We start from the raw sequence: 109566 nt of genomic DNA, 5'->3' as shown, positions 1-109566 counted from the left end.
GGAGTGCAAGCACTCCATCAAGTCCGCTCGACTTGCATGTATTAGGCACGCCGCCAGCGTTCGTCCTGAGCCAGGATCAAACTCTCCAAATTGGTATTTAGAAAGAGCGATTGCTCATTTTGAAACATCTGACGAGAATTAAAAATTCTCATTTTTGAACTCACTTTCGTGAATTCGATACTCACTCGTTGTTCAGTTTTCAAAGATCAAGCTGTTCTCGTTGTCCGCTTAATGTCTCAGCAGCAACTCTTATACTATATCATGTCCGGCGTTTTAATGTCAAGCTCTTTTTTTGAATTTCGTTTTTCGAACTTCATTTTCGAGCTCGGCATCGTTATTTCTTGGCCGGAATTAGAATATACCATGTATAGAAGACCATTGCAAGTGTTTTTATTATTTTTTTTAAAATAACCCACTTCATAACCTTTTATCCCGGAATTATGTTTCTTCTATAGGAAAACCCATCATTAAGCTCACCAGTTCTTGAGCTGTGATCTCCCCTACTATGCCCATTACCCGTTTGATTAATCCTTCAATCTCTACATCTCAAAAAGTCAGATCTTTATTTATTAGAAAAGCCAGTTTCCATCCACGATGGAAACTGGCTTTGAAGGTTATAATTCCGTACTTCGTTATTACTGTCCGTTCCGAGTCTTAATTCCATAAGTCGCAATCCCGTATGGACGGATCTCCAATGAATACGGACGATGTCCAGGATCTGCAAGCGGCGCCGTGCGCTCTTCCAGAATATTGGTCTCGTACAGATGCTCATGCGGAACAAGGACATCCAGAGCCAGCTCTACAGGCTGCTCAGCCATGTTGTACCAGCGAACCAGCAAGTCGCCAGTCTTTTCGTTCATTTTTAGAGAAGAAAATGCCGCCGCTGTACCCTTCCATTGGAAAGGTGTATAGCCCGAGGCAAGCTTACCTTCATGAACTCCTGTCTGGAGGACAGTCCACGGCACCTGGAATTGATAGGCCTCAGTATACGCACCGGACGCAATGCCATCCCCGCTATGCGGGATCAGTTGCAGCTGTACCGTATGCTCGCCCAAGCACTGAGCTTCCGGAGTCGGGAACCAGCCCCAGTCCCCTAGCTCGCCCACGCTGCGCAACAGGGTAACAGCCACTGTATTGCGGCCATCCCGCAGGATCTCGTATTCATTGAGCCCCAAATTAGCTACCGTGAGTCCGGCTTGGTCACCGCTGACATCAACAAAGTTCTGCTGATGCTGGGTATTGCTCGGGTTCAACCATTCGCTCGCCGGTACATTATCCCGTGTAGCAATTTCGAACATGGAATCTGCATGGTGCACATCAGTTACCAGATCGGTCGGGAACAACATCCGTACCCGGTGATCTTTAGCGTTGTTATTAATAGTAGATTCGATGGACAGACCTTTGCCCTTCCGTTCGAGCGAAAGCACGGTACGAAGCTTCAATGTAACGGTCTCACGGCTGCGCTGCGCCTTACGTTCCGGGTAGTAGACAAGGGCCCGCTGCTCTGCGTCCAGCAATTCATCAGCTGAAGCAGGAATTTCCCAGTCATGGACGATTTCAATCGCAGCCCGGAAAGAGGTATCTTCAAGCACACGGATGCCTGCTTGCAGTCCTTTGGTGGTCAGCGGAGTCTCACCATCCGGCTGTCTGTACATATATTCATTACCGATATCGCCGGTATTCTCATAAACACCAAGATCATTGTAAGAAGTATTATTGTTCTTATCGTGCAAGGTGAACGAGCCGTCATCAGCAATCTCCACTTTAATTCCGTCGTTCTCAAGCACTTTTGCTCCCTTCAGTAAGGAAACAACTGCTGGAGCCGGCTCAGCCGACTTCACCCAGGCATAGGTACGTAGACCAAGCGCAGGAACATCTGAAGCTTCAAACGTGAGTTTGATTTTACGGCATGAATAAGGCTGACGGAATTGATTATCCGGCAAGTCATAGCCGAAGCTCAGTCCGAGGTCTTCAATAGTGTAGGATACAGCGGTGCCGTTCTCATCCACCAATTGATGTCCATCGAGCGAAACATCTTGCATACGGCGGGCGGTCTCCTCCAGAGAGAAGCCTTCACGCAGATACAACCGCGCTGCATCCAATTCCACGCTGACTGTACCGGTACGGTTCCAGCCTGTTGTATTCATAACGACAAATGGCACCGCATCATTGCCGAATTTACTATAGCCGGAAGTATCAACGGCTTCAGCGATAAACCGGCCGCTGTCTTCTACAATGCTTTCGGCAACATGGCGGCTTTTATCAAAACGGGTAACCATTTCCCGGTGCACTTCATCCACGCTGCAGCCGCAAATACTGTCATGTGGATGGTTCTGCATCAGTGTCTTCCAGGCATAGGTGAACAGATGATGCGGATAAGATTGTCCTGCAAGCTGAGCGATGGAGGCCAGCGGTTCTGCCACTTTTTCCAGGATGGTTTGACCCTTTTGGTTCATCTGCTTCAAATAGACACGTGCTGAGGCCGTGTTGACCAGGGTGCCCCAACCGTCCGTGCGCTGACTGCGCAGTTCACCTTTTACAGAAGAAAGCTCGTCTTTCAGGCTGTCTTTCAGGGCATCCAGATAATCCGGGAAGTTGGAATGAACAAACTCCGTATCCGGGTAGAGCGCCTTCGCTGTCTCGATTGCTTCCGGAAGATCGGTCTGCAGCGGTTGGTGGTCACATCCGTTCATATACAATAGCTCGCTGGTCGAAGCATATTTCTCAGCATCTGCAAGCTTGCGATCCCAGAATTCCTTAGCAGCCCCTTCCTCTACCGGAACTTCGTTGCCGTTGGAATACCAGTTCGCGAACAGGATACCAAGAATTTTGGAGCCGTCCGGTCCCTCCCAGATCAGCTCGGAGTAGGAGGACTCATAATCGCCGTCGGAGACCGTGTTATTGAAGCCGGTCGGCTTCACGCCACGTCCGAAGAACGCGTTGGAGATCCCGGATTGCAGCATCAGCTGTGGAATTTGTCCGGTCAGACCAAAGGTATCGGGGAAATAACCGATTTTGGACGGTGTTCCGAATTTCTCAGCATCCTGGTGCCCGATCTGCATGTTGCGCACGTTAGCTTCGCTGCTCGTCAGGAATGCATCCTGCAGAATGTACCACGGTCCAATCAGAATTCGCCCTTCACGGATATAGTGCTCCAGCTTCTCCTTGTTTTCCGGGCGAACCTGGAGATAATCCTCCAGAATAATTGTCTGTCCATCCAGATAAAAGCTCTTGAAGGCCGATCCCTCATCAAGCTTCTTCAGTAGTGCATCCACCAGTTGAATCAGACGAACGTGATGCTTCTCGTAAGGCAAATACCATTCCCGGTCCCAATGCGTGTGGGATACGATATGCGCTGTTCTTTTTTTAGCCATGAACCCCTATCTCTCCTCTCACCTTAGCCTTTGCGGCTAGAAATTGTTACTTCATCCGGTCTGTACACGGACTGCAAGCGTCCTTCTGCATCCACCGTGAACAGCACCGAGCGTTCTTTGTCCAAAATAAAGCTATATACGGTACCCGTGCTAACATCCTTGATTTCTACCTCTGTGTCCCATGCATATTCGGAGACGAACACAAACAGGGCGCCCTCTGCAAAATTCAGCTTCCGGCCGTACACTCCCGGCAGATCACCACCGGTGTGCCATTGCAAATCCTCCTGAACCCCGGAAATCCTCACCGCATATCTGTACAGTGCCGCAATCGGCTCATTCCGTTCGTTCAGTTCCAGCGGCAGCGGGCTCCAGATCAGGCGTCCCTTCCCGATAGCTACCTCTACTACAGCATCGCCTTGTGCAGATTGAGCAGTGGCGTTCGGAACCTCTTGCACAGACACTTCTTTAATAAGCTCTGCAATCCTACGCTGTCCGTAGGAGACTGGGAACAACACTCCGTTCAGGTTCAGCCGTTCTTCCCTACGTACATTATGAAGCTCCCGGCGACCCAGCAGATGATCCAATCGGTCTGTTGGCTGCCAGTATGCGTCAAGGCCAAGACTGCCAGTCACCACCAAGGTCGCGCCAGTACGCTCAACGAAGGACAGCAGCTTCTTCATGGCCTCATTGTCGAGATTGTGTGCACTTGGTAGCAGGATCAGCTTCGGCGGTTGGGCTTCCAATGCGTCCAAATCATATTCCGATACTCCACGGAAAGGTAAATGCAGTTGGTAAGACATAATCCGTGTCAGGCGTGTTGTGGCATCATAAGCCAGCTTCCGGTTGGAGAAGTCATTGGAATACGGGAAAATAACTGCAATGTCTTCCAGCTTGCGTCCGTCGAATATTCCTCCGGCTTCGCCGATAAAACGGCCGAAATCATAGGATACATCTGCTTCTGGCTTCTCGGTACCGTCCGCACGGACAGCACCGATCTGTGATTCGTTGGCATTATCCATATAGAAGTTCGTATTCCAGATCCATTGCACAGCACCAGCACCGCCAGTAGCAAAAGCATAGGCATACTTGCGCTCCAGAATGGACCGCAGCTCTTCCTCACTCCGCTTGGCCCGTCCGTCCGGTGTCTCTACGTACATAATGCCGGTCTCCTGGATCAGATTCGGCTTGTTCGCCGTTTTGGCGAAGATGCCGCTCCACAGCAGACTGTCATTCAACCACCAGGTGTGGACAGTCGTGTAATCCACGGCCTCTTCATAGAAGAAAGGCGATGGCCGCTGCGCTCCTAGTGCCTCGTCCTGTCCGACAGTAACCATATGATTCGGACACAGCTCTTTAATCGTTCCGTACAGCTCCTGCGCCCAGACATTATGCATATCCATCGAGAACAGGCAGTAATCCAGCCAGCGCGTGCCGCGTTTGCCTGAATGAATATCCTGGATGCTAAAGTTAATATCGCTTTGCTCAGGAGGACGGGCAGCTGCGAAGTCCGGCAGCTCCAGCGGTGTCATGTTCCAGTGCTCCTGCAAAGCTGAGATGTTCCCGTGACGTTGTTCCAGCCAAGCGGAAAAGGCCTTGATCTCATGGATATCTCTGGCCGAGCTAGGTCCATCCGAGAAGATCCGCGGCGGATCGAACATCGACGGTTCGTTAATTAGATCCCAATCCACATGAGTTGTGGAGCGGTGCCGGGAGATGATCGAGCGGATGAACCGCTTCTGGGCTTCCACACTGCGGGGATCCAGATACGGGTTCGTGCCCTCCCAAGTCTCCGGTGTGAAGGAGAAGAAGGTGAACGTCACCTGCAGGTCATGCCGCTTCGCGGTCAGGAAGAAGGCGTCGATGGCCCGCAGCACCTCTTCCGAGGCATGTCCGTCCACCTGCATTACATTCCGGTAAGCCGTCCAGATGCCGGTACGAATCCAGTTGATTCCCGCTTTCTTCATTTGTGCCATATCGCGGTCCCAGACGTCAGCGTTCGGCAAGAACAAGAACTTGCGCGCCACGTCAGAAGTCATGTAGGTCATACCCACCACCGGCAATGGCTTTCCGTTCTTCACAAAATAATCTCTGCCAGCCGAAACTGGCTCACCTTGCGTAAGCAAAGCTTCATCATGGCCCCACAGGCCTTGACGCAGCACTCGCACTTCGCCATCCTCTGATTCAGCCCGGCAAACCAGCCGGTACAGCCCAGGCTGAAGCTCAACCGGAACCGGAATCCGCAGGATGTTCAGCTCGCGGGTGACTTCAACCGTGCATTCATGGTTGAATACCGCTTCCTCACCCTCTTTATTAAGAGTGAAGGACAGCTTCCACTTTGCAACTTCCGCAGAAGAAGTGTGACTGCTCAGTCGCTGGCTTTGCAGGCTGAGCACAGGGCGTTCGCCCGGCTCGTAGGAAGCATAATTCGGCTTCAACCACAGCTCCGTAACGCCTTTGGCCGCATAAGCAGTCCAGCCTGCCAAAGCAGCCGCTCCACCGTTCTCCCAGAAGCTCTGTCCGAGCGGCTGGTTAATGAACAGCCAGCGTCCACCCTTAAAGGGTCCGCCAACATGCTCCCACAGAACGACTGGGGCCGAGATTTCCCGCCCTTGATCTGATACACCCTTCAAGAGTGCATAGATCCGTGTATCCATTGGTCCGCTGGAGCCCATTTGCTCCGGCAGATCACTGCTCTTCGTAACATGCGGCACGAGATTCCAGGTATCCGCAACCGGCAGTAACTGCTCCTGCCCGGCGAAGAGTGGAATATCCTGGTGTGAGACATACTCGCTGGCCCGTTCCCCACTACTTACCCGCAATGCTTCATGAATATGAAGCTGACGGTGGTAAGCCGTCTGCTCCGCTTCAATATGCCATTCGCCGGCTTCCCAGCGCACCGGATGTTTGAACGGTGCGCCGCCAGCGTTGATTAGTCCCCCGCCTCTTTGCAGATAGGCGACAATAGAAGGCCATGCTGCCTTAGGAAAATATGGCGCATGCAGATTAATGAAGACGCCGCCTGCCTGTGCAGCATCCAGTGCTTGCGCCAGCTCGTGGGCATTTACTGATGCCACGGAGACAGCCAGCAAGCCTGTCTCAATACCCTGCACTGCTCCGGGTGCAAGTTCTCCCGGAAACAGCGGGTCACAGAAAACAATTACCCCTGCCGTGCTCACAAAATCCCCTCTTTCATCGCCCGGTAGACAAGCTGCGAGAAGAGACTGTTCGACCAGGCGAACCAGCTTCTTGTAAAGACAGACGGGTCGTCAGCGTGGAAGCCTTCATGCATATATCCTGTTCCAGCGTCGGTGTTTTCCAATAGCTTGATCATTTCCAGCTTCTCTTCAGTAGTTTGTGCCGTAATGCCCTGCATGGACAAAGCCATATGCCAGATGTAGTTCTTCGGCGTATGCGGGCTGCCGATTCCTTTGGCGGCTGTGCCTTCAAAGTAGAACGGGTTCTCTTTGCTGAGCGCGAACCGTCTTGTGTTCTGGTAGATCGGATCATCCGCTGTCGTATATCCCAGGTAAGGGATGGAGACCAGTCCCGGTGTTCCAGCATCATCCATCAGACAGTAGTTGCCGAAGCCGTCTGTCTCATAGGCATAGATTGGACCGAATTCCGGGTGGCGGTAAATGCCATACAATTTGATGCCGTGATCCACTTCAAATTCCAGTTCCTTCAGCTCGGCCAGGAAATCCAGGTCACGGAAGACCCATTCTGCGAATTCCTGCATCTGACGAAGGGTCACAACAGCGAACATGTTTCCCGGAATGTTGTAGTGGAAGTCGCAGGCATCGTCACTGGAACGGAAGCCTGACCAGATCATGCCGGTGTAGTTGACCGGCATGCCAAGTCCGTTATTGCGCAGGGAATCCTCGGGAATGCCGTTATTGCGGCTGAACCGGTATGGTGACTGCTCAAAGTGATGTTGCTCTCTTTTGAACAGATCGAAGATTAGACGCAGGGCCGACTTGAATCCGGCATCGAAGAAATCGGTAAGTCCGGTTTCTTTCCAATACGTATACGCCAGACGGATTACGAAGCACAGGGAGTCAATCTCGAACTTCCGCTCCCACACCCATGGCGACATTTCGGTCACGTCGGTTGTATTCCAGTGCCAATCATTAGCCGATTCGTTAAATGCATTCGCATAAGGGTCGACATGGATGTACTGAATATGACGTTTGATCAGCCCTCCGATGATACGCTGCAATTCTGGATCATTCTTCGCCAGCGGTACGTAGTGAATAACCTGTTCCACAGAATCGCGGAGCCAAGAAGCCGGAATATCCCCGGTAATGACAAAGGTAGTTCCGTCATCCAGCAGCTTCGTGGTCGTCTCCAGCGTATTTGGGAAGCAGTTCTTGAACATCTGCAGCAGCTTCGGACGGTGCGCCAGCTTCTCTTCGGCTTCTGCCAGCACCTCCTGCACTGCCTTTGGCAGAGTAAGTTGTGGCATCGCTATTTTGGGTAGTCTGAATTGTTCCAAGGAATATACTCTCCTTTATATTTGCTATCGTAATGATAAAGATTGAGCTCAGGAAATTTACATGGGTAACATTGCAGAAAATAGTTGGACTTCCAGTTGAATTACTCTTTCACCGCACCAACCGTAAGTCCCTGTATGAAGTAGCGCTGGAAGAACGGATAAGCGAAAATAATTGGCCCTGTTGCCAGTACGACCATCGCCATCCGCGATGTATCCTGCGGCATGGAGCGCAGTGCTTCGATGCTGAGCGAGCTGTTCTGTGAATTCTGTAACAGGAACTGCATGCTGGTCTCAATCCGCATCAGCATGGATTGCAGCGGCACTAGATTGGGATCATCTATATAGAGCAAGGCGTTGAACCAGTCATTCCAGTATCCCAGTGTGCTGAACAACGCAATCGTTGCCAGACCTGGCAGTGACAGCGGCAGCACCAGGGTGAGGAAAATCCGGAACTCGCCTGCTCCGTCGATTTTACCGGATTCAATAATGGCGTCAGGGACGCTGGTGGTGTAGAAGGTCCGCAGAATCATAATGTAAAAGGCGTTGACCGCCAGCGGTAGCACCAGCGCCCAAATGGTATCCTTCAGGTGCAGCAATTGAGTTACTACGATATAAGTTGGTACCAAACCACCGTTGAACAGCATGGTGAAGAAAGCAAGGAACGAAAAGAAATTGCGGTACCGGAAGCTTTTACGCGAAATAGCATAAGCATAAAAAGACATAAATAGCAGACTGACGATCGTTCCAAGTACAGTAACTAGAATAGTCACGCCATAGGAACGAAGCAGCATATCCCCGGACTCAAAAACATAACGGTATGCTCCGAGGCTCCATTTGGACGGGAATAACCGGTAGCCGTCTCTCGCCAGCGCCCCTTCATCAGTGAAGGAAATGATGACAACGAACAGAAACGGAAATACGCAGAGGAAAGCAAAAATTCCGGCGATCAGATTAAATAACACATTCAATGGTTTGGACAATTGATGAAAATCGCGTTCTTTACGCGTAATTGATGACATATGGGCACACTCCTTTCAGTTGAGTTAGAACAATGCGCTGTCCTTGTCGTATTTGCGCACTATATAGTTCGAGAACATGACGAGCGTGAACCCGACGAGCGACTGATAAAGACCTGCCGCCGTACTCATGCCGATCTCACCTGTACTCTTAAGACCTTGATAAACATAGGTGTCAATAACGTTCGTGACGCTGTACAAGGTACCGGAATTACGAGGCACCTGATAGAAAAGGCCGAAGTCGGCATAGAAGATTTTCCCCACGGCAAGCAGGGTCATAATGGTAAGAATCGGTCTTAAGAGCGGCAACGTAATGCTGCGGATCTGCTGGAGCTTGCTGGCTCCGTCGATCATCGCTGCTTCATAGAGCGACTTGTCGATCCCCATAATGGCAGCCAGATAGACGACGCTGTTGTAGCCCACGGCTTTCCATAGATATACGAGGATGAGGATCAGCGGCCAATATTTCTTTTCCGAATACCATTGCACAGACTCCGCACCGAAAAAGCCCATAATCTGGTTCAGCATGCCGCGTTCGGAACTGAGGAAGCTGAAAGCAAAGTAGCCGACGACAACCCATGACAGAAAATAAGGCAGGAACATTCCGGTCTGATAGAACTTAGCGAGCTTTTTATTAACGATTTCCGATAGCACGACTGCCATCAGAACAGACAAAACTAGTCCGACTATAATAAATGCCGCATTATAGAGCAGCGTATTGCGTGTAATGATATAGGCGTCATTGGTGGTAAACAGGAACTTGAAGTTGTCGAGCCCTACCCATTTGCTGTTGACGATACTGGCCCAAAATCCGTCTCTACTAAAGCGATACTCTTTAAAAGCGATAACCGTCCCTAGCATCGGTAGATATGAAAAGAAGAGAAACCAAAGGGTACCCGGTAGAACCATAAACAGCATAACCTTGTTTTTGTTGATATTTCCGAAAAATTCTCGGGCCATTCTCACAGTGAATCCCTCCTGAATGGTAAAGAAGACCGGGCAAGAGTCTCGCCCCGCCCGCGTCTTCTATTCCAATGATTTATTACTTGTTGTTCGCTGCTTTCCAAGCATCAATTTGCGATTGGGCTTCAGCAATGATCTTATCGAGTCCAGCAGCTTTAAATTTCTGATTGGCCTTGGCCAGGTATTCATCCGGATCTACGGTTCCGGTCATCAGCGGCGCCCAGAATTCTTCCTTCACGTTCTGCACAGCAGCGATCTCACTTGTTACTTTCGAAGTGTCAAAGTTGAATCCGAGCAGCGGAGCGTTCACACCAGAATCGTTGAATTTCTTGAAGATTTCCCATTTGTCAGCAGGGTCTTCTTCGTTCAGGTAGTTAAGCATGATGTTACCGAGCGAGAAGGTAGGCATATCGTAGTTCTTGGATTCCGGCAGGTTCTTCATCCGGTCCTCTCCAACTTTCTCGTAGTGCACGCCTTCGATCCCGGAGTCGATCATATTGCGAAGTACCGGATCAGTATTAAGCAAGTTCAAGAATTCCATGGCTTTCTCTGGGTTAGGGGAGTTAGCAGAGATAGCCTGCATGGAACCCATAACGGACCAGTTATAAATGTACGGCTTGCTTGCTGGTTTGGAGACTACCGGATAACCGTAACTCGCCGACCACAGGTTGTCCGCCATCGGCTGGCTCGTTGCACGATCCATGAACCAGTTGCTGGACTTGTAGAGATCGTCTACAGAAGTCGTTGTGGCTACTTCAGGCGAAATGTAACCTGCCTTGTAATATTTGCGAACGGTTTCAAGACTCTTTTTCAATTCCGGCGTTTCCAGAATGTTCACGACTTTATAATCCTTGGTGTCCATATATACAGCCATCGGCATTTTCTCGATGATGTAGTCGAACGGCAATACCGGCATGTAATCCTTCACCATCGCATAAGGTGTGATGTTAGGCTCTTTCTCCTTAATGGTCTTCAGCAGCGGCTCCAGGCTCTCCAAGGAGTCCACTTTGTCGATATCCAGCTTGTACTTGTCCACCAGGTCTTTGTTGAAGCGCCATACTTCTTGAGCTGGAAGCTCTTTGTTCGCAGGAACGGCATAATTATGACCGTCTACTTTGGAACCTTCTAGGAACGCAGGGTCAATGGTGTCTTTGATGCCTTTGCCGTATTTCTCAAGCAAGTCATCCAGTTCCATGAACGCGCCTTTGCGGGCATTTTGCACATAATCGAAAGCCCAGGAACTGGTGAACATAATATCCATCGGCTCACCGGAAGCGACCTTCACCTGCATTTTTTGTGTATAGTCACCGAAATCAATCATGTTCATTTTCAGCGTTGCGTTGATCTTAGGCTGAATATATTTGTTAACTTCGTCCACAACCATGTTCAGGTCCTTTTGCGGAGGCCCGATCGTGTACCAGATCAGTTCAACTGGCTTCTCCGATTTACCACCGTTCCCGGAAGCATTCTCATTGTTGGTATTGCCTCCTCCACAAGCGGTGAGCGCAAGCGAGAGTGCCATCATGGATGTCAGTACCAGAGATAATCTTTTTTTGTTCTTGCTCATGTTTGTATAACCTCCCCTTATGTTTACCTCAGTATCGCTGCATAACCCGGAATTATACCTCGCGATATTTCCTTTAAGGACTATTTATACTGTAATTTATGAAAGCATTTTCAAACAGAAGCTAAACTAAATAAAAGGTGTAAAAAATAAAGAAAAGGACTTGCTTAGCGCGTAGGCTAAACAAGTCCTTTATATTCCGTAGGGGAAATCCCTACATGCTTTTTGAATTGCTTGTAAAAGTATCCAGTCTCCCAATATCCCACGTTGCGGGCGATCTCGTGAACCTTGAGCGGAGAGGTTCGCAGCTGCTCCTTGGCTTTCTCAATCCGGTACTTGTTGATATACTCCGTGAACGATTCTCCAACTTCCTTATGGAACAATTGCCCCAGATACACCGGATGAATATTATATTGTGTCCCAAGGGTCTTTAGTGAAATGTCTTCGCTGTAGGATTGATGAATATGGTTAAGCACCTGCTGGACTACAGGGCTTTTCACATCACGAATCAGTGCATCTATAGTGTACACGGCCGCTTCTTTCAAAATATCCGCCCAATCGGCGATGGATGATGTCGCGCGGATTTTATGAAGCCCTTCTTTAAAAAACTCGGGTTCCTCTGCATGCCGGATCTCCTTGAGCTGCATCTTGAAGCGGATCAGCCATTCCGTGGCGATATCCTGGATCAGCTGGGGTGTAATCCCCTCCACCCTACGCAATTGCTCAAAATTATCATCAATCCTTTGCAGCAGCCCCTCCGTGTCCTTCGCCATAATCAGCTTGAGGTCTTCTTCCCAGTTTACTGGAAATTCCAGATTGGCCTCCTCTTGCCTTTCTTGCAAATCCTCATAGCAGATATAACTGTGTTCGGGGAACAACATAAAATATTCTTGCGCCCGCTTCGCCTGCGTATAGCTCAGTGCTGCATTGTCCTCGGTTTCCTGTACGCTTCCTATCGAAAGATACAGTTGCTCGTAGGCAGCTAGCGCCGGAGTGGCCAGCAATTGCCGATGAATAGCTTCTGCTGCTTCCTTGCCGCGTTGGTATTCACTTAGCATGTGCACCAGCACGATGTCCCCATCCATATCCTGAAACGGAATGACGCCGGGAATACCATGCAGAACCTCAAGTACCACGGGAAACGCTTCAGCCAAGCGTTGCTCAGACCGCAGCAATGCAACCTGTGTGAGCGGCTTGTTGATGACTATGCCCAGAAAGCCGGCCCGCTCCTGAAATTCCTGCGGGGCAATCTGATTTCTTAGCCAGCGGTGCATGACATTATCTCTTAGAATTGAAATGCTGTGCTCGTTCAGTTTATAGTCTGCTCTGGACTCATTCAGCTTCTCGGCGACGGTACTAAGTGTAGCCTTGAATTCTTTCAGATTAATGGGCTTCAAGAGATAATTTTCAATACCGAGGGCCATTCCTTCCTTTAGATAACCAAATTCATCATAACCGCTTAAAATGATGAATTTAAGCTCTGGCTGGAATTCCCGAACTGCACGGATGAGGTCCAGACCATTCATCAGCGGCATGGAAATATCCGTGATCAGTATGTCCGCCCGCACTGACTTCAAGGCCTCCAGCGCTTCCTGCCCGTTAGCCGCCTGACCAACGATCTCCATTTCAAAGCTGGCCCAATCGACAATATCATACAGCCCTTCGATGATGAACGGTTCATCATCCACAATGAATATCCTGTACATGGCTCACTCATCCTCTCCCAAATCGGGGAAATACACCGTCACTGTCGTACCCTTACCCTCTTCGCTGTTCAGTTCGAGTCCATACTTCGCTCCATACATCAGCTTCAATCGCTCGTGGATGCTACGCAGACCGAAGGACTCCGATGACTCATCCGTCTGATGAAGCCTTTGCTGCAATTCCTCCAGTCTAGCTGGAGAAATGCCACGCCCGTTATCTGTTACTATAACACGAAGGATATCTCCTTCTTTAGTTACAGCAACAGTGATGTGATTGTCGTTGCGGTCCGCCCGCATGCCGTGCAGAATGTAATTCTCGATAATGGGCTGCAGCGACATTTTCATGACCACTGTCCCCTCTAGCTCCCGCTCGCAACGCAGTTCGTAAGAAAACCTGTCCTTATAACGAATACGGAACAGCTCAAGATACAGCCGGCAAGCTTCCAGTTCATCCTTCAGCGTATGTTTGGGCTTGGGATGCACGTAGCTTTTGAATAGTACCGACAAGCTATATATCATCTCGCCGACATCCTCGGCCCCCTGTGAAATGGCCCGCATACGGATAACCTCAAGCGTATTATATAGAAAATGGGGATTCACTCTGGCCTCCAGCGCCGCGATCTCCGTATGCTTCTGCTTGATCTCCGCCTTGAATACCCGATCAATGTAAATATTGAGTTCATCCAACATATCGTTGAAGCTCTTGGAAATCTGGCCCAATTCATCTTCCTTGACATCAGTAATCCGGGCATCCAGATCCCCGTTCTTGACCTTCCGCGTGAATTTGATAATGCCTTGCGTCCGTTTGGCGATACTGCTGATGATCAGTGAGGCTGTGATAATGGCAAACACACTACAGAACAGACAGATGGTGATGATCATATTCCGCAAGCCGCGATAAGTCGCCGCTATCTCTTCCTTCGGTACGATGCTGAGCACTGTGAAGCCTCCCTGGCCGTGTGTCAGCTTCGTAATCGTCATGCCGTTAACTTCTTCGCCATCCGTGTAGGCGGAACTCACCAGCTCCATATTTGGATATTTGGCCCCGTAATATTTACCTGACGAATCGAACAGCACGTCGCCGTCGGCCGACAGCGCCAGGATGGTTCCTTTGAAATCCTGCCTATCGTTGCCCATCCCTTCCCACACCCGCTCAGCGTCGAAATAGACGAGCAGTTGACCAATATTACGCAGCGACAGCTTGTTATTAATGGGACTTCGCACTGAGAACATCGGTGTGTCGGCAAGAGCAATGCTATTGCGTACCCAAATATTCGGGATGGAGACATTACCCGCTTCTTCCACATACATGGCATCGGGAACAAAGGAATGGGCTGCATTCGTAGGGATAATCTCAAACTGCTTGTGCGTATTATAGACATAGAGCTGCTGCTCTGCTGCGCTATATAATATTAGGCTACGGATGTCGGGATTATCCTCAAGCTTATTCCTGAAATACTGCACGGTGTCGGTGGTTGAATTGCTCTCGCTGAAATACCGGTCCAACCGGTAACGGACATAACTCTCATAGGGATGCTCCAACAGGTACGCTGTATTCGAGGTAAGCTCACTGTCCCGGTAAATATCGATCATCATAGACTGCACCAGGTCATACTTCTGCCCGATATAATGACTGACACTCTCCACCGCCCGTTTCTGAATTTCCATTTGCCGCTGTACTGCCGCCTGAGACATGAGATTGAACATCAGGTAAGAGAACGTAATGATGGTGACGACCGCAACGATCGAGAACAACAGGATGATCTTGATGAATACATTATGTTGAAAATACTTTCTGTAGATCTTCCCCGGAAGCATGATCATCCTCCTGTCCTTTGATGTAATCGCGCGCTTATTTGCACTGCTATCCCTATATTATATCACGAAAATGATAGCGCTTGCGGGAATGCCCGTCTTGCAAACTATCCCAAAAATTAAAGATTCCCTGCAATAATTAAAGATCATGCAGGGACTACATTGGAATTTCCGGAGCTTTGGCGGCAGCGTCCAGCCAGATATTCAGTTGTTCTTGATCCGCAATTTCGCCCATGACCACCTTCCGGATTGTTCCCGCCTTATCTATGATATAGGTAGCGGGCAAGCCAGAAATGCCGTACAGGCCGGAGACCCGGCCGGTAACGTCTATAATAACCGGAAACGAGAAATTCTGACTCTTCATATATTCGGAGATGGTGCCTTTGGAATCCCCCACATTAACCATCAAAGCCGTCATCTCGCCACTGCGGGCACGGGAAACGTCATGAATTAACGGCATTTCTGTCACACAGGCTTTGCACCATGAAGCCCAGAAGTTAATCAATACCACTTGACCGCAATAGTCAGAGAGCCGAACCTGCCGGCCTTCGGCCGTGACGGCCTCAAAGTCAGGGGCGGCTGCCTGAGCGATCACTGCGGAGTCAGCTCCCTTTTCCCCAGGAATTACAGATTGTACAATAGCCCAGACTGCTGCAGCAATCGCAGCCAAACCGATTAAGATAGTGAGCATGCGACGAAGCTTTTGATGCTGATTCAGCACAAGATCACCTCATTTCAATCCTAGACTATGGTTAAAAGCTTCATACAGCGAGCCGTGCTGGTCCCGTATGTCTCTTGTCGGACCCTCCCCGACGCTACGCCCCCCGCTGAGAAACAATATCCGGTCCGCTACCCATTCGGCAATCTCCAGCTGGTGTGTGGAGAAGATGACCGTATGTCCCGCCTCACGAATGTTCTGCAGCAGCCCGGCGAACTCATTCATCCAGAACGGGTCCAGTCCGTTTGTCGGCTCATCCATAATAAGAAGTGGAGGCTCACCCAGCAGCGCCTGGGCAAAAAGCACACGCTGACGCATGCCTTTGGAGAAGGTATTCACCAGACTCCTGCGTTTCTCTTCCAGGCCTACAAGAGCCAGCACTTCTGTGACCCGTCGTCTGGGGACGCGCCGCAAGGCTGCCCAGAAGGATAATACCTCTTCCGCCGTTAGCCCCTGGTTAAACTGATAGTCGTCCGGCATGTAGCCAATTTGCTTTGCAAACTGTTTGCGCTGGGTATGCCAGCGAAGACCACCTACAGTGATGTCGCCTGAGGTCGGCTGAAGAATGCCGGCGATCATCCGCAGCACCGTGCTTTTTCCCGCACCATTACCCCCGCATAACGCCAGGATATTCCCTGCCGGAAGAGTGAAGGCGATATTTTCTACAAGAGGCTGCTTCTTGATAACTTTGGTCAGTCCAGTCACCCGGACCATAGCTTCATCCATGGATACGCCCCCTCTCCCAAATCCGGTACACGCCAACAATAGAACACAGAATCCAGAGCAGGCACACGCCCATAAACAATAAATTCCCGTTCGGACGCTGAATCCACTCTACCCACTGGAAGTATTCAGGACCTAGCACAGACCCGCCCCCAAGCTTAACGACTACAAACAGGCGTACGAGCTCAGCAGGATTGATGAATGTCGCAGCTACAAGCAGTGGCTTAACCCATAAATAAGGAACCATGCCTAATATAGAAATTAAAAGTGTCGGCCAGCCAATCACAGCGAAAAACCAGATGGATACAGAGATCGTGAGCGCCTGCCAGCGGTTTCGCGATAAGGAACCTATAAATAAGGCAAGGGTGAGAAACAAAAGAACCAGACCTGCCGAGAAGGCCAGGAAAAGAAAATAAGTGGAACTGTCAAAACTCGTGCCCAGCAGACCACTGATCAGCCCCATCAGCCCATAGCCGAAGCCAATGATCACCAGCAGCACAACGGCCAGTCCAGTGTACTTGCCGATGATGAAGGACAACGTTCCTATGGGATAGGTAGATAGGAGCTGCCAGCTGCCCTCCTCCTTCTCGGCCGTCAGAGAAAATGAACCTAGAAACAGCGTCATTAGCGGCAGCAGATATAACACCAGACTTAACATAGAGCCTGTTATCGCAGAATATCCCTGAACGATATTCTGGGAATTAATGATTAGCAGACTTAAGCTGAACGTACAAAACAGGGCCAAGAAAGAATAGGCCCAGGGATTGCGGAAACCCATTTTGACTTCCCTCCGGGCCACTTGCAGTATATCGGTCATAGTCACCTCTCCAGCCTTTTAAAATCACTTGTGTCCCGGGCCTTCATTCATATGGCCTTCCCCATGATTCATGTCCATGTCCATGGCGGAGCTTTGTTTCCATTCATGTGAGGCAAGATCATCTGCACTCAGAACGGTTCCTACACCCTGCTCCTTGACGAAGGCCTCGGCCGATGCCCGGTCCTTGAAGCTGATCACTCCGTAAGCCATTGGCGTACGTAAGGCTGCATCGTAGACATAACTTGCCTTGCTGAACTGAATCCACGATTTGTCGTTATAATCCCGTACGAAATCCATCCCGATCTTGTCCGTCCCATTCTCTTTCTTCCATTGATTCATGCAGCCCACATCGTCGAACTTGTAATTCTTGCCGTCCTTCGTCGTCAGCTGTGTCGCAAAGGCATCATCCTTGACCTGCATATTGCAGACTGCACAGACATCGACATCTTCATTGATAGGAAGTGCTTCATACTTCTTCGCACCGCAAGCGGTTAATACCACCAGCATCAGTAGACTGAGCAGTAGTAGTCCGGCACTTGTTCTTACTTTCATGATCGTAATACCCCCAAATATATTATTGTAATAACCGAGACAAAGAGCAGCAGCCAGCCGGTCACCATCACAGTTCCATCCTTCCGAACAGTCCCTATGGGTGCTTTTGTATCCAACTTCATCAGCGGTGCCTGATCAACCGATCCATTCGCTTTATCCCCTGCAAACATGTCACTCAGAAAATTCATTCCTGGAGATTGAAAAAATAGCTGATAGGCGGAATTACGAGAAATTAACCGCTGATAGAATGGATTAATGGCATACGGAATATCACTGATTCCATCCCGGTCCACGTCCATCCCCTGAAAGGAATCCCAGTAGTTCCCGTCCATCACGTTCTCTGTGCTGTCTACGGCTTCGGCATCAATAACGTTAGCGATGAATCCATTTCGGTGAAATTGATTGCCCGCAGCCTGACTAAGCTGAATGCCTATGAAATTGCGGAGTGCCACATTGTCTCTCATTTCATTGTCGGCAGATTTTTCCATATATATGCCTACCCTATTTCCTTCAACTAGATTATTAGTAATAGAAGAGGTCCGCACATCGTACAGCAGGATCCCTTGAGAATGCACATTTCGGCTTTGTTTGGCAAAAGAATTACCCGAGACGACCACATTCGTCACCCCCATCACCATTGCGCCGGTGATATTGTATTCCCCAACATTGTTGGTAATCTTCGACCCGTTGATGTACATACAATGGATGCCGTAGCGTAAATAAGTTAACCTGTTCCCGTCAACAGTCGTGTTCCGGCTATTCTCCAGATAAATGCCATCTCGTAGATAGGAGATTTCATTATTGCCAATCTGACTGCCGTGGGAATTATAGAGATCGATGCCGTTTCCCCGTTCCCCTGCTGGCTGACCTTGTGGAATAAACCAGCGGATACGGTTATGGATAATCTTCGCCCGGTCGGCGTCGCGCAGCATGATGCCATACCCACCCGTATGAATGGCTAGTCCCTCCAGCGTCACTTCATTGGCCTTGACCTGAATCGCCGTAGTTTTACCGTCTTGATCATGTTGGACATTTATCGATTGCAGGGTCACACCATCTGCGAGAATCGTAATGGCTGGATCCCCTGTGGTATTGATCAGCGTAGCTCTGCCTCCCCCTCGAAGGGTGACACTTGTGCGAATCACGACAGGTCCTTGATACGTTTCAGGAGGAAGATCAATGGTATCGCCGGGCTCGGCCGCATCGATGATATCTTGAAGAGAACGCCCCGAAGGATATGATGTGGGATCCGCATAGGCAGACTGTGAGTACAATGGAAACAATAGATCTACAACCAATAAAGGAAGCAGGAGCAGAACCAGAAACTGTCGTCTGGCACGGGAATGGCTATATTTCATCATTTGGACTTCGGTACACTCCTTAGCTCCGTCTGGAAAATAAAAAACCTGCACAAGTGTTGCACAGAATAAAGCGTTTCCGGTTCAGCCCATAGTATACCTAAGCAGACACTATTTCCCTATGGCCCGATGTAGCTATATTTACAGAGAGAGTGTGTCTAACGTGTGATATGTATGTTTTGCAGCCGATCTGGTTACAGTAACAGCAAGTTTATCAAGGTGAGGAGGCGCAAGGACCGATGGATGATACCCATGAGTATGTGGAAAAGCTGCATGACACGCAGAAAAAAGCGGAGAAAAGCAAGCACCGGGGACAAGGCAGTCCTGAAGCAAAGCTACCCAACAAGCAGCATAGTACCAAAAAATAAAAGTATTCGGGGAGTGCAGTAGTTGGACTACAGCCTTCCCGAATACTCATAACAGCCCGGCTATCCGTGAAGGGATATGCCGGGCTGTTTTATGGGCTGAATCTTTTATGGGGTGAAGCTTAATCGTATTATTTGCTTAGTTTTGCAACGCCTACAGCCACTTTCTCCAATTGTGCTTTGGTGAGGCTCTTATCTGGGGAACTGATTGTTACCACTCGGTCATTCAGGTTGAAGCCCAGCAGTTGCGTGTCGCTGGAAGGGCTGTACCATTTGGCCTTAACCCCATTGGACAGTTGAACCGCTTGGCTGGCATAGCCACCTGAATAGTCTCTGGCCGAAATCACGATTCTCATATGCTTGAACAGGAAGCTCACACCGTCATCGGAAGCAGCCACTTTATCGAAGGCATCGCCTTTGGTCATTTGTGTTGGGGCATAAGCCGTCTCAAAACCTTTAAACTGGGCAAAGGCCTTCTGAATGGCTTCTTTTTGCGCAGCGGTGTATTGAATCGCCGACAGCTGGGTAGTCGATCCACCATTGCTTGGTGCAGAACCGCCGTCATTTTTGCCGATGATGACCTGATTGGTTTTACCGTCAAAAGTAACTGGCACTTTCAGTGCATCCGCCAACGCCCGAACCGGCAGGTAAGTTGTATCCTTGTACGTAATGGGTGCCAGCTTGTTGCCGTTGCCATCAACCGGTGTATAAGCAGATCCGTTGACTTTGAAGCCAAGGCCATGATTAAGGTACGCGCTGATCTTTTCTAAATTCGTTCCTGCATATACCCCTGCTGATCCTGTCACTGCCATCCCGAACACCATTGTTGCTATGATCATTTTTTTGCTTTTCATTTGATATCGTCTCCTTGAAGATTGATTTGTTGTGCTGCATTTCTTAGTCTTATTAAACCAAGGAGTTGTTTCTAAACTGTATCCATGATGTAAAGAAGTATTTCACGGTGGAGCGTAAGACTATTTAAGCTTAACTTAAGATCCGCACGTAAGGCTCGGTCGTCACTACGGTGAATGTTTGGACTTCCGGTCGCTCTTGTTCCCAGATTTCTTATTTATAAACCGCTTTTAGCGGTTGAAATCTGGCGATAGTCTATGCTTCCGATGCTAGCTTTCCTACGGAAAGCTTTCAGGCGAGCGCTTCGCTCCTACAGTTCCAACCATTCCCCTTCGTTCCTTCTCGCTTTTTGTTACTTTCTTTTGTTCGTCTTATATAGTCACAAAATATCCTCCTTAAACAAGCCAGGAGAGGATGATTCCAGCATCTGGAATTTAAGATATCGTGATATACTTAGTGAATCTGCTGCACACATTCTATTCATTAGGAGAGGGTTCAACTTGAACAATCCACATTGGATCGCACCTGAAACGTATAATTTGACTTCGGAAATGGAACACCATCCCCCGGAAAAAATAGCACTGAAATGGCTTAGTGAAAACGGAGACTACGAGGAAATCACTTACGGGGAACTGCGCAAGCAGGCCAACCGCCTTGCTGGAGGATTGTCGAATCTAGGTCTTCACCAGGGAGACCGCGTACTCGTTATGGTTCCAAGAAAAATCATTGCTTATGTAATCTATTTGGCCTGTCTGAAGCTGGGACTAGCTGTCATCCCTTCATCTGAGATGCTGCGCGCCAAGGATCTATCCTACCGGCTGCGGCACTCGGAAGCCAGAGCTGTAATCGCCTGGTCCGATACTACTAATGAAGTAGATCTCATCGCTGACGATCTGCCTGCCCTTGATTACCGACTGGCCGTGACCGGAACGACTGAGTATCAGGAAGAGGCCACTGGCTGGGTACATCTGGAGGGCCTCATGGTCGGTCAACCGGATGTCTATCCGGCAGCGGCCAGCCATCGGGACGATATCGCTATATTGGCTTACACCTCCGGCACAACTGGCAATCCCAAGGCAGTGGTACATAGCCACGGCTGGGGTTATGCCCACTTGCGCATTACCTCATCACTCTGGCTCGACATTCGTGAGTCGGATACTGTCTGGGCAACCGCCGCGCCGGGCTGGCAAAAGTGGATCTGGAGCCCCTTCCTGTCCGTACTGGGCAACGGGGCAACCGGTTTTGTTTACCATGGCACTTTTGGGCCGAAGCGTTATTTGCAGCTGCTACAGGATCATGCCATTCAGGTCTTGTGCTGCACGCCGACAGAATACCGCCTGATGGCCAAGACAGAAGGGCTGGAGCACTACGACCTGTCTCAGCTCCGCTGCGCCGTCTCCGCCGGTGAACCGCTGAATCAGGAAGTCATTCATACCTTCCAGCGGCACTTCGATATCACCATCCGCGACGGCTATGGCCAGACCGAAAGCACGCTGATTATTGCTGCGCTTAAGGACAAGCCTGTCCGAATTGGCTCCATGGGCCAATCTATTGCGCCGGGTCTCGTAGAGGTCATTGACGAGGATGGCGTTCCGCTGCCACCTGGCACTGTTGGAGATATTGCCGTGCATCTCAGCATGCCAGCCTTGTTCAAAACCTACTACAAGGACCCTGAGCGCAAGGCCAACGCCTCGCATGGCGAATACTTCGTCACTGGAGACCGGGCGCGCAAAGACGAGGACGGATATTTCTGGTTCGAGGGCCGGGGCGATGATATTATTATCAGCTCAGGCTATACGATTGGTCCCTTTGAAGTAGAGGATGCACTCATGAAGCATGCCGCTGTCAAAGAATGTGCCGTTGTCGCCAGTCCCGATGAGATTCGCGGCCATGTAGTCAAAGCCTTTATCGTACTCAAGGATGAACATGAGGGCACAGACGGATTGGTTAAGGAACTCCAGACCCATGTCAAGGAGATCACCGCCCCTTACAAATATCCGCGCAAAATCGAATTTGTCACCGACCTGCCCAAGACAGCCTCCGGAAAAATCCGGCGGGTGGAACTGCGCCAGCAGGAGCAGAGCGCTGCGGAGTAAGTGAGAATGTCGGTATGACGTCTATTCTTTATTTTCTTTCTATACAATGAATTATGGAAAGAGAGGTGGCTTGGAATGGGGACGAACGAAGATCTCAATGAGGGTACGCATCAGGAAGTTTTTTTCTTGAAAACCCGGGAGACTAGAACTCCTCTTAGAATAGACCCGGCTATACGCTGGTACAACGAAGAAATGGAGTTTGAGACGACCCGTGAAGCCTACGAATGGGTATCAAGCGACGCGTATAATAAAATCGGATACGACTATGACGGATATAGAACGACCGATTCCAAACTGGCCTATGCTCTACTGTTTGAATTAGTTCGGGCTAATACGGCCGGCTTTGGAGATCGAAAGGTTTTTGCAGATGAAGAATACGTCGATAACGACAAAATATTCTATCTGGTATGGGTACAAGCCGCAGAGCAGACTTGAATCATTATCAAAAAAGCAGCCCCATCGGGCTGCTTTTTCTCTGTAAACATAGGAAAACTACTTGTCCTCCGCTACTCCGACCAATAGGAGGCATCTGGATTCATTTCCGCTCCTACCTCGCCTTCCCTGATCAGATCGCAGTCTAGATAACCGTCTTCATCGAGGAAATACACTTCTTGGCGGTAGAACTCGCTAAGCGTCTCCAGGAACATAGCAGGAGAATCATACATTACCACTAAATCTCCAAAGTCGTGAAGCAGATCGCAAATCCGCTCTGTACCATCTGCAGATCGATAGTAGCAGATGAAATCACTTCCATAATTGGTCAGGAGGGGCAGAACTATTCCCTCTACCGGATGGCCCTTATCTGCCAGTATCCCTGCGAGCACCTTCATCTCCTGCTCATATTCGTCTCTGTGAATCAGGCGGTATCCCGGCACAAACTCAATAAGACTTGGCTCCTCTTCCTCGCTGCTTGTACCTGATACCGTATTATATATGGCCGCTAACAGTTCTGGCAGTTCAGGCACAATTGCCGCTATTCCCGCCTCGCTCTCCGCCTGTCCCGTTCCCAGGCTGGCAGAGTATCCGGGCCGTAAACTGTCCGATAATTGAAGGTACTCCTGAAACTTTTGCGTTAAATTTTGAACTGACATGTCTTCATCCTTTGCATCTGTAGGGTAGTGTTATCTACTCTCTATTATCCCCAATGTGCCTGCCGATGCAACTCCTGACGTCACCTCTATTGATATATCTGGCTGCCGCCCACTCTGAACTCAGCAGATTTCTCGCGCATCCCAGCAACGATGGCTTCCTGCTCCTGCATGGGATCATCCTGCACTCTTCCAGAGTTGCGAATATCGTGAGAAATACGCATACTGCAGAATTTCGGGCCGCACATGGAGCAGAAATGGGCCGTCTTGGCGCCTTCCGCTGGCAGCGTCTCATCATGATACTCCAGTGCCCTCTCAGGATCGAGCGACAGATGGAACTGATCCCGCCAACGGAACTCAAAGCGTGCTTTGGACAGCGCGTTATCCCGCTCTTGGGCACCTGGATGGCCTTTGGCCAGATCAGCGGCGTGGGCAGCAATTTTGTAAGCAATCACACCTTCCCGCACGTCGTTCTTGTTCGGCAGTCCCAAATGCTCCTTGGGCGTGACATAGCATAACATCGCCGTCCCGAACCAGCCGATCATGGCTGCCCCGATAGCGGAAGTAATATGGTCATAGCCCGGTGCAATGTCCGTGGTTAAGGGACCCAGCGTATAAAAAGGCGCTCCATGACAATGCTCAAGCTGCTTGTCCATATTCTCCTTGATCAGATGCATCGGCACATGGCCCGGACCCTCCACCATGACCTGAACATCATGATTCCAAGCCAATGTCGTCAGTTCACCCAGCGTCTCCAGCTCCGCGAACTGGGCCTCGTCATTGGCATCAGCGATAGATCCCGGCCGCAGCCCGTCTCCCAGAGAGAAGGCGACATCATAGGCCTTCATAATTTCACAAATCTCCTCGAAATGCGTGTAAAGGAAGTTCTCTTGATGATGGGCCAGACACCAGGCCGCCATAATCGACCCGCCACGGGAGACAATACCCGTCATTCGTCCGGCTGTCAGGGGGATGTAACGAAGCAGCACCCCAGCATGAATTGTAAAATAATCCACACCCTGTTCCGCCTGCTCAATCAGCGTATCACGGTAAACTTCCCACGTCAGATCCTCTGCTTTTCCATTCACCTTTTCCAAAGCCTGATAGATCGGCACAGTACCGATCGGCACTGGAGAATTGCGGATAATCCATTCCCGGGTATGATGAATATTTTTGCCGGTAGAGAGATCCATAATGTTGTCAGCACCCCAGCGGGTGGCCCACCTCATTTTCTCCACTTCTTCCTCGATGGAAGAGGATACGGCAGAGTTCCCGATATTCGCGTTGATCTTCACAAGGAAGTTGCGCCCGATAATCATCGGCTCACTTTCCGGGTGATTAATATTAGCTGGAATAATGGCGCGTCCGCTCGCTACCTCATCCCTAACGAATTCAGGACTAACATTTTCCCTAATAGCTATATACTCCATCTCAGAAGTGATGATACCTTTTCGCGCGTAGTGCAGTTGCGTAACATTCCGGTCAGCTTTTGCCCGAAGCGGACGCCGCTCCAATCCCGGGAACGCCTCCACGGCCGATTTTCCCCTCGCATGTCCGTTATCTTCTGGTTTAAGCATCCGTCCCTGATATCCTTCAGCATCCCCACGCTGCTCAATCCAGGACTTACGGTGAGGTGGCAGCCCCTGACGAATGTCGGTTTTAATCTCGCTGTCTGTATAGGGTCCGCTAGTATCATAGACACGTACAGGAACATTCTCCATTTCGCCGGCAATACCCTCGGTGCGGCTGAGCTCAATCTCCCGCATGGGTACCCGGATATCAGGGTGTTGCCCTTCTACATACACCTTGCGACTACCCGGAAAAGCTGACAGGTCCACCTTATCATACTCTCGTTTCTTGTCCTGCTCGTGTTCATGTGCCATCTTATGAATCCTCCTGTACTATGGGATATAAATAAGACAAGCGCCAAAAAAGCCGCTCCACGTGGAGCGGCTTTATCCATGAACAGCCAGAAAAATAGACATAGCTATACAGAAAAAAAGTCCCGTCTCCACTTTCCTACGCTGGTATGATCCAGATCAGGTTCAAGGGTCCGGGAATGCAATTTTCCCGTCTCAGCCTATTCAGGCTCCCCTAGTGGTTGTCTTATTTAGTTAATATATAAGTTAACGGTATAATTGGAATTCGTCAACACCCGCTGCAGCCATAAGGTGGATGTTTTGTGTTAAGAGCGGATAACCAACCAGAGGATGGATAACGCCAAAAACCCTCTCCTGTAAGAGAGGGCTAGTTCCTGCATAAAACTATTTAGCCGATTGCCATTTGCTCTCCAGCCATTGGTCAAACTCGGCGCCTTTTTCACCTTCGTAAGCGTCATAGACATCAATTCTCATCTTCTTGAGCTTCTCTTTGAAGTCCTCATAGGAATGATCTTTCGGCAGGCTCTTCTTGATTCTCAAGAGAATCTTGGATACGCCCTTAAACAGTTCAGGTTTGTTCTTGGACGGTTCCTGAACCTCTTCACCAAAAGCCACCAGCGCACGGTAAGCCGCCTCTTGTACGGTATATACAGGATCGCTCTCCACCAAACGCTTCAAAATATCAATAACCTGCTTATGCGGTGTACGACTAAGTTCCTCCACTGCCGCCAGGCGGGCTTTCCAATCCGCGGAACGACCCGCTTCCTTCTTTAACTGCTCGTAATTTTCCGGCAGCTCTTGCTGCACTTCTTCGTTGTTCAAAAGTCACAATTCCCTTCTATAATCAATCTGTACCAATTCTACCGTACCGCTGTCCCCAATATCAATCTTTTGGACAAACAAATAATTATCCCGTCTTACCGTCCCCGGGCTCTTCCTTCCGCATACCAATGCGGGACCAATCTTTGAAAGTGATCATAGTCCTCGAACGCCATCCGGCAGCGCGCCTGCATCCCCTCAATATCAGCCGTTCCGAACGGAATCGCCCATTGGATTGAATAGAGCGAAGTATAGGCCACATACAATGCGTGTCTGATCCAGAAATCCTCAGGGGGAGGTCCACCGAAATAACCATCCAGCTTCCCGCGTGTAAAAGCAATACTACGCTCCCGGTCGAATGCTTGCAGTTTGTAAAATTCTTCAGCATAATCGCCGTTATCCCAGCGATTGAAGTCGATGACGCCAATCCTGCCCTCACTTGTGTAAATATGATTTCCGATATGGAAGTCGCCGTGCTGATACACTTTTTCCACTTGAGAAATCGCCCCGATATGCTCCCTGACAAAAGCAATCGCCACCTCATCACCTGCAACCCGGAAGGGGCAGTCCTTCTCATACTCCTGCACTCGCTGTAATATCTTGGCCTGCATTCGACTTTCCCAATCTGCCAGGTCACAATTGTTCGGAATCGTATGAATGTGCTTGAGTATTCTCCCGGCTTCAATCCCCAGTGCATACTGTTCTTCTTCTGCCAAAGAGAGCAGACAGTCCTCCAGCGGCTGGCCCTCCACCCAAGTCAAAAGCATATATGTACTGCGCTCCGCTCCTTCGCCCCATGCGCCGAAATCTACTGCCCGCGACATTGGAAAATCGAGCTTATTGACCATCTGAATCATTTCATACTCCGCTTGCTTCTGTGCATGATTCTTCCCGTCCGACACCCGCAGCAGAAGCTTGCGGCCGCCGGTGTCCTCGATATAATACTTTTTATCATTAGACCAGCCCTTGAGGACAGGCTCTATCTTCATCCATGCGCTCGCGCCGGGAATACCCAATAACCGCTCCACCTGCATCCCTCCTGTATCTACGTAGGAAGATTCAACACAATATATTCTTTTTCCAGCAAGTCAAATCCCTGCTCCAGGCTAAATGTGGAGAGATCAATTACACGGTCATACTTCTTATTGCGCGGGTCACCCTCCTCGTCCGCCCAGCAGCTGTACAGCTCGAATACAGAACCAGGTACGCCAAAATCCTGCATCAGCTTGAACAATTCCCGGCAGCATTTAAGTGAGGCGTTCTCTGAATCTGGGCGAGTCTCCTGATCTGCTGGAAGAACCATGAATCCACCCCAATTTGGAGAGATTTTGTATACATAGGGGCTCTGAAAATGCTTACGGATTTCCTCATTCCAGTAGCCCAGCGCTTCAATATATATCCCCCCGGCATCTTCTTCCGTATCATATACGAGACAGTCCTCATCCCGAATATGGGACAGGTCAAAAATATCCTCCAGTGGAACCATCCCCTGTTGCTTAAGCTCCTCGCGCTTCGCTTGGTATTCCGGGGAGGCTAGCATTTCGCTGCGCGTTTTGGAAGACAGTACGCTTCCCCTCTCGCCGAGCGGCAGCTCCACCGGTGAGCCGATGTAATGGAATTGAGTCATGAGGTTCCTCCTGCCGTAAAAGTAAATACAGACAACGGTTTAACTTTTCCCATTTCAGCCCGTTCCTTCAACTGCCCGATTTGCGACAGCATCAGTTCCTTGAACTTTCCGGGAATCTCTGTGATAGCTGCAATCTCCTCAGGGTACATCTCCAAGGTCATAGCCACTTCCCACTCTCCATCCTGCAGGTCAGGGGAATACACCGAAGTCTCCTGTTCAACGTGCCAGCCGGCGGATCGGGCGATCTCTTTCAGGTCCAGCGGAGAGAACAGCGTTCTCACATTGGACAGACTGCTCTGCTTGAAGGCTTCACACTGGGCCTGAATCATGACCGCGTTGTAATGGGCGAGCTGTTCAGGAATGGATACACGAATATCCCATTCGGCCAGACATAGCTTTTTGCCCCATGGTCTGATTTTGGACAGAGTCTTCCTTAATTGCTCAGCGGATTGGAAATACCATGCACAATGGGCAAACACAATATAATCAAAGGCTCCTTCCGAAAAATCCACCTCCGGTGACAGAATATCTGTCTCAAATTGGATCTGGATCTGTCTCCCAAGCTCAGACGCCATGAGCCTGCTGCAAGCCTCGCCCAAGGTGACCGGTGAGCCATAATCGGGAGAAGCAATATCAATCCCTTGAACACGCCCAGAAGCGCCAACGGTATATGCTAATGCCGCAGTCGTATCGCCTTGGCCGCAGCCAATTTCAAGCACCTTGGCACCCTGCGGGATCTCCCAGAATTGAATCAGCTTCAGGCGATGCGCCGTTTGAATCCTCTGAATAGCGGCACCTTCCCCGCTGACTCCCATACTGTCTACAATTGTCTCAATCATCAGTCACCTCTATCATTAGCTCCCAAAAAAGGCCCCGAAAGTCATTCTCCCGACTCCAGAGCCCTCCTGCCTATTCTTCTATCTATCATTAACATATCCGCTCGGTTGGCTTATTTCGTTCCCTGTGATTCTCTCCCCACAGATTCATCAAATCCATCAACGGGACTAAACTTTCACCGTATTCGGTTAATGAATATTCCACTTTGGGCGGAATGACCGGATACACCTCACGCTTGATCAGTCCGTGTGCCTCTAACTCTCTTAACTGATAGGTCAGCACTTTCTGTGTGATCCCGGGTATCAGATGAGCAAACTCACTGAATCGTTTGGTGCCATTGCGCAGATGACAGAGAAGCAATAGCTTCCATTTGCCCTCAATGATTCCAAGCGTTACGTTCGCAGCATAATCACATTCAGTAGGTCTCATTAGGCATTACCTCCTTCACTTACACTTACTTCAAAGAAACTAACGCGAAATAAAGTGCGTACTTCTCAGAACTCTACCATTCAAGCATAATCAAATACGTTCTTATAATCAACAGCAAGAGGGGAGTACAGCATATGCAAGCAACTACGACTAACAATGCCAAAACATCTTATCCCATAGCCATCTATATCTTGATGATCAGTGCGTTTGCTATCGGTACAACTGAATTTGTTATTATGGGGCTTCTGTCTGACGTAGCCAATGATCTCCATATCTCTATCAGCAAAGCAGGGCTGCTAGTGTCAGGCTATGCATTAGGGGTGGCCATAGGCGGGCCGTTACTGACCGCATTAACAGTCCGGCTACCCAGGAAAACGCTACTCCTGGCGCTAATGGCCCTATTCGTAGGTGCCAACTTGATCAGCATGGTCGCCAGCGATTATACAGTTCTGATGATTGCACGTATTCTGTCTGCTGTCGTTCATGGCACGGTATTCGGGATCGGTTCTATCGTCGCCGCCAGTATCGTCAGTCCGGATAAAAAAGCTACTGCGATCGCTATGATGTTCATCGGCGTCACTCTAGCGAACATCCTCGGCGTTCCATTAGGGACCTGGATCGGACAAAGTCATGGCTGGCGTTCGACATTCGGGGTCGTGTCTCTGCTGGGTCTGTTCTCGTTGATCACCTTAGCCATATTCGTTCCGAAGCTGAAGAGTCAGGAGACACCCAGTTTTCGAAAAGAAATACGTGTTCTGCGTAATCCTCAGGTTCTACTCACCCTGCTGATGACGGTTCTGGGATTCGGAGGAGTGTTTGTTATTTTCACTTACATTTCCCCCTTCCTGACGGAAATTGCCGGCTTCCAGGAAAGCACCGTGACGATTCTGCTGCTCCTGTTCGGTGCTGGCTTAACCCTTGGGAATATAACAGGTGGAACATTAGCAGATTGGAAGCTGATGCCGTCCCTGATCGGGATGCTGATCCTTCTTGCTGTTGTGATGACCCTGTTCACTTTCACAAGCCACAACAAAATCGCTACAGTGATCACGATCTTCATCTGGGGATTCGCCGCCTTTGGTACGGTACCCGGGTTCCAGATCCGTGTTCTCGATAAAGCCAGTGCTGCACCCAACCTGGCCTCCGCACTCAATATCGGCGCTTTTAATCTTGGTGGTGCAGGCGGCGCTTGGCTCGGAGGTATCGTACTGGACAGTCCACTGGGACTTCAATCCTTGACCTGGGTGGCCGCTTTGGTGACGCTGGTGGGGTTGTTAGTTACGCTATGGGGACAACGTGTAGAGAAGACGCGTAACGCTTAACGTTCATCCTCATAAGAAGAAAAGCCTCCCTGAAGGGAGGCTTTTCTTACAGTTAAACAGAGGGACCAAGCTGCTGGAGAATTCGTTCCCATCTTCCAGGGTGACTCTCATCCATATGGACTGGTGTGAAGCCCAATTTTCGATAAATTTGAATAGCTGGCAACCTGAAATCATCTGTCTCCAAATAGGCAGTTCCCCCGCCCTCTTCCCGCATCTTATGCAGGGCGGCAAGGCTTGCCGCAAATCCCAAGCCTCTCCCGGAATACTCGGGCAGCACACCCACCATATGCAAATACCAGCTGTGACTTGCTGTCTCCCAGGCAGTGGCAGTAGCGACAGGCTGGTCTCCCTTACAGAGAAATAATAAGCGATCGGAGTAGAGCGGGACTACATCGCCAATTTTATCCGCAAACTTCACATCTCTTGTAAAAGAATGACGGATGAGGTCCTCCCAGTTGCGTTCATCTCCATGCTGATAGTGCATCATTCGAAAGCCCGTTGGACATAGAAATGGTGGTAAATCGTCTAGCGTCTTCTTCTGCATAATAAGCTTCGACAGTCCTTGTCCCATCGTTACTCCCCCCTCTTCGCCTTAAAATCAGGAAAAGGAATGGCTAGTCCGCCCGCTTTCACCGACTCCATGGATAGGGAAAAGATCGAACTCCAAGTAACCGCATCATACACATCGACTGAAGGCTCACGGTCCTCCTGGATGGCCGAAATAAATTCCTCCAATACTAGAAAATCACCCCCGCCATGCTTCGTCCCTGCTGCGAATGCTCCCCATTGTTTCCACGTTGGGTGATCGTACTGAGGCTGGTAGTTCTGCAGGGGTTCCCACATCTCCGACCCGTCCTCTACATGCTGAGGCGAACGGTTCTTGAACCAGATCAAATCATCTTCCTGCTGATGCCGGCCTGTAATAAAGGCACCTTCCGTACCTTGGAGTAAATAATGCGTCTTATTGTGCGGCCTTACCGAGGTCCAATCCACACGTAATTCAATCAGCACACCCTTCTCAGTCTGCAAAATGGCTACTGCACTATCACCCTGCTGCCAAAATCCATTCCCCGCAGCCGGATGATCCTTGCCAAAATGCTCGCTAAAGTAGCGCTGGAGCGATCTCGATTTGGATACAAAGGTAGAGACCTGCTTCAAGCGGTCTCCGCCCTCCTTGTTCAGATTGATCCACTGCGCAATCGGTCCAATGGAATGTGTCGGATAATTAATTCCATTAAATTGTTGATGCAACTGGCCCCGCCAAGTAAGCGAGCCATCCGGATGGTGGATCAAGTGGCGCAGGTCATGGATATACCCGCCCTCCAGGTATGTAATCTCACCGAACATCCCCTGATCCGCCATATGCTTGATCGTCAAATTGGAACGGGAGAAGCAATAATTTTCGGACATCATATACTTAAGTCCCGTGCGCTCTACGGTCTCGATCAGCTCCCACGCTTCTTCTAACGTTCGGGTAGCAATGACTTCACTCAGCACATGCTTGCCAGCATTCAGTGCGTCGATGGATTGTCTGGCATGCAGATGCATCGGACTTAATATAAAAACAGCATCCACCGAGGGGTCTTTCAGCATTTCATGATAATCTCGATAGGTACGGATTTCAGGAAATTTCTCTTTCCACTGAAGAAGCACCCATTCATTCAAATCACAGGTTGCAGTCAATTGAATTCGGTCAGAGAGCGAGGATAGGGCGTTCATAAAGCTGGCCCCCCGATTCCCGCCAACAATGGCTAATTTTACAGGCTTACGGCTCATTTCGGCGCAACTCCTTTGCGGACTGTTTGGGCATTGACGAAGAGTTCCAGCGCTGACGGGTCACCTTCACAGCCGGGATGTCTCTCATAATCGTACATGTGTGGGGTAAAGACTGACGCCCAGTTAGAGAAGGCATCACTGGCGAAGCTGATTGTTTCTACGCTAACCTTTTGATCAAAAATGTTCATTATTCGAACAGCCGGTACATCCGGAACAGCTGCCGTCTGGATGAAGTGCCAGTGTTCTCGGTGGACAATAGAATTCACGTGATTATGTCCGTTAAAATAAAATCCGGCTCCCTGCCACTGTTCAAACAGCGGCCAGATCGTGAGGTCAGGATCGAGTGACATCATGCTTTCGGTTGATCTCGCAGTTGTCCCATAAAGCGGATGATGAGCGATCACGATCAGCGGCTTGTCCGGGTCCTGTATCAAGTGGTTGTGCAGCCAGTTCAATTGCTCCTCGTCTATAGTGCCGCTCCAATCCTCACGGATTTCACGAGCGGTATCCAGCAGTAGGATTCGTGCGTCATGCTCCTCGATCACTTCATATCGCTTCAGCCCGGTTAGCGGAAGAATATCGCTCTTCGGATGCGTATACGTATCATGATTACCTAGCACATGAAGAAAACGGTCGCGGAGGCCACGCTTCTCGATGTGACGCATGACATACGTGAATTCGGCGGCTTCTCCCGCATGTGTTAAATCACCAATCGAAATATAATAATCAGCCTCCAGGGATAAGAACAGATCCATGAAGCGTTCATAATAAGCATCACGGGCAGCGGCTATCGAAGGCTCATCGCTGGTCAGTTCATCCGGGTAATGCAAATCTCCAATTATAGCTAACTTCAATCTGAGTCCCCCTTAGCCTTTGATTCCTGAATGCATAAAACTTCCCATCACCTTACGCTGGAACAATAAGAACCCCAGCATAAGAGGTGCTGATACAATTAGCGTTGCCGCGCTTACATCACTCCATTGCGCCCCTGACTCCGTAGATTTCGCGAACATCGCCAAACCTACGGTCAACAGCCGGTTCTCTTCGGAATTTGTCACGATCAGCGGCCATAAGAAATCATTCCAATGGAAGCTGAAAGAGACGATCGCGAACGACACATAGACCGGCCGGGATAACGGAACATAAATTTGCGCCAGGATACGCAGACGGGAAGCCCCTTCTACCCGTGCGGCCTCTTCCAGTTCATACGGCAATTGCTTGAAAGACTGCCGTAGCAGGAAGACACCAAAGGCTGATGCGAAGTAAGGTAGCATAATTCCGATCTTGGTATCCAGCAGACCCATGTCACTTAAAATCTGATAGTTAGAGAAGATTAGAACATCAGGCGGTACCATGATTTGCACTAAAAACAACATAAATACTAGCTCTCTTCCCACGAAGCGCACCCGCGCAAATGCGTAGGCGGCCATGGTCAACGTAACCAACTGAACAGCGAGAACGCCAGTACAGACCAATAACGTATTTAAAAAGAATTGCCCAAAGGGTGCCGCTTGCCACACCCGGGTGAGGTTATCGAGCGTCCATCCCCAGGACCAGCCTGTATCCACAGCCGAGGCTTTCGGCAAAAAGGCCGTTCTGGCCACCCATAAAAAAGGGATGATCCAGAGCGCCACCACGCCGAAGCCGATGCCATGCCACAGCACTTGAAGAAGTCTCCGACCGAACCGCCGATCCCGGTGCATAGCCCGCTCTTCTTCTGCCAACCTGCTTTTCTTCTGCCTTGACAGAAGTGACAGCTTTAATGGATTGTCCATGAGCCCCGTCCTATTCGTAATGAATTTTACGATCCCACCCAAAGAACTGGAGGGACGAGATAATGAGCAGCAGACCGATCATCACAACGGTCATCGCAGCAGCCATTCCCTGATCGTAGAAGTTAAAAGTGTTTTCGTAGATATAGTACAATAGCAAGTTGCTGGAATTGTTCGGACCCCCCTTGGTCATAATCCATAGATGATCGACCAGTTTAAAGGAATTGGTGATCGCGACCACCATGACGAACAACGTAGTTGGCATCGTGAGCGGAATGGTAATCCGCCGTATCGAGGTGAATATGCCAACACCGCTGACCGCTGCGGCTTCATACAGATCTTTCGGAATCTGCTGCATCCCCGCCAAGTAGAAAATCATGAAGTAGCCAGCTTCCTTCCAGACCATCATGACAATAAGCGCCCCCATTACGGTATCGGGGTTCCCCAGCAGATTGACCGGCTGATCCGTGATCCAAGCAGCAAACCTGGCGAACAGCCCGAAATGCGGTGTATACAGAAACAACCAAATGTTCGCCACAGCGATCATTGGAATCATATTCGGATAAAAAAATGCAAGGCGGGCAACCCCGCGTCCCTTAATCGCCTTGTCGGCAAACAGCGCCATGACAAACGCGAGTCCCACTGAAACGGGAACCGTTCCGACAGCAAACCAAATATTGTTTGCTACCACTTTTCTAAACACCTGATCTTTAAGCAGGTTTGCATAATTCCCCAACCCGACGAACACAGGTTCAGGGGTCGCCAGATTCTTTTCATATAAACTAAGCCACACGGATTTCAACATCGGGTAGTAGGTAAATAAACAGAGAAACAGCAGTGAGGGCAACACCAGCCCCCAGCCAAAGCTATTTCGTTTAAGCTTTTCACTCCATCCGGCAAGCATGCCTTTCCGTCCTTTCTGCCACGGGCTCTGGATCATTCCATTTCACGGTATAGAATGGAGTACGCTTGGGACAGAGACCCTCCCGGCGTACTCCAAATAACTCTCTCTTTATCCGTTGCCTTCTTTACTTATTGAACGGGGCAAGCGCCTGATCGGCTTCTTCCTGCGCTTTCTGCAGTGCACCAGCAGCGTCTACTTGCCCGGCTAAAGCGGCTTGTATCTGATTCGTGATCGCCGTCGACACTTTACCGTGGTTATGCGTAGACAATTCTCTGAAGGCATACTGCAGTTGATCGCGTGCAACAAGTGCTTGCGGGAAATCAGCCGTATATTTCTTCATGGCTTCTGTATCATAGGCTGATTTGCGTACGCCCACATAGCCGGAGGAGCTGCTGAACAGTGCGGCCTGCTCTGGAGCAGTCATATATTTAGCAAATTCCCAAGCTGCTGCTTGCTTCTCAGGCGAAGTGTCTTTAAAGATGTACAAGTTGCCGCCGCCCGTAGGTGATCCGAATTGTTTCTGTGCAGGCGGGAAAGCCACACCGAAATCGAATTTAGCATTTGTTCTGACATTCGTCAGGTTACCGCTTGTGTGCATCATCATTGCCGTCTTGCCTTGAATAAAGTCAGTAGGCACGGTAGCCCAGTCAATTACGCCTTCTGGCATTACCTTGTCTTTGTGGGACAGGTCCAGCCAGAATTGCAAAGCTTCCACATTCTCAGGTGTGTTGAACATTGCTTTTTTACCGTCATCGGACATGATGTTTTGCTTAGGATCTGTGGCATTTTGCCGGGCGAGCATTTGGAACATCCAGTAGGAGTCGTCATTTCCCGGGATTTCCAGACCAGCATGACCGTCTTTGTTCAGCTTTCCGGCATAGGATACGAGCTCAGCCCAGGTTGTCGGTGGCTTCTCAGGATCTAAGCCGGCTTCCTTGAACATCTCTTTGTTGTAGTACATGACAATTGTGCTTCGTTGAAACGGAAGGCTGTAGGTTTTGCCTTCAGTTTGCGTATCTTCCATAAAAGCAGGATAGAAATCATCCATATTAACGTCTGTATCCTTGGCGATCCATTCATCCAGCGGAACAATAGCATTCATATCGAGCATGCTGTACAATTCCGTGGACATCATTACAGCTACATCCGGCGGCTGCTTGGCCTGAACACCGGCTTGAATTTTCACTGTATTATCGCCATAATTGCCGGTGTATACAGGATTCACTTTAATCCCAGGGTGCGTCTCCATGAAGGATTTGGCCATAGTATCGATGACTTTGGTCAGTGGCCCCCCGACGTTAACCGGATAATAAAAGGTAATTTCTACGTTCTGTGTGCTCGGCGCTTCAGTAGCTTCTGCACTTGTAGCCGGCTTCGCGGTAGGGTCTGCAGCAGCTTCTGTAACACTATTATTATTAGATTGACCACAGCCTGTGGCTAGTAGAGTACATCCCATCAAGAACAACATCAGTTTCGATTGCTTCATCATTTCTGTAGGCTCCTTTGTTAAGCTTCGTTTGGATTTAGAAAGAATAGTGACGGAAGTTTACGGTAACACGGTTGGAACCTACATCGAGAATGTGAAGCTGGGCTCCATCGGCCGTCGGCAGCACTGCAATGCCCTGGGCTTCGGTACCACTGGGCAAATTACGATCCAGTGCAACTGACACATTGCCGTTATCCACATCGACCCGATAGAGCGTCTGAGTCTTATTATCTGAAGAAGCATAGAGAGATCCGTTGTACATCGCAGCACCTTGAACCCGGTCAATGCTTTGACTTAGCGGAACCGTCTTGATGAGGTGCATGTCGTCAAGGCTGAACACGTTTAACACATCAGCATTGTTCCATTTCGCCGTGTATACTTGCCCGCGGGCAGCATCCACAGCAACCCATGGGACTCCTCCTGGATGAAGATCCAGCGGCAGCGCGTAAGAAGTTCCGGTATACTGCAAGGTATTGGCATCAAAAAGAGCGATATAAGGATGTTCGTATTTTTTTCCATCTTCAATAGGAACATAGAGCGTCCCGTTGTAGTAAGAGATATCCCCGATATGATCGCCACCAAGTGCGCTCAGGTGGGGTGGAATCGCCAAAGGATTACGTGCGATTACCGTCTTGCCGTCCAGTGCTGTACGAAGCAGGCCATAAGGTGAGCTGAAAATCCATGCGTTCCCATCCGTCGTTACCCCTTGCCCCCGTTCCAGGGCATCTAACAGCCAGAAGGTTTGCTTGGACACTTCATGCCAGGGTTCAGCGGCTGCGGTAATTGCAAAATCACTTCCCGGATTTTCCGTTTCTACCGGATCTGCAAGTACCGAAGACATAGACACTGAACTGGACACCATCACTCCCGCAACAACCAGACCCCAAAACCTCGCAACTTTCATGTTCTTCTCTCCTCCTAGAATGATCTTGGCCCAGCACGTCCTTACGCCTGACCTTAATCTCATTCTAGGGCTGACCTATCCCCCTCCTATTGAACAAAATACTTCTTTCCTTGAATAAAACTCTCATTTGCATATTTATTCCGACATAGAACCTGGTTTAGCAGAAATTTGATAGGCATACAGCTTCGGAGTCAATCCAGTCTCCCGTTTAAAGACTCTGGTAAAATGCCCTTGGTCGGCAAAACCGACTTGAGCAGCAATTTCCTTCAAACCTACCTTTCCTGATCGGATCAGGAATTTGGAGCGTTCAATGCGGAGGCGGATTAAATAGTGATGAGGAGTAAAACCGGTCTGCTGTTTGAAGACACGGATAAAGTGGGACTGACTCATATTAGCCTTCGCGGCCAGCTCAGTCAGTGGAGCATCTTCTTCCAGGTTTTCCCGCATGTATTGAATCACGCGGAAAATCTCCTGGTTCGCAAGCGTTTTGCCGCTAGAATGTTGGGGAATGACAGAGGAGTAGTGCTGCAGTAAATGAATGATTAGCATATTGGACAGTGAATCGCTGTATATTTTCCCCTTCGCTCCGCCATTCTGCAATTCTTCCAGCATCCAGAGCCCTAACTGCAGGAGCTTGGAATCTTTGACATGGAATTTGCGGTCTAATTGAATGTGGCCTTCCGTCAAAAATCCGGATTCACGGGCGACCTCTTCAATCACAGAAGGAGTAATCTCAATATTCAGGAAATATAACGACGTCTTGCCCCAAGGGCAGAGGAGGCTTTCGTTGCATGGGGTAATATGAATCGTATAATAATTTTCGTAATAAGCCGTACAATGGATTCCTACCAAATACTTGGGCTCCGGCGAGGGACTAAACGCTTGCTGCGGACTATACCATTGTGAGACCTTGAGCTTATCCCAACCCAGGTTTTCACTTGCCAGAACAGGCTGAGATGTCGTGGAGACCGTTTCTGTAAAATTTTTCATAGCCATCACCCCTTGTCCCCCCAATCTATCAGCCATATATACGCGCCGCGTCAATGAGCTGTAAAACATTTGTAAATACACTTGCTGCTCGACGTGGAATATACTCCAACTGTTACGGTACTCATGCATCACAGGACAGCACATCTGCTATAACTCATTAACGGAGATGACCGAGTCATTTCATAGCATGAACTTTAGCCAAATATAAAAAGACAGCGAGTCTCCGTTATCGGTGGACTCGCTGTCTTTTTTGGTTTTATGGCTTTTCAGCTAGCTTCAGCCAATTATGAGTTAACTGATTAGAACACTGACTGCTATCCTGCTGCACAGGATGGTGCCCTCTACTTATTCAAAATCAGTCCGGAAGCTGATGCTCTTGTTCGCTCCCAGTTCTTCGCGCAGTTGATCCAGCTTCTGCGCGCTTGTTCGGCTTCTCTCCGGTGAGCGATATCAAGCGGTTCAGCTAATAGGATCGACCACCTCAAACAGAAATGATCGACCGCTCAAGAATTTCCTGATGTAAGACAGAGCGTAGGGTTGTTCCTCAATCAGACTTGCTGTCTCCAGCGGATTAGAGGCATGATGAGCGTAATTCCCGATCATAACCATGATGAAAAAGCATTCTAATTCGCGGACATAGTCCTCCTCCAGCTTCCTTACACTCTCATATCCCTGGATGAACATCCAGCGGTGCTTCGGCCAAAGCCCCAACATCGCCCCTGCCATATCGTAAAGATAATAACCGTAGCCACATCTTCCGAAATCAATAGGGAAGGGCTCTTCCTCCAGAATAACGATATTACCGCTGTGCAAATCGCCATGGATAAGTCCATAGTTATGATCGTTGCTGAGCATCCCTTCGAGTTGTGTGCAGACTTTTTCAGCCGCGGCCTGATAGCCTTTCCAAGCCTCCTCCGACAAAAACACGGAATAATGCTGTTCCAGCTTAGCCAACTCAGACCGGAAGCTGCCGGCACCCCATACAGGGCGCGTAAAATCTGCTGGCGGGTCAAACTTCTCAGCGGCTTCATGAAGCCTGCCCATCAGCATACCCATTTTAGAAGCCAAGCTGTCTGTAAAATCACCTTCTACATGGCTACCCTCTACCCAACGCATCATGGTCACATAATAGGGACGACGATGCTCACCCGCCACCTCAATGTCCAATACGTAGGAGCCATCACGGCTTGCTATTCCTTCCGGGACCGTCAGATCATCACCTGAATTAAGAGCCTGTAGCAGCGTTAGCTCGGATTGAATTTGCTCTTTGCTCAGGAGGTCCGAATGAATACGCAGTAAATAATGGCCCGTGGATTTCGTCTCTATTTTATACGTAATGGTGTCCGATAACTGAATAAACTCGATACGCTCCCATTCGATATCGTAACGCATGAGTGCCGACAAAACTATCATCCTGGCTTTGTTCAGTAAAGAACGTCTATGTTGCACTGTGTCATACTTGAAAAAGTTATCCATACATATCTCCTCCCGGTGTGTTGTGCCCTAAGATCGATAACGCGGTCCCTGTTCTGTTGGTCATTATAGCAATGACGGGTCACCCGGAAATATACAATAAATGATTAAAAACTGTATTTTACACAACAAAAAGCCACATCAGAATAAGTTCCAATGCGGCTTTATGTGACTACTTTTTTGCATATACAATCTTCTTAATACTATCTCTGGATAGGCAAAACCGGTCGGCCAGTTGGTCCATCGTGACCCCGGTTGAAAATTCTAGACGAATGTTCTCGTTTCTATGATCCAGATATTGTCGGCTGCCGGATTTCTCGCCCCATTTCTTGCGCACGCCATCCGGCTTGGGGATGTACACCATCCCGCCATGGACATATTTCTGTACTTCCTTCAGCAAGGCTTCCGGGAAGATTAGGTCAGCATTTACATATTTCATAATAGCTCCGCTCCTTTAAATGTTGAAATCTTAAAGGTAGCAAAGTCTATTCTATAAACATGAACACTGTCATTAAAAGCGGTTACTTATTTCTATTTGGCTCTATGCAAACAACCGCTTGTTGTTTATAGAATAAACTCTGCATAGAGCGCTGATCTAATCTAGCCATGTGGTGCCCCTCCCTTCCTTAACCTGCAACATAATTACTTTTTCTTCCTCCCTTTATTCTCTCCTCGTTTTGCATTATCCGCAACCCTAAATTTTACAATCCTGCTTATCAGTTCATAGGGCAATGGTTGGCCGATGGGAAATTGCACGGAGCCTTTGGCTCCCTTATACCCTGACAGCTCCTCCTTAAAGGCCGCAACTCCACTGGCTCCCGGATAGAATCCGATATGATTCTTATATGCGGCAAAATGTACCAGATTGCCCTGCTGGGCAAAGGTCGGCATCTGATAACTGATCTTCTCCACCGCCTCCGGTGCAGCGTCGAGGATAACGCCTCTTAACGTCTGGAGGGTCTGCTGAACTTCGGCGGGGAACAACGAGATGTACTCATCTATCGTCGCAAAAGTTGGCTTGTCTGCATTCGTGTCCATCTTATTCTCCTTTCAAAGCTCACTTCAATAGTTCGAAGTGGATAAAATGCTCCAGAATTCCTACGAGTTCGGACAGGTCGTTAATGACCGCATCAGCCTCAACAGGGGACTCCCAGTACTCGTCCTTTTTCCAAATCGCTATCATCCCTGCTTCTCTGGAGGCCTGCACATCATTCATCGGATGATCCCCTACGTATATACTCTCTTCGGGCGCTACGCCCAGCCGTTCTGCTGCTAACTTAAATATTCGGTGATCTGGCTTTCTTAGACCTTCCTGTTCTGATACCAGTATGGCCGAGAAATACCGTTCAATGCCCAAGGCTTGGATATTGCTCATTTGCAGCGCGGTAAAGCCATTGGTTATCAGCCCTAGCTCTATTCCCCGCTGCTGTAGCTCCTCTAACAACTCGAGCAAATTAGGGAATGACACACAGGCTTGATGAAACTGAGACACATAATCTTCGAGCAATTCTTCCCAAGTCGTCCCTTGAATCTCAAACTCATCGATCAGCTGCTGATAGACTGCATCCTTCCACACATAGCCCCGTGCATCCAGTTCCACGAATCGGTTGATAAAAGCTTCCTTCGGAATATGCCCAAGGCAATGACCCCAGCGTTGATGCTGCATTTCAACAAATCGTTTCAAGGATGAATCCCGGTCCAGCAGTGTTCCGTCCAGATCAAAAAGCACAGCACGTATCATTGGATGTATCACTCCCCTGAAATTAAATTAGGGTCCATTCGGCTTCGCCTAAAACCACTATAATCATTCTACCTCTTGATCTCTCATTCGCCGAATTTTATAATTGAAAAATCTTCTAATTTGGGGTGAAATGGATGTCTTTCCGCATTGTTCGAGATAGGTAGCTACCGGGCTGGATAAAACGCGTACCAGCCGTCAAGGGAGAAGTCTGCCCTTTTGACCCAGTGCAATCTTGAGCAATAGTCAACGGAGACTCCTTATTATTTTATTCTCATTGGAAGGTGGAATTTAAGAATGAACAAGGTAAATTACAAGGATTTTTATGATAGAGTCGGTGTATTAAACGGTTGGGATTTCAGCAGTGTGAAATGCGTGTCCGAACAAGCACCCTGGGACTTCTACCGTGAAGTCACGAAGAGATGCCAATCCTCCGACCTCCTGCTGGATATCGGAACCGGTGGCGGGGAAGCCATTTTATCCATAGCTGAATCGGCATCGCTACTGGTCGGCATTGACCAGTCAACTGGCATGATGGAGACAGCAAACAGAAATCTATCCAACTCCGGCAAAAGTAATGTCCGTTTTCTGGAGATGAATGCTGATCAGTTGGAGTTTCCGGCACCTTTCTTTAACGTTATCTCATGCAGACATTCTCCTTTCTCTGCCAAGGAAGTTGCTCGTGTCCTATCCAGGGAAGGCGTATTCCTGACCCAGCAAGTGGCTGAGACCGATAAGATGAACCTTAAAGAAGCGTTTGGGAGAGGGCAAGCTTCTGAGACACCGGTTGGCACCCTCAAGCAGCAATATCTAACCGAGCTAAGCGAAGCAGGATTTTCGGATGTTCAATCCTTCGAATATAACATTAATGAGTATTATCAGACCGCTGAAGACCTTATATTTCTGTTGAAGCATACGCCGATTGTTCCTGGCTTCGGTCAGAACGAAGAGGATTTTCGGATTCTTGGGCGATTCATTGAAGAGAATCAAAGAGAACAAGGCATACTGACGAATTCAGCGCGGTTTATGATCATTGCGAGACGCATTTCTGCCATTAATTGATCTCTGATACTCTATAGTCTCTAAAGTTCCCTCGGGAATGATGATCCGTTTGCAAAAGAGGACCTCAAGCTCCACGAAATCGTGGGAGCTGAGGTCCTTCCTTATAGGACAATATGCTTCATCTTCGTACGTCATGCTTAATCACTACGCACATAGTTAATCCTCATTTACTCACAGCAATCCCTACAAGCTCATACTCAATCCTTATACGGATCGAATTCATCCGCCCCCGCCATACACACTCCGATCGGTTTCAAGACATGCATAACCTCAATCGTCTCTGCGTGAGCATCCAATACTTCCTGGAGCTTCCGGTATACAAACGGGCTTTCATCCGTCCCTGCTCCGCGCAGCTCCACATTAAATGCCTGCACCGCGTCCAGCATTTGCGCTTTGGAGATTTGTCCGCCGCTGCGGGTACGGGTCTTCCAGTTCATTTTGCCTGCGGCCTGTGTCCGGCTCATGATCCGTCCAGCCCCGTGAACGGTGCTATAATAAACGTCCCGATTCTCTGCGGTATCCTTCCCTTTAACGATCACAGAAATGTCGCCCATGCTCCCGCCTATAAAACCCATCTGCCCCGGCGCAGACGGTGTAGCGCCTTTGCGGACCACTACGGTCTCTTTCCCGTCATGGGTTTCCTTCCAGGCGTAGTTATGATGGTTATGCACTTCAAAATCAGCTTCTGCTCCCAGGATGGACAGCACTTTGCGGATTACATAATCCCGCCCTGTGTACGCATAACGCCCCGCCAGCTTCATCGCACGATAATACATATCCCCCAGCTCACTGTTCAAATCCAGCAGGAGCGGCGGCTGATCCATCTTTTCACCCGGCGCGTTGGCTAAGAATTCACGTCCTGCTGCCAGGTTGATAAAACCGCTCGCAGTCTTATGCCCGAAGCCCCGGCTGCCAAAATGATTGCCGATCCACAGCCGTCCTGTCTCGGTGTCTTCAAAGAGATCCACGTAATGATTCCCGCTTCCAACGGTTCCGAGCTGATCACGGGCCAGCGTCTTCAGCTTGTCATGCTCTGCTTTTCCTACAGCCCGGTACACATCCCAGTCCGGATCGTCGAACAGCTCATGATCCAATCTCTCGTTATTGATACGGCCCATGCCAAAAGAAATCTGGCGGGCGATATCATTCATGACCCGGGCCAGCGCAGGTTTTACATCAGCCGCAGATAGCTGCGTCCGCACCGCTTTATTGCCGCACCCAATATCATAGCCCACACCGGATGGCGAGATTTGCCCGTCATAGACAACGACACCGCCAATAGGCTGGCTGTACCCTTTATGATGATCTGCCATAAGCAGCGTCTGAACCACGTTCCCTGTCTTCGAGCAGGTTCTCGCCTGAGCAAGCGCTCCCTCGTCAGGCTTTCCCCAGACACGTACACCGTCAATATTCTGATATGCCATCTTTCGTTCACCCCTGTAACGTTACTATTGTTCTAAACAATTCATCGAGCCGCCCATCCTGACCGCCCCCGGCAGTCTCCACTTCGGATATCGTCTGTTCGTAGTAGCTGATTCTTTCCTCCAAAAATTCATTAATAGGCTGAATTCTCGGCTCGTAATCCATCTCGTCACCTGCTCTTTTTCGGATCAGCAAATCATCGACGGCCGCTCTAAGCAAGCTGCCCTCCGGTAGCAGGGTTTCCACCAGCACTGGAAATTCAATAGGCGGCATCGTATGGAAACGCTCGATCCATTCGCAGGCCAGCACAGGACGAAGCACATAGAAATACTTCTTTATTTTCACATGATCGCCCTTCAGGTAATCACGATAGTTCCCCTTGGCCATATGCAGATAGTGGTGCATGCACGATCTTGGGGAGAACGTGAAGGAAGAGATATCGCGGATTTGCCGGACGACCGATTCATTCTCCGTATAGACAATCGGGGATTGCAGCCACTCCAGCAGCGGCGGATTGGATTTGCGGAATAAATTCAGAGCCTTTTTCAAATCCCAGCCGTTGATATCCAGCATATTGCTGATTGGCCGTTCAATGACATCCCGCTTCTCAAAAATGGACAGATACCATTCCAGCGGCCGGATATATAGAAATCTTACGTCATAATCACTGTCCTTGGAAGGAAATCCCCAGGCCCGGCTGCCTGATTCGCAGGCATACAGAATACGGACGTTTTCTTCCCTTTCGATCTTTTTCAACTCTTCTATTATGATTGATTTAACCTCCGGCATAAGGCTCTCCTCCTGTTCAGCTCCGTTACTATGTACATTTTCGCTTATTTTCGGAAGTTCGAACATGGCAAAAGTATTACGATCACAGAGCAGTTTACCATTCCGCCCCTACCCTTGCCCTGTTACAATGAAAGGAAGACATTCATGAAACGGGGAATCCAGGTGGCCAAGGAAAGCTTTGATAAAGAAATCCAATTCCTGCGTATGCTTGCGCTCACGAGCGGCGCGTTCAACAGACAGCAATTCGCTGACCGGCTGGGTATTTCCGTGCATACCTTTGACAAAACCATCCGCCGGCTCAAGGATATCGTGAGCTCTACCTATCAGCACCTCCCGGAGGAACAAGGCAAAGAATTTGCTGAGACCCTAAAGTACAGCTACTATGACTCTACCGATCCCATGCTGTTATTTCTATTTCGTGCCAAGTCGGTAAAAGAAACCGAAAGCCAGCGCCTCTCTCTCCTGCTGGGTGCCATGAATAGAGAGGCGATGACTGCGATGGAGCTTCTGGATATGTGCTGTAGCAGCCTGCCCGCAGGTGTTCCCCAGCCCGATGAGAAGACGATTCGATCAGACCTGAAGTACCTGGAAGAGGTAGGAGTCATCCGCAAAGAAGGGGCCGCCCGTCCTTTCCGCTACCGCGTACATAACGATTTGGTGCAGCAGTTAAGCCATGAAGAGCTTATCGACTTGTATGATTTTGTGGATGTCATGGCGAACACCCAGGTCCCTTCTGTGCAAGGCTATCTGCTGCGTGACGGACTGAAAAAGCATCTTTTACGCAATCAGGTGGAGCAGCCAGCTATCGAAGCTTTTTTATATAAGTATCATTATTACTCACGGATCTTGGACGAAGCCCACTTGTTCACTCTTTTGAACGCCATTCGCCAGCGCCACAGGGTCACCTTTCTCTACTTCTCACCAAAGTCCGAGAAAAGCTATGGCTCCAAAAACACCAATCCATTGTTCGAACGCGAAAGCGAAGGCTCCGCCATAAAGACACTCCCGCTGAAGGTCGTCTATGACCATCAATACGGAAGGTGGTATCTGCTCGCGAGCGGCCGGGAAGGCATTCGCAAGTATCGTATGGAAGGGATTACGCGGATGGAGACTGAGGATCAGCCTCTGAGTGAGGAAGCGTTCCAGGCCAAGCGCTGCGAGCTTGACGAGAAAATGAAGTATAGCTGGCTGATTGATACTGGACTGCCTGTCACGGTGCGGGCGAGGTTCTACAGCCCTGGAGATTCTGAACCGAATTTCGTAAGAGAGCGGGTGCTGCTGCAAGGACAGTGGGGACAGATCGTGGACGAAGATCCGTATTCTTTTATCTACGAAATCACCGTGAATGGGACGACCGAGATCAAGCCCTGGCTGCGGAGCTTCGGGTCCAGCTGTGAAGTGCTTGAACCCGTGAGGCTACGCCGTGAAATGATCGCTGAATGGAAGGAGATATTGGCCTACTATGAACCTTTTCGAGAAAATTTTTAACTATCAGATCATCTCCCGTCTGGACGACAACGGCACCTTCATGGTCACTTCCCACGAAAGAGCCTGGCTGAAGACCATGCTTGAGCACCCCGCAGCCAAGGATGCGTTCACTGCCGGGACGCTGGAGAAGCTGGTCTCCCTGCTGGAGTCTGATCCTCTGATGGATACAGCTGACCACTTGGTGCAAAAAGCCCGCAGCAGGGAAAAGCAGGTGTATCACCCGCTCCTCCGTACCTTGCGCCGCCATATCATGGCTAAAGAAACGGTCCAACTGACTTACGGAACCAAACGCGGCAGTGTTCAAGAGGGGCTCACAGGAGTGCCTTACAAACTGGAGTACTCCATGGTCAAACGGGAGTGGTATTTGCTCTGGTACCATCTGCGGCGGCACTCGCTGATGAGCACCAAGCTGAGCAAGATCGTCAGCGTATCACATCAAGCTATAGCTGCCTCCAAGTATGAGAGTATTCTTCATGAGATCAGCCTGAGGCGCGACACACGTAAATTTGAGGTTGTCATTGAAATCGTCCCTGACTATAACCGGGAGCTGTCTCGCATTCTATACGCCTTCTCCAGCTTTGAAAAGGACGTTGCATACAATGCGGATAAAGACACCTACAGTGTCAGCATTATTCTAACCGGGAACGACAGCGATTATCTGCTCTCCAAGCTCCGTTTTCTCGGCAAGCGGGTCCGGGTCGTGAAGGGTAATTACCTTAAGAAGCGGATGCAGGAATCGGCGGTCAAAGCGCTGAAGCTCTACGGTGTGCTGCCTTCGGAAGAGGAATTATCGTCGTAAATGTATTTTTCGCCACTTTATTTTCGATCACCCAAACGGCTAATCAATGAATCATACAGATGAATCAATTCCTGGGACGGGCGGATGCCCAGCTCCCGGGTGAGCAGCCGGACATAATCGGTGTAAAGGGCGTTCAGCCCTTTTTTATCTCCGGTCATCTGCCGGATCGTCATGAGCTGGCCAACCACTGCTTCGTCCAGCGGATTACGCTCGTTCAGCTTAAGCAGCAGCTTCGACGCAGTGGCTGTATCTCCCGCCTTAATTAGTACTCCGGCAAGCTTTTTTACAAACGAGGTATATAATTCCGCGTACCGCTCTGTCTCATGGATAGCCCACACATAGGCTTTGTCACCGAACAAATCCCCCGTATATATTCGTTCAATGTTCAGCGCCCGCTCTACATTTTCCGTATCCATACGTTGCAAGCTCTTCACTTGCTGTTCAAATTCCACGTAGTCAATCACTGTATCTTTTAATTCGAGCGCGTAGCCATCATTCTCCGAACGGACGGACTCTCGCATCCCCAGCGGTTCCAGCGATTTGCGTAATTGATAGACAGTGGTATTCAGGTAGCTCTCAGCATTCGTCTGGTGCATCCCGCCAAAAATATCCTTCACCAGCCTGGAACGCGGGATTCGCTTGCCCTGGTACAGCAGCAGATAAGCGAACAGTTCCGCGCACTTCCGTGAGGTCCATTTGACCCGTCCAGCCTCATTGCTCACCGAGACGTCCCCCAGCGCCGTAAGGATATTCCGGCTGGCAGCAGCAGAAGCAGCAGGAGTGACCTGCGCCGGGGAATGAATGCTCCGCTGGTTCGCCAGCACACGATTTACTGTCCGTTCCAGCCTCTCCTGAGAGACTGGCTTCACTAAATAATCTACCACAGACAATTCGTAAGCCTCCAGGGCAAATTCCTTGTGTGACGTCACAAATACCACTTGTACAGGAGAAGATGCAGCTTCCATCCTGGCGGCGAACTCCATTCCGCTCTCACCCGGCATAGAGAGATCTACGAAAGCCAGTCCAACATCGGTATTGTCCTGTAGAAAAGAGGTCGCAGCACGTGTGTCTGTAAAAGCGCCTGCGACCTGAACGCCGGGCAGCTTGACCAGCATTTTCCGCAAAATCAAGTGCATTGTAGGCTCATCATCTACCAAAATAACTTTCATAGGCTTCCTCCTCCATATCACTATTATCGAACCTCTCCGGCACACCCTGCGAGCCTGACAAGGAGAATGAGAAGGTTGTTCCGCAGCCTGCTGTACTCTCAAACCAAAGGCTGCCGCCATGAATGCGGACAAATTCACGGGTCAGCGCCAATCCAAATCGTGTGTCCCCGGAGTCTTCTACGCCAGACATGGCCTTTAAGAATGGCTCCTCCAGCCGTAGCAGTTCGGAAGTCTCTTCATCAATTCCGGCTCCGTTGTCAGTGACAGAGATAATGATCCGCTCACCCTTCAGCACAGCTCCGATATCAATCTTGCCGCCGATCCCCGTAAACTTGATTGCGTTGGAAAGCAAATTTCGCAGAATGAGATCCAACATCTCCTTGTCTGCCCTGACCACCAGCTTCTCGTTAATATCCTCCGTCAGCTCAATTTGCTTCATATCCGCCTTCGGTCCAGCCAGCAGCAAAGCCTGCCGGACGACCTGCTGCAAATTCCAGCCTAAGGGACGAAAGGCTACCTTGCCTTTTTGGCTGCGATACCAATCGAGTAAATTATCAACCAGATGAAAGGTGCTCTGGACTTGCCCTTTGAGCTCACGCACCAACTCGGCATTCTCGAAGTCGGCAGCCGTCAATTCATCATCCAGCAGCTCGGTCAGGCTGACGAGAAGGGCAATCGGATCACGGATATCATGCGCCATGATCGTGAACAGCTTGTCCTTAAACGCATTAAGTTCGGACAACTCCCGGGCATTCTCGCGCAGCCGGGCCTCACTTTCCTTGATCTCTGTAATATCATTGAACATCAGAATCCGGCCAATCAGAATCCGGCCCGAATCGTAGATGAGCGACACGCTGCAGTTATAGTACATGTTGCGGTTGTCATGAAACCGCTGAAAAGGGAAGCGCTCCTCCCCATCTCCTGCCGCCCGAATACGTTCAAGCAGTTCAGGGCTATTCCCCAGCACCTTCTCCATCTCCACCGGATAATGCTTCGTCGATCCCAGCTCCGGTAGCACTTCTATAGCAGCGCTGTTGTAACTGACAATTCGGTCATCATAATCCAGCAGCACTACCCCGTCTCTGATCGTCTCGAACACCTTAGCGAGGGCAAGCGGCGTTAACCGCAGTAAATTAAACCGCAGAATGCCCCATACGAAAGCCACACCCGAAATGGCAAATCCGAACGGCGTCAGGTCAACATTCGTGCCATACCAAAAGAACGTATTGAGCAGAAAGGGGGCCACAGCACCAAGCAGCAGAACAACAATCTGCTTCCGCACCATCGGCAAAGCCTTCCAGTACATGGGGATAAACAGCGAAACACCGCATAGTACAACCGAATAATTATAGACCGTGTGGACCTTATACCAAGGGCCCTTCACCGTGGTGTAGAGAGGGATGGAAGACTCTGTATTCAGAATATAGCGCTCATATACCAGGTGATGCCAATCATTGGTGAGATGAAGGATAAACACTGTCATGGGGACAGCGAACAGGATCAGAGCAAGAACCTTGCGATAGCGGAATCCCGTTCCTGTAAATTGGAGGGCGAGAAAGAACCAGAGTGTTGAAATGAAAGGGATACCCAGATATTCGACTTGAAGCGACAGCTTCACTTGCTCCAGACTCCTGCTCAACACCTCAAAGGCGTACCCCAGCGAATAGAACGCCGCTGACAGCATAATCAGAATCATCGTTTTGGCCACAGGCAGATGGCGTTTTTGGTAAGACAAGAAAGAGACGAAAAGCATTAGCCCTGCTGCGAAAAAAAGTGTGACCGACATCCATAATCTTGTGTCCACGGCTGCGTCTCCCTTATTTCAAATGAATGCAATCTACATATTGAACAGGGGCGCTTGCGTCCCCGTTTGTTCCATTATAAACGCAAGGAGAAGAGCCGTGTAATCCCTCTCTTATTTTAAAAAGACCGACCCGTAACCGGATCGGCCTCCCTGAAGACTTTTGCGACAAACGTTATTTACTCAGCTCATATACGATTTTGGTAACCTTGGAGATCAGCGTGTAATATCTGCCGAAATCAGCGATATACGCGCCTCCAGCTTTTTTGAGCATAGCCAAAATAATCATCGCACCAATCACACCACGATAGGCATCCCACACAGTATCCGTAGCATCCAGCACATTGAATCCGGATAAGAACAATACTTTCAGTGCGATCTCCGGTTCATATACACCGTCATTTTTTAGCTGGTCCGTGATTTTGGAAAGACTGATGTTGGCATGGCGCAAGGCTGAAGCAGTCACAATCAGTGCAATCTCATTGTTGTTCAGCAGCTTGCGTTCCGCGGAGTTTAGCCCGTCATAATAAGCCTGTCTCTCACGGGTCGAGACTTCTTTAATAATCTGGAACGTATACTTCAAGTTGTTGCCATTGGCTATCTGAAGCGCCGTCACCAAATCCGTGAGCGTGATCAGATTCGATTCCAGCATAGCCTTGGCAATTTCCTTGAGCGTCCAGCCTGCGATCTCCTGAAGATACATCGGAACCCAGCCTGGACGGCAGCCTGCGGCAAGCAGCGCAGCTGCCACCTCCTTGATCGTGTTAAATCCGCCATCGTATAGCGATTTGGCAATGGGATAGTAGCCCATATTCAGGTTCTTGGAGAGCAGCTTCGCCAGATCGTCTGCCGACATGCCCGTTGCCTTCAGAATGGCAATGGTATTGTCGCTCCCGACATTTCTGTACCTAATATATTCAGCAGGTGTATAGCCGTTGCGGATCAGCCAGTGAAGCTGATCATCCGACGAGCGGTTGCTCAGGAAGCTTAAGGCTTCCACCGCCGACAATCCCAGTTTTCTCAGAATCGCAGCAATATCATCGCCTCGTTGGCCTACCGCATCTAGACCGCCCATGACAGCCTGGGTGCCGTATCCTTGTTCACGCATGGCGAGTGCAATATCCGTCATGGCAGCATTAGGCAAACCTGCTTTTACAATGTTGATGACCTTGTAGGGCAGCAGATTCCACTTTCTTAGGTACTGCACAATGGCCGCCGGTGTATCCACACCAAGCTGAACCAGTTGCTTGCCTTGTTCCTCCTCAGTGCCTGCATTCTTGCGGGAATCGTTGTAATAATTGTACCGCATCTTCAGCACGCTAGCGTTGTCGTAGCCCAGCGCCAACAGCGTATTGACCAAGTAGCTCGATGGAGCTGGCTCCAGCAATCCCCGGATATCCAGCTCTGCGGCAACATCGTTCGCGTTAGCTCCCCGCTCCTTCATCCGCTTCAGATAAGCAAATAAAGGATCACTTCCGAACACCTCACGAACGGCTGCACGGAGGCGTTCTGCTGTCATCACTGTCGTAGACACCGCGTCCATTACCCCCAGCTCATCCAGATTGAAGAGCACCTTCAAAGCCAGCACGATATCCGTATCCTTGAACTTGCCCCGCATAAAGCTGGCGACACTGCCCGGAGACGAGGTGCTGCCTGCCGGAAGGATCTTCGCCAGATAACCGACATTGGCATCATTATAGTAAACCTTGAATACGGCAAGCCCCAGTTCCGGACCTTTGTAGGATGGAGCAAGCATTTCTGTCGCCTGATCAGCCCCCATGTTGTAAGCATCCTTCAAATATTGAAGGATATCCTGAATCGGAGCGTTCTGCTTGATCAAGAAAGCTGTGGCACCTTCGGCCGTCGTGATCCCGTAGAGATCAAGCACATCCTGCAGGGTACCTGACGATGTGTTAACTGCGTCATAGACCTGCTCTACCGCCGATTGGATCGCCGCTGCCGAATATAGACCCAGTGCCGTCAGAATAGCCTTTGTCTCTGATCTCGTCTTGCTGTAACTCTTCTTCAGCATCTCGGCAATATACGTCAACCGATAACCGCCATTGCTCAGCTGGAGAGCGGCAGTATCCACACTCGTGAACAGCCCCGCCGTCTTAAAAGTATTCATTAAGCCTGCATCAAACGTTGAGCCATAGACGGTATTTAGACTGTTCAGAATTGCCGTCGCTGAGAACGTTCCATTTGCAATGAGCAATCCGGCCGTTTCCACGGACGATTTTCCGTAGTGGTTCTTGAACATGTCTGCAATCTCAATCAGGGAAAAGCCAGCTTCCCACAGATAAGTAACCGCGGCCTTCTCCTCCGTAATCTCAGCTTCCTGCAGCACCTTTTGCGGTGAACGGCCTACAGCTTCCTGTGAATCCTCCCCGTAGGCATGATGGACCGTCCATTCTATAACATCTCCATCTTCAAAATGAAGTGCCATCAGTGCCTCTATCGTAGCCTTGGACGTGTTGCCGTAATAATTTTTGGACACCTCGATTACATCCTGCAGAGTGTAACCCATGGTACGCAGGTAAGGTGCAGCCTCAGCAATCGAGGGAATACCGCTCGCTTTCAGCAGCTCATCCAGACTTTGCTGAACCGGCTTGCCGTATTCCTGCGCAACTGTAGATAGGATGTCTGCTGCCGGATACTGCTGTGTTTGCATTAACGTATACGTCGTTTCGCCAGCCATTAACTTATAGTAGGTTTTGGCTGCCAGCACGAGATCGGTTAACGTGAATCCGGCTTGCTGCAATTTCGGAAGGGCATCAGAGAAGACGGTAATTCCCAGTGAGCTCAGTGACTCCAGCTTCGTCTGCTCCAGTGACTGATTGTATATCTTGGTTACAGCCCCCTCAATTTCAGGCCGGTCATACGAACCCTCTGTCATCAATGCAGCGATGGTCTCTCCTGATGTCAGGCTATAATGCTCCTTGCCTACACGGACAATGCCCTCCAGGTCATAGCGCATCTTCTGCAGGAACGGCACAGCAGCGTCAAGTGTGTTCATACCGCCTGCCTTCAGCGAATCCGCGATGTTAGACTGCTGTGTGCTTCCATAAATATCGGATACACCCGCCACTACATCCGATTGACGGTACAGATTAGAATTCAGATGAGCCTGCAAGGCTCCGCCCGCCGATAGACCATACGCCTTAGCCAGCTTGATGCTGGTAGCCAGACTAAAGTGAGTCTGGAATACGAAGGAGATGGCTTCTGCAAAAGAAGTAACTCCCTGCTCTTGAAGCAGACTATAAAGGGCCGTCTCCACAGGCAGATTATAGGCAGCAGCAATCGCTGTGATCAGGGAATTTTTGTCGCCTACCGGCTTTTTCAGAAAACCTGCCGCCGTTTGGCCCGCGGTTAGCCCGAATTTTTCTTTGACCACGACGGAGATTTCTTTGATTCCGAAGCCTGCATTACGCAGATAGTCTATCGCTTCGTCGGCATTGCTGATCCCTTGCGCCTGCAAGGTTTCAAATACCGTCGTCTCCAGGGTCTGACCATAGACACTGGCCATGCCTGTCAGGATCATATTCTGACTGTTAGGATAGGCTGCGACGAGCAGTTGCGTCGCTTTTCCAGCCTCCAGTCCGTAATAGTCCTTCAAAGCGCGGGCAATATCACCCAGCTTGTATCCGCCCTTCTGCAAGAAAGTAATTCCTTCAGCAGGCGATTCAATCGCGGAAGCTTTAAGAATCTGTGCGATGGTGACCTGCTGCTGTCCATACAGCCTTTGCAGCAAAGCAATCGTCCCTTGCAGGTTGTTGCGGTTAGAGGAATGAACAATCAGTCCCTTCATGACCTCCTCCTGGCTAAAGCCGCCCTGGACAAGTGCGGGACCGACCATCTCGGAATCCCAATACGTGCGGTAGCGTGCAGCCAGAGTATTAATCACGGATGTTGCCGATGCCCCTTGCGACCGGAGTGTCTGAATCCATAACGTGATGGGATCACTGCCATACGCCCAGGCCAGCGCCCTGCCGATGGTCTCCTGGTCTTCTTGTGTATGCTGAAGCAGCACCTGCATGGCTGCGCTGGAATCCAGACCATAGGCCTCACGCAGTACAAGCGCCCTGTCCTTCAGAGGATAAGGAGCCAGCCGCTCCACAACCTGCTCCATTGGCAGTCCTGTGCTCTTCAGATAGGCGGTAACATCGCTTGCAGCAATGCCATAACTGCTGAAAGCCATAATCCACTCATTCCATCCCTTGCTGTCGAAGGCGGCAGCCACTTCTTCGAAGGAGTATCCCGCATTCTTCAATGCCGATAGCAGATACGGCATCCCTTTAGCTCTGATCCCTTGCGTCGAGTAGAAATTAATCGTGCCTTCGATGATAAGGTCCAGCGTGTACAGCTTGGACATACTCATGGCTACAGTGATATCAGGCAGCGTAGCTTTTGCGAATAAATACTGAACGTCCTTGACTACAGTAGCAACGGAGCATGCACAGCCAAATCTGGCGAATGCGCTAGTCCGCTCCAGCTCCACCCATTGTTCCAGGGTTACGCCCATCTGACTGATCAGAGCTTTGCCGATCGCGTACTTGTCCCACATTTGTACGTTGCTCATCGCTGTGGCGACGGTCTCCACATCCAGCTTGACCTGTAAATCCCCGGCGAAGACTGACCGGATGGCCGCCAAGACATCGGCTGCCTCATAACGGTTCGTATAGTCATTGAAGAAAAGCTTCATGGCATCATCCAGAGTGAAGGACTCTCCGGCCTGGATCACGGCATCATGAACGCTTTGCAGTGATTTGGCCGCTGTCTGCCCGGCAAGCCGGAGCTGCCGGAACACTTCGTAACGATTGCCGGAATACACATGTCTGAGATAATAATCGGTCAGACTAACGTGATCGTAGCCGGCCTTAAGCAAATACTTCATCGTTGCATTTCGTGCATCTGGGTATAAAATGCCCAGCGCAGTACCAATGTCTGCTCCGAACTCTTCCCGCAGCAGAGCGGCTCTTGCCGGGAGATCGAACCCGCTGGCTGCGAACTGAGCCATTACGTCGCTCAGGCTCACACCTGCGGCTACCCACAGATCGTTGACGATGCCTGCAATTTCTTTCACACCATAATTCTTGCGTACCAGTGCGCTGATCATGACCCCGGCCCCGTCACCAGTTGATTTAACTGCCTCCGCTACCGTTCTTGGTGTAATCTTCGCATTCAGCAGCGCAACTGCGCCCTCTGGCTGCGGATATTTTTTTCTAAGCATCGAATACAGATACGGCACGGAGAAGCCTGCGCCCAGGAAGGCCTGAACCGCTTCTTCTGCACTTGCAAAATTATAGAATTCCGCAATCGCACCCGCGACCTCATGATCGGGATATCCGCTTTGGGACAGCCACGTAGCCGCCGTAATGACATCCGCACCATACAAGTCTTTAATAAGAGCAGCCGTGTCTCTTGCCGTTTGCTGACCTTCTTGAAGGGCCTGCACCGTATCAAATGAGCTTAATCCGTAGGCGGCTTGAACGGCAGTGGCGATATCCTTCTTGTCATAACGGGCAAATTGCAGCCATGCAGCAGTCCCGCCGCTTGTCTCGCTATAATGAGTCCGAAGAATGCTTGCGGTTTGCCCTGCCGGCACTTTGTAGTACTTCAGGTAGCCGGTCAGATCCTTGCTGGAATAACCAAATTTCCGCAGTGCAGGGCCGAGCGTATCTGCTGTATAACCCGCTCCGATTAATTCGCCAATGAGTTCGGAACCAAAAGCACTATTAGATCTTCTTATTGAATCATAGGCTTCGAATATAGTTATGGCGTCAGCATCCAGCTTATAGAGGATTGGAGCAAGATCACTGCGATTCATCGTATACTCCGTAACCAGCGTTTTGTAAATATTCGCAGGCTTAAAGCCTCCGTCCCTGAGCAGCTGTGCAGTCTCCAGAGCGGTCTTGCCGTATTGCTCATGCAGCACCCTCGCCGGATAGGCCGCATCATTCTTATAAGCATAGCTCATAACCAAGCCTTGAATGGTTGCTACATTCGTCACCGGCAGCTCGTTAAACGTGGCCAGATACGTCTGATTGACCGCCTTCACTCTGTTCACACCGGTATAAGCAACCCAAGCGGTTGAAGTAGAGCCTATTCCACGGCCCGAAGCATTCCAGGTTAAAATAATCTGCGTCTTGTCATTCCCTAGCGCAGCATTCACCATGCTCTGCCACTGCCCGTCAATCTTCACTGAGAAGGAGGAACTAGCCATGACGCTTTCCAGCAGCTTATCGAACGTAAGGATAACCTGAGTGCCACTTTCGTTAGACACGGCGTTGACCAGTTGCGGCGGTGAACTGATGTTATTTACCACCAGCTCATTTTCAAATTCATACCCGGCTTTGCTAAGCTTGAGCTTGAATTCTTTATTGTAGGCCAGGTTGGCCTTCACCTGATACGTTTGACCGTAATCGGCCGTACTTGCTGAGCTAATCGTAACCTTCGTCCCGGCGTCGAGCAGGGTTAGGCCAAGCTCCGGTACCGGAATGTTCAAGCTGAGAGTAAAACCATTCTCGTTAATACCAATCAACTTGGCTGTCACCTGATACGCAACATAGACGCTGACCGCTGGCCCAAAGTCGTAGCCTTGTTTCCTCAAGCGCAGGGTGTACGTGTTGCCTTCCGCAAGTGCAGCTTGAATGGTGTAGATTCCCGCCGTTTCACCGGCAGCGACGCCTGTTACAGCTACGGCATCGCCCCCTGCAGACAGGATTTCAACATCCGCAGCCTGGAGATCAAGTTTTCCCTGACCAAGCAATAACGTGATTCCACTTGCGTCCGATTTCGTCACTTTAGCGCTGACCGCAACCGGCACAATAACTTCAACCGGACCTTTCGTCGGGTGCGCTGGATCATTAATGGACAGAATGTAAGTCTGCCCAACCACTAGAGGTACGCGTACGGTATAAGTCCTGCCTGCCTTGGCGGTGTTCTGATTGGGATCATAGAACTTACTGCTATCCAGCTTGATCAGTTGGTGATCCGCCCCGGTCAAATACACCTTCGTGTAACTCAGATTCGGAATCGCCACGCTAAGATTCAGATTGAATCCCGCGGTCGTAATGTCCGAAGCGGACAAAACCGGCATCTCCCTAACATCCAGCTGAACCGGCGGGCCAAAATCATAGCCTTGTGCGGTAACGGACAACGTGTACACTGTTCCTTCCGTCAGCTTGGCTGCCGCCTCATAGGTCAGGCCGCCGTCCGCGGTTACCAGGGAATCAATGATCACAGACTCTCCTGTGCTGTCCTTCAACATCACATTGCTTGTCTTCAAATCAGGAACGGCCGTCTGCAGACTTAATACGAACCCGTTCCCGGACAGCGCCGTCACCGATTTCGTAACACGTTTTAGCACGGTGAACGGCAATCCTATTCCGAAATCATAGCCGTTCTTCGTCATCTTCACACTGTACGTGCCGCCATATTGCAAGGCCGCACGAACGGTATAGGTCAGGCCGCCATCCATCGTTGTCGCAGTAGTGACAGGGACGGCCTGCCCCTCAGCATCTGCCAATCGGAAATTCCCGCCGTTCAGACCGGGAACCGCCCGGTTGAGCCTGACCGTCAGTCCCTCACTATGGATATTCTCGGTGGTCAGTCCGATCGGTACCGGCATCGTCAAGACAAGCGGAGCGTCCAGTGTATAACCGCCCGCTGCCAGCTTCACCGAATAGCTGTCTCCTGCCATCAACGCCGCAGACAAGGTGTAACCTGATCCACCGTTCAACGCTTTGACGGACGTAAGCGGCACGGTCTGACCACCGGCATTCTGAAGGATGAAGCTGCTGGCCTGGAGGCCTCCGACAGCAGGGGTGAGCAGAATCGTAAATTCTTTGTCCCCGATGTCTCCAACCTCGCCCTTGATGACACTCGGAAGCGCAGCAGAAACCGCATCACCAAAATCATAACCATTCTTGGCTAGCGCAATCGTATACGTCTTGCCCCCGATGAAGGAGGACTTGATCCGGTAAGTTGCACCGCCATCCTCCGTTACTACGGACGTGGCAGCCAAGGCTTGCCCGGTGCTATCCTTCAGCGTGAAGTCACTTGCGGTCAAGCCCGGCACTACCGGATTCAGACCGATATCGATATACGAAGCTCCCGTGTGGAGCACGGTGGAGCTTACGATCACCGGCACCTCAACGACGACCGGCTTGCCGAAGTCGTAACCGTCCTTGACCGGAAGAACCGTATATTGCGCCGCGCCGCGGAAGTCATACTCCACTTTATACGTATTGCCCCCGTCCTCTGTGGACACCTTCGAGGCAGTGGCAACTTGAATGCCATCCCGCTGCAGCTTGAATTCGCTTGGCAGCATATCCGGTACCGCATGATCGAACCGGAGCATAAAGGCATGGTTATTGCCTCTCTCCATTCCCTCAAACGTGGCCGTGACTGGCTGCACCCATAACGGGATGCTGACTCCGAAATCATATTCCGGCTTGTTCAGCCCCAGTGAATAGTGCACGCCTGCCTTGAGAGTCGCCTCAATCTCATAAGTCAGCCCAGCATTGCGGCTGACGATCGAATCGATAGCCACTTCCCGGCCCTGATCGTCAACCAGAACAACTTCAGAACCTCCCAGGCTGAGCGCTAATGACATATGCAGCTTGAAGCCCTTTACGGACAGCCCGTCAACGGTGGCCGTGCGGGAGTTCAGCTTAATCTTGTCCAGCTTGCCGAAGGCATAAGGGGCTTTATCGGCTATGGTCACTTGATAAGTCTTACCACCGGAGAGCGGTACACTGACAATGTAGTAGTCAACAGATGCACTCACAGGCTGGAGGGATTGCACCGCCACGGTATTTCCCGCCTCGTCGGTGACTGTAATGTCAGTCGCACTGAGATTCGGCACGAACGGGACCAAGGCCAATTTGAAGCCCTTCGTGGAAGCAGCATGGATGATGCCATCGACCCACAGCTTGAACCCGATAGACAGCGGTGCTCCGAACAGATAGCCGGGATAGACCGTCTGGAGCGTATATAGCTCTGCCGGATTAAATTCGCCTTCGAGGCTGTAGAATCCGCTGCCGGGATTGCTTTCTCTGATAGCAATCTTTTTCCCTTTGCTGTCAAACAGCGAGAAATGATCTGTGGTCAGGCCTGGGAGACTTGGAGTGACAGACACAATGATTTTATTCACTGCTGTGCTCACAAGACTGACCTTGGCCGTGACCGGAATATCAAAGGCTACAGGAGCATCCAGTTTAAACTCATCTCTTGCCAGATCGAGGGTGTAGCCTTTGCCTGGCAAGACAGTATCCAGTGCAGCCAGATAGCTTAAGCCTTGATCCGTAGTCTTCAAAGAAGACAATACCTGGATCACATTCCCCTGTGGATCACGCAAAATGACCTGCTGGGGCGTCAAGCCAAGGACGCTGGAGCTGAATTGAAGCTTGAAGCTGGAGACTGTCACGCTGCTAATGGTTGCCTTGACTGTTTTGACAATCGTAAAGGGTACCGGGTCATTGATTTGGTACAGTAGATCCGACTTGTACTGAACGGTATAATGCCTGCCGCTCTCCAGCGTACCCTGAAGCAGGTAGGTAGCTCCTGCGTCGTCTGTAGCTGCCGAAGTCAGTGCTAGAGTCTCACCAGCATCGTTTTTCACGATAAAATGTTTCTTATCCAGCCCTGGAATAGGTGTATCCAGTCTGAGCTTCAATCCCGAAACATTCGCCTCGCTAACGGTAAGTACCGGCGGAGTGATAAACGTCACCGGATTCATCGAGAATTCATCCTTGTCCAGCTTAATCTGATAAGCTGTACCCGGTTGAATCCGGCTCGGCACATAGAGCTGATAGGTCGCGCCGCCGTCCGCCGATTCGAACAGATTGGGATAATACACAGTGCCGGCTTCATCCGTGATCGACAAGCCCAAGTAATTCTCGATCTCCGGGAAAGCAGGTGTGAACTTCAAGGTCAGATGTCCGTCACTCGTTACGTCTGCCGTACTGGCCGAGATAAATCGGTTGACGTGGAACGTGACGGGTGAATCAAAGACGATAAAATCCTTGTGCAGCGTCATCGTATAGTCCGCGTTGTTAACGAGAGCTACACGCACATGATAGGTTGCGCCGTTATCAACTGTCGATAGCGTCAGTCCGCTCACCTTGTTATTCTGCGCATCCTTGATGCTGATATGGGACGGGAGGAGGCCGGGCACGGGGTTCTCAAATGAGAGATCAAAGCCCGCATTCGTGATATTGGATACCTTCGTTGCCCCCGCGTGAATCGTATCCGCCACCTGAAAATCAACCCCGGCAGCCGGTAAATGACCGGTCAGCTTCAGATTATATTTTCCACCCGGCAAGTTGGCCGCCAACTGATAATTGCTGCCTTGGTCCTCTGTCAATACAGACTGGATGGCAACAGGGTCACCCGTAACCGCATTGACAAGCACAAAGTTGCTGGCGTTCAGACCATCCAGCGCATAATTCAGCTTCACGTTAACTCCGCTACTAGCAATCTGGTTCACCGAGACTGTCGCAAGCACGGGAACCTTGACTGTGAAAATATTACTATCCATCTCCGCATCCACTGTCAATTGATAGGTGTCCGGCTGCAAATTAGCCGAGATCCAGTAGCTGGAGCCTTCATCTTCCGTCACGACCGATTGAATAGCGACTGGCGTGCCGTCCGGCTTCGTCAGCTTAAATCCAAACTCCTTATTGATCAGAACAGGAGGAACCAGTACTAATCTAAACCCTGTATAAGAAGGCTCAATAATCTTATTCTGGGCAAATACCCAAATCGTTTTCGGAGCCCCGAAGTCATATCCGTTTACTTTTACCGAGACGGTATAGCTCTGCCCCCCTGATCCGGCAAAAGTAACAATGTACATCCGTTGACCGCTGTCCCACGCCACATTGGTAATGGCTACTTCATTGCCTGCGGCATCCTTCGCAGAGAAATTGTCCTTGGTCAGGCCTGGCACAGCCGGGTTAAGACCCGCCATGAACTGTGTCGGCTGCCGTCCGGCGTTCCAGACGTTCAGGGTAGCATTTCCTAGTGTCGCCGGATCACCGAAACTGTACCCCGCAGCTGTAACTGCAAGTACGAAAGGGCCACCCGAGTTGATCCGTGACGTTTGCAGCAAATAACTTTTGCCATGATCATCGCTCGTAACGGAATCCAGAGCGATGGGATTGCCGCTTCCATCCTTCAGCTTAAAAGCATCAGCGGTTAGGCCCGGCACCGGCAAGGCGAAATGAACCTTAAGTCCGGTATAGCTGCCTGGAAAACCCTCATAGGTCGTGTGCTTGTTGATCTCCACTATTGCAGGCACACTGACCGTTCCTTCGAAGTACCGCGCATCTTCTGTATCCAGGCGGTAGCGATAAACCCCTTCTGCAGATAGATCTCCCGATACAACCGCTGACTTGCCGTCAGCACTGAACTGAACACCGTCAACCTTGACAGACTGACCACGGGTATCCTCCAGCTTAAGGTCACCGGCAACAAGACCGGAAATAGGGTTCTGAAACACAATCTCAAAGCCGCTATGCGTGACCCAGCCGACGGAAGAAAGCAACTTCTCTGCTTCTACTTTCAGGACAACGGGCTCTGTAAAAGCGTATCCTTCCTTGTCCAGTGAGAGGGTATACGTGTCGGCCTTATCCAGTGTGGACCACACCTCGTATTCCTTACCGACGACCACCGCACTGAGCATATCTATGCTTACGTTCTCTTGTCGCCCATTCTTCAGAACGAAGTTCAATGCATCGAGTTCCGGCAGCTTCTTGTCCATCGTCAGGAGAAAACCGTAGGTTCTGACGTTCTTCGCCAAAGGCGTTACCGTCGTCGTCTCCTCGCCAGGCACGGCAAACGCCAACGCCGCTCCGAAGCTGTAGCCGCTCTTCTCGATAAGAAGTCTGTAGGTTTCTCCCTTCGTCAACGCCGCAGCCACCGTATAGGAATTGCCGTCGTCAGCACTTGCCGCTCCGCCGATTGCAACGGGTTGATTGGCCTTATTTAAAAGAATCAAGTTCGAAGCGTCCACTCCAGCCACCGCTGGGCTGAAAGATACTTTAAAGCCATCTTCACTGATTTCGTATACCTCAGCAGTTACAGAAATCGTGCCAGGATCGGTAACGGGCACAAAAATTGTTGCGGCTGGTCCAAAGCCATAACCTGGCTTCGTAACCATCAATGAATACGTGACGCCCTCTTCCAGGGCGGCAGTTACGTCATAGGCCGTGCCATCACTGTTCGATGTGGCTTCCCCAATCGCGACTTTCTCACCGTTGCCAGTACGTGTGAGTGAGAAATTCGGGGTCTGCAGGCTGGTAACCGGCTTGTCGAACGATACCCTGAAGCCTGCGGTACTAATGTTCTGTACTATCTTCGTGACAGCAATATCTTGTGGCGTTGTGACCGGTACACTGAAGGTTACCGGAACCCCGAAGTCGTACCTTGGCTTAGCCAGTGCGACGGAATAAATCTCGCCTTCGTTTAAGTCAGCTGTCACCCGGTAGGAGCTTCCTTCCGTTAATGAACCCACGAACCCGACTTCCAGGGCACGGCCCTTAGAATCTTTAAGCGAGAAATCCGCAGCCGTAAGATTCGTAACGGGAGTGCTGAAATTCAGCCGGAAGCCTGTTGTGGCCGGAACAGTCACCGTTACTTCCACCATTGTATTGGATGGCGGACTCGGGGTCGGCGGAGTTGTTCCTCCGCCTCCACCACCGCCCCCACCTCCACCACCGTTACCACCGGCAGCGGCACTAGGCAAAGGTGTAGGGGAGGATTTTCCGCGCTCCGTTATTTCCACGCTGCCCGGCTTGGTCTCGAAGACAACATTCGGCGCATCCACCAGCGCTTTGACAATCTCGCCCTCGCCCTTGACGCTGGCTGTGCCGCGGAATTCAATACTGTCTACCTTTACGCCTTTGTTCAACATAATCGTTGAGGATTGAACACCCTCATCGACAATGATGCGACTAGTCGTTCCTGAGTTAATGGACAGCTTCACATTGCTCTTGACCTCAACCAGAGTGAAGTTCCCGGATAACGTAACTTCTCCGGTGGCAGAAATCGTAATCCCTTCTATACCACCGCCGGATGATACCACGTTCGACTCGACACTGGTATCCGATTGAACATCCATCTGTGAGATGACTGTCGTTCCTCCGACGACCACCCGAATCCGGCCATCCACCCTGTTAACCACAATGGTCTGGAGCTGAGAATCATCAATATGTATACTATGTTCCCCGCCGCCGTTGATCGAGGTCTTCCCCAGCACGGTCACATGATCAAGGTAGACATCGCCTTCCCCGACTTTTTGGCCGATCATCAGGTTTCCTTGGATCACCAAATTACGCAGTGTGGTGCCCGGCGCATTGACGGTAAGGTCCCCGGCGACCGTAAATGTGCCTGTCACCGGCCCATAAGTGCCTCCTGATTCCAGCGTCTTGGCCGCTGGAACGACACCCTCATTGGCACTCGCCGCCGATGGTTTCATCACGCGGTCCAGCAGCGCTACAGCTTCGGCCCGCGTAAGCGGCTTGCCCGGACCAACGGTTTGGTCCGGGAAGCCCTTGATGTAGCCCGCCTCCAGCAGGGCGGCTAGCGGATCGCGGCCATAGGCAGGCACACTGCCTTTGTCCTTGAACGCCTCAAGCGGATTCTCTCCCTCCTTGAGGAGGAGAGGAACAAGCTTCGAGACCATCACCGCCGCATCCACACGGGACAGTGAGTTATCCGGCTGGAAGGTCCCGTCAGGGAACCCCTTCAAATAGCCAGCCTGCACAGCTGCACTGACCTGAGAAGCAAGCCAGGCATCGGCTGGCACATCCTTGAAGGCCACATCGCTTGTCCCTTTATAAGCAAACAACCGATTCACCAGCGTAACGAATTCTACACGCGTGATGATTCCATTCGGACGAAAGGTGCCATCCTCAAAGCCTTTAATGAGCCCTTTATCCACCCATTCACTGAGCGGCTGCTGCGCCCAATGGCCCGCGATATCCGCAGGGATTGAAGTCACCGCTCCTGCAGCCTCAGCTTTGCTGCCGAGACCAATAACAGGCTCCAGCATCCCCGCGAGCATACTTACAATCAAAAGCCAATTGAACACAATGATCTTCCATTTTCTCGCAAAATGCTGTCCCAAAATGATTTCCCCCTTCATAAAACAATCCTTGCCCTACTGCATGTATTGGGCTTGCCCGGTTTTCTTGTTCATAGACGGAATTCATAGCTTCCATATATAAGTCTACAGAGGGTCAATAAAAGAATAATGAAAAATTTAGATAAAAAAGAGACAAAAACCGCGTAGCATCAAGCTTTCGCGATTTTTGTCGAATGGGATAATTATTTTGCAGAATGCTTGAAACCTAACTTTTAAAAAGATCCTTCTTAGGTTATTATTAATCACAAAATATGGATCTATATTATTGTCCGTATAATATTCCAATTTAATTTAGGAAGTGTTGTATGAATAGTAGACTACAGTCTGACTGTGAACATTGTTTTGGGTTATGTTGTGTCGCTTTGCCGTATGCCAAATCAGCAGATTTTGCTTTTGATAAAGATAGCGGCACTCCTTGTCGCAACATGGGTTCAGATCACCGTTGTAGCATTCATGAGCAGCTGAGAGACCGAGGTTTTAACGGTTGTGTTGCTTATGAATGCTTTGGTGCAGGACAACAGGTCTCTCAAGAGATCTTCAAGGGAGCGAATTGGAGAGAGAATCCGGAGTCGTCGAAGGCAATGTTTGCAGTATTTCCTATCGTCCAACAATTGCATGAGATGCTTTTCTACTTAAATCAAGCGCTAGAACTGGAAGAAACCCGCTCCATCCGAAATGAACTGCAAAACGCATTTAATTCTATTGAGTCCCTAACCAATCTTGATCCCGAAAATATTCTTAAATTAGATATACCGGCTCATCGAGAAACCGTAAATCGGTTATTACTTGCCACAAGTGAATTTATTCGAAAGGACTATATTCAAAGTCAGAAGAAAAACAAGTTGCGTAAGGATTTTTTAGGTGCAAATTTAAGAAGTGCCAACCTGCGAGGATCGAATTTTAGAGGGGCATTGCTAATCGCAGCCAATTTACGGGATGCCGACTTGCGGAAGGCAGATTTTATTGGTGCGGACTTAAGAGATGCTGAATTATCAGGCGCTAATCTCACGGGTAGTATTTTCTTGACACAAGCTCAAGTTAACTCGGCAAAGGGAAATAAAGATACCCGGTTACCTCATTATTTAAACGTTCCTGCCCATTGGTTATCTTCTTGATGAAAATTAAAAGCCCCCACCTATCGGCGAGAGCATAACGTAGCCTCCTTTGTCAGGATTGCCTTCATCTAAAATTCAAGTTTTTTATTATCATATATTCTGATAACTTTATCTTGAAATAGCTGCAGCTTAGCTTCAAAGCTATCTCTATCACGTTCAAAATCCCTCGTCCATTTATACATCTTTTTTAACATCGTAAGATCCGATTTATAATGACATTTTTCTATACCGAGATTTTGCTTAAGGAAGCGGACGAATATCCTGATCCTGCGTTTCCATAGCGGTGTATCCAGAAATATAATGGTGTCTGCCATCTCGTATAAGCATTGGTAGGATTCGCGATCCGTTCCTTCGAATATCCAATGTCCATCTTTATCAATATCCATAATGGCTTCAACCTGCTGATGAGCTGTGCGTTTAATTCGTCCCTCTGCCGTCTGATGATGAACAATAGAATCCAGCTCATACCAAGGAATATTTATTTTTTCAGATAATTGCTTGGCTAATGTAGTTTTACCACTAGCTACAATCCCAATGATTAGAACCTTTTTCATAGGGTCTCCTTAGATTGTCGTTGCTAAATAGTCCTCTTTTAAAATACTATAGATGTCCAAATCCACAATCCCTTTCCCCGCCCACAGGCTTGCCTGTCTAAGCGTACCCTCTTTCAAGAAGCCATTCTTCACCAAGACCTTCTTGGATGAATCATTTCTGGGCATCACTTCTGCCTGAATTCTGTTAACTTTGACATCGACAAACAGGAAATGAAGCAATATTTTCACAGCAGCACTGGCAATACCCTTGCCCCAATGGGCCTCATCCAAAAAGTAACCAATCGTCACCATATTCACCTTCTGATTAAAATCGAAGGCTTCAATAATTCCCAGCAAGCGCTCAGGTTCCGCATTAGCGAAGACCCCCCACTTGATCTTTGATCGCTTGTGAAAATCTCTGGCAAAATGCCCGATCATGTTGCTCACCGTGTTTTTGTTATGCTTGGGGAGGATGCCGCAGTATTCAAACACCTTATCATTGCTGTAGATTTCAAAAACACCGTCCACGTGGACATCTTCTATCTTTTTTAATATCAATTCATCGGACCTAAGCACGGGAAACTGCCCAAAAAACGCCTCGAGGTTCATTCCGTCACCCTTTTCAATGTTTTTCTTTGTAGAAAAATCACTAAACTTCCGTTCTTTCAGAAACGGGTTGTTATGAATCAGCTGCTTGACCCGTTCAACCGTTCCGCTCCTCTTGGGAACTCCATTCCTTCTACTGAGCAATATCCAGCGTAGACAAGCCAGCGCTTCAAAGGCATCCAACTCTTCCTCAGGAATATTCTTATCAGATAGATAAGCTGAACGAAACGCCTCTGCACGGGACTGCAACAAGTAGATTTTCTGCAGAATATAAGTCCATGCAAAATCATACCTAGGGTCCCCAAGTTGTCCATTCGTCCAGTCAATGATGGTATATCGTCCGTTGTTCTCCAGGATATTATTAGAATGAAAATCACCATGTATAATCTGATCCTGCTTCATGTGGGTCAATGGAATGAGGGAAACTGCCGTGTCATAGAGATCTGGGAATTCACTGGCCCCGGGGAAAAAATAATTGAGAAAATCATACTTAGGAATAAGACCCGCTGCCTCTCCCAGCTCGGAAACATCTACTTCGTGCAACCTGGATAATAATCCAGCCACCTCAGTTGTAGTCTTGTCATTCACTTTTTCAATAGGTGTCCCATTAAAGGTCGTTAACAACACCTGATCCCCAACGGAATCGATGCCCCAACCTATCGGCCTAGAAACAGCGATTCCCCGTTCATGAAGGATTTTAAGCAAATGGTACTGAGCACCTACATCCGGTTTGGACTCCTTGCTCCATATCTTTAAGACAAAGTCCTCTTGATCAATATGTATTCGTAGAACCTCGGCTTCAAACCCCTGCTTTAAAGGCTGCTTGCTAAGTGTCTCTACCTGATTCAAGAGCGCATCTAGCGTGTCCTCTTTTTCAATCCAATTCACAGCAGTAATCACGTTCCCCAATAATGATCCTCCTTTTGCTCATCTTTTTATTTCATTTGTGCTTTATCGGAACGTATAATTCAACCTTAACTTTCCCTTCCGAGTCCTGCGCAGGATCATTCAGACAGAACTCCAGGCAGGGGCGATCGTCGACCTCATACTGGCTATCAGGCAACCAGAGGCTAAACACATTTTGATAAGCCAGCACAAACTTTTCTACAGTATCGTATTAGGGATATACCGCATACAGTCCACCAGATAACGTCTGGAATTGGATGTGCAGGGCATGTCCGTGCTGCTGAAATCCACTGGGCAATGAGACACAGGCATCGTACCGGCAGGCCATTTCATCTATGAAAATCGAGTCATCTAAAGATATGCCGATAAAAGAGTGCTGTCCTGGTGCCAGTCCTTGCTCACTCGCCCATTGCCCCAGCTTATCCCATGCATCCCGCGTATCCAGATAGCTCCCGACATGTCTAACATACGCCACTTCATACCCCGGTAATTCCCGAGTAGTGATCATGTTATCCCAAACCCTCTTGAGTAGTTGATTACCAGTGCTATGGTTATTGTATCTTTCCACAGGGGGTAATTCTGCTTGCTTATTGCTAAAGATTGCTGAATAATTGCTATTCTTCCTGGCACGGCTACGAACTTCGCTTGGCGTTTGCCCATAATGTCTTTTGAAGAGCGCATTGAACGTCGATACTGACTCAAAACCACACTGAATTGAGATTTCCAGAATCGTCTTATGGCTGCCCTCAGCCAGCAACTGAGTAGCTTTATGTAAGCGTTCTCGATTCACAAATGCCACCGGAGTCATACCGATTTTGGCTGTAAATATTCTCGAAAAATGGTACTTCGACAAATGTGAAACACCCGCCAATAGCTCCAAGTTGAGCTTCTTATGGCTGTTCTCCTTGATATATTGAACGACATGGTCCATTCTATCTTGCTCATTATCCCTCATACGATTAGTTCGGAGCTCTGCGCTCTCTTTACTCTCATAATGGCCTCACTTCTCCTTTTTTTGCTTCATCGTATTTACAATATACAAAATAGCCCTTGCCCCACAGCTTATGCGCAGGTAAGAGCTAGCTTGCACTGCAGCGAATAAAAGTCACTCTGTGCCTGTTATCTAAAATATTGCGATACAATCCCCGCCAACACTTGCTTATATTCATCTATCTCATACGAAGAGTTATTCACCTTGAACTTGGCGATAGGTAATCTATTAAATATATCTTCTTCCCATTCACGTCTTGCCTTTAGAACCTGGAGCGTTCCTTCCAATTCCTCACACCCGTTCTTCAGCCCAAAACCTTGGTTTGTATAATATTCAATAAATCCTTCTGACCATTCTATCGGTCTTTCCTGAACAGCTTTACGGAACGCATGCTCCAGGTCATCCTGCTCCACGTAAATCAGCAATGGATTCAGACGCTCTACAATGGCACTCAGTTCCGTAACATAACTTATAACATCTTCTTTCTCAGCACCATACTTAATCATCCCCATCGTCACAGGGTTTTGAATAAAACAACAATCAAACACAAAGGTGTCTGAGCCAGCCAGAACATTTTCCACAAAAGACTTCCATCGCTTTGTAATCAGCTTCTTATGTGGTTCCAGCGGTAATTCGTACACATCATTTCGGAACACGATGTTCAATAACTCGTCAGGGAAGTCGGATCCGTATGTATTCTTTAACTTGCGATATTCCAGGAAAACGCCACCGTCACCCTGTTGAATCCCATGACGGCTCAATAACGCTCTATACTCTTCATTGGTGCTCAATAATTCATCCCATTGGTTATTCTCAAAGAAGGCCACGCCATCGTAATCTGCCGGATGGTCCAAATCCCCCTCCAAAAAAAGCTGAGACTTCACCTTCATTTCCGTAACAATTTCATGAACGAGCCTAGCCGTTGTTGTTTTCCCGGAGCCCGGTAAACCTTCAATGAGGACTACTTTGGGTTTCATAGAATTACCTCCTCGCACTCTTACTTTGTATTTATAATCATCAGACAATAGCTGAGAGTTTCTCAGCAGTCTGCACAATATGACCATAGGAATCTTTGAGTTGGTTAATAGAGTCTGAATTGTTCTCTATCTTCTCAGTCACATTATTTACCATATTCATCATAACAGATAATGACTTTAGAATTTCATCGAGTTGATTAGAAATTTCGTTCGCTGAATTTTTGCTAGTATTCGCCATTTTGCGAACTTCCTCAGCAATTACAGCAAAACCACGCCCATATTCATTCGCCCGGGCCGCCTCAATAGCCGCATTCAGCCCCAGCATATGCGATTGAGTGGCGATCTCTTTGACTAAAGAAGCTACAGAGCTTATCGTTTCCACATTGTTTTTCACAACTTGTGACTCTTTATTAAGGATTTCAATATCATTAACAATGCCTTGTGAAGCATGATGCACTTCGTTCGTCCGTGCAGTCATTGCCGTAACAACCGACATAAATTCATTTGAACTATCCACCAGCACCTGTTGGCGGGCCGTGATATCTGTAGCAATTTTGACCACATTTCGCACGTGTCCTTCTGCATCTAACACCGGTGTGTAAAAAGCCTCCAGCCAGAGCACTCTTCCACTTCGTGTAACCCGTTGTACCTTGTCATGAAAGGCTACTCCATTGCGTAGATTATCCCAAAAGTCTGCATATTCCCGGCTCTTTGCAAATTCAGAAGGACAAAAACTACTATGCTGCATCCCTGGCAAAGCATCCACTGTGTGTTCCATTACTTCTGCGAAAATAGGGTTCGCCCATAGCACTTTCCCGTAGGTATCAAAAGCAATCATCGCAAGTGATTGTTCCATAGCTGTAAACATGATTCCTTGATCAACACTCATCGCTATTTCCCCCAGTTAATTGTTGTAATCTGGATTACAAGATCATTATATACAATCCCAATATTGCCCATAAAGCCGAATATAGAACAAATTTTATTAATAATATATTTATATATTATCGGTACAATATGGAGGTAAATACAGGGAGTACAGACCTAGATAGACTCTTTTTTTATTCAAATCGCATAACAGCATTTTGGTAGGATAACATTGAGAAGCGTACATTATACGCAAAAGAGTGCCTGACCCCATGACAGGTCCAGACACTCTCAACTTTTATAGATCTCATGCTCACTGATTTTAAAACACACATTCAGTTGCGATTAATGGACGCTTAAGCAGCTCCCATCCAGTCTTGGCGGAAATAAAACCAGCAAGCTCCGAGCCCATTCGATAATGCGTTTGATAGCCTGGATGGTATCGGCCGCCCCACCCTTCTACCTCTGGATGAATCAACCCTAGATCGACCACAAGCACTTTTGCATTCCCTTTTTGATTGAAATAGGATACCACCTTATTCACACTGGCCAGATAGTTATTATTCATCGTTCCAACACAGCAAAAGACATAGGGATCATTATATTTTTCCAGAATAGCTTGGATGAATTCAATATAAGCAGCAATATACTCCTCGTCATCAATTGGCGTCGAATAATCATTCTGGCCCAAATTAATGACAACTCCATCAGGAGTATACTGATTGAAATCCCATGGCTCTGTCCCTTTGCCCAGCGTTCCATAAAAATGTTCCGGCAATCTTTGATTGCCTCCTATCGCGTCCTGCCAAACGCCGATTCCGCAAATGGCCATCGTGTGATATTCCGCATTCAACATTCTGGCGCTGATTCCGACATAGGACATGTATCCGTCATCAAGATGCGGAGCTTCAGCGAGCACATGCGGATGGCCGATCCCTGCTCCATCGGTGATGGAATCCCCAAAGTATTCAAGCCGGACAGGCTTTGCCGCTGGCGGGGCAAGGAAGGCTCCACCATCAGGCAGAGAAAAAGAATGGAATACAATACTTCCGGTTAGAATACCCGTTCGTTTGTGAATTTCTAACGTGTGCTCACCATCAGGCAGCCCCTGTTCGATTACGTACTCATGTGTCCCCTGCTTCAGATTGATCCAATTGCGAGCGACACCGTCTACTACGATTTCAACGTAATCCTGACCACCGGAACCCTCAGCCGTCATAGAGATGGCCGTACCACGGAAGGTAAGAAAAACAGCGCTGTTTACCCATCCGCATTTCGGAGACTCTTTCTCGGTTAGATCAAATCTCCCCATCAGTCTGGTATATTTGCTAAAGCTAAACTCCAAAGTAATTCCCCCTCCAGCTTCACGTAAACTTCTGAATCCACGTTTGAAAAAAACAAAAATAAAGTATACTTTATTTATTTATAAATCTATAATTATGATATCATCACATATAAATAAAGTCAATTATAAAGGTAATATCAGAAGATAATCTATACTTTTATTGCGCATATCAAGAGTGATAGTTTGATTTTAATAAAATAATAAAGTATACTTTTATTAAAAGAATAAGAGATGTCTGATTTATATCACCAGACTGTAATAGAGGAGAATTATTGTGAACGAGCCGAAGTACGAGACGGTTAAACAAGCACTGCTGCATCAGATTCAAGCTGGCAAGCTTCGTCCTGGCGATAAACTACCCACTGAAGAAGATCTTATGAAGCAATTTCATGTAAGCGGAATAACGGTACGAAAAGCGATGACAGAACTAGCAAACGAGGGCACAATCACCCGAATTAAAAGGAAGGGCTCTTTTGTAAATGGAGTTCAAGCAGCGGATAATTCGAGTCATTTGATCGCCTTCATCTTATCGGCAGAGGATAATTTCGATGTGTCGTATATGAAAATCATCAAAGGCGCCCAACAAGTGGCTGCCGACTTCAATTATTCCTTAATCGTGGAATGGAGCAACGAAAACCTGGCCGTTGAACAAGCATCCATTCAGAAAATGCTAGACCGGAAAGTCGACGGAATCTTGATCTATCCATTCGATCCAATCCAAAGCAAGGATAACTTCCTATCCATTGAGCAAAACAACATCCCCTATCTGTTGGTTGATCGGTATAACGTAGATCATCCGTGCTATTTTTCCGGATGCAATAACTACGACGGAGCGATCTTGGCTACCCGGGAGTTGATCCGTCTGAAGCACACCAAAATAAAATTTGCCAGCTTTCAATTTTTCCTTCAATCCGAGCAGGAGCGGTTCGCAGGGTTTTCCAACGCCATGCGTCAGGCAGGGTTACCGGTAACCGATGATCATTTATTGACCCACATGGATTATGACCTACTAGCAGGCAGCATTTTGAAGCGGGATATCACTGCTTTGTTTTGCTCCAATGACAAGCTTGCCATTGAAATGATCGAGCAACTGACCAACCGCGGCGTCAACATCCCCCAGGATGTATCCATTATGGGATTCGATGATTGGGACCATTCTAGTAACCTGTCTCTCGGATTGTCTACCGTCCGGCAGAACTTCGAGGAAATCGGCAGAAATGCTGCGAATTTACTGCACCAGGTTATTCAAGGCAAAACTTATGGAGGCAACACGAAAATATTATCTGGTGTTTCTTTGGTGCTCCGGGAGTCTACATGTGAGAACCCTTACGCATAATGTTTACTCAATTTCATCATTGAAAGGAAGTAAGACTTTATGAAATTCGACTTTTTGAATTTGAGTTTGAGACACGGACTTTTTCATCAAAAGCAGGATGGCATCTCCTGTTTTCTTCCTGGAAGTGCGATAACCGTGCGCTTTCAAGGGCGGGAAATTTATGCCGAAATCGAGGATATCAACGGTGAGGGAAAAAGCTGGGTTAACGTCTATATCGACGATCTTCCGGTACGGGTAGTGAGAATAGATCCGGAAAAAAGGCTGTACCAGCTTGCGGATGACCTTGAGGACGTGCCTCATACGCTAACCCTGCAAAAACGTACGGAAGCGGCATTTGGCAGCATTAAATTTACCGATTTGAAGACAGAAAACGGAGCTTTTCTGAGCCCGCCATCCCCTCTTCCCCATCGGCTGCTCGTCATTGGCGATTCGATCACATGCGGCTTTGGCAACGAGGCTCAGATCCCCTGTGATTGCGACGCTTCGCGCGAAAATATCGCACTTGCTTACAGCTCGCTAACAGGTCAACTTTTGAATGCCGAAACTTTGATCGTGGGTGCGTCTGGCACTGGCTGTTATCAGAATTTCGGCGGTGGCAAGGAAGGGCGCATGTCGGATTATTTTATGGAAACCATCTGTCCTTATCTTGATCAAGAAGCAATGGATCTCTTTGACCCTGAAATTATTGTTATTAATCTCGGAACCAATGATTGGTCCGCGCCTATCCAACCTTCGGATTATATAGAACAGTATCGCAAATTGATGAATTTCATTCGCGGAAGATATCCGTCTGCTGAATTATTCTGTGCAATCGGTCCGATGACCCTTGATCCTGGTCCCTATCTAAAGGCTCTAGTAAACAGTCTCAACGAAGAAGGCGATGCTCACATTCATTTTGTGGAATTTCCGCTCATTCAACGGCTGGAAGAAGGCATGGGGGGCAGTGGACACCCTTCCATCAAGAAGCATCAGCAAATGGCCGAGCAATTAGCCGGAACGATCCGCCAAGTTTGTCCCCTGTCCAATCCATCATTTTCAGTCAGTCGTTAACATATAACAACCCCGCAAAAAAGGACCGATTCACAAGAATCGGTCCTTTTTTTTTGCTAAATCGTTGTTCAGATGAGCAGCTACACTTTTATTTGGCCAAGAAGGCGTCGACCTGGCTCTGCAGCTCATTCTGAATTTTCTTGAGCACCGCTTCGCCTTCCCCTTTAAACTTGGCAAAATAGTCGTCCGGTTCAAGCGCACCATTAAATAATCCGCTATAATACTTTGCTTGAATGGTCGAGAACTGGGCTACTTCGTTCTTCACTGGCGTCGGATCGAAGGTAAAGCCGGTCATAACGTCCTTCGTGAAATTGTCAGCTTGCGTAATAAATTGGCTGTACTCTTGAGTCTCAGCGTCCGTGCCGACCCACTCCCGTTCTAATGTCGGGTTCAGGATGAGCTGAAACGAGACGATGCCGCCATCATTGTTCAGTGTTTCGTATTGATGCTCGCCGACTGGTTTCCAGTTCACACCTTCAATACCGTGCTCTAGCAGATCATAATTCTCCTGCCGGTTCGCCCAATCGAGAAACATCATCGCGCGGTCTTTATGTTTGCTTGTCTTTACAATACTAATGAAATTATCCATCTTAAAGTTGGAAAGATTCTTGCCAGCGGTCATATCAAACAGACGAACGGCCTCCAGCTCTCCATTAGGTACAACCTGCTTCAACTGGTCGTTGTACGATTTCGGAACGCCAAAGACCATTTGCGGCGTGGCGGCGACTTTGTTCTGGAGCTGCATTTCTCCGGGTCCGCTTTTATTCGTCAGCACGTCCTGAGACATGACTTTGTCAACGAACAGCTTGCGGACATCCTGAATATTGGACCAGATCTTAGGTTCCTTGGTTTCAAAGAAATTGTAGACCTGCCCGTCGTTCCCCTTGTAATACAGCATCAGGCTGGCTCCTGCAAAATTCGTAGGGCGAATGTTGACGCTGGTATCGTCCCGGATCAGCCAGTTGACCCAACTGTAGGTGACGTCGTCTGCGCCTGCGAGAAGCGGAGTGATACCGGAGTTGCTGTCACGAACGGCGTAGAGATATGCTTTCAGATCCTCATACGTCTTCACGGGCGGCAGGTTCAACTGTTCCCTTAAGTCCTTTCGAATGAAGACCGATCTCTGCTGGGTATAGGCGCTTCCCAAGGGAACGCCGTAGATGTTGCCGTTAATTTTGTTTGCATCCCACATTTGTTGCGGTCTTGTCTTCTTCACATTAGGACCGTATTTATCCAGAAGTTCGCTTAATTCCTCATAATAGCCCTGAGCAGCCATCGTCTCCAGATGCAGCCACGGGGCATCAAAAATCAAATCCACCTTCTCCCCCGAAGCCAGCATTACGTTGGTCTTCTGACTTAGATCGGCAAAGTCGATGACTGTAAATTTAACCTGAGTATTGATCTCGGCTTGTAGCCTCTTGTTAACCTCTGCCAGCACCTCGTTGAAGTTAGCCCCCTTCGCGCCTGGAATAACAACCTCCAACGTAACCGGTTCAAGGGATTCACCGCCATTTCCTGCAGAATCGCTAGGAGCGGAAGCATCCCCGCCAGCGCCGGAGCACCCGGATAAAGTGACTGCTACTCCGAGCAGCGCAACCACCAAGAAATTGCGTTTTAATTTGGCCATATAAATTACTCCCTTCAAATAGTCATCTTATTAAGCGGCCGGCCAGTCAATAACGATACATGCAGCAATACGTATCAGGCCTTATTCAACCCTTCACCGAGCCGAGGGTCAGGCCTTTGACAAAATATTTCTGGACCATTGGATATACCAATATAATCGGTCCGATCGTCAGGCATATTGTGGCCAGCTTGACCCCTTCCGCCGGTGGCAGTGTCAGTACGTTACCGTGATTGAGCGACGTGAGCTGCATCTGTGACATAAGTTGCCGAAGAAGCAGCTGAAGCGGGTACATATCACTGTTATCAATAAAAAGAAGCGACAGCCACCAATCATTCCAATATTGCAGCGCATAGAACAAGCTGATCGTCGCGATAACCGGTGTTGAGATCGGCCGGATAATTTTGAAGAAGATTGTCCACTCTCCAGCACCGTCAATGTTAGCCGACTCGTTCAGCTCATACGGCAGAGAGCGATAGAAAGAGACTAAGATAAATGCAAAGAACGGATTCATGACATAGGGGAGCACAAGCGCCCATAGTGAATCTTTCAGATGCAGCCATTGAACGACCAGAAGATAGAAGCCGACGAGCCCCGAGCCGAATACCATCGGCACGTAGGTCATGAACGAGAGAAAGCCGCCGTATCGGTTCTTCGGATGGGCCAGCACGTAAGCAAACAACATGGTGACAACGAGACCAATAACCGTTCCGATAGCGGTTACAGCAATGGTGACACCATAGCTGGTAAACATTTGCTTACCTTGAAGGAGAAAGCGATACGACTCCAACGTGAACTCTTGTGGCCATATCGAGTATCCGTAGAGCGCCAAGCTTCGGGTGGTGGCGAACGAATTGATGACCATTAGCCAGAACGGAAGCAAACAAGCCAGCGCAAACAGCACCAGAAACAGCCCGAACAACAGAATTACCATTTTATCGGAGAAACCGCCTTTCTGGCGGATTTGTGCGGGCGGGATCAGAGCAACTGGACGATTCATAGGATATTCACCTCCCTTTACATTCCCTGAATTTAAAATAACCTGGAGTCCTTATCGATTTTCCGAACCAGTGCATTAAACGAAACAACAGCGATAAGTCCCATAATAGACTGATAGAATACGATAGCAGATGACATGCTAAAATTGCCAAGCTGCCTTAACGCCCGATATGAATATGTATCGATGACATCGGTCGTTGGGAATAGAATCCCGTTATCTCCGATAATTCCGTAGATCATCCCGAAATCTCCGTAGAAGATTCGCCCAACACCCAAAAGTACGAGAATGATGATTTGCGGCTTCAGCAACGGTAGTGTAATGAATCTCATCTGCTGCAGCCTGGTAGCTCCGTCCAAGCGTGCGCTCTCATAATAATCGGCGGAGAAACCGGTAATGGCAGCAAGCAGGATGATAGAGAAATAACCAGCGCTCTTCCAGATCCGTGTTAAGGTTAGAATAATCGGCCATACCCATGGGGTTTGGAACCAATCGACGGTATGAAGTCCACTCCTATCCAGAACACGGTTAATCAGACCGTCCGTGTTGTTGAAGAGAATGAATGCCATGTAGCCTACGACGACCCATGAAATAAAATAAGGCAGGAAGACGGCCGATTGGATCGTACGCTTAAACCATTTCAAGCGGATCTCATTCAAGAAAAGCGCGAGAATAAGTGCAAAGAACATCTCGGAAATGATGAACAGCGCATTTAAATAAACGGTATTGACCGTAACTTGAACCCAATCCTGATTGGAGAAAAAGAAGCGAAAGTTGTCCAGTCCCACCCAATCACTACCCCATATGCCCTTGCTGATCTGGAAGTCCTTAAACGCCAGCAGGTGTCCGACCAGAGGAACGTAGGAGAAGACAACAAGAAAGATGATTCCTGGTATCGCCATCGAATACAAGTTCCGGTTCTTTAATAAATCCTGCAGCATTCTCAATGTTGTATCACTCCCTTCTATCTGGTCTGTGTGATGCGGTCATGTTCTGACAGTGTTTATTATGTGTGGATCGATGGTTCTGGAATAGTCCTCATTGTGTCACAGAGAGTACTAAACTTAAGGATTGCGCGGTAATTCAGTTTCCAGTATTATCTTAAATTGTAGTTTGTCAAAATCAGGACTTCACAGGAAGGTCAGGATATGGTTGAGTAAGGATGTCGCGGTTAGTTTCTCTATACGGGGCAGTTAAGGTATACCCTTAAACAGATAATCATTAAGCAAGGAGTTCTGGAATTATATGAAGTTCAAACCAATATTACAAAAGACATATTTTCGTACCTTTCTATTACTCACCACTGTTCTGATCTGTTCAATTATACCTTTCGTCTATTTGCTGTCTGCGGAATTCGCGAAATACACCATGCTGGAGGTACGCAGCAATTCGCAGAACGAAGTCAACAACCTGGCTTCAAAGACCGAAATGATTCTCGGTAATTTGAAAGCTTACGGACTCAGCATGTACGCCGATCAGAACATTCAAAACTGGTTCTTCAATACAAGCAAAGACCCGCTCATCGACCATGCTGCACTCGTCGCCCAATCCAATTTCATGTCTACCGAATCACTCATCCAGCGATCCTATCTGATTAATTTGAAGAACAATCTTGTCGTCGACTCCAAAGTCGGAATCATCCGCCATGATGCCTTTGCCGATCAGGGCATGCTGGAGCGGGTAAAATCATTCCAACGCCAATATTTGCGTTTCATTAATCATTCGCTGGATGGTTCAGACTGCCTCGCCCTTGTTTTGCCTGCAACTCCTGAGAAGCCGTCTGACTTCTATCTAGTGCTTCTGGTTGATAAACCACTCTTGTCGAAGCTTCTGTTCGGCCAAACCGCTTCTTCAGAGCAAGACATTCGGATTCTGGACGAGCAAGGACAGCTCCTATTAGGGACGCCCAATCCCGCTTTGACCGAACAGCTTTATCAAGCTGGGCGAGAGCAGCAAGGCAGCGGTTTTCAGCTTCAGCTCCCACATCAGAGATGGTTCGTTAATACAGCTAAGCTGACAACCGAAAATTGGTCGGTATACTACTCCAACGAGTATCATACTTTAACTCGCCATATCACCTCATTTCAGCAAAAATTGATAGCGTATACATTGGTGCTATTGGGAATTCTATCAGGATTGTTCTTCTGGAGTTCGCGGCATTCCTTGCGTCCCATCACCTTTATGCTGGAAAAGATGAAGATGAAGGTGGCCATTGCAGACTCCACGGCTGATGCCAAGCCGGATATCCAATGGATCAACGACGGCATCGATATGCTGCTAAACAATGTGGAGCAGCTTCATGTATCCATGCGCAACCAATCCGAGCTCGTTCGGACGGAGTTTCTTGCCCAGTGGGTGCTGCACGGGACGCCGGGCACCAAGAGCTACGAATATATTCAGAACCGGACCAAGCTGACCTCCTGTAAAGTTCTGTTTTTGGCCGTCCTTCGGATCGAAGCTTATACAAGCTTTTGCGAACGTTACGATTTCCCTTCCCGGAAATTGATTAAGTACGCTATACGCAATATTAGTGAAGAAGTGATTGGCACCGGCGCTTATGCGGCCGAAGGCTTGGATATGGGGGGCGACCATCTCATCCTGATCATCGGCGCCCATGAGCTGGACGAGCTTGGACTACAGCACCTTTTGGAAGAGACTCATACTCAGGTGGCGCGCATTCTGAGCATCGATACAACCATCGCAGTTAGCAATGCCTATGATTTCGGCGCCAATATCCGAAACGTATATGATCATATCTACGAATTGACGATGCTGCGATTTCTTAACGGAGAAAAGCAAATTTTTCTGGAGAGTGATTATGAAGAGTTTATGGCCGGATATCCTTCATCGTCCGAGGCGCTGGAGACGACCGAGATCATCAAGTCGATCCGCCGCGGCCGACCGGAAACCGCCGTCGTTCTGCTACGCCAGCAGATGAAGCACGTCCATGAGCTGCCTTATCGTGACTGGAAGCTTAACCTGACCTATTTTACCTACGATCTGCTCAAAGGCTTCAACAAATCCAGCGTCCTGCACGAAATTAGCAGCATCCATCAACTGCTGGAGCGGTACAGCACACTGTCCGAGTTTCAAGCTTGGCTGGAGAGTATCGTCACGATGCTCGCATCTGAGACCGAAACTCCGAAATCTTCAAACCGCAAGGAAGAAATGGTTCTGGAGATCAAAGAATATGTGGACAATCACTTGCAGGATTCGCAATTATCGATCGAACAGGTAGCCGACAATTTTTCCTTCTCCGTGAGCTATATAAGGCAGTTATTCAAGGAGATTATGGTCATGTCATTGTCCGAATACATCCTTCAGGAACGAATCGAAAGAGTGAAAGAGAAGCTGGTATCCAGCCAGCTCTCGGTGCTAGAGATCGCAGATCAATGCGGCTTCTTATCCAAAGGGCATTTCTTCTCCGCATTCAAGAAGTTCACGAATCTTACCCCGAAGCAATATCGTGAAATCCACGGGGACGCCTCCGGATAGCAAAGCTCTTCCTGCTTGTCATGGAAAAGTGAAAGGTTACGAAGCTACCGGCAGGACAGTCTCAAATCAAAGAGGACCTTTCCGGTCAAAGCCCACAGCGCTTTTCGGAAAGGTCCTTTTCGATATTAATTATGGTCTGACGCTCTATTTACCGGTCGTTCCTTGAATCGGCTCAAGCTCTAGCTTCAGATTCACCAAATCGAGCTTATACATGACTTGATTGTAGTTATACCTTGAAGTTGGGACATGATCCGTGAACGTATTCGTATAAGTTCCTTCGAAGTAGATAATCCGGCCGCCATCCTTGCTGAAGTTTTTGTGCTGTGCCACATTATAAAAAGTATACCCGTTGTGCGTTACGATCTTTTTGGCAGTGCTCCAAGGGCCTTGAGGCGCAGGAGCTTCTGCGTACCAGATTTCACCCAGCAACGAAGTCTTGCCTTTCAACTGCTGCCCGATCATCACGTACCGCTGCCGGTAATCGTTCCATTCGATGGAGCTTGAGGCAATTTCAACATCTTCGCTGGTATCAGCATCTTTCAATTGATAATAGCGGGGATCACCACCTTGGATCAGCCCTAAATCGATCAGTTCCTTCTCTTGACTCTGGCTAAGCGGTGGAGTGTTCTTTTTCCAGCCCCATACGAGCTTGCCGTTCGCGTCTTGATCCAACGACGTTTGAGCTCCGTTGTATGTTGTTCCCGGCGTCAGGGGTGTAAACGATTCGTATTGGGTATAATCGATGATGGCGTCATAGCTGGCAGCAACGCGTAAATTCGGCATCCGGTGTTCCGTAAAGAGCCAGTAACCCAGCCCATTCTCCTCGTAATAGGTCGACTGACCGCCTGGATGGCGCCAATCGTCTTTGGAAGGGAACTGGACGACTTGCTCGAACTCCTTAGTATTGTCGTTAAAGACAAGAATACCGAAGGCACTGAGTGCAGGATTATGCGTGCTGTAGCCGGCGAGCAGGCGCTCACGTCCGGTGTTATCCTTGGCGGTCATTAATCCGAACACCCAAGCGATTCCGGCGCCGTCAGGTAGCTGCGGTACCAAGCTTTTGACGAAACCGTCGTCTTTCGTAAAATAGTTCAGATTCACACCAACATCCGGATCCAGCCCGCCGTGTTGCGGCAATTTAGAAGTCGCTCCCGTCACGCGGAAATTTCCCAGCGGATAAGCAGGCCTGTCCGTATCGCCCCAGAACCAGTACAGCCGATTGTTATACTTGATCATCTGCACAGAATCCTGCCCCATGACCAGACCGTTAATCAGCGGTTCCTGAATCGGCGCATTCAGACCAAGCATCACGCTGTCGCGATAGATGCCTTGGCCTGTAATCCGATACAGCCGTTCGGCGATATTAACCCGGTTCATCTCGATCGTAATGTTGCCCCCGGGTGAAATCTGTACGGCCTGTCCACGGTTGCCGAACATGTCTGCGGGGATATCGTAGCCGTCGCTCGACAGATGGAAGAAGACCGACTGATCCATCAGACCGGGCTCGTTGAAAGCCACGACACCGGCACTGTCTGTGTAGTACAGAATGTTATTCGTCGTCTTCAGCTCAACAAGGGGAATGCCCCGGCCTGTTTCGGCATCCACGATCTTGATCATGAATGGCTGATGGGTCTTTTTTATTGCGCTGTTCACATTCTGCTTGGCATTGCTCTCCCCCGCCTGCGCTGCGAACGTGGCACCAGGCGCCGTCATAACCATTAGCATGATGCTAGTCCATATCCCCGCTCTTTTCCACTGTTTCATTCCCATTTCGTTTACCTCCCGGCTTTTGTCGTATTGCATAGCATGAAATCGTTGCGCTACCGGTCACCACTTGTCCAAACGATAGTTCTTGCCTGAGACTACTCTTCAATTTCGCAACAAGATGCAATAGCAGGGGCCGACCGCTTAGTCGTTAAAGAGTCCCCTTCTAACCACCTCCCTTCAAAAACATAAAGGGTGATACAAAGATGTTAAGACTCAAGATAGACAAGTAGATACTTTCATGTAAGCGTATACATTATTCTTTGTGAGTAACATCCGCACAAGCTGCACGGATGTTTACATGAGTCATACTTTCTCACTTAAGACAGGTCCGCTTCGGCGCGAGGTTCGAAGAACTTCACGCCGATCCCGGCATACATACTGCGGACAACCCGCTCTACACTAATGCAGAAAGTAACAATTGGGAATTGTTCGGTTCCTTCCAAGATAAAGTAGCAATACTACCAAATAAGGCAACTGACATCACGAGCCGACACGCATGCGCGACCAATCAAAGCCGATCTCCTCCAGCAATGCGCGTGCGATTAATAGATGACCGGTCAAGTTAGGATGCACCCGGTCGGACGCCAGCGCAGTAGGATGGACGTAGTCAAAATGACTGGCAAAAGCCGCCTGCGTATCAATAAACAACGCACCTGTACGCTCCGCAACCCTTCTGGCTGCAAGTCCGAACTCATCCATCCGGCTCCGCATGCGATCTTCGGCATTCGGCTCCAGATAGAACGGCGTCATGATCACGAGTCCTTGCAGGCCAGGGAGGGCCGAACGCACCAGCTCTTCCAGGGTCTGCTCATATTCTTCAAGATTCACATGTGATTCCGGTATCGCGGGTTGATCGAACTGCCGCCATACATCGTTGATGCCAATCATGACCGTTAGCCAATCCGGTTTCAGATCCAGTACGTCACTCTGCCATCTGGATTTCAAATCCCGAACCGTATTGCCGCCGATACCCATATTGGTCACACGAATGGAGAGCTCCGGATATGCCACCTGTAGCATTCCTTCCACAAGTGCGGCATATCCTTTACCGACACCTTGGAACAACCCCTCTCCGTAAGGATATCTACGCTCACAGTCCGTGATCGAATCGCCGATCAGGACCAGGCGTTGTCCTCCTTCTAGCTTCATCCTTCATTCCTCCCATTCAATTGGAGACGAATCGTTTTCACTTCGAACGGACGGAACTGCAGCAATACATCTCCGCCGCCCTCGTAAGGTATTTCCCCATTCTTCTCCTCCAGCATATTTGCCTCATGAACCGCCGCAACAGACAAACCGATATGAAGCTTACTAGCTACAGAGGCCCCTTTACTCTCATAAAGACGTACGATGAAGTCGCCTGATCCGTCTTCGGCAATTTTGACTGTCTCCGCGATCACATTGGCTTGATCGATACTGAGCAGCGATTGTCCCTCCTGGCTTCCTCCTGATGCGAGACTTACAGGATAGTTAAGCTCATAGGCTTCCTGCACAACAGGACTGTCCATGAACGCGCCGTTCCAGAACGTAAAACCATAGGTGAAATGGTGCTCCCCTTGATCGGATGTCTCATCCGGCCATGTCGGAGCCCGTAGCAGTGTTAGACTCATCGTGTTATCGTTGACCGATATGCCGTATTTGCAGTCGTTCAGCAATGCGAAGCCGCGATTTGCCTCTGCCAGCGCAGACCACTTGTGCTGAACCACTTCGTAACGATCCGCATCATGTGGACGCGAAGCATGATTTGGTCTCTTGGCGTAACCGAACTGAATTTCCTGCAACGACTCGTTCGTATGAACACGGACAGGGAAATCCACTTTTAGCAGCTTATTCTTCTCGCGCCAGTGAACTGTCGTATGGAATTCCACCCGGCGGCTGCCGGCACGTAGCCGGATATCCTGGATCATGGTCGAATGGTTCAATTCACGCTCAACCCGAATATTCGCGAAAAGCGGGCCGTTTGCGGTAACAGATACCTTGGCGGTTGCGTTCAGCTCGATGGGTGCCAAGCGGTAGCGCCGATCGATCTCCCAAGCATCAAAATCCGAATTCTGATCCCGATACATCCGCATGACATTGCAGTGATCCGCTGCCCATTCCATGCCGGTCTCCTTGTCAAAAATACGTGTAAACTCGCCCTGTTCGTTAATTTCAATTGAAATCCACTCGTTCTCCAAATGCGATTCTGTGGCAATGATTGTCGACGCAGCAGAAACATCCGCCACTTCAGATTCAACCTTGTAAGTCGACCAGCCCATCGAAGGAGCTTCAACCTCGGTATAGTGAACCCCTTCATGCAATTGCACCGGCAGAACCGTTCCGTTCTCGTCCGCGATCCCTTGGACGCCAGCTGGTAACGCGACCAGTTCCTTTCTTCGCCAGGAGAGCGAGTTAAAGACGGTAACGCGGGAGACATCGTCATCCGTGAGTGCATCTCTGGCGTCTGAAGCCATGTCATACACATTCTCATTCAATTTCTTCAGCTCAATCTGCGCCTCTTCATGAACACGATGGATCGATGAGCCCGGCAAAATATCGTGGAATTGATGCAGCAGCAGAATCTTCCATAGACGGTCCAGCTCCTCGTGAGGGTAGGTCCGGTTATTAAGTAATACCGCCGCAGTTTCCCAAAGCTCCAACTCGCGGAAACCGATTTCTGCCTTCCGGTTCAGCTTTTTAATGATTGCCTGTGTCGTATAAGTCCCGCGGTGAGCAGGATAATAGAGCTCTCCTACATATTTTGCATCCGGTATGCCCTTTTCGGTCTGATCCTCAAAAAATTCAATCGGCGAGCCATGTTTCGTCTTGGGAACGCCCTCCAAATTACCGAGCCTACGCATAAACTCGATATCATCCCGATTAGAGCCTCCGCCTCCGTCTCCGTGCCCGAACTGAGTAAGCCGCGTAGAAATCCCTTCAAGCTGAACGCGATCGTTCCACTGATCGATTAAGAACGAAGGATTGATACGAATCGGGTAGTAATCGCCATAGTTCATCAGATGCGTCAAAACTTGTGAACCGTCGATCCCCTCCCACATGAACGTATTGTGCGGGAACGGATCTGCTATATTGTCGTAGGTACCGAACAATTTTGTAGACGCGAAATACTTGATCCCGCAACCCAGCATGATTTGCGGCAGGTTTCCGGCATAACCGAATACATCAGGCAGCCACAGCATCTCGTTGTCCACACCGAATTCTTCCTTGAAGAACCGCTTACCGTGCAACGCCTGGCGAATCAGGCTCTCGCCACTCGGTAAGTTGGTATCGGGCTCCACCCACATCGAACCTTCGGGAATAATTTGGCCTTCCTTCACCGCTTGTTTGATGCGATCATACAGCTCCGGATACAATGTCTTGACGGTCTGGAACAAATACGGCTGACTCTGAGTGTAACGATACTCGGGATACTCGTTCATAAGCGCAAGCTGATTAGACATCGTCCGCGCAATCTTCCGCTCCGTCTCCGCAATCGGCCACAGCCAGGCGATATCCAAGTGGGACTGTCCCATAAGGTACAACGTCGGCGCCGTTGAACCGTTAACGCAGGCCAAGAGCGGCTCCATAATTTTGCGGCACTCCCGTACGTTCTCTCCCAACAAGTCCTGACGCAGAGTCAAGTCGATCGTCGCAAACACCTGAGTCAGACCATGATCAATCTCCGCAACACGGAGAGATTTGGTATCCAGATGATTGCGCAGATCGTATAAGCATTCCAAATCAATGAAAAATTGGTACACTTCTTCTTCAAAAATGCAGAGCTGCGAGTTTCCAAATATCGGCCGGGATTCCGCATGACCAGCGTACGCTTCAGCAACAATTTCGAATTGCTCGCCTACTTTCGCTGAACGGGTTAAAGTTAAGTAATGATGGTTAAGGTCCTTTGCTCCGCTCACGATACCGTTAATATACACGGTCGCTTCCGATCCAAAGTCGAGCATAGCCACAAGCCGTTTTCCGTTGGCCCCTTCAGGAACGACAACTGTCGAGTGGAACCAGCCGTATCCCCATTTTTCTCCCCAATGCTGGCCCGGGGTAATGCTTTGGAAAGGTTGTCCATCCATTTCATGAATGAACAGCTGTTCCTTTGTCATAAAACCGGAAAAATCGATTGAAGAGAGCTTTGTAATCATAAATTGATCTCTTTTATTTAGCAGCTTTTCAACATGGAATAAAATCTCTTTTTTCTCTTTCAAGGTTCTTCTCACATCCTATAGTTTCATAATCTTTGATCCTAGCGCTATACGACATACCGCCCTCGTGGCGGTCGGCCACGGAGGACGATCACTATTAGTTTGCTACTGCTCTTTGTGCAGCATCGTTGTAAATTTTCAGAGCTTCATCAATAGCCCCCATTTTTTGCACTTTATCAATGAATGCCTGCCAATTATCGAAGCTGTTCTTGCCTGCTACGAATTTGGCCTGCTCTTCGGTAACGAACGTCTTAACCGGATTCATAATCTCCGAAATCCGCTGGCTTTCATTGCCCGTGAGTTGAATCGACGGCTCACTCAACCAGGAAGGAATATAATCGTTGTCATGCAATGGCAGACTCGTCAAGAATTCCGATTTCTCAATCGGCACCTCTTCGTATTTGCCGTTAAATACCGTATAGTCTGTCGCGGCAAAGTCTACGAACGCTCTTGAGTCACTAACCATTTGTAACCCAGGGTTATGGTTTCGACTTGCGCGCATGCCGTATTTATCACCTTCCAACCACGGATCCTTGGCATTTTTCAGCGAGTCGACAAAGGTCGGAAGACCGTCTTCCCCGATGGTATAAGTCGTGCCCTCAATCCCCCAAGTGATGAGCCTGATCATTTCATCTGAATATTGATAATCGATGAATTTAATCAATTCCTCAGGATTTTTGGCTTTGGAGTTGATAGCGTATGCCCCCCAACCCAAATCAGGAGTATTGGCGTTCACAACTTCCTGCCAGGCCTTCCCGTAATCCGGATTGTCAGGATACAGAGAAACAGCGAAAATCTTGCCATCGTCGGCCGTCCTCGTGTACTCAGCCGGAGTCGTAAACCACTGCGTTAGCCACATGAAGTTGTCGCCATTCAGCGCTTTTCTTTTCACCGTATCATCTGTATCAATCGTGTATTCCGGATCTAATAGCTTCTCCGAATACAGCTTATTCGCAAATTGGAGCGCATCTTTATATCCCTTTTCCAGAACCCCGTATACATATTTCTCTCCGTCCCAGAAGATTTCATCCCGGATGTGGTTCGCAGAGAACAACGATCTTAGACTGTTAAATTTTGTTGCGACGGGATATTTGTCGGGGTAGAGCTCTTTAACTTTTTTGGCAGCCTCATAGAATTCATCGAGCGTGTCCGGAATTTTGATGTTATTCTCCTTGAACACGTCATAGCGGTAAGCAGCCGTATTCTGAATAAGCATGCCTCGATCCTCAGGGAACCTAGGCGTGGAGGTTTCTTTAAAGGCGTACATCTCTCCGTCGGAATTCGTAACCCGCTTCATCCCATTCTTCACCTTGCTAATGTAGTTCATATAGTTCGGCATTAAATCTTTATATTGGGCTAACTCGAGAAGTTGGCCTTGCCCGGCCATTTGGCTCACATCATAAAATAACGGTGTTATGAAGAAGTCTGTCAGATCGGCGCTTGCGATCATGAGCTTGACCTTCTCGTCGTACTCAGAACCCGGAATATAGTTATATTTTATTTCTACTTTCTTACCCATATAGGCTTCCATACGCTTGTGCCATTCCTTGCCTACCAGGCTATTCGGATTATCCACACCGCTCGCAGGCAGCGTTACCGAGAAACGCACTACTTCTTGGTTATCCTCATTGGAAACTGAATTTTTGGAATTATTCGAACACCCAGAAAAAATCATCAGCATGACCAACCCAAGGACAAGCATTTTTGCCAGTTTGTTCATTCAACGTCCCCCCAATTAGCTCAATGAACTACTTTTCCAAATCTACTATTCAATACCTATCATGAACTCTCTACCACTCATCTCCTTCACCACCGGCTATCCGCAACTCAGCCTTTGATGGAGCCTACGAATATCCCTTTGGTGAAATGCTTCTGGAAGATCGGATAGATACACATGATCGGAAACATCGTAATAATAATGACACTCATTCGTACCGCCTGCGGATCAAGCGCTTCCCCCGGAGCATTAATGGCAACCGCACCGCTGCCCACCCGTCCTTGAATCGCAGTCGTATCCAAGGTGAACAGGTAGTTTCTTAACACCATCTGCAAAGGATATTTATCCTGATCCCGCAAATAAATCAAAGCATCAAACCAACTATTCCAGCTTCCGACCAGACCGAATAGCGCAAAGGTTGCAAACAGCGCCTTCGACAACGGCAGTACGATCCGGAAAAGAACTACCACATCATTCGCTCCATCGATATAAGCGGAGTCCTTCAGCTCGGAAGGAATATTCAGAAAGAATGTTCGAAACAGAAACACATTGTAGGCACTAATCGCGCCGGGGAGAATCATAACCCATACTGTATCTAACAGATGCAGGCTACGCATAAGCAGATAGGTCGGGATTAAGCCGCCGCTGAAAAACATCGTAATCATTAGGAAAAGGGTAAAAAATTTCTTGCCCGCAAATCCGGGAATCGTTAGCGGATACGCCATTAGTGCCGTAAACAGCAGCATGATGCCCGTAGAGCCGACCGCATAAATGATCGAGTTGAGATACCCTTTAAAAATATATGGATCTTGAAATACCGTCTTGTACGCCTCCAGATTAAATCCCTTAGGCCAAATCGTCACGCTTCCAGAGGAGATGTAACGTGCGCCGCTTAGCGATGTAGCGATAATGTTTAGAATCGGGTACAGTACCACAATCAGGATAAATATCATGAAAACAATATTTACAACGTCAAAAGCTCTGGAGCCTATGCTATCCTTTTTCAACATCTCACCACCTAAAACAAACTCGTCTCGGAAACTTTTCGGCTCATCCAATTGGTCAAGTAAAGAATAATAAAAGATATAACCGACATAAATAATCCAATTGCCGTTGTGTACTCGTATTGGGCGCCCAATATACCTTGACGATAAGCATAGGAGCCGATGACATCTGCTACTTCGTAAGTCTCAGGCGAATAGAGCAGAATAATCTTCTGGAAATCGCTCCCGAGGATTCCTCCCACGGCAAAAATCAGCAAAATAATAGAGGTAGACTTGAGCGACGGCCATGTGACATGTACAACCTTCTTCCATCGGCCTGCGCCGTCTACTTCGGCTACGTCATACAACGTAGGATCAATTCCGCTTAATGCAGCAAGGTAGATGATCGTGCCGAATCCGACGCCCTGCCATAAGCCAGAAGAGATGAAAATGGTCCGGAAAAAGCTCGGCTCGAGAAGAAACATGATCGGGTCTCCGCCGAAGAAGGTGACGATACTGTTAAACAAACCGTCTCTCGCCGTAAACTCCTTAAGCATCCCCGCAACAATGACGACCGATATAAAATGCGGGAAATAAGAAACCGTCTGCACAACCTTCTTAAAACGCTTGTTTTTCAGTTCATTAAACAGTAGAGCCAATATAATTGGCGCCGGAAATGACCAAAACAAGGTATACAAACCAAGAAGCAATGTGTTCTTTAAAACTCTAAACGCCATGGGATCGTTAAAAAAAGAAGTGAAATACTTTAACCCTACCCACTCACTTCCCCATATCCCTTTGGAAGCGTTAAAATCTTTGAAAGCGATTAAAATTCCATACATAGGAAAATAACTAAAGATTAACACTGTCAGAAAGCCGGGAAGCACCATAAGATAGAGATAGCGGTGCTTGACGATTCTGGCCACTAGCCTGTTACTGGCCACTAACTTGTTATTGGTTACTTGCAAAGAAGCACCTCCTAACTGTTAACATGTCGTGATCGGTTATAGCTGATATATTGCTCGTAGACACATGAACCTGGTTATTTGATTCGCATTATATGTAAGCGCATTCATCACCGCCTCCAAAGGTTATTTGTTTTACGTTCGTCAGATACGTAATAGCTTCCAGCTACTGTCCCAGACAAACTTGAATCTCATGGTGCCTGAAAGTTATTATGCTAGGCAAAAAAATAACACATACTATTTCATCCGTCAATACAAAAATACATAAAATAATTAGTATACTATCTATGAACTATCCCGAATTGGCGATATCGATGAGGCGTTAAACTATGCCTCCGCTTGAATAAGTCGTAGAAGTAACTGACGTTCTCGAGTCCGATCTCTAAGCTGATTTCCACGATTTCCATGTCCGTATTCAGCAGCAAATTCTCGGCATAGGACATTCTCAATTCGTTAATGTACTGGGTCGGGGACATCCCGAGATGCTTTCTAAACATTCTGCATAGGTAAGCATGCGATTTGTCCGACAGCCCAACAAGCGCAGCCGTCCCCTGCGTAAAATGCTCTTTCTTTCTCACCTCTCTGCATAGATCCTTAAACCATCCAGGCTGTCCGGTTAGTTCAACCGGATCGGCTTCTGCCTTGATGTACCGGGAAAACAGATCTGTCAAGATAGCTCTTACCTCCGCTTTAACAGCCAGCTTCTTCTCCTGCGGAATCAAACTAAGCTGGCCCAGCCGGTACCGCACATATTCCTTTTCCATTTTGGACAGCACAGTCGACGGCGGCATGACCGGCTCAAGCAGCCTTTCGCTTGGGAACCCTTCTCCCAAAAAAGCAACCAGATCGTCCAGGACCTCCCTATTGAACGATAAATTGATGAATTGGCAGTCGCTATCCGTCGTCTGTTCATAGTAATGAACGTCCCGATCCCTTATGAACACTAGTGTATTTTCCTGCAACAACTGCCGTTTGCCGTTAATGATATGCACAACGCTACCCTTCAAGATAAGAAACAGCTCAAAGAAGTCGTGAGTATGCATGCCGATCGTATCGCGCACCGAAGCGATCAGTCGATAGTGAGCCTGAATTTCAGAATCAATACCGTCTGCCGCAAGAAGTTTCAACATGTGCAATTCCCCCTTATTTTGTACAGTGGCAATTTTGTACAGTGGCAATTTTCTTCGATGTCAAAATACCATAATGCATTCAAAAATGGAGCAAGATTTAGAGCAAGACTTTTGATTAGGATAGAGTTGTTACTGAAGCCTGAAAGGAGATTTACCACAAATGAACTTATTGGAACTGCGTCAGCAATTCGAAGTAAACAAACGTATTTATGAAAGTGCCAAGCTTGTCTTCCACGGAGTCGAAGGCTTCGATGTCTACAACCCTTCAATTCCGTTCGAATGGAACGGCAAGCGCTACATTTATGGACGCGTGGAAAAACGCGATGAGTGGGCGAGGTCTTGGGTTCGCCTGTTTGAACAGAGCGGTCCAGACGAGTGGACAGCCGTGCCGGATACGATGATTTATCAGCTTGAAGACCCTTATATTAGCGTAGTCAACAAACAGCTCGTATTGGGCGGGACACATGTTCGTTTCAATCAAGGTCAGCTCGATACGTTCTACGGTTATTTCTACAAAGGGCATGATCTTCATGACCTCTGCTACTTCACGACCGGTCCAGATTATATGAAGGACATTCGGCTGGTAGAGCTTCGAAACGGTAAGATCGGCGTCTTCTCAAGACCACGCAATGAAGAAATACGCAAGCAATATGGAAGCGAATCCTTAGTGGGATTCACAATCATTGACAGCCTGGACGCACTGTCTCCGGAAGTCATTGAGAACGCACCAAATATCAATGGACTGTTCCGTAAGGATGAGTGGGGCGGCTGCAACCAGGCATACTTACTAGAGAGCGGAAAGATTGGCGTCATCGGCCATATCTGCTACGCTCAGGGAGATCAAGCAACCTATATGAACATGTCATTCGTACTCGATCCGCAAACTAATCAATTCTCGGATTTGAAAATCATCGGCACCCGTCCTTGTTATCCGGATGGCCCCGCCAAGAAGGCGCATCTGAACGACTGTGCTTTCACCGCCGGTATTGAAATGCGGCCTGACGGCAAGGTTAATCTGTACAGCGGTATCGGCGATACCGAAGCAGGACGCATCGTCATCGACTACCCGTTCGAGGGTGAAGGCGCCATTGTAACCTTATAGATAAAATTCCAAGCATCGAGCTGTTGGGTTATCCCGGCGGCTCATTTTTTATGTCACATTACGGTGTGGTATAGTACCATTCATTTTTTGTAAAGCACCCCCTCGAAGTTATTATGATAAGTAAATTAAAACACATACTTTATTTGATCTCATAGTAATACAGAGCATCACGAAATTCAAAGTTTTTATATAATTTCGCCCCTATCCTGCTAAATTCCTGAAAATCACCTACCCATCCGACAATTTTTTTTCGAGATGCGCTACAAGTACGTATACTTTTTAAAGCGATGTGCGCTACAATAGAAGAAATGTTGGAACGAGGTGAACCTACTTGAGCAAAAAGGACTTGGCTCTGCCAAAGTACCAGATGGTAAAAGACTATGTCTTATCCCAGATCGAGAATCAGGAATTTACAATGGACCATCGGATTCCTAGCGAATCAGAATTTTCCAAGCTGCTGGATGTCAGCTCCATCACTGTGCGCAAAGCGCTGTCAGAGCTGGTGAACGAGGGCGTGATCTACCGCGTGAGGGGGAAGGGAAGCTTTGTTGCCAGCCAGGCAGCCGTCTCAGAGAAGACCTCCAATCTGGTGGCTTTTGTCATCTCCGGCGTCGACCTGTACGATAGCTCATATATGCAGATCATGCGGGGCATTCAGTCCTTTCTGGGCAAGCATGGTTGCAAACTAATCGTAGAATTTGTGGAGAACGACTTCGAACAGGAACGCGAGCTCGTTCTGGGGCTGATTCAAACGGAACTGCGAGGATTACTTATCTATTCGTCTGATCCCGACGCTGCGAAGAGCTATCTCGGGGAAATTCGCAGTAAATCGATTCCGTTCGTCATGCTTGATCGTTCCCCTTCCGGATATCCGGTCAACGTCGTCACATGTAACAATCATGATGGGGCCTATGAAGCGGTAGAATATTTGATAAAACAAGGTCATCGAAAGATCGGATTTGCAGCTTACGACTACCACCTAAGCCCGGAGGTCGACAGATACAACGGTTATTGCAACGCCATGTCGAATTCGTCCGTGCCGATACAGGATTCGTTCTTGTTCCTGGACAAGAAATTAGACTATGTTGCGCTTGCGCGCCTTGTACAAAATGGAGAGCTGACCGCGCTGTTCTGCGCCAACGACAAGCGGGCCCTCGAAGCGCTCGAACAGCTGACCGCACTTGGCATTCGTATCCCCGACCAATTATCACTAATGGGCTTTGACGATTTCGAGAGCGCCAAATTCGCCAAGGTCGCCTTGAGCACAGTGAAGCAATATTTCGATGTTCTCGGCTATGAAAGTGCCGATTTGTTGTTCAGGATTACCGAAGGCTCGTCTTACGGCAATAAGAAGGTCATGTTGCCTACAAGCTTGGTCATACGTGACTCCATCAAGCCAGTTCAAGGTTAAAGTCTGAGCTCACGAATTCGATTTTGAGTCCAGCCTGGAACATTGAACAACACTATGCCAAATCGCAAAAAAGACGCTCCAGTATGCAATTTCCGGACGTCTTTTTTTGCGTTTTCATGTTCAAATCTCATCAACTATCCTGCTTCCAGCTCTTTTATAAAACATGAAGGTGGGAAAAGGATGAAGAATTATGTGCTCGGATTCTCTCTAACAGGCCTCCATACAAAAAGCCCTTCCCCAGCAAAAAACTAAGGAGAGGCTTTCGATTCATTTAAGTTGTAGCTTCAGTTGTACTCGTTGTCTCATTCACCTGCACAACTTTTTTGGAAGCATTGCGATTAGAGATGAAAACTCCAATTAGAATCAGGGCTCCGCCCAGCAATTGAGTGACGTAGATCTCATCTCCCAATAAAAAATGCCCCAGGATAAGCGAGATAAACGGCGGGATATTCATGAACATGGAAGCTGTCCCAGGCCCTGTGACCGCTACGCCCCTTGTCCACCATATCCCCGAGGTTGCTGTAATCAAGGCTAACGGAAGTAGCATTAACCAGATATAAGCATTATTTGTTGCTATCAAACCACCATTATACGACTCTATTGCTACCATAGGAGATATCAGAATAGCACCTAATCCACCAGAAATAATATTAATAGCTGTCAGTGACATCGTCTTCACCAGCAGTGGCGTGAACATCATACCGATCGTCATCCCCAGCATCGCCAGTACCAAATACAAGTCACCTAATGATAGACTGAACTTCCCTCCGCCAAAACTGATAATAATAACAACACCCACTACACCAAGTAGGCCTCCAACCAGCTTTCCTGCAGTCAACGAAACCTTATAAAATAGGCGCTCCATGAAGATGGCTACCAATGGTGCTACCGCATAGATCAAGGAACCATTGGCTGCTGAGGACAGCTTGAGACCTGAGAAATAGAGTGGTTGCTGAATCAAAGTGCCAAACAACGAACTAGCCGTCAAAAGTAGCCATTCCGGCCGGGTTGGCCATCTTAATTTTCCGGCACGATACAGCAACAACAGGACCAGCAGCCATGTCAAAACCATGCGTATAAAGGATAGAAATGCAGGAGAGAAAAAATTTATCAGATATGCACTCATGATATAGCTTAATCCCCAACAGAGAGTTGCCCCAATAAGTCCAACAATAGCCGATCTATAACTCGACATTAGATGCACTCCCCTACATTAACTGAAGAAGCACATCTCATTGCTTATGAGCGATTGATTTGTAAGGTAAACGGTCTTGCCCCTGCAGGGACCATTTCTCTCCATCTATGTAGATCGCATCAACTTCTTCATTATAAAAGCTATATCTACCCGCTATTTCATGAACCTCTGGCAGTGGCTCCTGATAGCTCCACACCACATTGTCAGCAATCACTCCATCGCTATTGAAAGAATGATATGTGGCAGATCCTTTATAAGGGCAGGTTGTCACTGTATCTGATGGCACTAGATAATCAAAGTTAATATCCTCTTTAGGCAAATAAAAGCGCGGAGTCAGTCCTGTCTCAAACAGAATCACCGGATCTTGACTATCTGCGACAACCTTGCCGCCTACGATTACTTTTATATGTCTGGAACTCGGAATGGCATCCAGTCTCGAATAAGGATCTCTGGCATGGTTAATGACTTCTTCCTCTTCTTCAAACCATCTAATATCATTATTTTTCCAGATAAAAGTAATATATCCCGCAATAATGGCACTGGATTGGGAAGGATTAGGATGACTCCAGACGGCATTCTCTACAAGCGTATCATCGACTCCAATGTTCCAATAGACGGCTTCCCCTTTGTGAAGGTCCTCTCTGCGATGAGTCGATTCTTGAAGAAACTCGGTCCGGACATCGTCCTTGGGAAAATAGTACACCGGCAGCTTGCCGGTCTCCGTAACGATCAGCACACGTCTGCTATCGGCCACGAATGTCTCGCCTATTTTTACACGAATCCATTTCGGACTCACTTCGGCTCTAAGCTGCCAATCGCCATCGAATTCATCATTTAAATTCCACTGCGGGTCATAATGTGCCATCTAATCCATCTCCCATCTATCCGTTATATTGTCTTCAATATCAGATTAACGCGTAGCGATCACACTATGACGATTAGCAGGGCGACGCAGTCCCAGATGTTCACGAAGGGTCGTTCCTTCATAATCTTCGCGGAAGATTCCGCGCCGCTGCAATTCAGGGACAACCAAGTTCACAAAGTCATCCAGACCGCCAGGCAAATGCGGGAACATCACATTAAAACCATCCGCTGCGCCACGGACGAACCATTCTTCCATCTGGTCAGCAATCTGCGAAGGTGTTCCGGCTACTCCGCGCGAGTTAAGACGTTTATAGAGCTGGCGAATAGTCAGAGTCTCCCGCTCCAGCAATTGAATGATTTTGGCTAAACTGCTCTTACTCTGATTAAAGCCCTCCAGCTTTGGTGTGAAGGGCAATGGCTCATCCAATGGATACTGTGATACATCATGACCCAAATAATGAGAGAGCAGATCAAGTCCCAGGTTCTCAGGCGTAAGATCCTCCACAATCGCCAACCGCTGGGCCGCTTCTTCCTCCGTCCGTCCAATAACAGGCATAAAGCCCGGTAGAATCTTCAGATCATCACGAGATCTACCGTATTTAGCTAACCTTGTCTTGATATCCTCGTATAGTTCAATCCCATCCTCAACCGTTCCAAACGGCCCAAAGGCTGTACCTGGTGCAAATACAACTTCTGCTGATGCGGCTGCCAGCTCCTTGCCTGCTTCCGAAGCTCCTGCTTGAATCAATACAGGATACCCTTGCGGAGGCCGTGATACATTCAATGGACCCCGAACTTGGAACTCATCACTCTTATAATTCAAATTATGCAGCTTATCTTTATCCGCAAAAACACCTGATTCCTTATCCAATACAATGGCATCATCTTCCCAACTATCCCACAGCCCTTGAGTCACATCGACGAACTCCCCAGCTCTTCCATAACGATTCTCATGCTCCAAGTGTTTATCTTTACCGAAGTTCCGGGCTTCTTCATCCGTCTGCGAAGTTACGATATTCCATCCTGAACGTCCACTGCTTAAGTGATCCAGCGTGGCTAATTTGCGGGCAATATGATACGGCTCGTTATATGTCGTTGATACGGTTGCTACAAGACCAATTCGCTCTGTGACTGCAGATAGCGCAGATAGTAGTGTGAATGGCTCTGGTCGAATGCTGTTTGCCGCAGTGATTCCTGACTGAAATCTGTCCCAAACATATAGTTCATCTGCATAGAAGAACATATCGAATTTCCCGCGCTCAGCAGTCTGCACAATATGCTTGTAGTAATTAAAATCAAGCAGACCAGCCGCATCCGATTCTGGATGTCTCCAACTGGAGATATGTTCACCTGCTGGAAAGAACATCATCGCTCCCAGTGCCATTTGTCGTTTGTTATTACTCATCTCTATACACCATCCCTTATACTGTCTGTTAATTACAGCAGGCCTTGATTCTCCAGCCATTCCTTCGTTATTAAATATTAATTTCTGGTATATTGACGCAGGCCTTTTGGCGTAAGCAACTTATTCAGTCCTAGCAACAATAAATTAACGACAATAACGAGTAGCGATACAGGGATGGCACCTTCCATAATAGTTACCGTATTGATCATCGCGATCCCTCTGGTAATAATATCGCCCAGTCCTCCGGCAGCAATATAAGTAGCAATAGTAGCCATACTGATCGTTTGCACCGCAACTAGCCTTACACCGGCCATAATAACGCTGCGCGCAATAGGAAGTTGAACCATCCATAGAATCTGCCATCTGGTCATTCCCATTCCCGTACCGGCTTCAATTAACGCCTGATTCACACCCCCGATACCTACATAGGTGTTCTGGAGAATCGGAAGTAACGCATACAGCGTTAACGCGATAATCGCAGGTTTTGTTCCAATGCCCAGAAATGGGATCATAAATCCGAATAATGCGAGACTGGGAATGGTCTGAATCACAGATACCGTTGTTATGACTGTGTTCGCTACACGTTTATAGGCAGTAAGAATAATTCCGGTCGGTACTGCAATCAGGCAAGCAATCAGAACCGAGATCAGTGACAGATTGATATGCTCCCCCATCTTCTGTAAAATCATAGGCCAATCTGCTTGCAAGGTATTCCAAAATTGATCCACCCATAACCACTCCCTTTCATTGATAATCGAGATCAAATTGAATATTGTTCAAACCGCTCTGCACCTAGAAATTCACGAACGAAGTCAGAAGCAGGTGCCTCCAGTAAATTCGCAGGTGTTCCAGTCTGAATAATAAAGCCATCCTTTAGCAGAATTACCTGGTCGGCTATTTTAAGTGCCTCATCGATATCATGTGTTACGAACACGATGGTCTTCTGCACTTTTTCATTCAGCTTAATAAGCTCCTTCTGTAGCTGTACTCGGCTAATGGGGTCTAATGCGCTAAAAGGTTCATCCATAAGAATAATAGAAGGATTGGAAGCAAGTGCACGAGCTACACCGATGCGCTGTTGTTGTCCACCACTTAGCTCATGCGGGTAACGGCTGCGAAATTGCTGTGGATCAAGACCAATCAATTGCAGAAGTTCTTCTGTACGCTGAACCAAATCTTTCTTCTTCTCACCCTTAAGTCTTGGAACGATAGAGATATTCTGTTCAATGGTCATATGAGGAAATAATCCGATCTGTTGAATGACATAACCAATATTCCGCCGCAGCTCAACCGGATTAAGCGTGCTGACCTCCTGCCCTTCTACCAATACAGAACCAGACTCCGGCTCTATCAAGCGATTGATCATTTTAAGCAGCGTTGTCTTCCCGCAACCTGACGGTCCGATAATGGTAACGATTTGACCAGTAGGTATGGTTAGATCAAAATTCTCCAACACATTACCCGAACCATAATTTTTGGTCACTTGCTTGAACTGTACTGCGGCTACGCCAACACCCATATCAATCACTCATCCTTCTTTTCAAAATATACCAACTTAATTCATAATTTTAGTTGGTTTTAAATATAAAAAAAGATCACATCTCCCTCATGTAGCTGCAAGGGAAATGAGACCTCCGTTTGTAAGGTTAGTCTCTTATATTATTAACATCCGATAATACAATACTGTAATGTAATACTTTAATGCAATATTATATTACGTATAATTTTTTGTCAATCATTAAAAACAAGTAAACACATCGGATTAAAATTATCAAATCACAAAATGATTTATGTTATAGGGCATAAAAAAAAGACCTCCTGTGATCAGGTCAGCCATATTAGACTACTATGCAGTTATCCTTAAGAATTAATTACTTTCCACAAGCGTAGGTTTAATCTCATTAGCATTAAAAAAATCCAATGCGGAGCGATACCAAGAAGTCTCTCCTTCTTTCTCGCCGTCAACATAAATCTCTACACGTTCATTATAGAAGGAGAGATATTCCTTAATTTTAGGGATTTCGGGAATCGGATTGAGATAACTCCACACAATGTTCTCATGAACGGTACCATTCACTTCAGCGGACCAATAAGAAGCCTTTCCTTTGTAAGGGCATCTCGTTTCCAAGTCGGTTTCCTGCAGGAACTCCTGCTTCACGTCTTCCTTCGGTAAATAATAACGAACAGGGACACCTGTCTCGAATACAATGATCGGGCGTTTGCTATCCGCTACCGTTACACCATCAATGACTACCTTGATATGCCGAGAACTTTGCAGCGCATCTACTCTTTTATAAGGGTCACGCGGGTGAACAAAGATTTCTTCATCTTCTTCGAACCAGGCATCTACTTGATTCCAATAGAATGAAACATATCCTTTGATCGGCTCACTCTCAGGAATAGGATTCTGATAGCTCCAAACTGCATTTTCTGAAATCCGGTCCCCAACCTTGATACTCCAGTACGATGCTGCACCTTTCCATGGGCAGTGGGAATGATGCTCCGACTCTACGAACAGATCCTTGCGAACATCACTCTCGGGAAAATAATAAACCGGAAGATGCCCTCTCTCATGAACCGTGATCACATTCTTGCTATCCGCAATCGTAATCCCTTCAAACTCCACTCTTACTCGTCTTGGATTTGAATCAAACTGCAATTTCTTCTTATTAGACATGTGTACTCTCCTCCTTCTAAATAATATCAAATATAGGTAATGAATTATTGCATTTAGATAATATCATGCAAATTTCAGATATTCAACATAAAAAACCTACTTTTCCAATAAGAATTTAAAAATTAATACATTGACCCATGTAAAACTAATGATAAAGCAGTCCCGATACTAGAACTGAAATAATCTATATAGAAAAAAATAAGCCCTAGAGCCGATTAGGGGAGTGCGGCGCTTGAGCTTTTCAAATGACTGTACATTTATAGCTGGAGGATGGTTTAATACAACGTTGAATAATTAATTTCCGCCAGTTTTTCTTCTAAGTAAGAGTAGTAAGTTAGCCGATAATCGGTCTGTATACCACTATCGTCAATTGTCCCTTTCCTTCCCATGCCAAAATTTTTTGGCTCCTTATTATAGTCTGATCGATACTGATCAAAACTAATAGGATCGGTTAATGTAAAATGTTCGACGAGATTATCACAGTAACCATACTCCTTGTTTTCTTTTATTGGAAAAACATAATTTTGATACAAGTGTACACTTTGAACATAACTGTTGCTTCTAGATGTAAAATATCGAATTCCATTAAAATGGGTCGAGTTCCTTACCCATTGCAACAAAAGCTGAGGAATAATATACTCTGGTTTGAATGGGCGCGCATCATCCTTTACCTGAACGGAACATGCAGCCATTAATGGCCAGCAGAGATACAGTGCTTTTAAAGCATCGTAACTTTCGGTATCACTTTTTTTATATGAAGCTTTTGTCGCTACTCTAGGGGGATAGCCCAGATCGATAAAATTCATTCCACGATCATTTCTAAACGAAGAAACATATACATGCTGCGTGTTACTTACTGTTCTCAATTCCTCCAGACATGCGTAGACAGAACTTCCTAAATAGAGGCATGGAAATCCTGGAATGCTATACCGCTGTGTGGATACAAGCGTCCTTTCTTCAAACGGAATATGAAATAAGTCTTTTTTATTTGTAAGTGGAGTCATATCTCTTCTTATTCTGTATAACCGTGGGTCTCGATTTCTGTTAAATAAGTAAAAACTATCGAAGTAACAGCTCAGTTGATCAATAGCTGGCTTTAATAGCTGGTATGCTTCGGATGGGAAACCATCATAATATTTATGGAGTGAACTTTCAATAGCCTCACATACTTTATTAACCATGTTAACTTCAGCGTCCGATAGTACATGCTTTAATTTCAGCTGTCGGGCACCTTCCATATAAGATAAATTCTTAGTTTTAACTAATTCCTTATAAGATATGTTTGTATAGGTGATTGGCAGATCAAACTCTTCTTTTACTAGTTCCTCTCTAAGCGTTTTAAGTCGGTCCTCAATGGTCAAAGTCATCATCCTTATCTATTCTTGTTCTCTACACAATCAATCTTACCACTTTTACCCAAGGAGAAATTAAACAACCAATCACCGATTGATTTCCGGCGATTGGTTGTTTGAATTTACTATATGTTTTGACTTCCTTATATAAAAGGATAAATCCAGAAATGCTCTGTTCCAAAACGCGCTTGAATCTCTTCATCATTCAATTCTTTGCTGCCTACTAACTCTGCCGCTTGGAATTGTGATTTATGCGCTTGAATCGATGCCATTTTAGGCTTCAGAAAATCTTTGACATCAATGATAACATTAGGTTTGCCGATCTCTTGCTCCGTGTTCCGGGCAAACGCCACACAGTGAACAGGAGGTCTCTCTGCCTTAGGTAGTCTTTCAACCGTACGGATAACTGCGGCTCCAGTGGCATCATGGTCGGGATGAACGCTATAACCCGGGTAGAACGTAACGATTAACGAAGGGTTAAGCTCTTTCAAGAGCGCGTCAATTTGACTATCCAACAAGTCCTGATCCTCAAATTCAATCATCTTGTCATGGAAACCAAGCATTCTTAGATCCTGTATCCCAATGGCCTCACAAGATGCTTCAAGCTCTTTTTTGCGTATCTCGGGAAGAGTTACCCGATTGGCGAAAGGCGGAATCCCCATATTCCGGCCCATTTCGCCTAGTGTCAGGCAGGCATAAGTTACCTGAGTTCCATTCTGTATATGCTTCGCCAGGGTACCCGCTACACCGAAGGCCTCGTCGTCCGGGTGTGGCAGTACAACAAGAATATGTCTCTCCACTGAATTCTTCATCTCCTCATGCATTAGAAAGGCTCCCGGCTTAATTGTAAAGATACGATAAGCTTGCCTTGACTGTCGTGCCCTGCCATGATCAATCTATCTGTCTCACTCTCTTCATAGTGAGTTAAACCTTCTGAGTACACCCAACCTTGCGACATTTTCAAACCGATACGATAAGGTCCTTCTCCTGAAATCGACCCGTGAGAATATTGAATAACAGCATTGGTGATGAAAGTAGAAGCCGAATGCTTAGTGCTATCCAAGTGAGCTGCATATGCCCCCATTGTCAACTCAAGATGGATATACATATCCTGATCTTTAAACCTGTCGATTCTTTGTTGTATTTCTGACTGATTGATTAGCTGCAATGTTACGCCTCCATCTCTGACTGAATTGTATAGCTGAATGTACATATAAGAAATAAGATCCAACCCTTTGCAGAACGGACCTACATGATATAAGTGTGACTTATTTCTCATCAAAGTATAACTTGCGATGCTATGTAATTCAATGGATGTTTCTGAATACTAGGGAAAGGTATCCAATATCTATTTCTAATAAATCTTCAAATAGATTTCCACCAGAATAGTGGTAATTTGTGTCTTATTTTAAAGAGAATTCGCTAAAATTAATTGGATGATTTTGTTTATTTAAGTATAATGGTATTATATGCCTACAACTTAAGACCTAATTCGACATTATTCACTAAAAGATTGAAGAAGAACTTAAACAGGCAAGTAAAATAAAAGGGGAATGAACATGCTTTGTAGCAAGTGTAACACTGAGCTGCCCGAGGATAGCCTATTCTGTAACAATTGTGGAGCCAGGACTATGAGTAGAGCTTCTGGAAGGAAAAAAAACAAAAAAACGTGGATTTTAAGCAGTAGTATTATTGGAGCTTTGATCATTATTGCCTTGATATTCTTGACCTTAAACAACAGACCTGTGAATGCATTCAAGAATGCTATTAAAGATAATAAATACGGAAATGCGATAGAAGTTTATGAAAACAAAATCAAAGGCGATTTAGAAAAGGAATCAGAAGTCGAAATCTATCTTCAAACCAGCTTAGAACAAATTAAAAAAGATTATACTGACGAAAAGATCGATTATAACACTGCTTTAAACCAACTGGAAATCATTAAGAAAACGAATCTTTTGAATTCGGAAGTGAGAACTGCTCAATCGGATATAGATAAATTGAATGGTTCAAGAACGGCCTTTAAGACCGGAGAAGAACTCCTGAGAAATAACGATGTGAAAAATGCCCTAACGGAATTAAAGAAGGTCAGCAAGGTTGACGAAGCTAACTATTCGAAGGCCCAAACCTTAATTAAGGATACTTTTTCTACCTATAAAACATCTATTTTAGATGATGCTCAAAAACTCGCAACAGATCATAAGTATGATGAAGCTATCAAAGTTATAAATGAAGGATTATTCATCATGTCTACTGATTCTGATTTGATGGCTAAAAAAACAGTCTATGAAAAACAAAATGAAGAACAACTAGCCCTCCAACGCAAAGAGAAAATGGAACAAGCCAAAAAAAATCAAGAGGTAACTGTAGAGAAAACATCTATAATCGTTCAAGATGATACCTACAAATCGCTATATCCTGATATGATTCAAGTCATAACACGGAATAACACCAATAAAGTGGTTAAAAACATGGATGTTTCTATGCTGGGCTTTGATAATAACGGGCTTCCTATAAAGATTAAACGAGAATATGGAGATAGTTCCTTAGAATTTGTAGGACTCGCTCAAAATGTAAACATTGTACCAAAGGCTACCTTCGGTTCAGGAAAAGGCTGGGGCCTCGACAGCACCCATGGTATAATAACTGTGCTTGCCTGTGTAAAAAGTGTAGAATACTATGACGGTACAACATGGGAGAACGAGTATTATCCGTATTGGATTGAGGAGCATCAAGAAAAGCCCTTAAATTGATAACTATCCTTCGAAATCCCATCCCACTCATACTATAAAATAAAATGCGTTGGCGAGAGAGGTCTTCTCTGTCAACGCATTTTATTTTACACGCTTAATGACCAACACTTCCATAACACCCGGCGACCGGTCACCGATAGAACTACTGACAGCAGATCGCCGCTTAGAACCTATCAATACACAGGATACCCCGCTACAAACAATGCGAGATATAGCAAACCACCGATAACAGATACTGCCGTAAGCGCAGCATCCTTAGATTTCTCCTCTGTGAGCGCTACGGCTGCAAAAGCTAGCGGGAACACAACGATAAAGTAGCGCGGAGCGGATAACAACCAAGTAGGAGCAACCACAAACGCAAAATACACGATAAAATACGCTGTATATGCCGGATTCAGTTTCTTCGCAGCCATATATATTACGATCAGAGCGGAGAATATAGTCAACAAATTGGGCAACCATAATCCAAGAAAATTACGGCTATCTCCCTCAATAAAAGTACGAACAGCATATTCCGTCTGATATCTTACCGTATCGAAGAAGAAATAGAGCTTTTGGAACCAATGTTCTTTTTGATAGATGCTGTACTGAAACGCGTTACCTGTAACCTCATAATTAATATAAAGATAGGCTAGCAGCCCCAGCGATATAATGAAGAGACAGGCAAACGCACCAACAAGTCTGCTTATCCATGCCCTTCTATTTACAACTTTATATGTACCTAGCAACTCCCGAACGAATTCAATAGCGACCGGTACTGCCAGAAGTATCCCCGGAGAACGCGTATAGGCTGCCAGTGCCCCGCACAAGCATCCGATGAGCCACTGCTTTTTCCGCACAAAATAGATACACATCAGAGAAAGTGCCAAAAATAACGATTCCGTCATAGGAATGAGGAAAAAGAATGCTGCTGGAAATATAAAAATATACTTTACAACTCGTAGAGCATTTCTTTGCGACATATCTATTCGGGCAAGTTCATAAGCAAACAGAGCTGCAACGATCGAGCTGAGGATAGAGATAACAAATCCTGCCGCAAGATAACTCCCGGTAAATATCTCAACCACTTTTATCAGATTGGGTAAAAAGGGGAAAAATACGAGGTGAAATTTAGCATCTCCCTCTGTCACATACCAGTTCTCCGCAATACCAAGATAGGAAGCAGCATCGATCCCCGATATGTGCCATGTCTCCATCACCTTACTGAAGAGACCTCCGGAATAACCATTCTGTATGATCAGAAAAACATAACCAATGATCAGGAGAAGCGCACGGCTAATTAACATCCAGCCAATAATCTTCAACCAAGTCTGTTTTCTCCCGGGTTCGATTCTATGGACTCGCATCTCTTCCGGTTGCTTGCTGGTCAGAATATATTCTGATAAAACAGGTATCGTGCGCAGACCCAATAATACGAATAGTGCGAAACAGACAACTGTTGCAACAGTGCCCAGCACTGTCCAACTATGATTTGAATCTGCCCAGAAAATAGCCATACCCGCCATTATCAGTACAAAAATGATGGATATGACTTTGTCATGCTTCTTCATTTAGACCTCCATTTGTCCCCTCTGACCCCATGAAATAGATAAAAAAGGAAATTAGTAAGCATAGAAATATCATAGTCGCTTGCAATTTTTTTGTAAATCATTTCTCTCGCTTTCATAGCGTAAAATAAAGGATAAAAATGTAAGATGATCTGGTAAAATGAATATACATCAACGGATCTTGGAAGGGTGTATCAAATAAAGCATAGTACAGGTGAGGAGTGTATCTAATGAAGGAGCAGTACACAGCTAAGCTTGAATTGTTCGCAGAAAACGCGCTGAAGTTGAAAAAAGCGTTCGCCTGGCAAAATGTAATGGTTAACCGTTTGGCGGCATTGCTATACACGGCAGAGAACAAAATTGCCGATGATGAAGCGATCCGCGCAAGCTATGAACTTATTAAAGAGAATACCGGATGGTTCTCTGCTTTCAGGGGTAATTCGATTATCAGCATAGCTGCTCTGCTCTCTCTTTCTGCTGATCAAGAAAAACAACTCACAAACACACTGACCGTGTATGAGTTAATGAAGGAAGTCAAATTTAGAGCCTCTGATTATCTCGTCATTTCCGCCTATCAGATCGCTGCCCATGCGACATCGGATCAATATCCCCGTACGGTAGAACGCGCAAAGCAATTTTACGACAGTATGAAGGCGAAGCACCGTTTCCTTACCGGACAGGATGATTATATCTTTGCTGCCATGCTCGGTCTCTCCGATATCGACATTGAAAAAGGTATCGATCGTATGGAGCAACTCTATTCTACGCTTAAACCTGAGTTTTTATCGGGGAACAGTGTGCAAGCCCTGACGCAGGTCCTGATTCTTGGAGGAGAAGCCCCAGAGGCAGCGGCCCGTGTTCTTGCTTTACGCGATGACTTCCGTGCACAGGGGATCCGTCTGGACAAGGAATATACCCTTTCTTCGCTTGGTGTGCTCTCTTTGCTTCCCAGCAACAGAGAGGACATCGTTACGGATGTCTCAGAGACATACGAATTTCTGCGTACCCAAAAAGGCCTCGGCAGCTGGTCCATCAGCAAGCAGGAATTGCTGCTGCTCTCCGCCTCGCTGCTGGCCTTCAAATATGTGGATGATGTGCGAAATGGCATGATCACCACGATGCTCACCACCAGCATTACCAATATTGTGATTGCACAACAGGCAGCTATAGCCGGGGCTACAGCTGCCTCAGCTGCCGCAGTAGCTTCCTCCTCTTCAGATTAAAATGGATTGACGGGAAGGAAGGTATGGACTGTTCTATTCCACCGACTTCAACGCCTCAATCATATGAATCCGCTTGAGCTTGACATGCATGAAAGCCATGATAATGACCGAGAACAACAGCGTTAAGAGTGCGGCATAAATATAACTGGGCCATTTGATGATCGGAACGAACAAGGTTGCATCTAGCTCGGCCGTCTTCAGCACGAAGCTGTGTAACAGGATACCGAGACCCGACCCAGCCACGATACCAATTACGCTCAGCAAAATATTTTCCCGATAAATGTACATCGTTATCTCCTTATCATAAAAACCCAGCACCTTGATCGTAGCCAGCTCCCGGAGCCGCTCGGACACATTAATATTGCTCAAATTGTAGAGAACGACAAAAGCCAGTGCCGCTGCCGACACAATGAGCACCCAGGTCACAACGTTCATACTTTTCATGATATCGTCGAAGGCAGTGCCTAAGCTGCTGGAGAAGCTAACGGCAGCAACACGCTCACTATCCGTTAGCTTCTCGCCGAATGTATCCTCTGAGGCTTTTTCCTGCACGGTATAGTTCAGAAGTTCTGTGTTAAACACGGGCTCCTTCCCGAATACGGAAGAAAAATACGCTGGGGTCATATACACATAGTGCATCACATAGTTCTCTGTGATCCCCGCGATCTGTATTTTGAACGTTTCGTTCTCCTTGTTCACCACGGTCAAGTAGCCACCAGGCTCAAGCCCGTACAGTTTAGCCAGCTTTTCCGAGACGATAGCACCCTTGTCCGTAAGCTTCCGCCTTTCTCCACTTAATCGATCCCTCAGCTCCACAAATTGTGCCAAAGAATCAACGGATACAGGAATGAACAGATTCACATCCTGATCATTTATCCCTTTGGCCCGCGCGGTCATCGTTTCCTGTGCCACTTCAAGCGTACCGGTTATGGCAGATTCGTCAGTGATCAACTTCTTATAGGCATCCACTACATCAGGGGACGCATCCGCATGCAGAGCTACAAGGACATCATATTTCATAATTGCCCCGAATTGCCGTCCCGAGATGCTGCCGAGCGAGTCCTTTAGACCAAATCCAGTCAGGATCAGCGCCGTGCAGCCGGCCACGCCGAACACAGTCATGAACATCCGCTGCTTGTAGCGGAACAGATTCCGTGCGGTTACCTTTTGGACAAAGCTCAGCCGTTTCCAGACAAAAAAGAACCTCTCCAGTACAATCCGCTGCCCGTTCTTCGGCGCCTTCGGACGCATCAAAATGGAAGCATTGCTGCGCAGCACTACACGGGAAGCAATCCAGGCCGTCAAAGTAGTACATATTAACGCCACTAGGATGGAGATGATGGAATACGCAGGATAGAACCTTTTGATAATATCCGGGAGGTTATAGAGCGAACTATACGCATTATAAATAAATGTCGGGAACAAGGTAAAACCCAACGCGAGCCCCACAACTGAACCCGCCAGACTGGCAAGCGTACCATAGACGAGGAATTTAGCTATAATGTCACGGTTACCATACCCAAGCGCCTTAAGAGTACCAATCTGTAAGCGCTGCTCCTCCACCATTCGCGTTATCGTCGTGAGGCTGACCAGTGCTGCAATCAAGAAAAAGAACACCGGAAACGCACTCGCAATCGCCGACAACCGGTCAGCATTGTCTTTATATTCGGCATACCCCGGATTATCGTTCCGGTCAGTGACATAGATCTTGGGCAGCGCCAGTTCTGCAAGCTTCCTCTCCCCTTTGGCCAAATCCTTCTTCGCGGAAGCCAGCCCGGCGGACAGCGCCTGTTCTACATCCTTGGTATGCTGCTTCATCAGCGCCTCATACTTTGGCGTATAGACCTTCAACGCGGAGGTATCTGTGAAGGACAGATACGCTTCTGTATACACCGGCAGCTTGAAGTCTGCCTCCGGGATGGCTGCAAACGCGTCTACCTTACCTTTGCCGATCCCGCTGGTTCCCCGGCTCTTCTTCTCGATAAACTGGGGGCTCCGGACAAAACCCACTACGGTATAATCCAGTCCCCCGAAGTTGTTGGACAGTTCTGCATCCTTACCGTTTCCCGTGAACGTAATCTTGTCCCCTAACCCATATTCACCATCAAGCCGGTCATCTAGTACAATTTCTCCCGAATGCTTGGGAAGATGTCCTTTAATAATATGGTACTGATTTAACGGTTTCTCGGTGTCGTATGAGTAGACTTTAAGTATTAAAGCTTTGTCGCCGGTGAGCACATCCACACTGTAACCTGGCTGGACCACATCGACCCTTGGCACATTACTTAGCAGCTTTATGTTGTCTTCAGTCAGTCCGTAGGTAGTCTGCACCTTTAGATCCATTAGTCGCAGCTTCCGGTAAAACGTTTCGGCTGTATCCAGCATATCCGGCCCAGTCGCCTTGACCCCGGCAAAAAAACTGACGCCCAGCATAATGATTGCAAAAATCGAAATAAAACGGGCCTTGGTGCGCCAAATTTCACGAAAAATATCACTCCACAACGCGCGTTTGTTCATCCGTTTCTTCTCCCTACCATTCGATATCGTCAACGGATACCGGCGAAGGATTGGTAACCATTTTCCGTACCTTAGCGTTATTGATCTCAATGATCCTGTCTGCTATTGGCGTAATCGCCAGGTTATGTGTGATCACGATGACCGTAGTCCCGGTATTGCGGCAAGTATCCTGCAACAACTTCAGTACCTGCTTGCCGGTGTTGTAGTCTAGCGCGCCTGTTGGTTCATCGCAGAGCAGCAGCTTCGGCTGTTTGGCCAACGCTCTGGCAATGGCGACACGCTGCTGCTCACCGCCGGACAATTGAGCCGGGAAATTATCAAGCCGCTCCCCCAGTCCCACATCCTCCAGCACCTTACGTGCATCCAAGGCACGCGGGGAAATCTGGGACGCCAGTTCGACATTCTCCAGCGTGGTCAGATTGGGCACCAAATTGTAGAACTGAAATACAAAACCCACATCCATACGGCGGTAGCCTGTCAGCTCCTTGGCACTATATTTGGCAATATCCGTACCGTCCACCATGACCTGGCCCTCGTCAGCAGAATCCATTCCGCCAAGAATATTAAGCACGGTCGATTTGCCTGCACCACTTGGACCGACAATGACCGCAAATTCCCCCTTATTAATCTCAAAATCAATCCCGTCGTTGGCGACAATCACAGTCTCACCCATCTTGTAACGTTTGTATTCCCCATTTACTGTAATAAAGCCCATCCCTCATCCTCCTGTCTCTGGCCGAACCAAGCCCTGTCTTCTTCACTATCTATCCAATGCTCGTTATGGAAAAGAA

General features: G+C 48.1%; 79 protein-coding genes, 1 rRNA gene, 3 pseudogenes and 1 riboswitch. Of the genes and pseudogenes, 15 read left to right on the top strand and 68 right to left on the bottom strand.

Features of this window, described 5'->3' with window-relative positions:
- The 14 genes from ACFVU8_RS27995 to ACFVU8_RS27930 all read right to left on the bottom strand — a co-directional run.
- Positions 1-92, bottom strand: a 16S ribosomal RNA gene (locus tag ACFVU8_RS27995); the annotation flags it as partial.
- Positions 93-635: 543 nt separating this feature from the next.
- Positions 636-3374 (bottom strand): alpha-mannosidase, encoded by a 2739-nt coding sequence (locus tag ACFVU8_RS27990; protein WP_387431793.1) that lies wholly within the window; start codon positions 3372-3374, stop codon positions 636-638.
- Between the two features lie 23 nt (positions 3375-3397).
- Positions 3398-6550 (bottom strand): beta-galactosidase, encoded by a 3153-nt coding sequence (locus tag ACFVU8_RS27985; protein ID WP_387431791.1) that lies wholly within the window; start codon positions 6548-6550, stop codon positions 3398-3400.
- Positions 6547-7866, bottom strand: a complete 1320-nt coding sequence (locus ACFVU8_RS27980) for a glycoside hydrolase family 125 protein (protein WP_387431788.1) — start codon at positions 7864-7866, stop codon at positions 6547-6549. Before ACFVU8_RS27980 ends, ACFVU8_RS27985 begins: the two co-directional genes overlap by 4 nt.
- A gap of 101 nt (positions 7867-7967) precedes the next feature.
- Positions 7968-8885, bottom strand: coding sequence for a carbohydrate ABC transporter permease (locus ACFVU8_RS27975; protein ID WP_175369755.1), 918 nt, complete (start codon positions 8883-8885; stop codon positions 7968-7970).
- Positions 8886-8909: 24 nt separating this feature from the next.
- Positions 8910-9842 (bottom strand): ABC transporter permease, encoded by a 933-nt coding sequence (locus ACFVU8_RS27970; protein WP_175369764.1) that lies wholly within the window; start codon positions 9840-9842, stop codon positions 8910-8912.
- 82 nt (positions 9843-9924) lie between these two features.
- Complete coding sequence (locus ACFVU8_RS27965) at positions 9925-11412, bottom strand: ABC transporter substrate-binding protein (RefSeq protein WP_379467738.1); 1488 nt, start codon at positions 11410-11412, stop codon at positions 9925-9927.
- A 176-nt stretch (positions 11413-11588) separates the two neighbouring features.
- Positions 11589-13115, bottom strand: a complete 1527-nt coding sequence (locus ACFVU8_RS27960; protein ID WP_387431785.1) for a response regulator — start codon at positions 13113-13115, stop codon at positions 11589-11591.
- A gap of 3 nt (positions 13116-13118) precedes the next feature.
- On the bottom strand, positions 13119-14930 hold the full coding sequence (locus tag ACFVU8_RS27955; protein ID WP_379467735.1) for a sensor histidine kinase: 1812 nt from the start codon (positions 14928-14930) through the stop codon (positions 13119-13121).
- Between the two features lie 154 nt (positions 14931-15084).
- Positions 15085-15648, bottom strand: a complete 564-nt coding sequence (locus tag ACFVU8_RS27950; protein WP_387431783.1) for a peroxiredoxin family protein — start codon at positions 15646-15648, stop codon at positions 15085-15087.
- Between the two features lie 9 nt (positions 15649-15657).
- Positions 15658-16371 carry an ABC transporter ATP-binding protein gene (locus tag ACFVU8_RS27945; protein WP_387431780.1) on the bottom strand — a complete coding sequence of 238 codons (714 nt, stop codon included), beginning with the start codon at positions 16369-16371 and terminating at the stop codon, positions 15658-15660.
- Positions 16364-17185 carry an ABC transporter permease gene (locus tag ACFVU8_RS27940; protein WP_387431777.1) on the bottom strand — a complete coding sequence of 274 codons (822 nt, stop codon included), beginning with the start codon at positions 17183-17185 and terminating at the stop codon, positions 16364-16366. The genes ACFVU8_RS27945 and ACFVU8_RS27940 overlap by 8 nt, the downstream gene beginning before the upstream one ends.
- A gap of 24 nt (positions 17186-17209) precedes the next feature.
- On the bottom strand, positions 17210-17737 hold the full coding sequence (locus tag ACFVU8_RS27935) for a nitrous oxide reductase accessory protein NosL (RefSeq protein ID WP_387431774.1): 528 nt from the start codon (positions 17735-17737) through the stop codon (positions 17210-17212).
- Positions 17734-19098 (bottom strand): NosD domain-containing protein, encoded by a 1365-nt coding sequence (locus ACFVU8_RS27930; RefSeq protein WP_387431771.1) that lies wholly within the window; start codon positions 19096-19098, stop codon positions 17734-17736. The genes ACFVU8_RS27935 and ACFVU8_RS27930 overlap by 4 nt, the downstream gene beginning before the upstream one ends.
- Positions 19099-19334: 236 nt before the next feature.
- Here ACFVU8_RS27930 and ACFVU8_RS27925 point away from each other — a divergent pair, with 236 nt between their 5' ends.
- A complete protein-coding gene (locus tag ACFVU8_RS27925) occupies positions 19335-19463 on the top strand; it encodes a DUF4023 family protein (RefSeq protein ID WP_083205578.1) in 129 nt (42 codons plus the stop codon).
- A 128-nt stretch (positions 19464-19591) separates the two neighbouring features.
- Here the strand turns inward: ACFVU8_RS27925 and ACFVU8_RS27920 are convergent, their stop codons facing one another.
- Positions 19592-20314 (bottom strand): stalk domain-containing protein, encoded by a 723-nt coding sequence (locus tag ACFVU8_RS27920; RefSeq protein ID WP_379467722.1) that lies wholly within the window; start codon positions 20312-20314, stop codon positions 19592-19594.
- A 549-nt stretch (positions 20315-20863) separates the two neighbouring features.
- Here ACFVU8_RS27920 and ACFVU8_RS27915 point away from each other — a divergent pair.
- Together ACFVU8_RS27915 and ACFVU8_RS27910 are read left to right on the top strand one after the other, a co-directional pair.
- On the top strand, positions 20864-22408 hold the full coding sequence (locus tag ACFVU8_RS27915; protein WP_387431811.1) for an acetate--CoA ligase: 1545 nt from the start codon (positions 20864-20866) through the stop codon (positions 22406-22408).
- A 75-nt stretch (positions 22409-22483) separates the two neighbouring features.
- Positions 22484-22843: a hypothetical protein gene (locus tag ACFVU8_RS27910; protein ID WP_379467720.1), complete on the top strand. Its 360-nt coding sequence runs from the start codon at positions 22484-22486 to the stop codon at positions 22841-22843.
- A gap of 71 nt (positions 22844-22914) precedes the next feature.
- Here the strand turns inward: ACFVU8_RS27910 and ACFVU8_RS27905 are convergent, their stop codons facing one another.
- The 7 genes from ACFVU8_RS27905 to ACFVU8_RS27875 all read right to left on the bottom strand — a co-directional run bounded on the left by ACFVU8_RS27905 (position 22915) and on the right by ACFVU8_RS27875 (position 29088).
- Positions 22915-23499 carry a hypothetical protein gene (locus tag ACFVU8_RS27905; RefSeq protein WP_387431768.1) on the bottom strand — a complete coding sequence of 195 codons (585 nt, stop codon included), beginning with the start codon at positions 23497-23499 and terminating at the stop codon, positions 22915-22917.
- An 86-nt stretch (positions 23500-23585) separates the two neighbouring features.
- Positions 23586-25379: a phosphomethylpyrimidine synthase ThiC gene (gene thiC, locus ACFVU8_RS27900; protein WP_387431766.1), complete on the bottom strand. Its 1794-nt coding sequence runs from the start codon at positions 25377-25379 to the stop codon at positions 23586-23588.
- Positions 25380-25495: 116 nt separating this feature from the next.
- Positions 25496-25602, bottom strand: a riboswitch (TPP riboswitch).
- Positions 25603-25760: 158 nt separating this feature from the next.
- Positions 25761-26198, bottom strand: coding sequence for a HEAT repeat domain-containing protein (locus ACFVU8_RS27895; RefSeq protein ID WP_387431763.1), 438 nt, complete (start codon positions 26196-26198; stop codon positions 25761-25763).
- 95 nt (positions 26199-26293) lie between these two features.
- Complete coding sequence (locus ACFVU8_RS27890) at positions 26294-27223, bottom strand: aminoglycoside phosphotransferase family protein (RefSeq protein WP_387431761.1); 930 nt, start codon at positions 27221-27223, stop codon at positions 26294-26296.
- Between the two features lie 17 nt (positions 27224-27240).
- Positions 27241-27822 (bottom strand): hypothetical protein, encoded by a 582-nt coding sequence (locus tag ACFVU8_RS27885; protein ID WP_387431759.1) that lies wholly within the window; start codon positions 27820-27822, stop codon positions 27241-27243.
- Positions 27819-28661: a class I SAM-dependent methyltransferase gene (locus ACFVU8_RS27880; RefSeq protein ID WP_387431757.1), complete on the bottom strand. Its 843-nt coding sequence runs from the start codon at positions 28659-28661 to the stop codon at positions 27819-27821. The genes ACFVU8_RS27885 and ACFVU8_RS27880 overlap by 4 nt, the downstream gene beginning before the upstream one ends.
- Positions 28662-28749: 88 nt before the next feature.
- On the bottom strand, positions 28750-29088 hold the full coding sequence (locus tag ACFVU8_RS27875) for a winged helix-turn-helix transcriptional regulator (protein WP_066379808.1): 339 nt from the start codon (positions 29086-29088) through the stop codon (positions 28750-28752).
- A gap of 134 nt (positions 29089-29222) precedes the next feature.
- Between ACFVU8_RS27875 and ACFVU8_RS27870 the strand changes: the two genes are divergently transcribed.
- The gene (locus ACFVU8_RS27870) at positions 29223-30410 is read left to right on the top strand and encodes an MFS transporter (protein WP_387431755.1); all 1188 of its coding nucleotides are present in this window, start codon (positions 29223-29225) and stop codon (positions 30408-30410) included.
- A gap of 52 nt (positions 30411-30462) precedes the next feature.
- On the opposite strand, the gene ACFVU8_RS27865 is transcribed toward ACFVU8_RS27870, so the two are convergent.
- The 12 genes from ACFVU8_RS27865 to ACFVU8_RS27810 form a co-directional block, all read right to left on the bottom strand.
- Positions 30463-30981, bottom strand: coding sequence for a GNAT family N-acetyltransferase (locus ACFVU8_RS27865; RefSeq protein ID WP_387431753.1), 519 nt, complete (start codon positions 30979-30981; stop codon positions 30463-30465).
- A gap of 2 nt (positions 30982-30983) precedes the next feature.
- The gene (locus ACFVU8_RS27860) at positions 30984-32186 is read right to left on the bottom strand and encodes a Gfo/Idh/MocA family protein (protein WP_066379798.1); all 1203 of its coding nucleotides are present in this window, start codon (positions 32184-32186) and stop codon (positions 30984-30986) included.
- Entirely contained in the window at positions 32183-33040 is an 858-nt protein-coding gene (locus tag ACFVU8_RS27855; protein ID WP_387431751.1) for a metallophosphoesterase family protein, read from the bottom strand. Before ACFVU8_RS27855 ends, ACFVU8_RS27860 begins: the two co-directional genes overlap by 4 nt.
- A 12-nt stretch (positions 33041-33052) precedes the next feature.
- Positions 33053-33889, bottom strand: coding sequence for a carbohydrate ABC transporter permease (locus ACFVU8_RS27850; protein ID WP_387431809.1), 837 nt, complete (start codon positions 33887-33889; stop codon positions 33053-33055).
- A gap of 82 nt (positions 33890-33971) precedes the next feature.
- Complete coding sequence (locus tag ACFVU8_RS27845; RefSeq protein WP_387431749.1) at positions 33972-34862, bottom strand: carbohydrate ABC transporter permease; 891 nt, start codon at positions 34860-34862, stop codon at positions 33972-33974.
- Between the two features lie 124 nt (positions 34863-34986).
- Positions 34987-36351: an ABC transporter substrate-binding protein gene (locus ACFVU8_RS27840; RefSeq protein ID WP_387431747.1), complete on the bottom strand. Its 1365-nt coding sequence runs from the start codon at positions 36349-36351 to the stop codon at positions 34987-34989.
- A 34-nt stretch (positions 36352-36385) separates the two neighbouring features.
- On the bottom strand, positions 36386-37252 hold the full coding sequence (locus tag ACFVU8_RS27835; RefSeq protein ID WP_387431745.1) for a DUF6923 family protein: 867 nt from the start codon (positions 37250-37252) through the stop codon (positions 36386-36388).
- Positions 37253-37387: 135 nt separating this feature from the next.
- The gene (locus ACFVU8_RS27830) at positions 37388-38242 is read right to left on the bottom strand and encodes an AraC family transcriptional regulator (protein WP_387431742.1); all 855 of its coding nucleotides are present in this window, start codon (positions 38240-38242) and stop codon (positions 37388-37390) included.
- A 459-nt stretch (positions 38243-38701) separates the two neighbouring features.
- Positions 38702-39718, bottom strand: a complete 1017-nt coding sequence (locus ACFVU8_RS27825; RefSeq protein ID WP_387431740.1) for a phosphotransferase enzyme family protein — start codon at positions 39716-39718, stop codon at positions 38702-38704.
- 169 nt (positions 39719-39887) lie between these two features.
- Positions 39888-40154, bottom strand: coding sequence for a CD3324 family protein (locus ACFVU8_RS27820; RefSeq protein WP_066379779.1), 267 nt, complete (start codon positions 40152-40154; stop codon positions 39888-39890).
- 203 nt (positions 40155-40357) lie between these two features.
- Entirely contained in the window at positions 40358-40753 is a 396-nt protein-coding gene (locus ACFVU8_RS27815; RefSeq protein WP_387431737.1) for an iron chaperone, read from the bottom strand.
- Between the two features lie 19 nt (positions 40754-40772).
- Complete coding sequence (locus tag ACFVU8_RS27810; RefSeq protein WP_387431735.1) at positions 40773-41456, bottom strand: HAD family hydrolase; 684 nt, start codon at positions 41454-41456, stop codon at positions 40773-40775.
- Positions 41457-41750: 294 nt separating this feature from the next.
- Between ACFVU8_RS27810 and ACFVU8_RS27805 the strand changes: the two genes are divergently transcribed.
- On the top strand, positions 41751-42515 hold the full coding sequence (locus ACFVU8_RS27805; protein WP_379467676.1) for a class I SAM-dependent methyltransferase: 765 nt from the start codon (positions 41751-41753) through the stop codon (positions 42513-42515).
- 197 nt (positions 42516-42712) lie between these two features.
- Here ACFVU8_RS27805 and ACFVU8_RS27800 read toward each other — a convergent pair whose 3' ends face one another.
- Positions 42713-43939 (bottom strand): RtcB family protein, encoded by a 1227-nt coding sequence (locus ACFVU8_RS27800; protein ID WP_387431732.1) that lies wholly within the window; start codon positions 43937-43939, stop codon positions 42713-42715.
- A gap of 7 nt (positions 43940-43946) precedes the next feature.
- Positions 43947-44726: a nucleotidyltransferase domain-containing protein gene (locus ACFVU8_RS27795; protein ID WP_387431730.1), complete on the bottom strand. Its 780-nt coding sequence runs from the start codon at positions 44724-44726 to the stop codon at positions 43947-43949.
- Positions 44727-44888: 162 nt separating this feature from the next.
- Between ACFVU8_RS27795 and ACFVU8_RS27790 the strand changes: the two genes are divergently transcribed.
- Positions 44889-46214 carry a helix-turn-helix transcriptional regulator gene (locus tag ACFVU8_RS27790; protein ID WP_387431807.1) on the top strand — a complete coding sequence of 442 codons (1326 nt, stop codon included), beginning with the start codon at positions 44889-44891 and terminating at the stop codon, positions 46212-46214.
- Positions 46189-47013, top strand: coding sequence for a WYL domain-containing protein (locus ACFVU8_RS27785; RefSeq protein ID WP_387431727.1), 825 nt, complete (start codon positions 46189-46191; stop codon positions 47011-47013). Before ACFVU8_RS27790 ends, ACFVU8_RS27785 begins: the two co-directional genes overlap by 26 nt.
- A 17-nt stretch (positions 47014-47030) precedes the next feature.
- Here the strand turns inward: ACFVU8_RS27785 and ACFVU8_RS27780 are convergent, their stop codons facing one another.
- The 3 genes from ACFVU8_RS27780 to ACFVU8_RS27770 form a co-directional block, all read right to left on the bottom strand.
- Positions 47031-48182, bottom strand: a complete 1152-nt coding sequence (locus ACFVU8_RS27780) for a response regulator (protein ID WP_387431724.1) — start codon at positions 48180-48182, stop codon at positions 47031-47033.
- Positions 48160-49986 carry a sensor histidine kinase gene (locus ACFVU8_RS27775; protein ID WP_379467660.1) on the bottom strand — a complete coding sequence of 609 codons (1827 nt, stop codon included), beginning with the start codon at positions 49984-49986 and terminating at the stop codon, positions 48160-48162. Before ACFVU8_RS27775 ends, ACFVU8_RS27780 begins: the two co-directional genes overlap by 23 nt.
- Before the next feature lie 172 nt (positions 49987-50158).
- Positions 50159-64114: an S-layer homology domain-containing protein gene (locus ACFVU8_RS27770; protein WP_387431723.1), complete on the bottom strand. Its 13956-nt coding sequence runs from the start codon at positions 64112-64114 to the stop codon at positions 50159-50161.
- 323 nt (positions 64115-64437) lie between these two features.
- On the opposite strand from ACFVU8_RS27770, the gene ACFVU8_RS27765 reads away from it, so the two are divergent.
- Positions 64438-65247 (top strand): pentapeptide repeat-containing protein, encoded by an 810-nt coding sequence (locus ACFVU8_RS27765; protein ID WP_387431721.1) that lies wholly within the window; start codon positions 64438-64440, stop codon positions 65245-65247.
- Positions 65248-65315: 68 nt separating this feature from the next.
- On the opposite strand, the gene ACFVU8_RS27760 is transcribed toward ACFVU8_RS27765, so the two are convergent.
- The 7 genes and pseudogenes from ACFVU8_RS27760 to ACFVU8_RS27730 form a co-directional block, all read right to left on the bottom strand.
- A complete protein-coding gene (locus tag ACFVU8_RS27760) occupies positions 65316-65801 on the bottom strand; it encodes a P-loop NTPase family protein (protein ID WP_387431719.1) in 486 nt (161 codons plus the stop codon).
- A 9-nt stretch (positions 65802-65810) separates the two neighbouring features.
- A complete protein-coding gene (locus ACFVU8_RS27755; protein ID WP_387431805.1) occupies positions 65811-66389 on the bottom strand; it encodes a GNAT family N-acetyltransferase in 579 nt (192 codons plus the stop codon).
- A gap of 270 nt (positions 66390-66659) precedes the next feature.
- Positions 66660-67274 (bottom strand): annotated as a pseudogene (locus ACFVU8_RS27750) (aminoglycoside phosphotransferase family protein); the annotation flags it as partial.
- Positions 67275-67326: 52 nt separating this feature from the next.
- Positions 67327-68223, bottom strand: a pseudogene (locus ACFVU8_RS27745) (AraC family transcriptional regulator).
- A gap of 188 nt (positions 68224-68411) precedes the next feature.
- Positions 68412-69260: a P-loop NTPase family protein gene (locus tag ACFVU8_RS27740; protein WP_387431716.1), complete on the bottom strand. Its 849-nt coding sequence runs from the start codon at positions 69258-69260 to the stop codon at positions 68412-68414.
- A 40-nt stretch (positions 69261-69300) separates the two neighbouring features.
- Complete coding sequence (locus ACFVU8_RS27735) at positions 69301-70149, bottom strand: methyl-accepting chemotaxis protein (RefSeq protein ID WP_387431713.1); 849 nt, start codon at positions 70147-70149, stop codon at positions 69301-69303.
- Between the two features lie 300 nt (positions 70150-70449).
- Positions 70450-71472: an SGNH/GDSL hydrolase family protein gene (locus ACFVU8_RS27730; protein WP_387431712.1), complete on the bottom strand. Its 1023-nt coding sequence runs from the start codon at positions 71470-71472 to the stop codon at positions 70450-70452.
- A 274-nt stretch (positions 71473-71746) separates the two neighbouring features.
- Between ACFVU8_RS27730 and ACFVU8_RS27725 the strand changes: the two genes are divergently transcribed.
- Both ACFVU8_RS27725 and ACFVU8_RS27720 read left to right on the top strand, forming a co-directional pair.
- Positions 71747-72808 carry a GntR family transcriptional regulator gene (locus ACFVU8_RS27725; protein WP_387431710.1) on the top strand — a complete coding sequence of 354 codons (1062 nt, stop codon included), beginning with the start codon at positions 71747-71749 and terminating at the stop codon, positions 72806-72808.
- 39 nt (positions 72809-72847) lie between these two features.
- Positions 72848-73858 (top strand): SGNH/GDSL hydrolase family protein, encoded by a 1011-nt coding sequence (locus ACFVU8_RS27720; RefSeq protein ID WP_387431708.1) that lies wholly within the window; start codon positions 72848-72850, stop codon positions 73856-73858.
- An 88-nt stretch (positions 73859-73946) separates the two neighbouring features.
- On the opposite strand, the gene ACFVU8_RS27715 is transcribed toward ACFVU8_RS27720, so the two are convergent.
- From ACFVU8_RS27715 to ACFVU8_RS27705, 3 genes are all read right to left on the bottom strand, one after another.
- Positions 73947-75485 carry an extracellular solute-binding protein gene (locus ACFVU8_RS27715; RefSeq protein ID WP_387431705.1) on the bottom strand — a complete coding sequence of 513 codons (1539 nt, stop codon included), beginning with the start codon at positions 75483-75485 and terminating at the stop codon, positions 73947-73949.
- Between the two features lie 85 nt (positions 75486-75570).
- Positions 75571-76482 carry a carbohydrate ABC transporter permease gene (locus ACFVU8_RS27710; RefSeq protein ID WP_387431702.1) on the bottom strand — a complete coding sequence of 304 codons (912 nt, stop codon included), beginning with the start codon at positions 76480-76482 and terminating at the stop codon, positions 75571-75573.
- Positions 76483-76514: 32 nt separating this feature from the next.
- Positions 76515-77420 (bottom strand): ABC transporter permease, encoded by a 906-nt coding sequence (locus ACFVU8_RS27705; protein ID WP_379467755.1) that lies wholly within the window; start codon positions 77418-77420, stop codon positions 76515-76517.
- 304 nt (positions 77421-77724) lie between these two features.
- Here ACFVU8_RS27705 and ACFVU8_RS27700 point away from each other — a divergent pair, with 304 nt between their 5' ends.
- Positions 77725-79974 carry a helix-turn-helix domain-containing protein gene (locus tag ACFVU8_RS27700; protein ID WP_387431699.1) on the top strand — a complete coding sequence of 750 codons (2250 nt, stop codon included), beginning with the start codon at positions 77725-77727 and terminating at the stop codon, positions 79972-79974.
- 144 nt (positions 79975-80118) lie between these two features.
- Here the strand turns inward: ACFVU8_RS27700 and ACFVU8_RS27695 are convergent, their stop codons facing one another.
- The 7 genes from ACFVU8_RS27695 to ACFVU8_RS27665 form a co-directional block, all read right to left on the bottom strand.
- Complete coding sequence (locus tag ACFVU8_RS27695; RefSeq protein ID WP_387431696.1) at positions 80119-81744, bottom strand: hypothetical protein; 1626 nt, start codon at positions 81742-81744, stop codon at positions 80119-80121.
- Positions 81745-82221: 477 nt separating this feature from the next.
- Positions 82222-82890 carry an SGNH/GDSL hydrolase family protein gene (locus tag ACFVU8_RS27690; protein WP_379467627.1) on the bottom strand — a complete coding sequence of 223 codons (669 nt, stop codon included), beginning with the start codon at positions 82888-82890 and terminating at the stop codon, positions 82222-82224.
- The gene (locus ACFVU8_RS27685) at positions 82887-85874 is read right to left on the bottom strand and encodes an alpha-mannosidase (RefSeq protein WP_387431694.1); all 2988 of its coding nucleotides are present in this window, start codon (positions 85872-85874) and stop codon (positions 82887-82889) included. Before ACFVU8_RS27685 ends, ACFVU8_RS27690 begins: the two co-directional genes overlap by 4 nt.
- A gap of 157 nt (positions 85875-86031) precedes the next feature.
- On the bottom strand, positions 86032-87654 hold the full coding sequence (locus ACFVU8_RS27680; RefSeq protein ID WP_387431691.1) for an extracellular solute-binding protein: 1623 nt from the start codon (positions 87652-87654) through the stop codon (positions 86032-86034).
- Between the two features lie 107 nt (positions 87655-87761).
- Entirely contained in the window at positions 87762-88658 is an 897-nt protein-coding gene (locus ACFVU8_RS27675; RefSeq protein ID WP_379467753.1) for a carbohydrate ABC transporter permease, read from the bottom strand.
- Between the two features lie 11 nt (positions 88659-88669).
- Complete coding sequence (locus ACFVU8_RS27670) at positions 88670-89524, bottom strand: ABC transporter permease (RefSeq protein ID WP_387431803.1); 855 nt, start codon at positions 89522-89524, stop codon at positions 88670-88672.
- Positions 89525-89880: 356 nt separating this feature from the next.
- Positions 89881-90729, bottom strand: a complete 849-nt coding sequence (locus ACFVU8_RS27665; protein ID WP_387431688.1) for a helix-turn-helix domain-containing protein — start codon at positions 90727-90729, stop codon at positions 89881-89883.
- Between the two features lie 160 nt (positions 90730-90889).
- Here ACFVU8_RS27665 and ACFVU8_RS27660 point away from each other — a divergent pair, with 160 nt between their 5' ends.
- Together ACFVU8_RS27660 and ACFVU8_RS27655 are read left to right on the top strand one after the other, a co-directional pair.
- On the top strand, positions 90890-91831 hold the full coding sequence (locus tag ACFVU8_RS27660) for an MTP-1 family protein (protein ID WP_387431686.1): 942 nt from the start codon (positions 90890-90892) through the stop codon (positions 91829-91831).
- A 331-nt stretch (positions 91832-92162) separates the two neighbouring features.
- Positions 92163-93242 carry a substrate-binding domain-containing protein gene (locus ACFVU8_RS27655; protein WP_387431684.1) on the top strand — a complete coding sequence of 360 codons (1080 nt, stop codon included), beginning with the start codon at positions 92163-92165 and terminating at the stop codon, positions 93240-93242.
- A 271-nt stretch (positions 93243-93513) separates the two neighbouring features.
- Here the strand turns inward: ACFVU8_RS27655 and ACFVU8_RS27650 are convergent, their stop codons facing one another.
- The 9 genes and pseudogenes from ACFVU8_RS27650 to ACFVU8_RS27610 form a co-directional block, all read right to left on the bottom strand.
- Entirely contained in the window at positions 93514-94437 is a 924-nt protein-coding gene (locus ACFVU8_RS27650; RefSeq protein ID WP_379467614.1) for a DMT family transporter, read from the bottom strand.
- 37 nt (positions 94438-94474) lie between these two features.
- Positions 94475-95302 carry a DUF427 domain-containing protein gene (locus ACFVU8_RS27645; protein ID WP_379467612.1) on the bottom strand — a complete coding sequence of 276 codons (828 nt, stop codon included), beginning with the start codon at positions 95300-95302 and terminating at the stop codon, positions 94475-94477.
- A 45-nt stretch (positions 95303-95347) separates the two neighbouring features.
- Complete coding sequence (locus ACFVU8_RS27640) at positions 95348-96706, bottom strand: LLM class flavin-dependent oxidoreductase (protein ID WP_387431682.1); 1359 nt, start codon at positions 96704-96706, stop codon at positions 95348-95350.
- A gap of 77 nt (positions 96707-96783) precedes the next feature.
- Entirely contained in the window at positions 96784-97395 is a 612-nt protein-coding gene (locus ACFVU8_RS27635) for an ABC transporter permease (RefSeq protein ID WP_066379920.1), read from the bottom strand.
- Between the two features lie 86 nt (positions 97396-97481).
- Positions 97482-98225, bottom strand: a pseudogene (locus ACFVU8_RS27630) (ABC transporter ATP-binding protein); the annotation flags it as partial.
- 348 nt (positions 98226-98573) lie between these two features.
- A complete protein-coding gene (locus tag ACFVU8_RS27625; RefSeq protein ID WP_387431679.1) occupies positions 98574-99383 on the bottom strand; it encodes a DUF427 domain-containing protein in 810 nt (269 codons plus the stop codon).
- Positions 99384-99658: 275 nt separating this feature from the next.
- Positions 99659-100744, bottom strand: coding sequence for a hypothetical protein (locus ACFVU8_RS27620; RefSeq protein WP_387431677.1), 1086 nt, complete (start codon positions 100742-100744; stop codon positions 99659-99661).
- A 134-nt stretch (positions 100745-100878) separates the two neighbouring features.
- Positions 100879-101535 (bottom strand): bacillithiol biosynthesis deacetylase BshB2, encoded by a 657-nt coding sequence (bshB2, locus tag ACFVU8_RS27615; RefSeq protein ID WP_387431801.1) that lies wholly within the window; start codon positions 101533-101535, stop codon positions 100879-100881.
- Positions 101536-101558: 23 nt separating this feature from the next.
- The gene (locus tag ACFVU8_RS27610) at positions 101559-101903 is read right to left on the bottom strand and encodes a YojF family protein (protein ID WP_387431675.1); all 345 of its coding nucleotides are present in this window, start codon (positions 101901-101903) and stop codon (positions 101559-101561) included.
- A gap of 385 nt (positions 101904-102288) precedes the next feature.
- Here ACFVU8_RS27610 and ACFVU8_RS27605 point away from each other — a divergent pair, with 385 nt between their 5' ends.
- Positions 102289-103488, top strand: a complete 1200-nt coding sequence (locus ACFVU8_RS27605; protein WP_387431673.1) for a DUF5780 domain-containing protein — start codon at positions 102289-102291, stop codon at positions 103486-103488.
- Between the two features lie 173 nt (positions 103489-103661).
- On the opposite strand, the gene ACFVU8_RS27600 is transcribed toward ACFVU8_RS27605, so the two are convergent.
- Positions 103662-105038 carry a hypothetical protein gene (locus ACFVU8_RS27600; RefSeq protein ID WP_387431670.1) on the bottom strand — a complete coding sequence of 459 codons (1377 nt, stop codon included), beginning with the start codon at positions 105036-105038 and terminating at the stop codon, positions 103662-103664.
- Between the two features lie 227 nt (positions 105039-105265).
- On the opposite strand from ACFVU8_RS27600, the gene ACFVU8_RS27595 reads away from it, so the two are divergent.
- A complete protein-coding gene (locus ACFVU8_RS27595) occupies positions 105266-106258 on the top strand; it encodes a DUF4003 family protein (protein WP_387431667.1) in 993 nt (330 codons plus the stop codon).
- Positions 106259-106291: 33 nt separating this feature from the next.
- Here the strand turns inward: ACFVU8_RS27595 and ACFVU8_RS27590 are convergent, their stop codons facing one another.
- Together ACFVU8_RS27590 and ACFVU8_RS27585 are read right to left on the bottom strand one after the other, a co-directional pair.
- Positions 106292-108775 (bottom strand): ABC transporter permease, encoded by a 2484-nt coding sequence (locus ACFVU8_RS27590; RefSeq protein ID WP_387431664.1) that lies wholly within the window; start codon positions 108773-108775, stop codon positions 106292-106294.
- A 13-nt stretch (positions 108776-108788) separates the two neighbouring features.
- Positions 108789-109490 (bottom strand): ABC transporter ATP-binding protein, encoded by a 702-nt coding sequence (locus ACFVU8_RS27585; RefSeq protein WP_387431661.1) that lies wholly within the window; start codon positions 109488-109490, stop codon positions 108789-108791.
- Positions 109491-109566: the final 76 nt, after the last annotated feature.

This window comes from Paenibacillus sp. NPDC058177 (genome assembly GCF_042883835.1).
GTDB lineage: Bacteria > Bacillota > Bacilli > Paenibacillales > Paenibacillaceae > Paenibacillus_AQ > Paenibacillus_AQ agri.
The sequence above is the reverse complement of the archived record's forward strand: the minus strand, read 5'-3'. Positions and strand labels throughout refer to the sequence as shown.

Excerpts from the sequence above, each read along its gene's own strand:
- ACFVU8_RS27835 (WP_387431745.1), bottom strand. The coding sequence starts at position 37,252 with ATGAAAGTTGCGAGGTTTTGGGGTCTGGTTGTTGCGGGAGTGATGGTG.
- ACFVU8_RS27875 (WP_066379808.1), bottom strand. The coding sequence starts at position 29,088 with ATGAGACCTACTGAATGTGATTATGCTGCGAACGTAACGCTTGGAATC.
- ACFVU8_RS27920 (WP_379467722.1), bottom strand. The coding sequence starts at position 20,314 with ATGAAAAGCAAAAAAATGATCATAGCAACAATGGTGTTCGGGATGGCA.
- ACFVU8_RS27945 (WP_387431780.1), bottom strand. The coding sequence starts at position 16,371 with ATGGATGAAGCTATGGTCCGGGTGACTGGACTGACCAAAGTTATCAAG.
- ACFVU8_RS27605 (WP_387431673.1), top strand. The coding sequence starts at position 102,289 with ATGAACATGCTTTGTAGCAAGTGTAACACTGAGCTGCCCGAGGATAGC.
- ACFVU8_RS27690 (WP_379467627.1), bottom strand. The coding sequence starts at position 82,890 with ATGAAGCTAGAAGGAGGACAACGCCTGGTCCTGATCGGCGATTCGATC.
- ACFVU8_RS27915 (WP_387431811.1), top strand. The coding sequence starts at position 20,864 with ATGGAACACCATCCCCCGGAAAAAATAGCACTGAAATGGCTTAGTGAA.
- ACFVU8_RS27760 (WP_387431719.1), bottom strand. The coding sequence starts at position 65,801 with ATGAAAAAGGTTCTAATCATTGGGATTGTAGCTAGTGGTAAAACTACA.
- thiC (WP_387431766.1), bottom strand. The coding sequence starts at position 25,379 with ATGGCACATGAACACGAGCAGGACAAGAAACGAGAGTATGATAAGGTG.
- ACFVU8_RS27845 (WP_387431749.1), bottom strand. The coding sequence starts at position 34,862 with ATGCTTGCCGGATGGAGTGAAAAGCTTAAACGAAATAGCTTTGGCTGG.
- ACFVU8_RS27975 (WP_175369755.1), bottom strand. The coding sequence starts at position 8,885 with ATGTCATCAATTACGCGTAAAGAACGCGATTTTCATCAATTGTCCAAA.
- ACFVU8_RS27635 (WP_066379920.1), bottom strand. The coding sequence starts at position 97,395 with ATGATTTTACAGAAGATGGGGGAGCATATCAATCTGTCACTGATCTCG.
- ACFVU8_RS27960 (WP_387431785.1), bottom strand. The coding sequence starts at position 13,115 with ATGTACAGGATATTCATTGTGGATGATGAACCGTTCATCATCGAAGGG.
- ACFVU8_RS27755 (WP_387431805.1), bottom strand. The coding sequence starts at position 66,389 with ATGAACCTCGAGGCGTTTTTTGGGCAGTTTCCCGTGCTTAGGTCCGAT.
- ACFVU8_RS27710 (WP_387431702.1), bottom strand. The coding sequence starts at position 76,482 with ATGAATCGTCCAGTTGCTCTGATCCCGCCCGCACAAATCCGCCAGAAA.
- ACFVU8_RS27940 (WP_387431777.1), bottom strand. The coding sequence starts at position 17,185 with ATGACCGATATACTGCAAGTGGCCCGGAGGGAAGTCAAAATGGGTTTC.
- ACFVU8_RS27700 (WP_387431699.1), top strand. The coding sequence starts at position 77,725 with ATGAAGTTCAAACCAATATTACAAAAGACATATTTTCGTACCTTTCTA.
- ACFVU8_RS27625 (WP_387431679.1), bottom strand. The coding sequence starts at position 99,383 with ATGTCTAATAAGAAGAAATTGCAGTTTGATTCAAATCCAAGACGAGTA.
- ACFVU8_RS27885 (WP_387431759.1), bottom strand. The coding sequence starts at position 27,822 with ATGACTCAATTCCATTACATCGGCTCACCGGTGGAGCTGCCGCTCGGC.
- ACFVU8_RS27935 (WP_387431774.1), bottom strand. The coding sequence starts at position 17,737 with ATGAAAGTAAGAACAAGTGCCGGACTACTACTGCTCAGTCTACTGATG.
- ACFVU8_RS27820 (WP_066379779.1), bottom strand. The coding sequence starts at position 40,154 with ATGAAATATGTAAATGCTGACCTAATCTTCCCGGAAGCCTTGCTGAAG.
- ACFVU8_RS27865 (WP_387431753.1), bottom strand. The coding sequence starts at position 30,981 with ATGGGACAAGGACTGTCGAAGCTTATTATGCAGAAGAAGACGCTAGAC.
- ACFVU8_RS27925 (WP_083205578.1), top strand. The coding sequence starts at position 19,335 with ATGGATGATACCCATGAGTATGTGGAAAAGCTGCATGACACGCAGAAA.
- ACFVU8_RS27595 (WP_387431667.1), top strand. The coding sequence starts at position 105,266 with ATGAAGGAGCAGTACACAGCTAAGCTTGAATTGTTCGCAGAAAACGCG.
- ACFVU8_RS27800 (WP_387431732.1), bottom strand. The coding sequence starts at position 43,939 with ATGGCATATCAGAATATTGACGGTGTACGTGTCTGGGGAAAGCCTGAC.
- ACFVU8_RS27650 (WP_379467614.1), bottom strand. The coding sequence starts at position 94,437 with ATGTCGAGTTATAGATCGGCTATTGTTGGACTTATTGGGGCAACTCTC.
- ACFVU8_RS27955 (WP_379467735.1), bottom strand. The coding sequence starts at position 14,930 with ATGCTTCCGGGGAAGATCTACAGAAAGTATTTTCAACATAATGTATTC.
- ACFVU8_RS27640 (WP_387431682.1), bottom strand. The coding sequence starts at position 96,706 with ATGAGTAATAACAAACGACAAATGGCACTGGGAGCGATGATGTTCTTT.
- ACFVU8_RS27930 (WP_387431771.1), bottom strand. The coding sequence starts at position 19,098 with ATGATGAAATATAGCCATTCCCGTGCCAGACGACAGTTTCTGGTTCTG.
- ACFVU8_RS27680 (WP_387431691.1), bottom strand. The coding sequence starts at position 87,654 with ATGAACAAACTGGCAAAAATGCTTGTCCTTGGGTTGGTCATGCTGATG.
- ACFVU8_RS27715 (WP_387431705.1), bottom strand. The coding sequence starts at position 75,485 with ATGGCCAAATTAAAACGCAATTTCTTGGTGGTTGCGCTGCTCGGAGTA.
- ACFVU8_RS27870 (WP_387431755.1), top strand. The coding sequence starts at position 29,223 with ATGCAAGCAACTACGACTAACAATGCCAAAACATCTTATCCCATAGCC.
- ACFVU8_RS27660 (WP_387431686.1), top strand. The coding sequence starts at position 90,890 with ATGAACTTATTGGAACTGCGTCAGCAATTCGAAGTAAACAAACGTATT.
- ACFVU8_RS27735 (WP_387431713.1), bottom strand. The coding sequence starts at position 70,149 with ATGAGTGTTGATCAAGGAATCATGTTTACAGCTATGGAACAATCACTT.
- ACFVU8_RS27695 (WP_387431696.1), bottom strand. The coding sequence starts at position 81,744 with ATGGGAATGAAACAGTGGAAAAGAGCGGGGATATGGACTAGCATCATG.
- ACFVU8_RS27740 (WP_387431716.1), bottom strand. The coding sequence starts at position 69,260 with ATGAAACCCAAAGTAGTCCTCATTGAAGGTTTACCGGGCTCCGGGAAA.
- ACFVU8_RS27585 (WP_387431661.1), bottom strand. The coding sequence starts at position 109,490 with ATGGGCTTTATTACAGTAAATGGGGAATACAAACGTTACAAGATGGGT.
- ACFVU8_RS27910 (WP_379467720.1), top strand. The coding sequence starts at position 22,484 with ATGGGGACGAACGAAGATCTCAATGAGGGTACGCATCAGGAAGTTTTT.
- ACFVU8_RS27590 (WP_387431664.1), bottom strand. The coding sequence starts at position 108,775 with ATGAACAAACGCGCGTTGTGGAGTGATATTTTTCGTGAAATTTGGCGC.
- ACFVU8_RS27965 (WP_379467738.1), bottom strand. The coding sequence starts at position 11,412 with ATGAGCAAGAACAAAAAAAGATTATCTCTGGTACTGACATCCATGATG.
- ACFVU8_RS27705 (WP_379467755.1), bottom strand. The coding sequence starts at position 77,420 with ATGCTGCAGGATTTATTAAAGAACCGGAACTTGTATTCGATGGCGATA.
- ACFVU8_RS27785 (WP_387431727.1), top strand. The coding sequence starts at position 46,189 with ATGAACCTTTTCGAGAAAATTTTTAACTATCAGATCATCTCCCGTCTG.
- ACFVU8_RS27840 (WP_387431747.1), bottom strand. The coding sequence starts at position 36,351 with ATGATGAAGCAATCGAAACTGATGTTGTTCTTGATGGGATGTACTCTA.
- ACFVU8_RS27685 (WP_387431694.1), bottom strand. The coding sequence starts at position 85,874 with ATGATTACAAAGCTCTCTTCAATCGATTTTTCCGGTTTTATGACAAAG.
- ACFVU8_RS27850 (WP_387431809.1), bottom strand. The coding sequence starts at position 33,889 with ATGCACCGGGATCGGCGGTTCGGTCGGAGACTTCTTCAAGTGCTGTGG.
- ACFVU8_RS27810 (WP_387431735.1), bottom strand. The coding sequence starts at position 41,456 with ATGATACGTGCTGTGCTTTTTGATCTGGACGGAACACTGCTGGACCGG.
- ACFVU8_RS27600 (WP_387431670.1), bottom strand. The coding sequence starts at position 105,038 with ATGAAGAAGCATGACAAAGTCATATCCATCATTTTTGTACTGATAATG.
- ACFVU8_RS27665 (WP_387431688.1), bottom strand. The coding sequence starts at position 90,729 with ATGTTGAAACTTCTTGCGGCAGACGGTATTGATTCTGAAATTCAGGCT.
- ACFVU8_RS27670 (WP_387431803.1), bottom strand. The coding sequence starts at position 89,524 with ATGGTGCTTCCCGGCTTTCTGACAGTGTTAATCTTTAGTTATTTTCCT.
- ACFVU8_RS27905 (WP_387431768.1), bottom strand. The coding sequence starts at position 23,499 with ATGTCAGTTCAAAATTTAACGCAAAAGTTTCAGGAGTACCTTCAATTA.
- ACFVU8_RS27720 (WP_387431708.1), top strand. The coding sequence starts at position 72,848 with ATGAAATTCGACTTTTTGAATTTGAGTTTGAGACACGGACTTTTTCAT.
- ACFVU8_RS27645 (WP_379467612.1), bottom strand. The coding sequence starts at position 95,302 with ATGGCACATTATGACCCGCAGTGGAATTTAAATGATGAATTCGATGGC.
- ACFVU8_RS27825 (WP_387431740.1), bottom strand. The coding sequence starts at position 39,718 with ATGGATAACTTTTTCAAGTATGACACAGTGCAACATAGACGTTCTTTA.
- ACFVU8_RS27815 (WP_387431737.1), bottom strand. The coding sequence starts at position 40,753 with ATGGACACGAATGCAGACAAGCCAACTTTTGCGACGATAGATGAGTAC.
- ACFVU8_RS27860 (WP_066379798.1), bottom strand. The coding sequence starts at position 32,186 with ATGAGCCGTAAGCCTGTAAAATTAGCCATTGTTGGCGGGAATCGGGGG.
- ACFVU8_RS27880 (WP_387431757.1), bottom strand. The coding sequence starts at position 28,661 with ATGATTGAGACAATTGTAGACAGTATGGGAGTCAGCGGGGAAGGTGCC.
- ACFVU8_RS27830 (WP_387431742.1), bottom strand. The coding sequence starts at position 38,242 with ATGAAAAATTTTACAGAAACGGTCTCCACGACATCTCAGCCTGTTCTG.
- ACFVU8_RS27765 (WP_387431721.1), top strand. The coding sequence starts at position 64,438 with ATGAATAGTAGACTACAGTCTGACTGTGAACATTGTTTTGGGTTATGT.
- ACFVU8_RS27970 (WP_175369764.1), bottom strand. The coding sequence starts at position 9,842 with ATGGCCCGAGAATTTTTCGGAAATATCAACAAAAACAAGGTTATGCTG.
- ACFVU8_RS27990 (WP_387431793.1), bottom strand. The coding sequence starts at position 3,374 with ATGGCTAAAAAAAGAACAGCGCATATCGTATCCCACACGCATTGGGAC.
- ACFVU8_RS27795 (WP_387431730.1), bottom strand. The coding sequence starts at position 44,726 with ATGCCGGAGGTTAAATCAATCATAATAGAAGAGTTGAAAAAGATCGAA.
- ACFVU8_RS27780 (WP_387431724.1), bottom strand. The coding sequence starts at position 48,182 with ATGAAAGTTATTTTGGTAGATGATGAGCCTACAATGCACTTGATTTTG.
- ACFVU8_RS27805 (WP_379467676.1), top strand. The coding sequence starts at position 41,751 with ATGAACAAGGTAAATTACAAGGATTTTTATGATAGAGTCGGTGTATTA.